Annotated in this window: 108 protein-coding genes, 3 tRNA genes and 1 pseudogene (2 of these 112 cut by a window edge); 57 read left to right on the plus strand and 55 right to left on the minus strand. The window is 68.6% G+C overall.

Annotated elements, in window-relative coordinates:
* Positions 1-229, plus strand: partial view of a phosphoribosylformylglycinamidine synthase subunit PurQ gene (purQ, locus tag AC1DNC_RS03135; RefSeq protein WP_476861104.1) — the 3' portion only. The gene continues 530 nt to the left of window position 1, outside the view; the window shows 229 of its 759 coding nt (coding positions 531-759); its start codon lies off the left edge, out of view; the stop codon is at positions 227-229.
* Entirely contained in the window at positions 226-2,559 is a 2,334-nt protein-coding gene (gene purL, locus AC1DNC_RS03140; RefSeq protein ID WP_476861105.1) for a phosphoribosylformylglycinamidine synthase subunit PurL, read from the plus strand. Before purQ ends, purL begins: the two co-directional genes overlap by 4 nt.
* 56 nt (positions 2,560-2,615) lie before the next feature.
* On the opposite strand, the gene AC1DNC_RS03145 is transcribed toward purL, so the two are convergent.
* The 7 genes from AC1DNC_RS03145 to AC1DNC_RS03175 form a co-directional block, all read right to left on the minus strand.
* Entirely contained in the window at positions 2,616-3,305 is a 690-nt protein-coding gene (locus AC1DNC_RS03145; RefSeq protein WP_476861106.1) for a hypothetical protein, read from the minus strand.
* A gap of 397 nt (positions 3,306-3,702) precedes the next feature.
* Entirely contained in the window at positions 3,703-3,996 is a 294-nt protein-coding gene (locus AC1DNC_RS03150; protein WP_476861107.1) for a DUF503 domain-containing protein, read from the minus strand.
* A 142-nt stretch (positions 3,997-4,138) separates the two neighbouring features.
* The gene (locus tag AC1DNC_RS03155) at positions 4,139-4,456 is read right to left on the minus strand and encodes a putative quinol monooxygenase (RefSeq protein WP_476861108.1); all 318 of its coding nucleotides are present in this window, start codon (positions 4,454-4,456) and stop codon (positions 4,139-4,141) included.
* Positions 4,457-4,514: 58 nt separating this feature from the next.
* Positions 4,515-5,117, minus strand: a complete 603-nt coding sequence (locus AC1DNC_RS03160; protein ID WP_476861109.1) for a hypothetical protein — start codon at positions 5,115-5,117, stop codon at positions 4,515-4,517.
* A 12-nt stretch (positions 5,118-5,129) separates the two neighbouring features.
* Positions 5,130-5,675: a DUF1990 family protein gene (locus AC1DNC_RS03165; RefSeq protein WP_476861110.1), complete on the minus strand. Its 546-nt coding sequence runs from the start codon at positions 5,673-5,675 to the stop codon at positions 5,130-5,132.
* Positions 5,672-6,085 carry an MmcQ/YjbR family DNA-binding protein gene (locus AC1DNC_RS03170; protein ID WP_476861111.1) on the minus strand — a complete coding sequence of 138 codons (414 nt, stop codon included), beginning with the start codon at positions 6,083-6,085 and terminating at the stop codon, positions 5,672-5,674. Before AC1DNC_RS03170 ends, AC1DNC_RS03165 begins: the two co-directional genes overlap by 4 nt.
* Positions 6,086-6,116: 31 nt before the next feature.
* Entirely contained in the window at positions 6,117-6,542 is a 426-nt protein-coding gene (locus AC1DNC_RS03175; RefSeq protein ID WP_476861112.1) for a CoA-binding protein, read from the minus strand.
* 339 nt (positions 6,543-6,881) lie between these two features.
* Here AC1DNC_RS03175 and AC1DNC_RS03180 point away from each other — a divergent pair, with 339 nt between their 5' ends.
* From AC1DNC_RS03180 to AC1DNC_RS03215, 8 genes are all read left to right on the plus strand, one after another.
* Complete coding sequence (locus tag AC1DNC_RS03180) at positions 6,882-7,748, plus strand: ABC transporter ATP-binding protein (RefSeq protein WP_476861113.1); 867 nt, start codon at positions 6,882-6,884, stop codon at positions 7,746-7,748.
* A 117-nt stretch (positions 7,749-7,865) separates the two neighbouring features.
* On the plus strand, positions 7,866-8,927 hold the full coding sequence (locus AC1DNC_RS03185) for an aliphatic sulfonate ABC transporter substrate-binding protein (protein WP_476861114.1): 1,062 nt from the start codon (positions 7,866-7,868) through the stop codon (positions 8,925-8,927).
* On the plus strand, positions 8,927-9,838 hold the full coding sequence (locus tag AC1DNC_RS03190) for an ABC transporter permease (protein ID WP_476861115.1): 912 nt from the start codon (positions 8,927-8,929) through the stop codon (positions 9,836-9,838). The genes AC1DNC_RS03185 and AC1DNC_RS03190 overlap by 1 nt, the downstream gene beginning before the upstream one ends.
* The gene (gene acs / locus AC1DNC_RS03195; protein ID WP_476861580.1) at positions 9,829-11,814 is read left to right on the plus strand and encodes an acetate--CoA ligase; all 1,986 of its coding nucleotides are present in this window, start codon (positions 9,829-9,831) and stop codon (positions 11,812-11,814) included. The genes AC1DNC_RS03190 and acs overlap by 10 nt, the downstream gene beginning before the upstream one ends.
* A gap of 9 nt (positions 11,815-11,823) precedes the next feature.
* Positions 11,824-13,029, plus strand: a complete 1,206-nt coding sequence (sfnG, locus tag AC1DNC_RS03200; RefSeq protein ID WP_476861116.1) for a dimethylsulfone monooxygenase SfnG — start codon at positions 11,824-11,826, stop codon at positions 13,027-13,029.
* Positions 13,029-14,369, plus strand: a complete 1,341-nt coding sequence (locus AC1DNC_RS03205) for an O-acetylhomoserine aminocarboxypropyltransferase/cysteine synthase family protein (RefSeq protein WP_476861117.1) — start codon at positions 13,029-13,031, stop codon at positions 14,367-14,369. Before sfnG ends, AC1DNC_RS03205 begins: the two co-directional genes overlap by 1 nt.
* Complete coding sequence (locus AC1DNC_RS03210) at positions 14,366-14,863, plus strand: CoA-binding protein (RefSeq protein WP_476861118.1); 498 nt, start codon at positions 14,366-14,368, stop codon at positions 14,861-14,863. The genes AC1DNC_RS03205 and AC1DNC_RS03210 overlap by 4 nt, the downstream gene beginning before the upstream one ends.
* Positions 14,864-14,978: 115 nt before the next feature.
* Positions 14,979-15,386 (plus strand): NUDIX domain-containing protein, encoded by a 408-nt coding sequence (locus AC1DNC_RS03215; RefSeq protein WP_476861119.1) that lies wholly within the window; start codon positions 14,979-14,981, stop codon positions 15,384-15,386.
* A 7-nt stretch (positions 15,387-15,393) separates the two neighbouring features.
* Here AC1DNC_RS03215 and AC1DNC_RS03220 read toward each other — a convergent pair whose 3' ends face one another.
* The 4 genes from AC1DNC_RS03220 to AC1DNC_RS03235 all read right to left on the minus strand — a co-directional run bounded on the left by AC1DNC_RS03220 (position 15,394) and on the right by AC1DNC_RS03235 (position 18,904).
* Positions 15,394-16,116, minus strand: coding sequence for a hypothetical protein (locus tag AC1DNC_RS03220; RefSeq protein WP_476861120.1), 723 nt, complete (start codon positions 16,114-16,116; stop codon positions 15,394-15,396).
* Positions 16,113-16,661, minus strand: coding sequence for an RNA polymerase sigma factor (locus AC1DNC_RS03225; protein ID WP_476861121.1), 549 nt, complete (start codon positions 16,659-16,661; stop codon positions 16,113-16,115). The genes AC1DNC_RS03220 and AC1DNC_RS03225 overlap by 4 nt, the downstream gene beginning before the upstream one ends.
* 86 nt (positions 16,662-16,747) lie before the next feature.
* Entirely contained in the window at positions 16,748-17,224 is a 477-nt protein-coding gene (locus AC1DNC_RS03230; protein WP_476861122.1) for a hypothetical protein, read from the minus strand.
* A 390-nt stretch (positions 17,225-17,614) separates the two neighbouring features.
* Positions 17,615-18,904 (minus strand): adenylosuccinate synthase, encoded by a 1,290-nt coding sequence (locus tag AC1DNC_RS03235; protein ID WP_476861123.1) that lies wholly within the window; start codon positions 18,902-18,904, stop codon positions 17,615-17,617.
* A 410-nt stretch (positions 18,905-19,314) separates the two neighbouring features.
* Here AC1DNC_RS03235 and AC1DNC_RS03240 point away from each other — a divergent pair, with 410 nt between their 5' ends.
* Both AC1DNC_RS03240 and AC1DNC_RS03245 read left to right on the plus strand, forming a co-directional pair.
* Positions 19,315-20,535: a cobalamin-independent methionine synthase II family protein gene (locus AC1DNC_RS03240; RefSeq protein WP_476861124.1), complete on the plus strand. Its 1,221-nt coding sequence runs from the start codon at positions 19,315-19,317 to the stop codon at positions 20,533-20,535.
* A 229-nt stretch (positions 20,536-20,764) separates the two neighbouring features.
* A complete protein-coding gene (locus tag AC1DNC_RS03245; protein ID WP_476861125.1) occupies positions 20,765-21,394 on the plus strand; it encodes a uracil-DNA glycosylase family protein in 630 nt (209 codons plus the stop codon).
* 3 nt (positions 21,395-21,397) lie between these two features.
* Here AC1DNC_RS03245 and AC1DNC_RS03250 read toward each other — a convergent pair.
* The 3 genes and pseudogenes from AC1DNC_RS03250 to AC1DNC_RS03260 all read right to left on the minus strand — a co-directional run.
* A pseudogene (locus AC1DNC_RS03250) lies at positions 21,398-21,667 on the minus strand (DUF3151 family protein); the annotation flags it as partial.
* 2 nt (positions 21,668-21,669) lie between these two features.
* Positions 21,670-22,689, minus strand: coding sequence for a class II fructose-bisphosphate aldolase (gene fbaA / locus AC1DNC_RS03255; protein ID WP_476861126.1), 1,020 nt, complete (start codon positions 22,687-22,689; stop codon positions 21,670-21,672).
* A gap of 212 nt (positions 22,690-22,901) precedes the next feature.
* Complete coding sequence (locus AC1DNC_RS03260) at positions 22,902-23,588, minus strand: TrmH family RNA methyltransferase (RefSeq protein ID WP_476861127.1); 687 nt, start codon at positions 23,586-23,588, stop codon at positions 22,902-22,904.
* A 52-nt stretch (positions 23,589-23,640) separates the two neighbouring features.
* Here AC1DNC_RS03260 and AC1DNC_RS03265 point away from each other — a divergent pair, with 52 nt between their 5' ends.
* Positions 23,641-24,507 carry an HAD-IIA family hydrolase gene (locus AC1DNC_RS03265; protein WP_476861128.1) on the plus strand — a complete coding sequence of 289 codons (867 nt, stop codon included), beginning with the start codon at positions 23,641-23,643 and terminating at the stop codon, positions 24,505-24,507.
* 22 nt (positions 24,508-24,529) lie between these two features.
* Here AC1DNC_RS03265 and AC1DNC_RS03270 read toward each other — a convergent pair whose 3' ends face one another.
* The 4 genes from AC1DNC_RS03270 to pyrE form a co-directional block, all read right to left on the minus strand.
* Positions 24,530-25,570 carry an alpha/beta fold hydrolase gene (locus AC1DNC_RS03270; RefSeq protein WP_476861129.1) on the minus strand — a complete coding sequence of 347 codons (1,041 nt, stop codon included), beginning with the start codon at positions 25,568-25,570 and terminating at the stop codon, positions 24,530-24,532.
* Between the two features lie 87 nt (positions 25,571-25,657).
* The gene (locus AC1DNC_RS03275) at positions 25,658-26,245 is read right to left on the minus strand and encodes a hypothetical protein (protein WP_476861130.1); all 588 of its coding nucleotides are present in this window, start codon (positions 26,243-26,245) and stop codon (positions 25,658-25,660) included.
* 96 nt (positions 26,246-26,341) lie between these two features.
* Entirely contained in the window at positions 26,342-27,109 is a 768-nt protein-coding gene (locus tag AC1DNC_RS03280; protein ID WP_476861131.1) for a GAF and ANTAR domain-containing protein, read from the minus strand.
* A gap of 106 nt (positions 27,110-27,215) precedes the next feature.
* On the minus strand, positions 27,216-27,800 hold the full coding sequence (pyrE, locus tag AC1DNC_RS03285; RefSeq protein ID WP_476861132.1) for an orotate phosphoribosyltransferase: 585 nt from the start codon (positions 27,798-27,800) through the stop codon (positions 27,216-27,218).
* A 167-nt stretch (positions 27,801-27,967) separates the two neighbouring features.
* Between pyrE and acsA the strand changes: the two genes are divergently transcribed.
* The 5 genes from acsA to AC1DNC_RS03310 are packed head-to-tail and all read left to right on the plus strand — an operon-like array spanning position 27,968 to position 33,589.
* On the plus strand, positions 27,968-29,887 hold the full coding sequence (gene acsA, locus AC1DNC_RS03290) for an acetate--CoA ligase (RefSeq protein WP_476861133.1): 1,920 nt from the start codon (positions 27,968-27,970) through the stop codon (positions 29,885-29,887).
* The gene (gene pdhA, locus AC1DNC_RS03295; protein WP_476861134.1) at positions 29,884-30,903 is read left to right on the plus strand and encodes a pyruvate dehydrogenase (acetyl-transferring) E1 component subunit alpha; all 1,020 of its coding nucleotides are present in this window, start codon (positions 29,884-29,886) and stop codon (positions 30,901-30,903) included. Before acsA ends, pdhA begins: the two co-directional genes overlap by 4 nt.
* Positions 30,900-31,880 (plus strand): alpha-ketoacid dehydrogenase subunit beta, encoded by a 981-nt coding sequence (locus AC1DNC_RS03300; protein WP_476861135.1) that lies wholly within the window; start codon positions 30,900-30,902, stop codon positions 31,878-31,880. Before pdhA ends, AC1DNC_RS03300 begins: the two co-directional genes overlap by 4 nt.
* Entirely contained in the window at positions 31,873-33,315 is a 1,443-nt protein-coding gene (locus tag AC1DNC_RS03305; RefSeq protein ID WP_476861136.1) for a dihydrolipoamide acetyltransferase family protein, read from the plus strand. The genes AC1DNC_RS03300 and AC1DNC_RS03305 overlap by 8 nt, the downstream gene beginning before the upstream one ends.
* Positions 33,316-33,346: 31 nt before the next feature.
* Positions 33,347-33,589: an acyl carrier protein gene (locus tag AC1DNC_RS03310; RefSeq protein WP_175322176.1), complete on the plus strand. Its 243-nt coding sequence runs from the start codon at positions 33,347-33,349 to the stop codon at positions 33,587-33,589.
* Between the two features lie 77 nt (positions 33,590-33,666).
* Here the strand turns inward: AC1DNC_RS03310 and AC1DNC_RS03315 are convergent, their stop codons facing one another.
* Positions 33,667-34,920, minus strand: a complete 1,254-nt coding sequence (locus AC1DNC_RS03315; protein ID WP_476861137.1) for an FAD-dependent oxidoreductase — start codon at positions 34,918-34,920, stop codon at positions 33,667-33,669.
* A gap of 127 nt (positions 34,921-35,047) precedes the next feature.
* Here AC1DNC_RS03315 and nadE point away from each other — a divergent pair, with 127 nt between their 5' ends.
* Complete coding sequence (nadE, locus tag AC1DNC_RS03320; RefSeq protein ID WP_476861138.1) at positions 35,048-35,872, plus strand: ammonia-dependent NAD(+) synthetase; 825 nt, start codon at positions 35,048-35,050, stop codon at positions 35,870-35,872.
* Between the two features lie 33 nt (positions 35,873-35,905).
* Here the strand turns inward: nadE and AC1DNC_RS03325 are convergent, their stop codons facing one another.
* Positions 35,906-36,679, minus strand: a complete 774-nt coding sequence (locus AC1DNC_RS03325) for an IclR family transcriptional regulator (RefSeq protein WP_476861139.1) — start codon at positions 36,677-36,679, stop codon at positions 35,906-35,908.
* Between the two features lie 232 nt (positions 36,680-36,911).
* On the opposite strand from AC1DNC_RS03325, the gene AC1DNC_RS03330 reads away from it, so the two are divergent.
* Genes AC1DNC_RS03330 through AC1DNC_RS03345 form a run of 4 tightly spaced genes read left to right on the plus strand, consistent with a single transcriptional unit; the run spans position 36,912 to position 39,831 of the window.
* Positions 36,912-37,655 (plus strand): CoA transferase subunit A, encoded by a 744-nt coding sequence (locus AC1DNC_RS03330; protein ID WP_476861140.1) that lies wholly within the window; start codon positions 36,912-36,914, stop codon positions 37,653-37,655.
* Between the two features lie 43 nt (positions 37,656-37,698).
* Complete coding sequence (locus AC1DNC_RS03335) at positions 37,699-38,427, plus strand: CoA transferase subunit B (protein ID WP_476861141.1); 729 nt, start codon at positions 37,699-37,701, stop codon at positions 38,425-38,427.
* Positions 38,424-39,608 carry an acetyl-CoA acetyltransferase gene (locus AC1DNC_RS03340; protein ID WP_476861142.1) on the plus strand — a complete coding sequence of 395 codons (1,185 nt, stop codon included), beginning with the start codon at positions 38,424-38,426 and terminating at the stop codon, positions 39,606-39,608. The genes AC1DNC_RS03335 and AC1DNC_RS03340 overlap by 4 nt, the downstream gene beginning before the upstream one ends.
* Positions 39,595-39,831 carry a hypothetical protein gene (locus AC1DNC_RS03345; RefSeq protein WP_476861143.1) on the plus strand — a complete coding sequence of 79 codons (237 nt, stop codon included), beginning with the start codon at positions 39,595-39,597 and terminating at the stop codon, positions 39,829-39,831. Before AC1DNC_RS03340 ends, AC1DNC_RS03345 begins: the two co-directional genes overlap by 14 nt.
* A gap of 73 nt (positions 39,832-39,904) precedes the next feature.
* Here the strand turns inward: AC1DNC_RS03345 and AC1DNC_RS03350 are convergent, their stop codons facing one another.
* Together AC1DNC_RS03350 and AC1DNC_RS03355 are read right to left on the minus strand one after the other, a co-directional pair.
* Entirely contained in the window at positions 39,905-40,765 is an 861-nt protein-coding gene (locus AC1DNC_RS03350; RefSeq protein ID WP_476861144.1) for a 3-hydroxyacyl-CoA dehydrogenase family protein, read from the minus strand.
* Between the two features lie 26 nt (positions 40,766-40,791).
* Complete coding sequence (locus tag AC1DNC_RS03355) at positions 40,792-41,988, minus strand: MFS transporter (protein WP_476861145.1); 1,197 nt, start codon at positions 41,986-41,988, stop codon at positions 40,792-40,794.
* 108 nt (positions 41,989-42,096) lie between these two features.
* Between AC1DNC_RS03355 and AC1DNC_RS03360 the strand changes: the two genes are divergently transcribed.
* From AC1DNC_RS03360 to AC1DNC_RS03385, 6 genes are all read left to right on the plus strand, one after another.
* On the plus strand, positions 42,097-42,669 hold the full coding sequence (locus AC1DNC_RS03360) for a TetR-like C-terminal domain-containing protein (protein ID WP_476861146.1): 573 nt from the start codon (positions 42,097-42,099) through the stop codon (positions 42,667-42,669).
* Positions 42,670-42,773: 104 nt separating this feature from the next.
* Complete coding sequence (locus AC1DNC_RS03365; RefSeq protein ID WP_476861147.1) at positions 42,774-43,829, plus strand: zinc-dependent alcohol dehydrogenase family protein; 1,056 nt, start codon at positions 42,774-42,776, stop codon at positions 43,827-43,829.
* A gap of 108 nt (positions 43,830-43,937) precedes the next feature.
* Positions 43,938-44,252 carry a hypothetical protein gene (locus AC1DNC_RS03370; protein ID WP_476861148.1) on the plus strand — a complete coding sequence of 105 codons (315 nt, stop codon included), beginning with the start codon at positions 43,938-43,940 and terminating at the stop codon, positions 44,250-44,252.
* Between the two features lie 11 nt (positions 44,253-44,263).
* Positions 44,264-47,047 carry a PEP/pyruvate-binding domain-containing protein gene (locus AC1DNC_RS03375; RefSeq protein ID WP_476861149.1) on the plus strand — a complete coding sequence of 928 codons (2,784 nt, stop codon included), beginning with the start codon at positions 44,264-44,266 and terminating at the stop codon, positions 47,045-47,047.
* Between the two features lie 93 nt (positions 47,048-47,140).
* On the plus strand, positions 47,141-48,196 hold the full coding sequence (locus AC1DNC_RS03380; protein ID WP_476861150.1) for an alpha/beta hydrolase: 1,056 nt from the start codon (positions 47,141-47,143) through the stop codon (positions 48,194-48,196).
* Positions 48,197-48,230: 34 nt separating this feature from the next.
* Positions 48,231-49,196, plus strand: coding sequence for an alpha/beta fold hydrolase (locus tag AC1DNC_RS03385; protein WP_476861151.1), 966 nt, complete (start codon positions 48,231-48,233; stop codon positions 49,194-49,196).
* Here AC1DNC_RS03385 and AC1DNC_RS03390 read toward each other — a convergent pair.
* Positions 49,193-49,936 carry a glycosyltransferase family 2 protein gene (locus AC1DNC_RS03390; protein ID WP_476861152.1) on the minus strand — a complete coding sequence of 248 codons (744 nt, stop codon included), beginning with the start codon at positions 49,934-49,936 and terminating at the stop codon, positions 49,193-49,195. The genes AC1DNC_RS03385 and AC1DNC_RS03390 overlap by 4 nt on opposite strands.
* A gap of 160 nt (positions 49,937-50,096) precedes the next feature.
* On the opposite strand from AC1DNC_RS03390, the gene AC1DNC_RS03395 reads away from it, so the two are divergent.
* Together AC1DNC_RS03395 and AC1DNC_RS03400 are read left to right on the plus strand one after the other, a co-directional pair.
* Positions 50,097-50,300, plus strand: coding sequence for a cold-shock protein (locus tag AC1DNC_RS03395; protein ID WP_013599688.1), 204 nt, complete (start codon positions 50,097-50,099; stop codon positions 50,298-50,300).
* A 231-nt stretch (positions 50,301-50,531) separates the two neighbouring features.
* Positions 50,532-51,167, plus strand: a complete 636-nt coding sequence (locus AC1DNC_RS03400; RefSeq protein ID WP_476861153.1) for a LysE family translocator — start codon at positions 50,532-50,534, stop codon at positions 51,165-51,167.
* Between the two features lie 27 nt (positions 51,168-51,194).
* On the opposite strand, the gene AC1DNC_RS03405 is transcribed toward AC1DNC_RS03400, so the two are convergent.
* Complete coding sequence (locus AC1DNC_RS03405) at positions 51,195-53,171, minus strand: APC family permease (RefSeq protein WP_476861154.1); 1,977 nt, start codon at positions 53,169-53,171, stop codon at positions 51,195-51,197.
* Positions 53,172-53,340: 169 nt separating this feature from the next.
* Between AC1DNC_RS03405 and AC1DNC_RS03410 the strand changes: the two genes are divergently transcribed.
* Genes AC1DNC_RS03410 through AC1DNC_RS03425 form a run of 4 tightly spaced genes read left to right on the plus strand, consistent with a single transcriptional unit; the run spans position 53,341 to position 59,140 of the window.
* Positions 53,341-56,049 (plus strand): DUF4118 domain-containing protein, encoded by a 2,709-nt coding sequence (locus AC1DNC_RS03410; protein WP_476861155.1) that lies wholly within the window; start codon positions 53,341-53,343, stop codon positions 56,047-56,049.
* Positions 56,046-56,720 carry a response regulator gene (locus AC1DNC_RS03415; RefSeq protein ID WP_476861156.1) on the plus strand — a complete coding sequence of 225 codons (675 nt, stop codon included), beginning with the start codon at positions 56,046-56,048 and terminating at the stop codon, positions 56,718-56,720. The genes AC1DNC_RS03410 and AC1DNC_RS03415 overlap by 4 nt, the downstream gene beginning before the upstream one ends.
* 30 nt (positions 56,721-56,750) lie before the next feature.
* The gene (locus AC1DNC_RS03420) at positions 56,751-57,353 is read left to right on the plus strand and encodes a DinB family protein (protein WP_476861157.1); all 603 of its coding nucleotides are present in this window, start codon (positions 56,751-56,753) and stop codon (positions 57,351-57,353) included.
* 11 nt (positions 57,354-57,364) lie between these two features.
* On the plus strand, positions 57,365-59,140 hold the full coding sequence (locus tag AC1DNC_RS03425; RefSeq protein WP_476861158.1) for a sensor domain-containing diguanylate cyclase: 1,776 nt from the start codon (positions 57,365-57,367) through the stop codon (positions 59,138-59,140).
* Positions 59,141-59,154: 14 nt separating this feature from the next.
* Here AC1DNC_RS03425 and AC1DNC_RS03430 read toward each other — a convergent pair whose 3' ends face one another.
* Positions 59,155-60,288, minus strand: a complete 1,134-nt coding sequence (locus AC1DNC_RS03430) for an acyl-CoA dehydrogenase family protein (protein WP_476861581.1) — start codon at positions 60,286-60,288, stop codon at positions 59,155-59,157.
* A 341-nt stretch (positions 60,289-60,629) separates the two neighbouring features.
* Between AC1DNC_RS03430 and AC1DNC_RS03435 the strand changes: the two genes are divergently transcribed.
* The 4 genes from AC1DNC_RS03435 (at position 60,630) to AC1DNC_RS03450 (ending at position 64,125) form a co-directional block, all read left to right on the plus strand.
* Positions 60,630-62,357, plus strand: a complete 1,728-nt coding sequence (locus AC1DNC_RS03435; protein WP_476861159.1) for an AMP-binding protein — start codon at positions 60,630-60,632, stop codon at positions 62,355-62,357.
* A gap of 2 nt (positions 62,358-62,359) precedes the next feature.
* A complete protein-coding gene (locus AC1DNC_RS03440; RefSeq protein WP_476861160.1) occupies positions 62,360-62,866 on the plus strand; it encodes a MarR family winged helix-turn-helix transcriptional regulator in 507 nt (168 codons plus the stop codon).
* Between the two features lie 59 nt (positions 62,867-62,925).
* Complete coding sequence (locus tag AC1DNC_RS03445) at positions 62,926-63,354, plus strand: DUF1761 domain-containing protein (RefSeq protein WP_476861161.1); 429 nt, start codon at positions 62,926-62,928, stop codon at positions 63,352-63,354.
* A gap of 138 nt (positions 63,355-63,492) precedes the next feature.
* Positions 63,493-64,125, plus strand: coding sequence for a class I SAM-dependent methyltransferase (locus tag AC1DNC_RS03450; protein WP_476861162.1), 633 nt, complete (start codon positions 63,493-63,495; stop codon positions 64,123-64,125).
* Positions 64,126-64,187: 62 nt separating this feature from the next.
* Here the strand turns inward: AC1DNC_RS03450 and AC1DNC_RS03455 are convergent, their stop codons facing one another.
* Genes AC1DNC_RS03455 through AC1DNC_RS03475 form a run of 5 tightly spaced genes read right to left on the minus strand, consistent with a single transcriptional unit; the run spans position 64,188 to position 69,134 of the window.
* A complete protein-coding gene (locus AC1DNC_RS03455) occupies positions 64,188-64,811 on the minus strand; it encodes a hypothetical protein (RefSeq protein WP_476861163.1) in 624 nt (207 codons plus the stop codon).
* Between the two features lie 10 nt (positions 64,812-64,821).
* Positions 64,822-65,598, minus strand: a complete 777-nt coding sequence (locus tag AC1DNC_RS03460) for an enoyl-CoA hydratase (protein WP_476861164.1) — start codon at positions 65,596-65,598, stop codon at positions 64,822-64,824.
* Positions 65,595-66,575, minus strand: a complete 981-nt coding sequence (gene mmsB / locus AC1DNC_RS03465; protein ID WP_476861165.1) for a 3-hydroxyisobutyrate dehydrogenase — start codon at positions 66,573-66,575, stop codon at positions 65,595-65,597. The genes AC1DNC_RS03460 and mmsB overlap by 4 nt, the downstream gene beginning before the upstream one ends.
* The gene (locus AC1DNC_RS03470; RefSeq protein ID WP_476861166.1) at positions 66,568-67,635 is read right to left on the minus strand and encodes an enoyl-CoA hydratase/isomerase family protein; all 1,068 of its coding nucleotides are present in this window, start codon (positions 67,633-67,635) and stop codon (positions 66,568-66,570) included. Before AC1DNC_RS03470 ends, mmsB begins: the two co-directional genes overlap by 8 nt.
* Positions 67,635-69,134 carry a CoA-acylating methylmalonate-semialdehyde dehydrogenase gene (locus AC1DNC_RS03475; protein ID WP_476861167.1) on the minus strand — a complete coding sequence of 500 codons (1,500 nt, stop codon included), beginning with the start codon at positions 69,132-69,134 and terminating at the stop codon, positions 67,635-67,637. Before AC1DNC_RS03475 ends, AC1DNC_RS03470 begins: the two co-directional genes overlap by 1 nt.
* Positions 69,135-69,302: 168 nt before the next feature.
* Between AC1DNC_RS03475 and AC1DNC_RS03480 the strand changes: the two genes are divergently transcribed.
* Positions 69,303-70,109 (plus strand): exodeoxyribonuclease III, encoded by an 807-nt coding sequence (locus tag AC1DNC_RS03480; RefSeq protein WP_476861168.1) that lies wholly within the window; start codon positions 69,303-69,305, stop codon positions 70,107-70,109.
* Between the two features lie 31 nt (positions 70,110-70,140).
* Positions 70,141-71,061, plus strand: coding sequence for a DUF8083 family protein (locus AC1DNC_RS03485; RefSeq protein ID WP_476861169.1), 921 nt, complete (start codon positions 70,141-70,143; stop codon positions 71,059-71,061).
* A gap of 75 nt (positions 71,062-71,136) precedes the next feature.
* On the opposite strand, the gene AC1DNC_RS03490 is transcribed toward AC1DNC_RS03485, so the two are convergent.
* The 11 genes from AC1DNC_RS03490 to AC1DNC_RS03540 form a co-directional block, all read right to left on the minus strand.
* Positions 71,137-72,261, minus strand: a complete 1,125-nt coding sequence (locus AC1DNC_RS03490; protein ID WP_476861170.1) for a LacI family DNA-binding transcriptional regulator — start codon at positions 72,259-72,261, stop codon at positions 71,137-71,139.
* Between the two features lie 137 nt (positions 72,262-72,398).
* Complete coding sequence (locus tag AC1DNC_RS03495) at positions 72,399-72,653, minus strand: hypothetical protein (RefSeq protein ID WP_476861171.1); 255 nt, start codon at positions 72,651-72,653, stop codon at positions 72,399-72,401.
* Between the two features lie 24 nt (positions 72,654-72,677).
* A complete protein-coding gene (locus AC1DNC_RS03500; protein WP_476861172.1) occupies positions 72,678-73,568 on the minus strand; it encodes a carbohydrate ABC transporter permease in 891 nt (296 codons plus the stop codon).
* Positions 73,565-74,602, minus strand: a complete 1,038-nt coding sequence (locus tag AC1DNC_RS03505; protein ID WP_476861173.1) for a carbohydrate ABC transporter permease — start codon at positions 74,600-74,602, stop codon at positions 73,565-73,567. Before AC1DNC_RS03505 ends, AC1DNC_RS03500 begins: the two co-directional genes overlap by 4 nt.
* A gap of 6 nt (positions 74,603-74,608) precedes the next feature.
* The gene (locus tag AC1DNC_RS03510) at positions 74,609-75,895 is read right to left on the minus strand and encodes an ABC transporter substrate-binding protein (protein ID WP_476861174.1); all 1,287 of its coding nucleotides are present in this window, start codon (positions 75,893-75,895) and stop codon (positions 74,609-74,611) included.
* Positions 75,896-76,138: 243 nt separating this feature from the next.
* Positions 76,139-76,750, minus strand: coding sequence for a hypothetical protein (locus AC1DNC_RS03515; protein ID WP_476861175.1), 612 nt, complete (start codon positions 76,748-76,750; stop codon positions 76,139-76,141).
* Positions 76,747-77,340, minus strand: a complete 594-nt coding sequence (locus AC1DNC_RS03520) for a hypothetical protein (RefSeq protein ID WP_476861582.1) — start codon at positions 77,338-77,340, stop codon at positions 76,747-76,749. Before AC1DNC_RS03520 ends, AC1DNC_RS03515 begins: the two co-directional genes overlap by 4 nt.
* A 32-nt stretch (positions 77,341-77,372) precedes the next feature.
* Positions 77,373-77,741, minus strand: a complete 369-nt coding sequence (locus AC1DNC_RS03525; protein ID WP_476861176.1) for a hypothetical protein — start codon at positions 77,739-77,741, stop codon at positions 77,373-77,375.
* The gene (locus tag AC1DNC_RS03530) at positions 77,738-77,929 is read right to left on the minus strand and encodes a hypothetical protein (RefSeq protein WP_476861177.1); all 192 of its coding nucleotides are present in this window, start codon (positions 77,927-77,929) and stop codon (positions 77,738-77,740) included. Before AC1DNC_RS03530 ends, AC1DNC_RS03525 begins: the two co-directional genes overlap by 4 nt.
* Positions 77,926-78,384: an Asp23/Gls24 family envelope stress response protein gene (locus AC1DNC_RS03535; RefSeq protein WP_476861178.1), complete on the minus strand. Its 459-nt coding sequence runs from the start codon at positions 78,382-78,384 to the stop codon at positions 77,926-77,928. Before AC1DNC_RS03535 ends, AC1DNC_RS03530 begins: the two co-directional genes overlap by 4 nt.
* A 110-nt stretch (positions 78,385-78,494) precedes the next feature.
* Positions 78,495-78,947 carry a hypothetical protein gene (locus tag AC1DNC_RS03540; protein WP_476861179.1) on the minus strand — a complete coding sequence of 151 codons (453 nt, stop codon included), beginning with the start codon at positions 78,945-78,947 and terminating at the stop codon, positions 78,495-78,497.
* A 251-nt stretch (positions 78,948-79,198) separates the two neighbouring features.
* Between AC1DNC_RS03540 and AC1DNC_RS03545 the strand changes: the two genes are divergently transcribed.
* Positions 79,199-80,236 carry an LLM class flavin-dependent oxidoreductase gene (locus AC1DNC_RS03545; protein WP_476861180.1) on the plus strand — a complete coding sequence of 346 codons (1,038 nt, stop codon included), beginning with the start codon at positions 79,199-79,201 and terminating at the stop codon, positions 80,234-80,236.
* 70 nt (positions 80,237-80,306) lie between these two features.
* Here the strand turns inward: AC1DNC_RS03545 and AC1DNC_RS03550 are convergent, their stop codons facing one another.
* Positions 80,307-81,161 (minus strand): hypothetical protein, encoded by an 855-nt coding sequence (locus AC1DNC_RS03550; RefSeq protein ID WP_476861181.1) that lies wholly within the window; start codon positions 81,159-81,161, stop codon positions 80,307-80,309.
* Between the two features lie 219 nt (positions 81,162-81,380).
* On the opposite strand from AC1DNC_RS03550, the gene AC1DNC_RS03555 reads away from it, so the two are divergent.
* The 5 genes from AC1DNC_RS03555 (at position 81,381) to AC1DNC_RS03575 (ending at position 86,791) form a co-directional block, all read left to right on the plus strand.
* Complete coding sequence (locus AC1DNC_RS03555) at positions 81,381-82,226, plus strand: IclR family transcriptional regulator (protein WP_476861182.1); 846 nt, start codon at positions 81,381-81,383, stop codon at positions 82,224-82,226.
* Positions 82,227-82,328: 102 nt separating this feature from the next.
* Positions 82,329-83,669, plus strand: a complete 1,341-nt coding sequence (locus tag AC1DNC_RS03560) for an MFS transporter (RefSeq protein ID WP_476861183.1) — start codon at positions 82,329-82,331, stop codon at positions 83,667-83,669.
* Positions 83,669-84,715, plus strand: coding sequence for a zinc-dependent alcohol dehydrogenase (locus tag AC1DNC_RS03565; protein WP_476861184.1), 1,047 nt, complete (start codon positions 83,669-83,671; stop codon positions 84,713-84,715). Before AC1DNC_RS03560 ends, AC1DNC_RS03565 begins: the two co-directional genes overlap by 1 nt.
* Complete coding sequence (rhmD, locus tag AC1DNC_RS03570; RefSeq protein WP_476861185.1) at positions 84,712-85,893, plus strand: L-rhamnonate dehydratase; 1,182 nt, start codon at positions 84,712-84,714, stop codon at positions 85,891-85,893. The genes AC1DNC_RS03565 and rhmD overlap by 4 nt, the downstream gene beginning before the upstream one ends.
* Positions 85,894-85,936: 43 nt before the next feature.
* A complete protein-coding gene (locus AC1DNC_RS03575) occupies positions 85,937-86,791 on the plus strand; it encodes a fumarylacetoacetate hydrolase family protein (protein ID WP_476861186.1) in 855 nt (284 codons plus the stop codon).
* Positions 86,792-86,903: 112 nt separating this feature from the next.
* Here AC1DNC_RS03575 and AC1DNC_RS03580 read toward each other — a convergent pair.
* The 3 genes from AC1DNC_RS03580 to AC1DNC_RS03590 all read right to left on the minus strand — a co-directional run bounded on the left by AC1DNC_RS03580 (position 86,904) and on the right by AC1DNC_RS03590 (position 87,285).
* Positions 86,904-86,979: transfer RNA gene (locus tag AC1DNC_RS03580), tRNA-Phe, on the minus strand.
* Positions 86,980-87,027: 48 nt separating this feature from the next.
* Positions 87,028-87,101, minus strand: a tRNA-Asp gene (locus AC1DNC_RS03585).
* 111 nt (positions 87,102-87,212) lie between these two features.
* A tRNA-Glu gene (locus tag AC1DNC_RS03590) sits at positions 87,213-87,285 on the minus strand.
* 196 nt (positions 87,286-87,481) lie between these two features.
* Here AC1DNC_RS03590 and AC1DNC_RS03595 point away from each other — a divergent pair.
* Positions 87,482-88,531: a PHP domain-containing protein gene (locus AC1DNC_RS03595; protein ID WP_476861187.1), complete on the plus strand. Its 1,050-nt coding sequence runs from the start codon at positions 87,482-87,484 to the stop codon at positions 88,529-88,531.
* 42 nt (positions 88,532-88,573) lie between these two features.
* Here AC1DNC_RS03595 and AC1DNC_RS03600 read toward each other — a convergent pair whose 3' ends face one another.
* Positions 88,574-89,176: a LysE/ArgO family amino acid transporter gene (locus AC1DNC_RS03600; RefSeq protein ID WP_476861188.1), complete on the minus strand. Its 603-nt coding sequence runs from the start codon at positions 89,174-89,176 to the stop codon at positions 88,574-88,576.
* 68 nt (positions 89,177-89,244) lie between these two features.
* On the opposite strand from AC1DNC_RS03600, the gene AC1DNC_RS03605 reads away from it, so the two are divergent.
* From AC1DNC_RS03605 to AC1DNC_RS03625, 5 genes are all read left to right on the plus strand, one after another.
* Positions 89,245-90,126, plus strand: coding sequence for an ArgP/LysG family DNA-binding transcriptional regulator (locus AC1DNC_RS03605; RefSeq protein ID WP_476861189.1), 882 nt, complete (start codon positions 89,245-89,247; stop codon positions 90,124-90,126).
* Positions 90,127-90,235: 109 nt separating this feature from the next.
* Complete coding sequence (locus AC1DNC_RS03610) at positions 90,236-91,270, plus strand: DMT family transporter (RefSeq protein WP_476861190.1); 1,035 nt, start codon at positions 90,236-90,238, stop codon at positions 91,268-91,270.
* Between the two features lie 10 nt (positions 91,271-91,280).
* Complete coding sequence (locus AC1DNC_RS03615) at positions 91,281-91,733, plus strand: metallopeptidase family protein (RefSeq protein WP_476861191.1); 453 nt, start codon at positions 91,281-91,283, stop codon at positions 91,731-91,733.
* 29 nt (positions 91,734-91,762) lie between these two features.
* The gene (locus AC1DNC_RS03620) at positions 91,763-92,683 is read left to right on the plus strand and encodes a cation diffusion facilitator family transporter (protein ID WP_476861192.1); all 921 of its coding nucleotides are present in this window, start codon (positions 91,763-91,765) and stop codon (positions 92,681-92,683) included.
* Positions 92,684-92,937: 254 nt separating this feature from the next.
* Positions 92,938-94,350 carry a C40 family peptidase gene (locus AC1DNC_RS03625; protein WP_476861193.1) on the plus strand — a complete coding sequence of 471 codons (1,413 nt, stop codon included), beginning with the start codon at positions 92,938-92,940 and terminating at the stop codon, positions 94,348-94,350.
* A gap of 26 nt (positions 94,351-94,376) precedes the next feature.
* Here the strand turns inward: AC1DNC_RS03625 and AC1DNC_RS03630 are convergent, their stop codons facing one another.
* From AC1DNC_RS03630 to AC1DNC_RS03650, 5 genes are read right to left on the minus strand one after another with little or no spacing between them, the layout of a single operon-like run.
* Positions 94,377-95,258 (minus strand): ABC transporter permease, encoded by an 882-nt coding sequence (locus AC1DNC_RS03630; RefSeq protein ID WP_476861194.1) that lies wholly within the window; start codon positions 95,256-95,258, stop codon positions 94,377-94,379.
* Positions 95,248-96,321 carry an ABC transporter ATP-binding protein gene (locus AC1DNC_RS03635; RefSeq protein WP_476861195.1) on the minus strand — a complete coding sequence of 358 codons (1,074 nt, stop codon included), beginning with the start codon at positions 96,319-96,321 and terminating at the stop codon, positions 95,248-95,250. The genes AC1DNC_RS03630 and AC1DNC_RS03635 overlap by 11 nt, the downstream gene beginning before the upstream one ends.
* The gene (locus AC1DNC_RS03640; protein WP_476861196.1) at positions 96,318-97,517 is read right to left on the minus strand and encodes a LolA family protein; all 1,200 of its coding nucleotides are present in this window, start codon (positions 97,515-97,517) and stop codon (positions 96,318-96,320) included. Before AC1DNC_RS03640 ends, AC1DNC_RS03635 begins: the two co-directional genes overlap by 4 nt.
* Before the next feature lie 60 nt (positions 97,518-97,577).
* Complete coding sequence (locus tag AC1DNC_RS03645) at positions 97,578-100,391, minus strand: PEP/pyruvate-binding domain-containing protein (RefSeq protein ID WP_476861197.1); 2,814 nt, start codon at positions 100,389-100,391, stop codon at positions 97,578-97,580.
* Positions 100,392-100,404: 13 nt separating this feature from the next.
* Positions 100,405-101,442 (minus strand): universal stress protein, encoded by a 1,038-nt coding sequence (locus AC1DNC_RS03650; RefSeq protein WP_476861198.1) that lies wholly within the window; start codon positions 101,440-101,442, stop codon positions 100,405-100,407.
* Positions 101,443-101,820: 378 nt separating this feature from the next.
* Here AC1DNC_RS03650 and AC1DNC_RS03655 point away from each other — a divergent pair, with 378 nt between their 5' ends.
* A complete protein-coding gene (locus AC1DNC_RS03655; protein ID WP_476861583.1) occupies positions 101,821-102,474 on the plus strand; it encodes an FAD-binding protein in 654 nt (217 codons plus the stop codon).
* Here the strand turns inward: AC1DNC_RS03655 and AC1DNC_RS03660 are convergent.
* Positions 102,471-103,106: a copper resistance CopC family protein gene (locus tag AC1DNC_RS03660; RefSeq protein WP_476861199.1), complete on the minus strand. Its 636-nt coding sequence runs from the start codon at positions 103,104-103,106 to the stop codon at positions 102,471-102,473. The two genes, AC1DNC_RS03655 and AC1DNC_RS03660, sit on opposite strands and share 4 nt — an antisense overlap.
* A 113-nt stretch (positions 103,107-103,219) precedes the next feature.
* Here AC1DNC_RS03660 and AC1DNC_RS03665 point away from each other — a divergent pair, with 113 nt between their 5' ends.
* Both AC1DNC_RS03665 and hutG read left to right on the plus strand, forming a co-directional pair.
* On the plus strand, positions 103,220-104,662 hold the full coding sequence (locus tag AC1DNC_RS03665) for an NCS2 family permease (RefSeq protein WP_476861200.1): 1,443 nt from the start codon (positions 103,220-103,222) through the stop codon (positions 104,660-104,662).
* 178 nt (positions 104,663-104,840) lie between these two features.
* Positions 104,841-105,812: a formimidoylglutamase gene (gene hutG / locus AC1DNC_RS03670; RefSeq protein ID WP_476861201.1), complete on the plus strand. Its 972-nt coding sequence runs from the start codon at positions 104,841-104,843 to the stop codon at positions 105,810-105,812.
* A 64-nt stretch (positions 105,813-105,876) separates the two neighbouring features.
* On the opposite strand, the gene AC1DNC_RS03675 is transcribed toward hutG, so the two are convergent.
* Positions 105,877-107,181 (minus strand): cation:proton antiporter domain-containing protein, encoded by a 1,305-nt coding sequence (locus AC1DNC_RS03675; RefSeq protein ID WP_476861202.1) that lies wholly within the window; start codon positions 107,179-107,181, stop codon positions 105,877-105,879.
* A gap of 188 nt (positions 107,182-107,369) precedes the next feature.
* Here AC1DNC_RS03675 and AC1DNC_RS03680 point away from each other — a divergent pair, with 188 nt between their 5' ends.
* Complete coding sequence (locus AC1DNC_RS03680; protein ID WP_476861203.1) at positions 107,370-107,606, plus strand: hypothetical protein; 237 nt, start codon at positions 107,370-107,372, stop codon at positions 107,604-107,606.
* Between the two features lie 67 nt (positions 107,607-107,673).
* On the opposite strand, the gene AC1DNC_RS03685 is transcribed toward AC1DNC_RS03680, so the two are convergent.
* Positions 107,674-107,910 (minus strand): hypothetical protein, encoded by a 237-nt coding sequence (locus tag AC1DNC_RS03685; protein WP_476861204.1) that lies wholly within the window; start codon positions 107,908-107,910, stop codon positions 107,674-107,676.
* A gap of 165 nt (positions 107,911-108,075) precedes the next feature.
* Positions 108,076-109,438 carry the 3' portion of a histidine ammonia-lyase gene (hutH, locus tag AC1DNC_RS03690; RefSeq protein WP_476861205.1) on the minus strand. It continues 230 nt past the right edge of the window, so the window shows 1,363 of its 1,593 coding nt (coding positions 231-1,593); its start codon lies beyond the right edge, outside the window; its stop codon occupies positions 108,076-108,078.

The raw sequence follows: 109,438 nt of genomic DNA on the forward strand, positions 1-109,438 counted from the left end.
CGCGCTGGAAGCCGAGGGCCGCGTGGTGTTCCGCTACGTCGGTTGGAACCCGAACGGCTCCCGCCGCGACATCGCCGGCATCTCCAACGCCGCCGGCAACGTCGTCGGCCTCATGCCGCACCCCGAGCACGCTGTCGAGCCGGGCTTCGGTCCGGAGGCCGGCTCCGGCACCGAGGGCCTCGGCTTCTTCACCTCTGTCCTGAACAAGATCGTGGGAGACAACAAATGACGGACACACCCGCAGTGGCGGCGCCCGCGGAGACCGCCAGGAAGTTCAACATCGACACCGTGGAGAACGCGGCCCGGACCCCGGACACCGAACTCCCCTGGGCCGAGCTGGGCCTGAAGCAGAACGAGTTCGACGAGGTGGTCAAGGTCCTCGGCCGGCGCCCGACCGGCGCCGAGCTCGCCATGTACTCGGTGATGTGGAGCGAGCACTGCTCCTACAAGTCCTCCAAGAACCACCTGCGCCAGTTCGGCGAAAAGGTGACCGAGGAGATGAAGAAGGACATGCTCGTCGGCATCGGCGAGAACGCCGGCGTGACCAACCTGGGCGACGGCTGGGCCGTGACGTTCAAGATCGAGTCGCACAACTCGCCGTCCTTCGTTGAGCCCTACCAGGGTGCCGCGACCGGCATCGGCGGCATTGTCCGCGACATCATCTCGATGGGCGCCCGCCCGGTGGCCGTGATGGACCCGCTGCGGTTCGGCGCGATCGACCACCCGGACACCGCCCGCGTCATGCACGGCGCGGTGGCCGGCATCGGCGGCTACGGCAACTCCCTGGGCCTGCCGAACATCGGCGGCGAAATGGTCTTCGACTCCGTCTACCAGGGCAACCCGCTGGTCAACGCCCTCGCCGTCGGCGTCATGCGGCACGAGGACATCCGCCTCGCCAACGCCTCCGGCAAGGGCAACAAGGTAGTGCTGTTCGGTGCCCGCACCGGCGGCGACGGGATCGGCGGCGCCTCGGTGCTCGCCTCCGAGTCCTTCGACGACACCAAGCCGTCCAAGCGCCCCGCTGTGCAGGTGGGCGACCCGTTCGCCGAGAAGGTCCTGATCGAATGCTGCCTCGAACTGTTCAAGGGTTCCCTGGTTGAGGGCATCCAGGACCTGGGCGCGGCCGGCATTTCCTGCGCCACGTCCGAGCTGGCCTCCAACGGCGACGGCGGCATGGAAGTGGAGCTCACCTCCGTGCTGCTGCGCGACCCCACGCTGACCCCGGGCGAGATCCTGATGTCCGAGTCGCAGGAACGCATGATGGCCGTCGTCACCCCCGAGAACATCGCCGCGTTCGAAGCGGTCATGGACAAGTGGGCCGTGGAGTACTCCTGGCTGGGCGAGGTCACCGACACCGGCCGCCTGATCATCACCTGGGACGGCGAAGTGATTGTCGACGTCGACCCGCGCACCGTGGCCCACGACGGACCGGTCTACGACCGCCCGTTCGCCCGGCCCGAGTGGCAGGACACGGTCCAGGCCGACGCCTTCATCGGCTCCGTGCAGGACAGCGGCCGCCCCGCCGCCCCCGCGGAACTGGCCGCGGCTGTCACCGAGCTCGTCGCCTCGCCGAACATGTGCTCCAAGTCCTGGATCACCGACCAGTACGACCGCTACGTCGGCGGCAACACCGCTATGGCGTTCCCGGACGACGCCGGCGTGGTTCGGGTGGACGAGGAAACCGGGCTTGGCGTGGCTCTGGCCACCGACGCCAACGGCCGCTACACCTACCTCGATCCGTACCACGGCGCGCAGCTGGCCCTGGCCGAGGCATACCGCAACGTGGCCACCGCGGGCGCCGTGCCGATGGCCGTCAGCGACTGCCTGAACTTCGGCTCCCCCGAGGATCCCGACGTCATGTGGCAGCTCGCCGAAGCGATCCGCGGCCTGTCCGACGCCTGCATGGTGCTCGGCATCCCGGTCACCGGCGGCAACGTCTCGCTCTACAACCAGACCGGAACCACGCCGATCCACCCCTCCCCCGTGGTGGCCGTGCTCGGCAAGCTGGACGACGTCGCACGCCGCACGCCCTCGGGCTGGCGCGAAGACGGCCAGGCCATCTACCTGCTGGGCACGACCGCGGCGGAACTGGACGGCTCGGAATGGTCCAAGCTGCGCGGACACCTCGGCGGCCTGCCGCCCAAGGTTGACCTCGCCGCCGAACGCGAGCTCGGCGAAATCCTGATCAACGCCTCGCGCGACGGCATGGTGGACTCCGCCCACGACCTCTCCGAAGGCGGCCTCGCGGCGGCCCTCGTGGAATCCGCGTTGCGCTTCGGCGTCGGCGCCCGCATTTCGCTGCAGGATGTCATGGACCGCGACGGTGTGGACCTATTCACCGCCCTCTTCTCCGAGTCCCAGGCCCGCGCCATCGTGGCCGTGCCCCGCTCGGAGGAAATCCGGTTCAAGGACATGTGCACCGCCCGCGGCTTCGAGCACGTCCGGATCGGCGTCGTCGATGCCGAGAGCGGCACGCTGGAAATCAACGGCGTCGACCCGCTGCGCCTGGACGCACTCCGCGAAGCCCACGAGGGGACGCTGCCGAAGTACTTCGGCTAACCCCTCCTCTCCATCGACTGCTCCGTAACTGCCCTTTTGAGCCCTCAAAACGGCGGTTACGGAGCAGTCGTTTTGGTTTTAACCCCGGGGCGCCAGCCGGCCTGAATGAGCGCGGTCCGGACCTTGGCCACCGCGGCCTTGGCGTCATCGGCCATGTGGCGCTTGGAAATCCTGACCTCCGTCCAGCCGAGCGCCGTGTAGCGCTCCGACCTGGATATGTCGCGGACAATCTGCCCCTCATCGCCGTGGTGTTCACCCTCGTACTCGACGCCGACCCGGTACTTCCGGAAAGACAGGTCGGGTTCGTGGTGGTTCATGCCGGCGTCGTCGATGATCGGCACGTTCAGCTCCGGTTCCGGCAGGCCGGCCCGGACGAGGGCAAGCCGCAGCAAGGTCTCCTGCGGCGAATCCGATCCGACGCGGATCAGCTCCAGGGCCTCCCGCGCCTTGCGGATCCCTCGTTTTCCCCGGTGCCGGTCGATCATCCGCTGCAGATCCTCGATGTTGCACAGCGGCAGGTCCCTGCCATCGAACTCACGCCGCGGCACCCGGACGCAACTGTCGCCGGCCACTACGAGTTCGTCGACGGTCAGCATTTCGGCCAGGTCCAGCCAGGTGCGCTCCGGGGTGGTGAGCGGAATTCCGTCAAGCACCGTGATCTCGTCGTCGTAGAGCTTCATCCGGTGAACGATGACGTGCGGCCGGTTGAGATGGGCCGCACCTTCGGGCCTGATCACGTGGTACATCGCGGGTCCCTCCTTTGCTCGACGCGCCGGAAGCGAACCAAGCTCCGCCGCAGTGAGGTGCGATGCGGCGCACCGCTCATTGACCTCAATGAAAGGCCGCACACAGACGCTCAGCGGAAGGCGCGGCGTCGGGTCCGCGGAACGAATGCCCCTGCCCAGCGCGGCGAGCGAGCGGTGGCGGAGCCGCTTGGGCGACACCCCCGCGTCCGAGGCCTCGGCAGTGGTGAAAGGACGGCCCCGAAACTCATCCGGCAGTGGACGCGCGGTTTTCATGGCTTCATCAGAGCAGAAACCGGCCGAGGCCGCGGAAGTTATCCACACCCCCCGATCGATTGCTCCGCAAGTGCCGTTTTGAGGCCCCAAAAGGGCACTTGTGGAGCAATCGACGGGGTGGGGGTCAGTCGTCGCTGCGGAGTTCGCGCTGCCGGGCGCTGAGCAGCTCAAGTTCCGGCCGGGCGGCCATGAAGCGTTCGACGGCGGCAAGCACCTCGATCAGATGCGCCCGGTCCGCCGCGACCAGCCCGACGCCGATCACGGTTCGCCGGTACTGGTCGTGCAGTCCGGCCTCGGTCACGGACACCTCGAAGCGTCGCTTGAGCTCGGCCAGCACCGGGCGGACCACGGAGCGCTTCTCCTTCAGGCTGTGCACGTCGCCAAGGAGGACATCGAATTCAATCCAGCCGATCCACATGCCCATATTTTCCCACCCATTGCTCCCCACCGGCTCCCTAGCCTCGCAAGCTCGGCCAGAGAACCCTGCCGGCGTGGGCCCAACGGCCCTTTTGGGGTCTCAGAAGGGCCGTTACGGAGCAATAGATTCAGGAGTTGACGGCCTAAATGGTGAGTTCGCCCATCCGATCCCAGCCTTCGCCGTCGAGCTGGCGGCTGATGATCCGGGGCGTTTCCGCCAGGGCCTGCGGCATGTCGGCCATGGCCTGCTTGAAGTGGGCGCTGTTGACGTGGTCGCCCGCGGCGTCGTCCTTGAAGGCCTCGACCAGGACGAACTCGTTGGGGTCTTCTACGCTGCGGGACCAGTCGAACCACAGGTTGCCGGGCTCCTGCCGGGTGGCCTGGGTGAAGTCCTCCACGAGGCCGAGCCAGCGCTCGGACCAGTCGGGCTTGACCTTGAATTTAACGACGATGAAGATCACGGCTGGGCCTTTCGGTGGGGGTAGATCGGTCTTCCATTCTTACAGTTCGGGGCGCCGCTCAGCAGGCGTCGATTGCCTCCCGGGCGCGTTCCTGCTGCTGTGGCGTGCCCACCCGTTCGGCCCACTGCTCGGCAAGCTGGAACTCGACCATGGCCTCGGCGCATCGCCCGGCCTCGTGCAGGGTCCAGCCGAGGTTGTTGTGCAGCGCCACCATCCAGCGCCGGGTCCGGGAGTCCTGCACCGTGGACGCGTACTCCAGGGCGCTGCGGGTCCACGTCTCGGCATGCGCGGCGTCAGCGATCGCCAGCATGTGCAGGGCGTCGACGGCCAGGAAATCTTCGCCGAGGTGGTCGGCAAGTTCGGCGGCCTGCTCGAACAGCGGAACCGCCATCTCCGCGTGGCCGCTCGAGTTCAGCACCCGGCCCCGCTCCAGCAGCACCCGGACGGCCACCGTGGGCTCGTCGCCGTCGATGCCGTCCAGCAGTTCGTCGGCTTCCTCATAACGGCCCTGCAGCCCGATGGCCCGGCCCAGCTGCGTGGCGAGCTCGGCCCGTTCGTCGTCGTCGAAGGTCGGATCCTCAAGCGCGGTACGGAAGCGGGTTTCCGAAAGCCCGGGATCGTCAAAGTTCCAGAATCGGTCAAGGGTCTGTTGATTCAGCATTCTCTGCTCCTCTCAGTTCACACCTGCGGCCAGTTCTTGCGCACTCCTAAGGTATCGGGAAGTGACCAGCCGGCGCGCCCGTGCCGTGATGGCGCCGCCGGCAGCATAGAACCAGTTGGCGGGAACACCGAAGGCGGTGATCTTGATCAGCACCAGGCCCTGTTCGTCGAGCGAAATTTCGAACGATTCCTCGCCGCGGACCGGGTGCCCGGGCAGGGTCCCGTAGCCGAAACCCGCCGATTGCGGGCCTCCGCCGGGGACGGGCCGGCGCACCCACACGACTTCACAGGGCGCGTTGATCCGGAACGGCCCGACGCCGAAGCCGCTCACCACCCGCGTCCCGGGGTACACGACGTCGGTCTCCGCACGGACGCGCAGCCCGGCCCGCTTGTGCAGCTGCCACGTCAGCAGTCCCTGCACGGCCCGGCGGTAGGCCGCCTCGCCGTCGCCCACATAGGCCTGGCTGACGAGGCATTCGATCCCGTCCGGCAGCGGACCGCCCTCGGTGGCCCCGATCCCCGGATAGTTCAGTTCGCCGGCCGCGATCCGCGCCGTCACGGCTGCGCCTCCCCGCGGGCGAGCCGGGCCCAGCCGAGCTGCTCCTGCTGGCGCCGGCTCAGGGTGGCGACCACGAGGTCGTAGGAGTCCTCCACCATGTCGCGGATCATGGAATCCGGCAACGAACCGTCCAGCCTGACTCCGTTCCAGTGCCGCTTATTCAAATGCCAGGCGCCGGTGATTTCGGGGTGAGCGGCCCGCAGTTGTTCGGCGAGCGCGGGTTCGCACTTCAGGCTCACGGCGAGCTCGGGCCCGTCCAATGCGGACAGCGCGAACATCTTGGCCTCGTGCCGGGCCCCGCCGGGGATGGCGGCGCGGACCTTGAAGACGGACATCTCGGGTCCGAAGGGATAGTCCTCGAAGGCGCCGGGAAAGGTCAGGCAAATCCCGCGGAGTGCTGCTGCGTCCATGCTCCCAGCCTAGCCGGGCCGGCGGCGGCCGTCAGAGGCCGAGGCGGGGCGCTTCCTGGGCCGGGCACGCGTTCATGACCACGTCCAGGCCGGCAGCTTTGGCACGTGCGGCGGCCGCTTCGTCGATGACGCCCAACTGCAGCCAGACAGCCTTCGCTCCGGCGGCGATCGCCTGGTCCACCACATCCCCCACCTTGTGCGAATTCACGAAGCAATCCACGACGTCGATCGGCTGCTTCGCCGCCGGAATGTCCGACAGCCTGGCGTAGCCCGTCTCGCCGTGCACCGGGTCCGCCGGGAGGTTGACCGGGATGATCTCCATGCCGAGCCGGTCGCGGATGTACAAGGAGGTGTCGTAGGCGGCGCGCCACTCGTTGGTGGTCAGGCCCACGATCGCCCACCTGCCCTTCGTGCGCAGGAGCCGTTCGATAACCGCGGGGTCGTTCACATGGGTCATCTGCCCAGCCTACGTCCCGCGAGGGGAGGGTCCGGGCGCAACGGGCCGGCCCGGGGCGGCAGTCCGAACAATCGGCGGGAACCCGGCGCAAAGCTGCGAGGTGTCCGAATATTACGCGCCTGATTTGGGGAAAATTCGCACTTCCGATTTAGTGGGTAATGACCATCCCGAGCGGCCGAGAGACCTGGATCGATGAAGCCGCAGCAACCCTGGTCGTCGGAGTTCCTCCCCGGAACCCGCCGATAGCAAGGTAGCGAGCCACGGGAACGGCCGGACTGACCACCCGGACCGGAGGCTCGTTCCGTAGGGTGCTACTGCCAGGACCGATGGAGTATCCCTATGTCTGCTGTCCTGTCCCCCTCCGCGCCGGTTGCGTCCGCGGACGCCTCCGTTCACGACGCCGAACGCTCGGCGGCCCTGCCGGTGTCTTTCCGCGCCCTGCGCCGCACCTTCGGTACCGGCAGCGAGGCGCACACCGTGCTCCGCGACGTAAATTTTGACGTCCGGGCCGGTGAAGTCCTCGCCATCCTGGGCACGTCCGGCTGCGGCAAGTCCACCCTGCTGCGCGCCGCCGCCGGCCTCGACGCCCCGAGCTCCGGCACCGTCGAAATCGACGGCGTCCCGGTCCAAGGCATGGATGCCCGCTGTGCTTTCGCCTTCCAGGAGCCGCGCCTGCTGCCATGGCACACGCTCCAGGCCAACATCGCCATCGGCTTGCCCACCGGCGTCAGCGCCAAGGACGGCAAGGCCAAGGTCGCCCGGCTCCTTGAGCTCGTGGGCCTGCGGGACTTCGCCAAACACCGGCCGCGCGAGGTCTCCGGCGGCATGGCCCAGCGCGCCTCGCTGGCCCGGGCCCTGGCACGCAACCCGGGCGTGCTGCTGCTCGACGAACCCTTTGGCGCCCTCGACGCCCTGACCCGGATCAAAATGCAGGACCTGCTGCTGGAGGTCCACCGGGCCGAGCCGACCACAGTGCTGCTGGTGACCCACGACGTCGACGAAGCCCTTCAGCTCGCCGACCGCATCATCGTCCTCGGCAAGGATCCCGTTCCGGAATCCGGCGACCCGACCGCCGCGCCGGCGCCGGGTGCGACGATCGTCCGCTCCGTCGTCGTCCCCGGCGGACGGCCCCGGGACCGGGCATCGGCGGAACTGGCCCGAATGCGGGCCTCGCTTCTGGCCAGCCTCGGCGTCGACGGCCACTAGCCCCAGCTTCTTCCGCTGCCCCAGGGCCGGACGCGCGCAGCATGAGCTGCCGCGCCCACCCGCCCAACGTTCTTCTCCTCTTCCGCACCCGCTCGCACCGTTCTCAAAGGAACCTTCATGCCCTTCCGCACAGCCGCCACCCCTAAACCCACCCGCCGTTCGCTCCTCACCGCCGCCGCCGTTTCCGCCGCCCTGACCCTCACCGGCTGCGTCGCCGGCGAAGGCTCCGGCCAGGCTGCCGCCGGCTCGGCAGGCGGCGCGGCGGCAAGCAACACGCTGAACATCGATTTCGCCACCTACAACCCGCTCAGCCTCGTGATCAAGAAGAAGGGCTGGCTGGAGTCCGCCCTCAAGGACCAGGGCGTCACCGTCAACTGGGTCCAGTCCGCCGGGTCCAACAAGGCCAACGAAGCGCTGCGCTCCGGCGCGATCGACGTCGGCTCCACCGCCGGTTCCGCCGCCCTGCTGGCACGGGCGAACGGTTCGCCGATCAAGGCCATCGACATCTTCTCCCAGCCGGAGTGGGCAGCCCTGGTGACCAAACCCGGCAGCGGGATCACCAAGGTCGCCGACCTCAAGGGCAAGTCCGTGGCCGCGACCAAGGGAACCGACCCGTACTTCTTCCTGCTGCAGTCCCTGTCCGAGGCCGGCCTGTCCGCGAAGGACGTCACGGTGCAGAACCTGCAGCATGCCGACGGCCGCACCGCGCTGGAAAACGGCTCCGTTGACGCCTGGTCGGGCCTGGACCCGATCATGGCCGGAGCGGAGCAGAAGGGCGCCAAGCTCTTCTACCGGAACCTCTCCTTCAACACCTACGGCTTCCTGAACGCCACGGAATCCTTCCTGAAGGACAAGCCGAAGCAGGCGCAGGCTGTCGTCAATGCCTATGAGAAGGCCCGCGCCTGGGCGGCCGCGAACCCGGGCGAGACCGCGCAGATCCTGGCCGACGCGGCCGGGCTGGACCTGGCCGTCGCCAAGACCGTCGTGCTGCAGCGCAGCAACCTCGACGTCGACCCGGAACCGGGTGAAGCCCAGCGCAAGGTCCTCGCGAAGATCGGCCCGAGCTTCGTGGAGACCGGGGACGTGAAGAGCCAGAAGCAGATCGACGACGCCGTCGGCTCGCTCCTCGATGACTCGCTGGTGAAGAAGGCGGATGCCTCCGCCATCAAGGATTCCTGATGACACGCCTCGGAATCCCCACCCTCACCAGCAACAATGTTGCGGACGGGCGCGCTGCAGCCGTCCCCGCAACTCCAGCAGACGCCGCCCGGCCGGACTCCCCCGAAACGGGCGCAGGCGGCTCCCCGGCGAACGGATGGTCCCCCGCCGGGATCCTGGCCAACGGCTGGGCGCGTCTGCTCCTTGGATTGATCATTCCCGTTGCCGTGCTCAGTGCCTGGCAGCTCACCACGGCCGCCGGAGTGTTCAGCGCGGTCCAGCTTCCGCCGCCAGGCATGGTCATGGAGGCCGGCCTGGACCTGCTCCAGCGCGGGCAGCTCGGCCAGCACATTGCGATCTCCACCCAGCGCGTGCTGATCGGCTTCGCGGCCGGGGCGGCACTGGGACTCGTATTCGGGTCACTGGTGGGCCTGTCCCGGTTCGCCGAGGCCCTGCTTGCGCCAACAATTGGCGCGCTCCGGGCCGTGCCGTCGCTCGCCTGGGTGCCGCTGCTGATCCTCTGGATGAAGATCGGCGAGGACTCCAAGATCACGCTGATCCTGATCGGCGCGTTCTTCCCGGTCTTCACCACGGTTTCGCTGGCCCTGCGCCACGTGGACCGGAACCTCGTTGAAGCCGCGCGGGCGTTCGGACTCAAGGGCATAAAGCTGCTGACCACGGTCCAGCTACCGGCCGTCGTGCCGGCCGTGTTCTCCGGGCTCCGGCTCGCCCTGGCCCAGGCCTGGCTGTTCCTCGTGGCGGCGGAATTGATTGCCTCCTCGATGGGCCTGGGCTTCCTGCTCACGGACTCGCAGAACAACGGCCGCACGGACCGGCTCCTGCTCGCCATCGTGCTGCTCGCCGTGATCGGCAAGATCACCGACGCCCTGCTGGGACAGGCGGAGAAGTGGGCGGTGAAACGATGGGCGTAACCCTGAACGAAACCGCAACGCCGGCCCCGCGGAGCAATGCCCCGGATACAGACGCCGAACGCATCGCATTCTGGGAAGCGGCCGCCCTGCGGCTGGACTGGGAACAGGCGCCCGGCGAATCTTCCAGCACCGAGAAGCCCTGGCACACCGCACACCGGTTCCTGCCGGCGGACCCGGAGGCCGGGACGGGACCGGAGATCAGCTGGTTCGACGGCGGGAAGCTCAACGTCGCCTACAACTGCGTCGACCGCCATGTAGCGGCGGGACGCGGGGACAAGGTGGCGCTGTACTTCGAGGGCGAACCGGGCGACCGCCGCACCATCACCTACGCGCAGCTGCAGCGCGAGGTGGCCCAGGCCGCGAACGCCCTGCTGGGCCTCGGCATCGGCAAGGGCGACCGCGTGGTCATCTACCTTCCGGTGATCCCCGAGACGGTGGTCATCACCCTGGCCGTGGCCCGGATCGGCGCCATCCACTCGCTCGTCTTCGGCGGCTTCTCCGCAGAAGCCCTGAAATTCCGGGTGGAGGACACCGGTGCCAAGCTGCTGGTCACCACCGACGGGCAGTTCCGCCGCGGCGTGGCGGTCCCGGTGAAGGGGAACGCGGACGCCGCCGTCGCCGGGGACAACGCGATCGAGCACGTGCTCGTGGTCAACCGCACCACAGCGTCCGAAGATTTGGACAGCGTCCCGATGACCGCAGGCCGCGATGTCTGGTGGCACGACGCCGTCGGGCGGGCCTCCGATGTCCACGAAGCCGAGGCGTTCGACGCCGAGACGCCGCTGTTCATCATGTACACCTCCGGGACCACCGGGAAGCCCAAGGGCCTGGTCCACACCTCCGGCGGCTACCTCACGCAGGCCTCGTGGAGCTTCGAGCACCTCTTCAGCAATCCGGATCCGTCCCTCCGCGAACAGGACGTGCACTGGTGCACGGCGGACCTCGCCTGGGTCACCGCCCACACCTACGAGCTTTACGGTCCGCTCTCCAACGGGGCCACCCAGGTGATCTTCGAGGGCACCCCCAACACCCCGCACCCGGGCCGGCACTTCGAAATCATCGAACGATACGGGGTCACGCAGTACTACACCGCACCCACCCTGGTCCGCTCGCTGATGGGCTGGTTCCCGGACGGAGTCCCCGCGAGCTACGACCTCTCCTCGATCCGTCTGCTCGGCACCGTCGGCGAAGCCGTCAACCCTGAAGCCTGGCGGTGGTTCCGGGACAACGTGGGCGCCGGCACCGCCCCGGTGGTGGACACCTGGTGGCAGTCCGAGACCGGGGCCACCATCCTCTCCCCGGCCCCGACGGACGCGGACTTCAAGCCCGGCTGCGCAGCACGGCCGCTGCCGGGCGTCGGCACCCGGGTCGTGGACGAGGCGGGCGACACCGTTCCGCCCGGAGTCCACGGTTTCATCGTGGTGGACGCCCCCGGCCCCGCCATCGCCCGGACCGTGTGGGGCAACCCGCAGCGCTACTACGACTCGTACTGGCGCCAGTACGCCGAACAGGGCTGGTTCCTCGCCGGCGACGGCGCCAAGTACGACGACGACGGCGACATTTGGATCCTCGGGCGGGTGGACGACACGCTCAACGTCTCCGGGCACCTGCTCTCCACGATCGAGATCGAATCGGCCCTCGTGTCCCACCCGGACGTGGTGGAGGCCGGGGTGTGCCCCGTCGCGGACCCGAAGACCGGCCACGCGATCGTGGCGTTCGTGGTCCTTCGGGAATCGGCGGAGGGAATCACCGCCGATTTGAAGGCTTGGGTCGGAGAAAAGATCGGGCCGATCGCGAAGCCGCGCGACGTCGTCGTCGTCCCCGATGTGCCGAAGACCCGCAGCGGGAAGATCATGCGCCGGCTGCTGACCCAGCTGTTCGAGGGAAGCCCCCTCGGCGACACAACCTCGCTGCAAAACGAACCATCCATCGCGGACATCCAGGATGTCCTACGACTCCGAAACACCCAGAAGTAAGGAACACCCATGACTGACATCAGCAACGTCGCCCGTCTTTCCGAGCCCCTCAAGTTCGCCTACTGGGTCCCCAACGTTTCCGGCGGACTGGTGGTCTCCACGATCGAACAGCGCACCGGCTGGGACTTCGAATACAACAAGAAGCTCGCCCGGATCGCCGAGAACTCCGGCTTCGAATACGCCCTGACCCAGACCCGGTACGCCGCCTCCTACGGTGCCGACAAGCAGCACGAGGCCACCTCCTTCAGCCTCGCCCTGCTGGCCGCCACCGAGCGGCTCAAGGTGATCTCGGCCGTCCACCCGGGCATGTGGCACCCCGGCGTGCTGGCGAAATACATCATCACCGCGGACCACATCTCCAACGGCCGGGCCGCCGTGAACATCGTCTCCGGCTGGCTCAAGGCCGAGTTTGAAAACTTCGGCCTCGAATGGCTCGAACACGACGAGCGCTACGTCCGCACCGAGGAGTTCATCCGGGTGCTGCGCGGGCTCTGGACCGAGCAGGAGTACAGCCAGGCCGGAAAGTACTACAACATCACCGACTTCACCCTGCAGCCGGCCCCGGTGGACGTACCGGGCCGCGCGCACCCGGAGATCTTCTTCGGCGGCAACTCCACCGCGGCGCAGGCCACCGCCGGACGCGTCGCCGACTGGTACTTCTCCAACGGCAAGGACCTGGAGGGCTTCAAGGACAACATCGCCGGCGTCGTGGCCGCGGCTGGCGACACCAAGCGCGGGACCGAAGGCGCCCTCGCTGCCCCGAGGTTCGGCCTGAACGGCTTCGTCATTGCCCGCGATTCCGAGAAGGAAGCCCGGGACACCCTGCGCGAGATCGTCGCGAAGGCACACAAGCCCGCCGTCGAAGGGTTCCGCGACGCGGTCCAGGAGGCCGGGGCGTCCACCAAGGATGGCAAGGGAATGTGGGCCGACTCGAGCTTCGAGGACCTGGTCCAGTACAACGACGGCTTCAAGACCCAGCTGATCGGCACCCCGGAGCAGATCGCCGAGCGGATCGTGGAGTACAAGAAGATCGGCGTGAACCTGTTCCTTACCGGCTACCTTCACTTCCAGGAAGAGGTCGCGGCGTTCGGTACCGAGATCCTGCCGATCGTGCGCGAACTCGAGGCGGACCTGGCCCGCAAACACGGCGTCGAACTCGACTTGTCCCTCACCCCGGCGGCCGGCGGCGCCACCAGCAAGCTGGTGAACGCGTAATGGCTGACCGCAAATTCGGTTTCCGCACCCGCTCCCTGCACGCCGGCGGCACCCCCGACGCCGAACACGGCGCCCGGGCCGTGCCGATCTACCAGACCACGTCCTTCGTGTTCAAGGACACCCAGGACGCCGCCAACCTGTTCGCCCTGCAGAAGTACGGCAACATCTACTCCCGGATCGGCAACCCCACGGTGGCCGCGTTCGAGGAGCGCATCGCCTCGCTGGAGGGCGGCATCGGCGCGGTCGCCACGTCCTCGGGCATGGCCGCGGAGTTCATCACTTTTGCCGCGCTCACCCAGGCCGGCGACCATATCGTCGCGGCTTCCCAACTTTACGGCGGCACGGTGACCCAGCTGGACGTGACCCTGCGCCGCTTCGGCGTGGAGACCACATTCGTCCCCGGCACCGACCCTGCGGACTACGCCGCCGCGGTCCGGGACAACACCAAGGCGATCTTCGTGGAGGTGGTGGCCAACCCGTCCTCGGAGGTCCAGGACCTCGAGGGGCTAGCGAAGGTGGCACACGACGCCGGCATCCCGCTCGTCGTCGACGCCACCCTGAGCACCCCGTACCTCGTGCGGCCGATCGAACACGGGGCAGACATCGTGATCCATTCCGCCACCAAGTTCCTCGGCGGCCACGGCACCACCCTCGGCGGCGTGATCGTCGAAAGCGGGCGCTTCAACTGGGGCAACGGCAAGTTCCCCACCATGACCGAACCCGTGGCCTCCTACGGAAACGTCTCCTGGTGGGGGAATTTCGGCGAATACGGCTTCCTCACCAAGCTGCGCTGCGAACAGCTGCGCGACATTGGCCCCGCGCTGTCCCCGCAGTCCGCGTTCCAGCTGCTGCAGGGCGTGGAGACGCTCCCGCAGCGGCTGGATGAACACCTGAAGAACGCCCAGGCGGTGGCCGAGTGGCTCGAAGCCGACGAGCGTGTGGCGTACGTGAACTACTCCGGCCTGCCCTCACACCCGCACTTCGACCGGGCGCGGAAGTACCTCCCGCTGGGACCGGGCTCGGTGTTCTCCTTCGGTGTGAAGGGCGGCCGGGCCGCGGGGCAAAAGTTCATCGAGTCCCTACAGCTGGCCTCGCACCTCGCCAATGTGGGCGACTCGCGGACCCTGGTGATCCACCCGGGCTCCACGACCCACCAGCAGCTCAGCCCGGCGCAGCTCGAATCCGCCGGCATTCCGGAGGATCTGGTCCGGATCTCGGTCGGCCTGGAGGACCTCGACGACATCCTCTGGGACCTCGATCAGGCCTTGGACGCGGCGACGGAAGAGCCCGCCACGGAAGCACTTTCCGCTGACGCCTGCACGATCGGAGCAAACGCATGAGCACCCAGGAAACCCGCACCTGGACCGGCCCCTCCGCGCCGGAACGCCTGAACCTGCTGCGCCAGGCCCGGTCGATCGCCATTGTCGGCGCCTCGGACAAGCCGTCCCGGGCCAGTTACTTCGTGGCGACGTACCTGCAGTCCTCCACCCGGTACAAGGTGTACTTCGTGAACCCGGTGGTGAAGGAAATCCTGGGCGAGCCGACGTACGCCTCGCTTGCCGAGCTGCCGGAGAGTCCGGACATCGTGGACGTGTTCCGCAAGCATGACGACCTGCCCGGCGTCCTCGACGAAGCCATCGCAGCCGGCGCCAAGACGCTTTGGCTGCAGCTGGGCTCGTGGCACGAGGACGTCGCGAAGGAAGCCGAGGCCGCCGGTCTCGACGTCGTGATGGACCGCTGCGTGAAAATTGAGCATGCCCGCTTCCACGGCGGGCTGCACCTGGCCGGCTTCGACACCGGCGTCATCTCCTCCAAGCGGCAGGTCCTCGCCTAGTCGGAGCCGCCCGCCAGCGACCGGCCCGCATTTGTTGCCAACAAATGCGGGCCGGTCCCGGCTTAACCGCAGAGAGCCTGAACAGCCCGCCGCCGGCTTGTGATCGAATGGGCGGATGATGCATCGCGTGGTGGTCGCTGCCCTGCTGGGCCCACAGGGAATCCTGCTGTGCCGCAGGAATTCAACCGCCAAGGCTTACCCCGGCAAGTGGGACCTGCCCGGAGGGCACATCGAGGGCGGTGAATCCGCCGTACAGGCACTGGTCCGTGAACTCCGCGAGGAGCTGGGGATCACCGTGCCGCCGCCCGGGGCGGGGCCGTCGTTCCAGCTCAGCAAGGGTGACGGCGGCTCCGGCTCGCTGCTGCTGCAGGGCTGGGCGCTCAGGGACTGGGAGGGTATTCCCTACAACCGCGCGCCCGAAGAGCACACCGAAATCGGCTGGTTCGGAATCGAGCAGGCGCTCGCCCTGGACCTGGCCCACGACGCCTATGCCGAGGCGTTTCCGAGGTGGCTTAGCGCCTAGGCCCAGGTTACGGCTTGGGGGTCGGGAAAGCCGTGGGGAGTCCGGGAAGTACGGGCGACGTCGGCACCGGGGCGGGCGCAAGCCCCCGGCCATTGCGGCCCGGGGTCCCGGGGGTCACGGGACGGTGCGACGGGGCGGGAAGCACGCCGTGGCGGCCGACGGCGGGAGGCGTGGCGACGGGGCCGGCGTGCTTCGGGACAGCCGCGGTTGCCGCGGCAGAGGGCTCTGCCGGATGCGTCGCAACGGAGGACGTGCCAGCCGGAACCGGAGCCGGGGCAGCCGGCAGATCGGACGGGGTGGGGCCGGAAGGGACCGGGGTCCGGGTGGGTGCTGCGGGCTGGAAAATGACACCCAGGGTGTGGCCCACGTTCGCGCGGAAGTCTTGGCTGGACGCTGCCACGGCGCCGGCGCCGAGGCTCATTGCACCGATCACGGCACCTCCGATGAGGGCCATCCGGCGCTTACGGCCGCCCCGACGGTCGGCCAGGCTGACCACGCCGTCGGGAAGGTCCTCCGCTGCGCCGTCCGGTACGGCGGACGTGGCAACCGGATCGGCTGAACCGGCGGTGAGCAGCGCGGCGAGGTCCGCGCGCGGGGCAGGCGCCTGCTCCGGCACCAGGGCGCGGAGCTGTTCCAGGGTGCTGCGGAGTTCGGTGGCAGCTTCAAGGCCGGAGTCACGGAGCATCGCCTGGATGCTGCCATCCTGCTGGGGTTCGCGCGTGCCGGTCATGATGCTGCGTGGTCCTTTTCGGTTACGAGTTCGCGCAGGGCACTGAGCCCGCGCCGCTGAAGCTGTTTGATGGCACCGGGGGTCTTGCCCATGATGCCGGCCACCTGATCGATGGAGAGGTCTGCGACGATCCGCAGAACCAGGACTTCCCGTTGCTCCTCGTTGAGCCGGGAGAGAGTGTGTGAAAGGCCGCCCAGCGATCCGAGCGCCTCATCCTCGGCGGAGGCGGAGTGCCTCGCGTCATTCAAGGGGTCATACTCGGCCAGCTGCGGCGTCCGTTCGGAACGACGGTAATGGTCGACGAGCCGGGCGTGGGCGACGGAGAAGATGAAAGTCCGCAAACCCGTGCGGCCGCCGGTGACGTTGGCCAGTTTCGGCAGGACGTCCACGAAGACATCCTGGGTGAGGGCCTCGGCGTCGTCGACGCCCTTGGCCCGGAAGTAGCCGAGCACCGCCGGGGACATCACGGTGTAAACGGCGCTGAATCCTGACGGGTCGCCAGCCAGAGCTGCTGACAGTTCGTCATCGCTCAGCTGGTCTGCCAAGAGGCTTTCCTTCCGTTACTGCTGGGGTGCGGCCCCCGATAGTCTAGCGGCCGCACCCCATCGCCTCCGAAGAGAAGCGTTCGTGCTTACTTGTCGAGCTTCGGCTGCTCGACCGACGGGACGGCCGGTACAGCCTTCGTTGCCGGGGTGCCCTTGGCGGCCGGGACGGCCGGGGTCGCAACGGTCACGCCGGCGTGGGCCTTGGCCTCGGCAGCGCCCTTGGCGTTGGCGGCGCCGTCGACGGCTACGCCGTCCTTGTCAGCGGAAACGGAGCCCTCGATGGAACCCTCGGTACCTTCGACATCGGCGTCGCCCTTGGCGGAGCCATCGGTGTTCGGGGTTGCCGGTGCGGCCGGAACGGCCGGGGTGGCGGGGGCGGCAGGCAGTTCCGGGGTTGCCGGAGCAGCCGGAACGGCGGGGGTGGCGGGCGTAGCGTGGTTCACTTCAGCCTGCTGCGTGCTGGACATCTGGGCCGCGTTGGCCAGGCCGATTCCGGAGAAGCCTCCCACTGCGAGAATGGCGGCGCCGACAGCGATCTTGGTGGTCTTGCTAACACTCTTCATGAAAAACGTACATCCTTTGATTGTTTGAAGGCTGGCCGGCGCCTGATGGGGGCAGGCGCCAGCCGGCACTTACGGTCGGAGTCCTGTCGGCACCTGATGGGGGCAGGTACCCGTCGGATCTCTCTCGAAGTCCCCGGCGCCTGATGGGGCAGGCACCGGTCGGATCTTTCGCGGCAAGGCCGGCCGGGCTTGATGGGGGGACCAAGGCTCCGGGCGACGCTTACAAAGGAGTAATCGCTGGGGCGCCCCGAAAGGTTACGCAGCAATCGAAAATTCTTTTCTTCTTTTGATTCCGGCTCTGCGCGGCGCCTGAACTTACGCGTTAACGACGACGGCGGCGGGCCACCCTTGAAGGTGACCCGCCGCCGTCGTGCGCCGGTTAGCGAGGCTCTAGTCGTTGATCAGGTCGTTGACCACGATGGTCTGGTCCCGGTCCGGGCCGACGCCGATCGCGGAGAAACGGGTGCCGGAGAGCTTCTCAAGGGCCAGCACGTAGTTACGGGCGTTCTCCGGCAGGTCGTCCAGGGTGCGGGCGCCGGTGATGTCCTCGGTCCAGCCTTCGAAGTATTCGAAGATCGGCTTGGCGTGGTGGAACTCGGTCTGCGTCATCGGCATTTCGTCGTGGCGCACGCCGTCGACGTCGTAGGCGACGCAGACAGGGATCTGTTCGATACCGGTGAGCACGTCCAGCTTGGTGACGAAGTAGTCGGTGAAGCCGTTCACGCGCGAGGCGTGGCGCGCCAGCACGGCGTCATACCAGCCGCAGCGGCGCGGGCGGCCGGTGTTGACGCCGAACTCGCCGCCGGTCTTCTGCAGGTACACGCCCATCTCATCGAACAGCTCCGTGGGGAACGGGCCGGCGCCGACACGGGTGGTGTAGGCCTTGATGATGCCGATGGAGCGCGAGATCCGGGTAGGGCCGATGCCCGAGCCCACGGACGCGCCGCCGGCGGTCGGGTTGGAGGAAGTCACGAACGGGTAGGTGCCGTGGTCGACGTCCAGGAACGTGGCCTGGCCGCCCTCCATGAGCACCACCTTGCCCTCGTCCAGCGCCTTGTTCAGCACGAAGGTGCTGTCAATGACCAGCGGGCGCAGGCGTTCGGCGAAGGAGAGGAAGTAGTCCACGACCTCGTCCACTTCGATGTCCCGGCGGTTGTAGACCTTGACCAGCAGCTCGTTCTTCTGCCGCAGCGAGCCTTCGACCTTCTGGCGCAGGATGGACGCGTCAAACACGTCCTGCACCCGGATGCCGAGTCGGGCCACCTTGTCCATGTAGGCCGGGCCGATGCCGCGGCCCGTGGTGCCGATCGCGCGGCTGCCGAGGAACCGTTCGGTGACCTTGTCCAGCACCTGGTGGTAGGGCGCCACGAGGTGGGCGTTCGCGGAGACGCGCAGCTTGGAGGTGTCCGCGCCGCGGGCTTCGAGGCCGTCGATCTCCTGGAACAGGGCTTCAAGGTTCACCACGCAACCGTTGCCGATCACCGGGACTGCGTTCGGGCTCAGGATGCCGGCCGGAAGGAGCTTCAGCTCATACTTCTCACCGCCTACGACGACGGTGTGCCCGGCGTTATTGCCGCCGTTGGGCTTCACGACGTAGTCGACGCGGCCGCCGAGCAGGTCGGTGGCCTTACCTTTGCCCTCGTCGCCCCATTGGGCTCCGACGATCACGATTGCTGGCATGGGATCCTCCCCCATTCGTTCGGGCCGAGCCCCGGTTGATTCGCCGGCTGATTCACCAGGTAGTCATCGCAGCTCAACGCCGTTCATGAGAATGCCCCGAATCTACCGCTGTAGCTCAGTACCACTACGATCTATGCCAGCAACGCCAGAGTCCGGGGCTCTTACCACCCAAGTTTAGCCGAAAACGGTGGACGGCACCGTTTTCGGCTCCCTGCGTGGACGCTGCGACACATAGCGGGCATGACTTGCGGTCCGGCCACGCGTGGAATTAAGTGAGAGTGACCATCCCGAGCGGCCGAGGGACCTGGACCGTTGACGCCGCAGCAACCCTGCCGTTCCGGCCCGCCCTTGGCGGACGCCGTGTGCCGGCACCGGTGCTACCGCCAGGACCGATGGAAAGGAACCCTGCCATGTCCCTGAACACGTCCCAGAACACCGACCACATCCGCGTCACCCACGCCGGCTCATTGCCCCGCACGCCGGAGCTCATCGCCGCGAACGAGGCCAAGGAAGCCGACGGCATCACCCCCGAGTTCCTGGACCTGCTGGAGACCTCCGTGGTGGACGTCGTGCAGCGCCAGAAGGACCTGGGCATCGACATCCCCAACGACGGCGAGTATGGCCACACGATGTCCAGCACCGTGGACTACGGCGCCTGGTGGAACTACTCCTTCTCGCGGCTCGGCGGCCTGGAACCGACCGACGTCGACCGCTGGGCCGACGCGCAGGTGCACCGTTCCTCTCCCGGCCACATTGTCCTGACCTCGTTCCCGGACCGCCGCGACCGGCAAAAGTTCAACGACGCCTACAACGATCCCTCCTCCGGGATCCTGGCCCACCGCAAGGCCGTCACGCAGCCCAAGATCGCGGGGCCGCTGACGTACACGGGCCAGGCGCTCGTGGCCTCGGACGTCACCAACCTCCAAAAGGGCCTGGCCGCGGCAGGCCTGAGCGAGGGGTTCGTCGCGTCCCTCTCCCCCGGCTCCTGCGCCCGGGTGGCCAACGAGTATTACAAGAGCGACGAGGAACTCCTGTACGCCTGCGCCGACGCCATGCGCGAGGAATACAAGGCCATCATCGAAGCCGGCCTGACCGTCCAGCTCGACGACCCCTCGCTGGCCGAGAGCTGGGACCAGATCAACCCCGAGCCGAGCCTCGAGGACTACCTGAAGTTCATCCAGCTCCGGGTCGAGGCCACCAACTGGGCCCTGCGCGACCTCCCGCAGGAGAAGATCCGGCTGCATGTGTGCTGGGGATCCTGGCACGGACCGCACACCACGGACATCCCGTTCGCGGACATCATCGGCTCGGTCCTGCAGATCAATGCCGGCGCCTACTCCTTCGAGGCGGCCAACGTGCGGCACGAACACGAATGGCGCGTCTGGGAGGACACCAAGCTTCCCGACGGCAAGTCGATCATCCCCGGTGTCGTCTCGCACGCCACCAACGTGGTGGAGCATCCGGACCTGGTGGCGGACCGGATCGTACGCTTCGCGGAACTGGTGGGCCGGGAAAATGTGATTGCCTCCACGGACTGCGGCCTTGGCGGCCGCGTCCACCCGCAGATCGCCTTCGCCAAGCTCGAGGCGCTCGGGGAAGGCGCACGGCGGGCCAGCAAGCGGCTCTGGTAGCCGGACCGGTCCGGCGGTTCCCGTCGGGCCGGGCGGTCCGCCGTCCGGTCCGCCGTCCGGTCCGGACGGCTCGCCGGGCATTTCGCTGGGCTTGATAGACTGGTGAAGACCGAACAGGAATCGGTCCACACCACATTTTCAAACCACACCGGCCTCAGCGTGCCCTTCCTTTGGCGTGCCCGCGGCCGGTCTGGCAGCTTTACCAATCCCGCAGGAGACCCAGCAATACATGACAGCCCTGGCCACTGAAAATTTCCGCGAACAGCTCCTGAGCCGCCGTTACGACGCTAGCGTCGCGCCGGTCAACGAACTGTGTGACGCACTGCAGACCGCCAAAGCTGGCACCACCGTCCCCTACGTGGATCCCGCACACGACATCGACGAGTGCCGCATCATCAGCCTGTACTCCAACATCGGCACCGCGGACCCGTCCGGTTTCATCACCGCCGGAGACGAGGAAGCTGCCACCCGCATGCTCGGCATCCAGTGGAAGCTCGGGCTGCGCCCCGAGTACGTCATGCCTTGGAACGTCCACCCCTGGCACGTGGACGGCGAGCCCAACGGCAAGTTCACCCCGGACCAGATCTCGGCCGGTCTCAAGCCCCTGCTGAAGTTCCTCGCCCTGGTGCCGCGCGCGTCCGTGATCGTGGCGCACGGCACCGAGGCCAACCGCCTGGCCAACCTGCTGCTCAAGACCGAGGTGCCGATGATCTGGCGCCGCGGCCTGAAGACGTACAAGGTCCGCTCCCTCAGCGGCCGCGCCTTCGCTGGCACCCCGGCCCGCCAGGAGCAGTACCTGGAGGAAATGCGCGTCGCTTACGCCGACGCCATGGCCCGCACCGGCCTGGCCAAGGCCTAGTCCCGGTAAGTTAACGACGGCGGGCCAGCCGTTGCGGCGCAGCGAGTCCAGGCCGCGGTGATAGCCGACGCGGGAGTAGGCGTAGGAGTCGATGGTCCGGCCTTCCTTCCACGCTTCCTCGGCCAGCACGGCCCAGAGCAGCGAGGACGTCGGGTGCTTTTCCACCAGGTCCAGCGCCTCGTGGCCGGCCTCCAGCCCCGCGTAGACCTCGGTCTCGGCAGGCAGCAGCGTGGGCTCCGGGCCCATCAGGTTCTTACGGAACTCGTCCGACACGGCTAGAACGTCTTGCCGGTGGAGCCGAGCTGCTGTGCAGCCTCGACGACGCGGGCGGCCAGGCCGGCCTCGGCAGACGCACCCCAGACGCGGGGGTCGTACAGCTTCTTGTTGCCGACCTCGCCGTCGACCTTCAGGACGCCGTCGTAGTTGCGGAACATGTGGTCAGCGACCGGGCGGGTGTAGGCGTACTGGGTGTCGGTGTCGATGTTCATCTTGATCACGCCGTAGGAGACCGCGTCCGCGATTTCTTTCTCGGAGGAGCCGGAGCCGCCGTGGAAGACGAGGTCAAACGGGTTGGACTTGCCGATCTTCGCGCCGACCTGCTCCTGGATGTCCTTGAGGATCTCCGGACGCAGCTTGACGCCGCCCGGCTTGTAGACGCCGTGCACGTTGCCGAAGGTCAGGGCCGTGATGTAGCGGCCGTTCTCGCCGGAGCCGAGGGCATCGATGGTCGCCAGGGCGTCCTCGACAGTGGTGTAGAGCTTGTCGTTGATGGCGTTCTCGACGCCGTCTTCCTCGCCGCCGACGGTGCCGATCTCGACCTCGAGGATCATCTTGGCGGCCGCGGTGCGCTGGAGCAGGTCACGGGCGATCCGGAGGTTCTCCTGCAGGGTCTCGGCCGAGCCGTCCCACATGTGCGAGTTGAAGAGTGGGTTGCGGCCGGCCTTGACCTCGGCCTGGGAGGCGGCGAGCAGCGGGAGGACGAAGCCGTCCAGCTTGTCCTTGGGGCAGTGGTCGGTGTGCAGGGCGATGTTGACGCCGTAGTTCTTGGCCACTTCGCGGGCGAACGCGGCGAAGCCCAGGGAGCCGGCCACCATGTCCTTGGTGGAGGCGCCGGACCAGTAGGCGGCGCCGCCGGTGGAGACCTGGACGATGCCGTCGGACTCTGCCTCGGCGAAGCCGCGCAGGGCGGCGTTCAGGGTCTGGGAGGAGGTGACGTTGACGGCGGGGAATGCGAAGCCGCCCGTCTTTGCGCGGTCGATCATCTCGGAGTAGATCTCTGGGGTTGCAATGGGCATGCTGACTCCTAAAGTGAATTTCGTCTGCGGGCTGGTTGACCCTGGAGTGGACCTCGTCGGCTACGAACCATCCTAGCCATTCCTGCACCGGGGCAGTGTCTCCGGTCACGCCGGGGTTGTAACACTCGCTTCCGCCGAGGTGACACTTAACGGCAGTGTGGTGGGCAAACACTGCCGTTAAGTGTCATCTCGCGCGCCAAAGGACGGGCAGGCTACCCGGGCAGCTGGTTGAAGACGTGCCGGCGGATCCAGGCATGCATCGCAATCGCGGCTGCGGAGGCGGCGTTGATCGAACGCGTGGACCCGAACTGCTCAATCGAGAGCGTCGCGACGGCGGCCTCGTGGACCTCCGGCGTCAGGCCGGGGCCCTCCTGGCCGAAGACCAGCACGCAGTCCCGGGGCAATTCGTAGGTTTCCAGCGGGACGGAATCGGGGAAAATGTCGATCCCGATCACGGCCAGCCCCTCCCCCTGCGCCCAGGCGACAAAATCCTCCACGGTGGCGTGGTGGCGGACGTGCTGGTAGCGGTCGGTGACCATCGCGCCGCGGCGGTTCCACCGGCGTCGTCCGATGATGTGGACTTCCTTGGCCAGGAACGCGTTGGCGGTGCGCACGACGGTGCCGATGTTCATGTCGTGCTGCCAGTTTTCGATCGCGATGTGGAAGTTGTGGCGTCGCGAGTCGAGCTCCGCGACGATCGCCTCGTGCTTCCAGTAACGGTACTTGTCCAGCACGTTGCGGCGGTCGCCGTCGGCAAGCAGATCCGGATCCCAGTGCCCGCCCTCCGGCCACGGCCCCTGCCAGGGTCCGACGCCGACCTCTGCCTTGGGCTCCGGCTCACCGTCCGGCGCGGCCTCGGTACCGGCGGGTGGTTCGCTGGGCGTCTCGGGTTCAGTCACGCCTCAACATTAGACTGGGAGCTGTTGCGGCACACTATCGGCGGAGGGCACCATGGCGGAGCAGTACGAAGACCACGGAACAGACCAGCGTTCAGACTCTGATGACGTGCGGTCCACGTCCTCGGTTTACCGCAGCGGCCAGGAGATCGAGTGCTGGCTGACGGACATGGACGGGGTGCTGGTCCACGAGAACCAGCCGATCCCCGGCGCTTCGGAACTCATCCAGCGCTGGGTGGACACGTCCAAGCGGTTCCTGGTCCTGACAAACAACTCCATCTTCACGCCCCGGGACCTCGCCGCCAGGCTGAAGAGTTCCGGCCTGGAAATCCCGGAAGAGAACATCTGGACCTCGGCACTGGCCACGGCGCAGTTCCTCAAGGACCAGGTGCGCGGCTCCGAATCGGGCAACCGTGCCTACACGATCGGCGAGGCGGGGCTGACGACGGCGCTGCACGAGGCGGGCTTCATCCTCACCGACCAGGACCCCGACTTTGTGGTGCTCGGCGAAACCCGGACCTACTCCTTTGAGGCCATCACCATGGCCATCCGCCTGATCCTGGGCGGCGCGCGTTTCATCGCGACCAACCCGGATGCGACCGGGCCCTCGAAGGACGGGCCGATGCCGGCCACCGGCGCGATCGCGGCCCTGATCACCAAGGCGACCGGCCGCGAACCGTACATTGTGGGCAAGCCCAACCCGATGATGTTCCGTTCGGCGATGAACCAGATCGACGCGCACTCCGAGACCACCGCCATGATCGGGGACCGGATGGACACGGACATCATCGCCGGCATGGAAGCGGGCCTGCACACGGTGCTGGTGCTCAGCGGCATCACGCACAAGGACGACATCGCGGCCTACCCGTTCCGGCCCAACCAGATCCTGAACTCGGTCGCGGACCTGAAGAACCAGATCTGAGCGGACGCACGGAACCGGCTGGCTAGAAGGCGGTCTTCTTGCCGCCGCCGGAGGGCAGCGGCAAGAACTCGTCCTGCAGCTCCTCGATGAGCGGCCGGTAGATGGAAGGATTCCACTGCGGACTGGCGTGGGCCGGGCGTGCCCCGTCGGTCTGCAATGTATCCGAGACCATGTTGGCTTTGAACCGCAGCATCCAGGTGTCCCGGGCCGTCTCGTAGCTGACGGTCTGGTCCCGGGGATTGCCGATGAACGCCATCTTCGCGTCGCCCAGCTTGCCGACGAAGCGGTTCAGGTCGAAGTGGTAGATGTACGCCGATTCGGTTTCGATCAACACGCTGGACGGGGCAATCGGCGAGAGCTGCTCCAGGGTCTGGTCCAGGATCTGCCCCCAGCTTCGTTCATTTTTGTTCAGCACCCGCTCACCAAGTTCATAGCCGCCGCGCAGCACGGTGGGGAAGCGGAATCCTCTCTCGTAAAGGAACACCACCCCTTCGAACCAGCTCTGGTCCAGGACGTCAGACCTGCTGGACGGGCTTGAGTCGAGCAGGATGAATGCCACCTTGACGCCATGAAGCTCCAGCAACCGGGCGGCGACCTGCACGGCGACCATGCCGCCGAAGCTATGGCCGTAGAAGTAGACGGTGTCCAGCTGGTGGGCCCGGATGTGCTCGATGACAGCGATCACGATCTTGTCGATGTCCATGCCGACATTCGAATAGCCGACGGCGGCCAGCTGGCCGCGCTTGGTCAGGGCACCGCGAAGCGAGTTCAGGATCCACTGCGCCTCTTCCCAGCTGGTTTTATACCCCGGGAAGAGGAACCAGCTGGCGTGCGGAAAATACAGTTCGGCGTCGTCGTCGGGCACCAGGAGGATCTTGTTGACCCGCCGCTCGGCCTGGACCCGTCGGGTGAAGAGCATGTCCGCGGCGAGAGCCGACGCGGCACCGGTACCTACGAGGAACTTCCGCCGCGAAAACCGTTTGAGCTCGGCGGCGTGCCGGAGTAGGCGGGCCTCGGCGCTCCGGGCTTCCTGACCGTCGTTCGGTTCCGTCTCATGCGGCACACCTCTACCGTAGCCACTGCGCCGGTGGAGCAGAAAACGCGGGACGAAACGGGGCTAAGCCGGCTCCGGCGCCGGGTAAGACGGGGGCTACGCCGGTTCCGGCGTTCGGGCCGCTTCCGGTGCGAGCGCGGGTTCCGGTGCGCGGGCTGCTTCGCGGCGTGCGAGTTCCAGGCTGATGTCCTCGTAGCGGGCCAGAAGCTCCGAGGGTCCACCGTTGCGGGGATCGTCCAGCTTGCCGAAAACACAGTCGCTGGCCGCCAGCAGTTCGTCGTCGGAATAGCGGGCCAGCGGGCGCGTCCCGTACGAGTTGATGGAGGCCACGAAGTCCCCGGAGAGGTCAATGGGCTGGAACACCCGTCCAAAGTCGTCGCCGAACATCAGCAGCTCAAGCGAAACCCCTGCGGCAACGGTCGGAGCGCCGGCCAACTCGAGCTGGCTGGATCCCCCATCTACCGAATTGAGATCGTTGCGCAGGCCGGCGAGGGCCAATGATTCCACGAATTCGGCGTGCGCGAGGTCGACTCGAATATGGGAGCTGAGCCCCCTCCGGCGGATGCGCTGGATCAGCTGCATCAGGGCGGGTCGGGAATCTTGGCTGAGGCGCCCCCGGACATCGATTCGGATGACATCTGCGGCGACATCCAGCTTCACCTGGGCGTTAAGAGATTGGTCCATAGGTACTCCAAATAAAGTGTCTATGGCCGACGGCTCAACCTCATTCAGCGTAACTGCGGGATGGGGTGGGCACAAGTCCCCAAATGATCCCGCACTTTAGCCTGTGGCTTGCCGCCCCGGCTCCTGGAAGTGCGTCCGGGTCGCCGAACCACCGACGGACTCCACCAGCGAGGTGGCAATGTCGCGCAGTTTCACGTTGCCGTGGCTCGAGGCGTCGGTGAGAATCTGGACCGCCGTCGCCTGGTTGCAGCGGTTCTGCGCCATCACAATGCCGATGGCCATGTCGATGACCGTGCGGGATTCCAGCGTGGCCCGCAGGTTCGTGGCGCTGTCCGTGTGAAGCGAAAAGCGGACAGCCATGCGCAACGCCTGGGAGATCTGCCGGGTGTAGTCGCGCGCCCGGGCCGCGACGTCGCCGTCGAACTTGTGCGGAACGTCCGAATACAGGTTCAGCGCCGCTTGGGCTTCGCCCTGCAGATGGAATGGCACGGAAAGCACCGAGCGCAGCCCGTGCGAGGCCACGGCGTTGGCATAGTCAGGGCCCCAGCGGTCTTCCTCGAAAAGGTCCGGGACGTAGACCTCGCGCTCCTCTTGCGCGGCCGTCAGGCAGGGCCCCTGGGCCAGCCGGTACTGGATCTCGTCCACTTCCCGGGCGGACTCGCTGCTCCAGCCGATGGTCGCAGCCTTCCGGTCACGCAGGAGGGTGATGCCGCACAGCGCGTCGTCGCCCTCGCCGGCCACCTGGTGCGCGGAAAAACGCGCAAGTTCGTTGAGGAACTCTTCGAAGTCGGTGCTGTCGAGGATGAGGTTCTGGACCTGGTCGACAGTACTGACTGTTGCCGGGTATTCCTGGGGCGGGAGCATAGCGCGTCTCTTCAACTACGGGTACAGAGGTACCGACGGGGGTATTTAAGAAATAGTAAGACACCCCGAAAGTACCGTCCATATATGTCCGCCGCCGGTGAAACCCCTAATTCAGGCCCAGTTCGTCCTTGCCAAAAGCGAACAGGTAGGGGACGCCCGCTTCGGCTTCGATCTTTTCCTTGGCGCCGGTGTCGCGGTCCACGATTACGGCGACGGCCACGACGTTGCCGCCGGCCTTGCGCACACCCTCGACGGCGGTCAGTGCGGAACCGCCCGTGGTGGAGGTGTCTTCGAGGACCAGGACCTTGCGGCCCTCCACCGAGGGGCCTTCGACCTGGCGGCCCATCCCGTAGGACTTCTGCGCCTTGCGGACCACGAAGGCGTCCACCGGGCGGCCGGCGTCGACGGCGGCGTGCATGACGGCGGTGCCCACCGGGTCGGCCCCCATCGTGAGTCCGCCGGCGCACTCAAAGTCGATGCCGGCGTCGTCCAGCAGCGACAGCATGACCTGGCCGACGAGCTTGGACGCCTCGTGGTGCAGGGTAATGCGGCGCAGGTCGATGTAGTAGTCGGCCTCGGCGCCGCTGGAGAGGATGACCTTGCCGCGCACCACGGCCAGCTCCTTGATCAGTTCCAGGAGGCGGGCACGGGCGGCAGCGGCGTCCGCTGCGAAGTCACTGGTGGCAGTCATGGGACCCAGTTTAGTGCCAGTCAACGGGCCGGTTCCCAGTCCGCCGGCCAGATGTCGGCGCCCGGGGCGGCCGCCGTCCTGGCCGGGACCCTTGCGCCCCGGGGCAACAGACTGCACGGGACTTACGGCACTTGGCAGCCGAGGCGGGGCGGGCGTCCGATGTAAGCATGACGGCAGGAACCGAACCTTCCACGCGCTGGCCGGCCATTCCCAAGGATCCCGACAGCTTCCGGGTCCGGCCCAATCTGATGGATTACGACGCCAGCTGCGCGGCCTTCTCCTGGGATCACGCCCGCCGGGAACTGTCCGGCCTGCCGGATGGCCGGGGCCTGAACATCGCCTTCGAGGCCGCCGACCGGCACGCGGCGGGCGGGCTCGGCGGCCGCGAGGCGCTGCGCTTCATCCGGGCCGACGGGAGCAGCCACGCGCTCAGCTACGCGGAGCTGGCGGAGCAAAGCAGCCGGTTCGCCGCGGTGCTGCGCAGCCTCGGCGTCGGGCGCGGCGAGCGCGTCTTCTCGCTCACCGGCCGCAATCCGTCCCTGTACATCGCCATGCTCGGCACCTTCAAGAACGCCAGCGTGTTCTGTCCCCTCTTCTCCGCCTTCGGCCCCGAACCGGTGCGGCAGCGGCTCCACCTGGGGTCCGGGCGCGTACTCATCACCACCCGGGCGCTCTACCGGCGAAAGGTCGCCCAGCTGCGCGACTCGCTCCCGGAGCTGCGGCATGTGCTGCTGACCGACGCCGAGGGCGCCCCTGAGCCGGGCACCCTGGACCTGGCCGGGCTGATGCAGGCGGCACCGGCCGGCGGGCAGATCGCGGCGACGCAGCCCGAGGACATGGCGCTGCTGCACTTCACTTCCGGCACCACCGGGACGCCGAAGGGCGCCATCCACGTCCACGACGCCGTCACCGCCCATCACGCGACCGGCACCTTTGCGCTGGACCTGCATCCGGAGGACATCTATTGGTGCACCGCGGACCCCGGCTGGGTCACCGGAACGTCCTACGGGGTCCTGGCTCCGCTCAGCCATGGCGTGACGAGCATCGTGGACGAGGAGGAGATGGACGCGGACCGCTGGTACCGGATCCTCGCCGAGCAGCACGTCAGCGTCTGGTACACCGCCCCCACCGCGCTGCGGATGCTGATGAAGGCAGGAGCGGACCGGGCTGCCGGGCACGACCTGTCCGCCCTGCGCTTTGTGGCCAGCGTCGGCGAACCGCTCAATCCGGAGGTGGTGGTGTGGGGCAAGGAAGCCTTCGGCCAGCCGGTGCACGACAACTGGTGGCAGACCGAAACCGGCGGGATCATGATTTCTAATTTTGCGGCGACCGAGATCCGCCCCGGCTCCATGGGCCGGCCGCTGCCCGGCATCGAGGCGGCGCTGGTGGCTCGGGATGCCCAGGACAAGCCGGTGCTCAGGGACGGTCAGGCGGTGCTGGTCACCGAGCCTGACACCATGGGCGAGCTTGCCCTGCGGCCCGGCTGGCCCTCGATGTTCCGGGGCTACCTGCACGAGGATGAGCGCTACCGGCGATGCTTCGTGGGCGGCTGGTACCTCACCGGGGACCTCGCCAAGCGCGACGCCGACGGCTACTACTGGTTCGTCGGCCGGGGCGACGACGTGATCAAGTCCTCGGGGCATCTGATCGGGCCGTTCGAGGTGGAGAGTTCGCTAATGGAGCACGAGGCGGTGGCCGAGGCCGGCGTGATCGGCGTCCCGGACCCGGTCGCGGGCGAGGTGGTCAAGGCGTTCGTGGAGCTGCGCCCCGGCTGGGAGCCATCCGAGGAGCTGCAGCTGAACATCATCGGGTTCGCGCGCAAACGGCTGGGCCCCGCGGTGGCGCCGCGGCTGCTGGACTTCACGACGGCGCTGCCGAAGACCCGCAGCGGGAAGATCCTCCGCCGTCTGCTGAAGGCCCGCGAACTCGGACTCCCGGAGGGCGACACGTCCACCATCGAGTCGCCGCCGGGCGCCCCCGCGGCGCGGGAAGCAGCACCCGACATAGCGCCTGGCCCCGGGCCCGGCACTGGACGGGGTCCTGTACCGGGGACTACTGGGCCCGCCGGGCACGAGGCACCGCAATGACCGGGCCCATGGCGGCGGCCCCCGGTCCGCTGGACCCTGCGCACGGGCAGCATCTTCTGCGGCAGATGCTGCGCGTGCGCCGGCTCGAGGAGAAGTGCGTCGAGCTGTACAGCGCCGCCAAGATCCGCGGCTTCCTGCACGTCTACACCGGTGAGGAAGCGGTGGCGGCCGGCGTGCTGGAAACCCTGTCGCCGGAGGACGCCGTCGTCGCCACCTACCGGGAGCACGGCCACGCGCTGTTGCAGGGCGTGTCGGCCGGGGCGATCCTGGCCGAGATGTACGGCTTCGTGGAGGGGTGCTGCCGCGGCCGCGGCGGCTCGATGCACTTGTTCGATGCTGCCACGCGTTTTTACGGCGGGAACGCGATCGTCGCCGGCGGCCTGCCGCTCGCCGTCGGGCTGGCCCTGGCGGACAAGATGGCCGGGCGTCCGCGCGTCACCGTGTGTTTCTTCGGCGAAGGCGCAGTGGCGGAGGGCGAGTTCCACGAAAGCCTCAACCTGGCCGCGCTCTGGCAGTTGCCGGTGCTGTTCTGCTGCGAAAACAACCTCTACGCGATGGGCACGGCGCTGGGCCGCTCCGAGTCGCAGACCGACATAGCGCTCAAGGCCGCCGGCTACGAGATCTCCGCCTGGGCCGTGGACGGGATGGACGTCCTCGCCGTCGAGGAGACCGCCCGCCGCGCCGTCGACGCCGTCCGCGCCGGCGGCGGCCCGCACTTCCTGGAACTGCGCACCTACCGCTTCCGGGCACACTCGATGTTCGACCCGGAACGGTACCGGGACAAGGCCGAGGTGGCGCGGTGGCTGGAACGGGACCCGATCGCGCTGCTGCGCTCCGCGATGGAGGCCGCCGGCCAACTCACCGAGGCGGACTGGGGGCAGTTGCAGGCCGATGCCGAGGCGGAAGTCGCGGCCGGCGTCGAGTTCGCGGACGCCGGCACACCGGAGCCGCTGGAGGACCTCACCCGCTTTGTCTACAGCGAGCCCGGCGCCCGGCAGGAAGGGGACGGGGCATGAAATCCAGCTACCGGGAAGCACTCCGGGCCGGGATCCGCGACGCGCTGCAACGTGACGAACGGGTTTTCCTGATGGGCGAGGATGTGGGCGCCTACGGCGGCTCCTTCGCCGTGAGCCTGGGCTTGCTGGAGGAATTCGGGCCGGAACGGATCCGCGACACTCCGCTGTCCGAGTCCGGCTTCGTCGGCGCCGGGATCGGCGCTGCACTCGGCGGGATGCGACCCATCGTGGAGATCATGACCGTCAACTTCAGCCTCCTCGCCCTCGACCAGCTGGTGAACAACGCCGCGTCCCTGCTGCACATGTCCGGCGGCCAGTTCCACGTGCCGCTGGTGGTCCGGATGACCACCGGGGCGGGACGCCAGCTTGGCGCCCAGCACTCGCACAGCCTCGAGGGCTGGTACGCGCACATCCCCGGGCTGCGGATCCTCACCCCCGCCACCCTCGAGGACGCCCGCGGGATGCTGTGGACCGCGCTGGAAGACCCGGACCCGGTTCTGATCTTCGAGCACGGCTCGCTCTACAACGTCCCGGGCGAGCTCGCCGAGGACGCCGGCGCGGTGGACATCACCAGCGCCGCCATCCGCAGGCCCGGCACCGACGTCACGCTGATCACCTACGGCGGGACGCTTCCCCTCACGCTTGAGGCCGCGGAACAGCTCGCCGGCGAGGGGATCGACGCCGAGGTGCTGGACCTGCGCACCCTCCGGCCGCTCGACGACGCCACCATCCTCGCCTCGGTGGCCAAAACGCACCGTGCCGTGGTGGTGGACGAAGGCTGGCGCAGCGGCAGCATCTCGGCCGAAATCAGCGCCCGGATCAGCGAACACGCGTTTTTCGAGCTCGATGCCCCCGTGGGCCGGGTCTGCAGCGCCGAGGTGCCGATCCCCTATTCCAAGCACCTGGAACTGGCCGCGCTGCCCTCCGCGGAGCGCGTGGCCGCGGCGGCGCGGGAGGCGGTCGGCGCGCGTGGGTGACTTCCTGATGCCCTCGCTCGGGGCCGACATGGAGCACGGCAAGATCGTCGAATGGCTGGTCAAGCCCGGCGACTACGTCCGGCGCGGGGACCTCGTGGCAGTGGTGGACACGGACAAGACGGTGATGGACGTCGAGTCCTTCCAGGAGGGTGTGGTCGCGGACCTCCTGGTCGAGATCGGCCAGACCGTGCCGGTGGGGACGCCGCTGGCCAGGATCACGCAGACCCCTGCCGAGGTCGGGGCACCGATGCCCGAGAAACCCCCGTCCCCGCCCGGGGCCGCGGAGCGTGCGGCTCCCCGGAAAGCGCCGCCGGTCACGCCGCCCGTACCGCGCGTGGAGGCGCCGCCGGTCACGCCGCCCATCCGGCACCTCGCGCACCGGCTGGGCGTGGACACGGGACGGATCCGCGGCACCGGCAAGTACGGAGCCGTCACCCGGGCGGATGTGGAGCACGCGGTCGCCGCCCGGCCTGCGGGTACGGGACGGGTGCGGTCCTCGCCCCGGGCCAGGCGGCTCGCCGCCGAACTCGGCGTCGAGCTGTCCACCGTTCCGGGCACCGGACCGGACGGCGCCGTGACCGTCGGCGACGTGCAGGACGCCGCCGCCCGCCGGACGGAGGCCGGGCCGCGGGAGGGGGAGGCTGCGGCCGGAGCGCCCGCCGTCGGGGCCCGGCCGGCCGAACCGTCCGTTGAAGCCGCTGCGACGCCGGTGCCAGAGGTGCGGGTTGCAGAGAAAGAGGCTGCGGAGAACCCGTCAAAGGCCCGGGAGCGGGTGGCCACGCTGCGCCGGGCCATCGGGGCACTGATGACCCGCTCCAAGCAGACCATCCCGCACTACTACCTGAGCACCACGCTGGACCTGCGCGCCGCCGTCGGCTGGATGCAGGCCGTCAACGTGCAGCGGCCGGTGGCATCCCGGCTGGTGCCCTCCGCCCTGCTGCTCAAGGCGGCGGCGCTCGCGGCCAAGGAGGTTCCGGAGGTCAACGGCTTCTATCTGGACGGCTCCTTCCGGCCGAGCGCCGCGGTCCATCTGGGCGTCGCCGTCGCCCTCCGCCAGGGCGGCCTGGTGGCACCCGCGATCCACGACGCCGACACCCTGGCGCTCGACGAACTGATGGAGCACCTGCGGGACCTGGTCGGCCGAGCGCGGGCCGGACGGCTGCAACGCGCCGAGATGGCCGACCCCACCATCACCGTGACGAACCTCGGCGATCTCGGCGTGGACAGCGTCTACGGGGTGATCTACCCGCCGCAGGTGGCCATGGTGGGCTTTGGCCGCGTGCTGGAGCAGCCCTGGGCGGAAAACGGCATGCTCGGCGTCCGGTTCGCGGCCACCGCCACCCTGTCCGCCGACCACCGGGTCAGCGACGGCCTGCGCGGCGCACGCTTCCTGGCCCGGATCGAGGAACTGCTGCAGAAACCGGACGAGCTGTGAACACCATAAGACCCGTAACGACGGAGAGACCATGAATGAACAGGATGCCCGGGCCGCGGTTCGCGCCGCGCTCGGCAAAGTCGCACCGGATGTGGAACTGGACGACGTCGGCGGCGACGCCCGGCTCCGCCAGGACCTGGAGCTGGACTCACTGGATTTCCTGCGGCTCGTCGAAACCATCGACACGGCGACCGGAGTGGACATCCCGGAGCGCGACTATCCCGCCGTCGCCACGGTCGACGGCCTGATCAGCTACCTCGCCGCGCACGGCTAAGCCCGATCCGCTGCTCCGTAACTGCCGTTATGAGGGTCCAAAAGGGCCGTTTCGGAGCAATCGACGAATTCGGAGTGCTAGGGGTGGGGCTGGGGCCGGGCTTCGGAGCGGCGCGCGAACGCGGGGGCGTGTTCGGGACGGGGTCCAAAGCCAATGAGCCTGGGAATGATTCTCCTCAGCGCCGGAACGTGACGCACCACGAAGAGCGCAACAGCCGGAACTTTGGTCCGCTTTCCGGCCATGATCGGGCCAAAGACGGCGCGGTGCATGAGCCTTTGCGCGGTTTGCACCACCACGGTGGGCGGCCGCCGTCGCCGTTCAACGCGTCCGAGGTCCGCCGTCGTGACCCGGCCCCTCAGCAGCGCCGGAGCCAGGATCTCCGCCGCCGCCACCGCGTCCTGGATGGCGAGGTTGATGCCGACGCCGCCGGCGGGCGACATCGCGTGGGCAGCGTCCCCGATGCACAACAGTCCGTTGATATGCCACGTCTGCAGCCGGTCCAGCCGGACATCGAGCCAGTGCAGATCATCGAGGGACCGGATGGCGTCAACCCGGTTGGCGAGGTCCGGGCGAAGCGCCGCGATCCGGCGTCGGAAGTTTTCCACGCCTTCCGCGCGGATCCGGATGCCGGCGCCCTTCGCGGCGAGGTAGCCCATTTGGTAGTAGTCGTTGCGGGTCAGTGCCACCAGCGCTTCCCCGGGGCCGAACGCCGGCACGAGCCCCGCCACCTCCCCGCTCTCAGCGGCGTGGCGCGGCAACCGGAACCACCACGTGTCGAACGGCACCGGAAACTCCTTTGGCGCGAGCCCGGCGGCGGCTCGCAGCACGGAGTGCCGGCCATCGGTCGCGACCACCAGGTCTGCCCGGAGTTCGTCTTGCCTGCCGTCCGGAGTGCGGAACCGGACCCCGCGGACACGGCCGCCGTCGCGGACCAGCCCGGTGGCCGTGTGGCTCATCAGCAGGGTGAATCCCGGCTCCTCGGCGGCAGCCGCGGCGAGTAAGTTCAGGAAATCCCACTGCGGCATCATCGCGATGTAGTTGTACGGCGGTTTGAGGGAATCAAAGTCCCCCATGGTCACCGACGGCCCGCCGGGGACGGGGAACACGACGCTCTTGAGGCGGCTTTGCGGCAGGCGGCGGAACTCCTGGCCGAGGCCGAGTTCGTCAATCAACCGGATGGTCGACGGGTGCACGGTGTCGCCGCGGAAGTCGCGCAAGAAGTCCGCGTGCTTTTCCAGGACCGTCACCCGCACGCCGGCCCGGGCCAGCAGCAGGCCAAGCATCATCCCGGCCGGACCTCCGCCGGCCACCACGCATCCCGTCGACTCCATGGCCATACGCTACGCCTGCCAGGGTGCCGGCGGGAGGGGTTTTGGCGGCGCTTCCGGACGCGGGCGGCGGTTCCGGACCGGCGGCAACAGTTGAGCCCGATTGACACGGCTGGCTAGGCTTTGAGGCATGCGTGAACTCCAGGCGAAGATCATCGAAGAAATGGGCGTGCAGCCCCGGATCGACCCCGCCGAGGAGGTGCGCAAGCGCGTCACGTTCCTCAAGGACTACCTCAAGGCGAGCCACACCAAGGGCTTCGTCCTGGGCATCTCCGGCGGCCTCGACTCGTCGCTCGCCGGCCGGCTGGCCCAGCTGGCGGTCGAGGAGCTCGACGCCGAGGGCGTGGAGGCGAACTTCGTCGCGGTGCGGCTCCCGTACGGTGTGCAGCACGACGAGGACGACGCCCAGGCGGCCCTCGACTTCGTGCGCGCCAAGACGGAGTGGACCTTCAACATCTCCGCCGCGGTGGACGGCTTCGAGGACGAGTTCGAGAAGACAGTCGGCAACGGGATCTCCGATTTCCACAAGGGCAACACCAAGGCCCGGACCCGCATGATCGCGCAGTATGCCCTGGCCGGGGAGCACAACTACCTGGTCATCGGCACCGACCACGGCGCGGAATCCGTGACCGGTTTCTTCACCAAGTTCGGCGACGGCGGCGCGGACATCCTGCCGCTGTTCGGCCTGAACAAGCGGCAGAACCGTGCGCTGCTGGCCGAGCTCGGCGCCCCGGCGCGCATCTGGGAGAAGGTCCCGACGGCTGACCTGCTGGATCACAAGCCAGGCCGCACGGACGAGGAAGAACTCGGCCTGAGCTACGACACCATCGATGACTACCTCGAGGGCCGGGACGTCCCCGAGGCGGCGGCCGAGCTGATCGAGCAGAAATACCTGCGGACCCGGCACAAGCGCACCGTTCCAGTCACCATTTTCGACACCTGGTGGAAGCAGTAGCGCGCCGAGGACGCAGCCGGCCGCGGTGCCGGTTCAGGGGCCCTGCAATTGCAGGGAGATCCGGTGCGCCTCGTCCATCAGCAGGCGTCCCAGCTGTTCGCGGCGGTCTTCGCGGAAACGCGGTTCAATCCCGGTCAGGGACAGGGCCCAGGCCGGGCGGCCGCGCTGGTCGAAAACGGCGGCACCCATCCCCCAGCTGCCCTCCAGCACCAGGCCGGGGTTGACCGAGTAGCCTGCCTGCCGCGTCGCTTCCAGGTTGGCGCGGACCACCTCCTCGCTGTGCGCTGCGGCAAAGCTCCCGGCGTGGGTCGTCCAGCCGGCCAGCAGCTCTTCCTGCTCGGCCGCGGGCAGGAACGCCATGATGGCAGTGCCGGCGGAAGCGACCCCCAGCGGGAACCGGACACCCTCATGCAGCACGAAGGAGCGCACCGGGAAGCTGCCCTCCTCCCGGAGCAGGCACACCGTCTCGGCACCGCGGCGGATCGAGAAGAAGGCGCTCTCGCCGGTCTCCTCGGCCAGCCGGCGCAGGCTGGGCCGGGCAATGTCTTCCAGTGGAAAGCGTGCGGACGCGACGGATCCCATCAGCAGGATTTCCGGGCCCAGCACCCAGTTGCCGGTGTGCGGATCCTGGTCCAGCAGGCCCTCGGCGGCCAGCGAGGTGAGCAGCCGGTGGGCGGTGGGGCGCGTCAGCCCGGATTCGCGGACCAGTTCCACGAGCGGTGAGCCTTCCGGCCTCCGGCCCACGATCCTCAGCAGGGCCGCGACACGGCTTACCACCTGGGCTCCCTGAACCGGGGCAGACGTCATGCGGGCTCTCCTTGCAGCTAACTTTCCTAGCGATGTATCCACATTGTGGACAAGATCAAGCCTAGCGTCCACACTCTAGAAATGCGCCAATTTTCCCTGATTTTCTGCGTTGACAGTGCTCCACGCCACACCATAGGCTCCTTCATCAGGCAGACAGTCCACAAAGTGGATGCCGGCACCGCGGCTCAGGCCATGGCAGCCGGAGACTTCACGGCTCAATGAGGAGATCCATATGTCAAAGGTGAAATCCGGCGCGGCAGCAGCGCTGCAGGACGTGTTGCGGGACGGTCTGACGCTCGCGGTAGGCGGCTTCGGCCTCAGCGGCATCCCCGCAGACCTGATCGAGGCCGTGCGGGATTCCGGCGTCAAGGACCTGACGGTGGTCTCCAACAACATGGGCGTGGACGGCAAGGGACTGGGCGTCCTCATCGAGGCGGGCCAGGTCCGCAAGGTCATCGCATCCTATGTGGGTGAAAACAAGCTTTTCGCGGAGCAGTACCTCGCCGGCAAGCTCGAGGTCGAGTTCACCCCGCAGGGCACCCTCGCCGAGCGCCTGCGCGCCGGCGGCGCCGGCATCCCGGCTTTCTACACCAAGACCGGCGTCGGCACCCTCGTCGCCGAAGGCAAGCCGCTGGCGGAGTTCGACGGCGAGACGTATGTCCAGGAGCGTGCGATCAAGGCCGACGTCGCCCTGGTCCACGCGCACACCGCCGACACGGACGGCAACCTGATCTACCGCTACACGGCGCAGAACTTCAACCCGGTGGTCGCCACGGCCGGGGCCGTCACCGTCGCCGAAGCCGAAGTGATCGTCGAACCGGGGCAACTGGACCCGAACCACATCGTCACCCCCGGCGTCTTCGTCCAGCGGCTGGTCCAGGCCAGCGACAGGGTCAAGGACATCGAACAGCGCACAGTCCGGCCCCGCGCCGAAGCGTCCGGGACGGACAACGCCGCCGTCGCCGTCGCCGTCTAACCAGGCCTGAGCGCCGCCACCCACACTTTTCAGGAGAATCATCATGGCTTGGACCCGCAATGAAATGGCCGCCATCGCGGCCGAAGAACTCAACGACGGCGATTACGTCAACCTCGGCATCGGCATCCCCACGCTCGTCGCCAACAACCTGCGTGAGGGCGTGCGCGTGGTGCTGCAGAGCGAAAACGGCCTGCTCGGCATGGGCCCCTTCCCCTACGAGGGCGAGGAGGACGCGGACCTGATCAACGCCGGCAAGCAGACCGTTACGGTCCTGCCCGGCGGCAGCATCTTCGACTCCGCCACCTCCTTCGGCATGATCCGCGGCGGCCACGTCAAGGTCGCGATCCTCGGTGCCATGCAGGTCTCCGGCGCCGGCGACCTGGCCAACTGGACCATCCCGGGCAAGATGGTCAAGGGCATGGGCGGCGCCATGGACCTCGTGGCCGGCACCCCGCGCGTGGTGGTCCTCACCGAACACAACGCCAAGGACGGCACCGCGAAGATCGTCAAGGAATGCACCCTGCCGCTGACCGGGCTGAGCTGCGTGGACCGCATCATCAGCGACCTGGCGGTGTTCGACCTGGTGAAGCCGGAAGACGGAACGGGCAGCCGACGGCTCACCCTCACCCGGCTCGCGCCCGGCGTCAGCGTGGCGGAAATCCGCGAAAAGACCGAGGCGGAGTTCGACGTCGCCCCCTCCCTCGAAGCCGCCGGCACCGCCGACGACAGCACCGCCCGTGACGCCAGCACCCTGGAAGGGGCAACGGCATGAGCCTCAAGGACCAGTTCGGCAAGGACGTCCTGCTCACCGGCTGGGGCCACAGCCGCTTCGGCAAGCTCACGGACGAGACCCTCGAGTCCTTGATCGTGCAGGTCGCCACCGAGGCGATCGGCAACGCCGGGATCGAGCCCGGCCAGATCGACGAGATCTACGTAGGCCAGTTCAACTCGGGGATGATGCCGCTGGCGTTCCCGTCCTCGCTGGCCCTGCAGGTCTCGGAGCAACTCGCCAACGTGCCCTCGACCCGGGTCGAGAATGCGTGCGCCTCCGGATCCGCCGCGTTCCAGCAGGGCACCAAGTCGCTGCTGGCGGGGACGGCCAAGACGGTGCTGGTGATCGGCGCCGAAAAGATGACCCAGGCCGGCGCCGACGTCGTGGGCGCGGCCCTGCTCGGCGCCGACTACGACATGGCCGGCAAGCCCTCCAGCACCGGCTTCACCGGGCTGTTCGCCGAGGTGGCCAAGCACTACGAGAAGCGCTACGGCGCCGTATCGGACGTGCTCGGCACGATCGCCGCGAAGAACCACCGCAATGGCGTGGACAACCCCTACGCCCAGCTGCGCAAGGATCTCGGCGAGGAGTTCTGCCAGACGGTCTCGGACAAGAACCCGATGGTCGCCGACCCGCTGCGCCGCACCGACTGCTCCCCCGTCTCCGACGGCGCCGCCGCCGTCGTGCTGAGCGTCGGCCCCACCGGCGGCGCCACCGCCCCGGTCCGGCTCGCCGGCTTCGGCCAGGCGAACGACTTCTTCCCGACCGACCGCCGCGACCCCACCGCCTTCGCCGCGACCCGCGCCTCCTGGCAGCGCGCCATGGGCATGGCCGGCGTCGACCTGGCGGATCTGGACTTCGCGGAGGTCCACGACTGCTTCACGATCGCCGAACTGCTGATGTACGAGGCCATCGGCCTGACCGAACCGGGCCAGGGCGCCCGCGCGGTCAAGGAGGGCTGGGTCTTCAAGGACGGCAAGCTGCCCATCAACGTCTCGGGCGGCCTCAAGGCCAAGGGCCACCCAGTCGGGGCCACCGGCGTCTCACAGCACGTCATCGCGGCCATGCAGCTCACCGGCACCGCCGGGGACATGCAGCTGGCCGCGCCGCGCCGGGCCGCGGTGCAGAACATGGGTGGCGTGGGCATTGCGAACTACGTCAGCGTGCTTGAAGCAGTCTGAGGCGCCGCCCGCGGAGATGGTGTGGGTCACCAACTGGCTGGGCCTGGCGGCCGGCGCCCCCGTGATGGTGTGCCGGCCCGGCCATGTTCCCGCCCCCGCAACGGTGGAACTCGCGACCCCGGACGGAAAGATCCTCTGGGTCCGGTACTGGACCTCGGCAGAGCGCGCCATGCTGCACAAGGCCGACGGGACGCAAGTGTGGTGCGAGGCAATCCTTGGCTGAGACGAGCATCGAAAACGTGGCCGATCGCGGTATTTCGCTGGGCTTCTAAGGCAGCGTGTAGGGCACCGCGGGGTCAGGAGTAGTCGTTGTAGAAGCCGCGGCCGCTCTTGACCCCCAGCCAGCCCTTTCCGATGTAGTCCTGGAGCAGCGGGGCGGACTTGTTTTCCGTCCCGGCCAGCTCGCAGTAGTGGTTTTCGATGTCGAGGACCACGTCCAGGCCCACCTCGTCCATGAAACGGAACGGGGTGGTTTCGGACTTGAAGACGTCGGCGAACAAGGCGTCCACGTCCTGCGGCTCGGCGACGCCCTCGGCCACCACCAGGAGGGACTCCCGCTTAATCGCGGCCCAAATCCGGTTGAAGATGAAGCCGGTGCTCTGCTTGCGGACCCGGTGCGGCACCAGCGCATACTTGGGCAGCTCGGCCATCAGCAGTTCGATGAGCGCAGGGTCGGTGTGCCCGCTGGACATCAGCTCCACGGACCGGACCGCCGGGGGCATGTAGAAGTGCATGTTCAGGACCCGTTCCGGGTGCGTCACGCCGCCAATGAATTCGCCGGAGGCAAAGGACGACGAGTTGCTCGCCAGCACGGCATCCGGGTCCGCCAGCTGGTCGAGATCGGCGAAGATCGCCTGCTTCAGGCCCAGTTTCTCCGGGACCGCCTCGACCACAAGCCACGAATCCCTGAGGGCTTCGGCAAGATTATCCTTCGCCGCGAGCCGGACAGCCGATGTGCCCCCGAGCTCTTCCACGGTGCGGTGGCGCTGCGTTGCGATGTATTCGACAGCTGCCCTTGCCACGGCAAGGTCTGTGTCGTAGACGCGCACCTCTGCGCCTTGGAGCGAGAGCATCAGGCCAATGCGCCTGCCCAGCGCGCCTCCTCCGATGACGGTAATGGGCCGGTCCGCGGTGTTGGCTGGGAGCGTGTACGTCATGTCAGTTCCTTTCGGGCGGCCGCCGCTTACGCAGCAGCCACATTGATGCGATTCATACGGGGGCCCCTGGCGATCAATACAAGGGCAGGGAGGGCGGCCAGCACAAGGGCTGAACCGTAAACCAGGGTGGTGTTCTTCATCCCCGCAACCGGGACCAGCAGCCCCGCGGCCACGGCGGGGATGCTGAAGCCGAGGTAGCAGATCAGGTAGATGCTGGAGAGCATCCCAATGCGCTCATGCGGCCCGCACAGCGGCAGCGTCATCCGCATCGCCCCGAAGTAGCCGCTGCCGAAGCCGACGCCCGCCACCATGGTGCCGGTGAAGTAGAGCGGTGCGGATCCCAACTGGACGGCGAGCACGGTCAGGGATATTCCGGCGATGAGGGCGAGGACGCCGGTCAGGAGGGTGTTCCGGTCGGACCAGAGACGCACGACGAGGATCGCCAAGGCACCCGGGACGAACAGCGCAAACAGCGCCAGCCCGCCCACCAGCACGGAGCTGTCCTTCGTGATCGAATGCGCAAGGCTCGGACCGAGGGAAAGGTAGAAGCCGGCGAGCGCCCAGGTGGCGGCCGCTACGGGCATGGTCGCGGCCATCGTTTTGCGCGCGGAACCGGGGACCCTCGCCTCGGGCACCAGGGAACGGAGCCAGCCGGGGGCAATGCGACCCGCGCTTGGCAGCCAGAGCAGGGCGGTTCCAAGCACCAGGAGCAGGGCCGCGAGGAAGAAGTACACGGTCTTCGTGGGTTCCGGCAGGAAGCGGACCAGGGATGCCGAGCCGAGCGCGCCGATGGAGAGCCCCACCGGCGAGGCCGCGCTGTTCACCAGGGAGCCTCGACCTCGGCGGGCGGTGCCCTCGAAGGCCAGCAGTGCCGCCCCGGCGGCGCCCATGGCCGCACCGGTAGCGACGCCCTGCAGGGCCCTCGCCGCGAGGAGCATTTCCGGACCGGGCGCGAACGCGAAGGTCATCATCGCTCCGATCTGCAGCGCCACGGCCCCGAGCAGCACGGGCCGCGTACCGAGATGGTCCGCCAGCGAGCCGACCACCAGCAGGGTCAGCAGCACGGCCACCGCGTAGACGGCAAAGATGACCGTTACGGCGGCGGAGCCGAGGCCCCATTCCCTGGCGTAGAACTCGTACAACGGCGACGGCGCCGACGAAGCCCCGATGAAGACCGTTAGGAGCGCCGCATGCAGCCAGAACGCGGTACCGGTGTTCTTCAATGCTTTCCCTGCCTACTCATGGAACGACTAAAGCACAATCTATGCATTAAGAGGTTAGCACCGGAAACAGGCGCTAAAGCAGAATTTTTGCCTTAGTATGGTGTGATGATGGCTACAGCGACTCCGCGGCCGGGCGGCCGCAGCGCACGCGTCCAGCAGGCGGTGCACCAGGCGGTCCGCACGCTACTGGAGGAGAACGACGGCGACCGTTCGGTCTTGTCGGTGCCGCAGGTGGCGGAGCGGGCGGGGGTGAATTCCTCGACCATCTACCGGCGGTGGGGTGACCTGCCGCGACTGCTCGCCGCCGTCGCGTCCAACCGGATGTTGCCCGAACAGGTGGAGGACACCGGTTCGCTCAGAGGCGATATGGAGGCGTGGTTCATCCCCTACGTTGAGGAATTCTCGTCGCCGCTGGGGCGGCAGGTACTGCGTGACATGCTGGCGGACGGCGCCGTGACGCGGGACTATTTCGCGCTCATGCAGGGCCATGTCGAGGAGATTCGGGCGCTGGCCGAAGCCCGCGGCGAGACCGCGCCGGCCGCCCGTGAAATTGTCGACACGGTGGTGGCGCCCGTCATTTACCGCATCCTGTTCAACCACGAATCCGCCCCGGAGTTGAGGGTCCAGGACCGGATCGGCCAGTTGCTCCGCCCGGGAGCGGCTTCCACCGTCCAGGACTAGACTCGTTTCCAGCCTTTATCCACTAGACCCTTTATCCAACAGACCCTTTATCCAACAGACCCTTTATCCAACAGACCCTTTATCCACCAAACCAGGAGCCCCCAATGCGCGCCACGATCATCCACGGCCCCGGCGACATCCGGGTAGAAGACCGTGAGTACCCAACCATCCAGCAGCCCACGGACGCGGTCGTCAAAGTCACCGCGTCCTGCGTCTGCGGCTCTGACCTGTGGCCCTACCGCGGCGTCCGGCCCACCAACGAGCCGCGCGCGATCGGCCACGAGTTCATCGGCCTGGTCGAAAGCATCGGCGACGCGGTGACGGAACTGGCCGTGGGGGACTTGGTGATCGCACCTTTCGTGGTTAGCTGCGGCAAGTGCCCGCAGTGCCTGAACGGGGTCACGGTCGCCTGCGACCACCTGGCCGGCTGGGGCGGCAAAGACGACGCCGGGTTCGCCATCGACGGAGGCCAGGGCCAGGCGGTCCGGGTTCCGCTCGCCGACGCCACCCTGGTCAAGGTTCCGGGCATCACCGAGCCGGACGAAGCGCTGCGCGCCAGCCTGCTAACCCTCTCGGACGTCATGGCGACCGGACACCACGCCGCCCTCGCGGCGCAGGTGGGCCCCGGCCGGACGGTCGTCGTGGTGGGCGACGGCGCCGTCGGCCTGTGCGGTGTCCTGGCCGCCAAGCGGCTCGGCGCCGAGCGGATCATCGCGATGTCCCGGCATGCAGACCGGCAGGCCATCGCCCGCGAGTTCGGCGCCACGGACATCGTGGCCGAACGCGGCGAGGACGGCGTGGCGAAGGTCCGCGAGCTGCTCGGCGGGGTGCTGGCCGATTCCGTGCTGGAATGCGTCGGCACCAAGGAATCCATGGAGCAGGCGCTGCACAGCGTCCGCCCCGGCGGCGGCCTCGGATTCGTCGGCGTGCCGACCGGCGGCGCCGAGATCCCGCTGCGCTACCTCTTCGACACCAACATCTCGATCGGCGGGGGCATGGCTCCGGCCCGGACCTACATTCCCGAGCTGCTCGCCGACGTGCTCGCCGGCACCATCAACCCCGGCCGCGTATTCGATGTCGTCATGCCGCTCGAGGAGGCTCCCGAGGCCTACCGGGCGATGGACGAACGGCGCGCCATCAAGGTCCTGCTGACTCCCTAGCCGGACCCGGCGGGTGGTGGCCAGGACTCCTTCCTTGCTGCTCTTGCACTGCCGGGACGGCAGGTCTACCGTGAGGCGCATCAGCACCCGCACCGTCAAGGAGCCGTCATGGCCAGGTTTGTGCAGATCATCGAATACCAGTCGTCCCGGATCGAGGAAATCGAAGCCTTGGGACGGCCCTCCCGAACCGAGGGGGAAACCGCCCCGACCTTCCGCCGGATCCTGAACACCGCTGACCGCGACAGGCCCGGGACGTATCTCACCATCGTCGAGTTCGATTCCTACGAGTCGGCCATGGAGAATTCCCGCCGGCCGGAGACCTCCGAGTTCGCGGCGCGGATGGCGGCCCTGTGTGACTCTCCGCCGGTGTTCCGCAACCTGGACGTCCAGTGGGAGGACACCGGCGACGCGGCTACAGACTAGGCGCGCGAGCCATGCGTTCCGAAGCTGACGTCGACGGGCCGGATGACTCGGCACCGGAGGGCCATGTGCTGGACGATGCGGTGCCGGACGGCTTTGTGCTGGATCTGGCCCGGGCCGGCACCGCTCCCCTGCGGCTCGTCGGCGGCAAGGCCCTCAACCTGGGGAAACTGACCGAGGCCGGGTTTCCGGTGCCGCGTGGCTTCTGCCTGACCACCGACGCCTACCGGCAGGCGGTGCCGTCCGCGCTTGCGGCCGTGGCCGCCCGGCTCGACGGCGTACCCGCGGGGACCGCCGACGGCGGCACCACAGGATCCGCCCTAGCGACCGGCGCGGGATCCGGCCGAATGGCCGCCCTGGAACCAGCGGACCTGGAACGCCTGGCGGCCAGCGCCCGCGAACTGATCCTTGCGGCGGCGGTCCCGGCCGGCGTCGAGGCGGCGCTGCGGACGGCCTATGCCGCCCTGGGTGCGGAGCCCGCCGTGGCGGTCCGGTCCTCGGCCACCGCAGAGGACCTGCCCTTCGCCAGCTTCGCCGGCCAGCAGGATTCGTTCACCGGCGTCACCGGCGCCGAGGCCGTCATCGATGCTGCCCGGCGCTGCTGGGCCTCGCTCTGGAGCGACCGCGCCGTAGCCTACCGCTCCGCGAACGGCATCAGCCACCGCGAGGTGGGGCTCGCCGTCGTCGTCCAGATCATGGTCGACGCCGCCACCGCCGGCGTGCTGTTCACCGCCAACCCGGTAACCGGAACCCGGACCGAGACGGTCATCAACGCCAGCGTCGGAGCCGGCCAGGCGGTGGTGTCCGGTGCGGTGAACCCGGACCAGTTCACGGTGGACACCGCGACGGCGGCCGCCCTGCGCCGCGCGCGGGGAAACGGCGATCCGGCGCTCGGGTTCAGCTTGACCGATGCGGAGCTCGGCGAACTCACCAGGCTGGGCGAGGCCGCCCAACGCCTCCTCGGCTCGCCGCAGGATGCGGAATGGGTCATCGACGCCGCGGGCAAGGCATGGCTGACGCAGTCCCGTCCCATCACCACGCTGTATCCGCTGGAGGATCCGTTCTCCGGTGACCGGACCGCCATTGCCCCGGATCCGGCCGGTGGAACGCGGGTCTACCTGTGCGGCACCCTGCTCCAGGGACTCACGCGTCCCATCACGCCAATCGGCCTCGCGGCCCTCGGCGTGATGCGGAACCGCAAAGGGCCTTGGCGCTACGTCAACCCCGGGCTGCGCATGTACGTGGATCTGACCGCAGTGGTGCAGAACAAATGGGGACGACGCTACCTGACGCGGATGCTCCCCCTGGCGGACGGCAGGTCGGCTGCGATCTTCCCCGAACTGCTGGCCGATCCGCGCTTCGCGGTCAGCGGCCGCCTGAAAATTCCGTCCAAGGCACGCTTCTCCGGAGGCGGTTCCCGGCGCCGCGTCACGGAGGCCGGAGATAGCCTCGGCCTGATCCTGGGCTTGGTCCCGGCGCTGGTCCGCGCCGCGCTTCGGCCCGCGGCGGAGCTCCGCCGCGCGGATGCTTACGGTAAACGACTCGAAGCCGAGCTGGTGCTGCCCGAACCGGCCACCGCCTTGCAGCGGCTCGACTACGCCGAACAGATCACCAACCGGACCATTGACGGCCTCATTAGCGCAACCTTGCCGGCCCCTTCCGTGGGCTACATCATGTTGGCGGTAGCCCGGCGGCTGCTGCGTGGCATCGCCCAGCCCCGCGAGCTGGAAGCGGTGCTGCGCGGGCTGCCGCACAACGTGACTACGGAGATGGACCTTGAACTCTGGCAGCTGGCGGTGCGTATCGGGGCCGACACCGCCTCGCGGGAGGCCTTCCTGGCGGACCCTCCGGACCGGTTGGCCGCGGCCTACCGCTCTGGGTCCCTTCCTGCGCCGGCGCAGGAAGGCGTTCGGAATTTCCTGGCCCGTTACGGCCACCGCGCCGTGGCGGAGATCGATCTTGGCATGCCACGCTGGTCGGAGGAGCCGGACCACATCCTGGGCATGATCTCCAACTACCTCCGGGTGGAGGACCCTGAGCAGGCACCGGACCGGCAGTTCCGCCGGGCCGCCGAGCACGCCGAGGAGAGAATCCGCAACCTGGTCGAGCGCGCGGGCGACCACGGCAAGTGGCGCGCCCGGCTGCTGGAGTTAGCCCTGCACCAGGTCCGGGAGCTGTCCGGCCTGCGGGAGCTGCCGAAATTCCACATCGTGAAGATCCTCGGCGAAATGCACCGCCAGCTGCTGCTGGTCGGAGCGGAACTGGTGCGGGCCGGCGCCCTGGCCACGGAGGACGACGTGTTTTTCCTGGATTTCGACGAACTCCATGTGGCCCTTCGGGGCGCGTCCATGCAGTCCCTTGTCGCCGAGCGCCGCCGGCTGTACGACGTCGAGCTCCGGCGCCGCCACATCCCGCGCCTGCTGCTCTCGGACGGAACGGACGTGGAGGCCGCCGTGATGGCGAAGACACCGGCAGCCGGAGCCCTGTCCGGGACCCCTGCGTCCGCAGGGACCGCCACCGGGACGGTCCGGGTCATCATGGATCCGGTGGGTGCCCGCCTTGAGCCCGGCGAAATCCTGGTGGCCCCCTCGACCGATCCCGGATGGACCCCGCTCTTCATGACGGCCGGCGCATTGGTCATGGAGATGGGCGGCGTCATCTCGCACGGCGCCGTGGTGGCCCGGGAATACGGGATTCCCGCGGTGGTGGGCGTGCCGGATGCGACCACCCGGCTGCGGACCGGCCAGCGCGTCACCGTCGACGGCGCCGCCGGCACGGTCCGCGAACTGCCGGACTGAGCGCCACCCCGGGTCCGGGGCATGGCGTCCGGGGCACTGGCCCGGCCGATGCTTCGGGCGTGATGGCACAGGCGTGCCAGTTAGAATTAAGGCATGACTCCGGCGGTCCAACCACCCCAGCAGCAGCCCGCACCGCTACCCTCGTCGGCCCCGCGGTCGCAGCCGGCCGGGGGCGCGTTCGGACTCGCCCGCCGCGCACGCAGTGTGCTGCGCCGGGTCCCGGTGTGGGCCTGGCGGGGGCTGATGCACGCGCTGGCTCCACGCGAAAACGCCCGCTTCAACGCCGACCCCGTCGCCGGCGTCGACTATTTCCACGACATCGACTTCGTGGGCGACGGCATCCAGGCGCACCGCCTTGACGTGATCAGCCCGGCCGCCGGGCGCGACGGCGGCCCTTTGCCGGTCTACGTCTACTTTCACGGCGGGGGCTGGACCTCGGGCGACAAGGCCTCGCTGACGAAGTACTGCGCAAGCCAGGCCGCGGGCGGGATGGTGGCCGTCAATGTGAACTACCGTCGGGCCCCGCGCTTCCACATGGCGCACGTCCTCCAGGACGCCAACGCGGCGCTGGCCTGGGTCCGCGGCAACATCGCAGGCTACGGCGGCGACCCCGCCAGGATTGTCCTCGGCGGCGACTCGGCCGGGGGCCAGATCGCAGCCCTCCTCACCGCGGCCAGCATCCGCCCGGAACTCGCCCGACACTACGCCCTGACGCCGGCAGCCCCCGCCGCAAGCCTCCGCGGGCTGGTCCAGCACTGCAGCGTGGTGGACTTCTCCGTGTTCTTCGAAAAGGGGTTCGTCCTCAGCCTGGACTTCGTCCGAATGCTCCTGCCCCGGTCAACACGCAGCAAGGGCCGCCGCCGGATCTCGGAGCTGCGCAGCGCGGCCGGCTTCCTGTCCCCGATCGAGTGGCTCGACGCCCGGTTCCCGCCGGTCTTCGTGACCACCTCGGAACGCGACTTCTTCTACGCCGCCAACCTGAACTTCATCCAACGCTTGCGGGAGCACGAGGTGCACGTCGACACGCAGATTTACGGTTGGGACGCCCCAAACACCGAACACACCTGGCAGCAGGACTTCCGTTACCCGGAGTCGCAGGAGGTCTACCGCCGCCTGCACGCCTTCGTGCACAAGGTGGCCGGCCGCTAAGGCCCGGGCCCGACGGCGGGGCTATGTTTAGTCCATGGCGTCAACAGACCGCAGCATTCCGGGCGCACCGGAACCGGACCCCGGAGTCTTCGGCTCGGGGCTGGTTGACGAGGCGGCCCGGCTGGACGCTGCCCTGCCCGACGTCGACTGGTTCGCCCCGCCGCCCGGCGCGGTCCGCGGCGAATTCCAGGCACCGAGCGGGGCGCTGGCGACCTTGTCCATGGGCGACCCGGCCCATCCGCGGGTCCTGCTGGTCCCGGGCGCCACCGGGTCCAAGGAAGACTTCTCGCTGATGCTGCCCCAGCTCGCGGCCGCCGGCTACTTTGTGCTTAGCTGCGACATCGCCGGCCAGTACGAGTCCGCCGACGCCGGGCCCGAGCACCTCCACCCGCCGCGGGACCACTACGACTACCAGCTCTTCACCGACGATCTCATTGCCCTGATCGAGGCCGGGGAAGGCGCCGCCCACGTCGTCGGGTACTCCTTTGCCGCGATCGTCGCGCAGCTGGCGTTCGCGCAACGGCCCGAGCTGTTCCGCAGCCTCACACTGCTCAGCTGCCCGCCCGAGCCCGGCAACAGCTTCCGCGGCGTCCAGCGGATCGGCCGGTTCAGCGGCTGGGCCAGCGCCCGGGTGGGTGCGGCGCTGATGATCTGGGGCATCCGCAGCAACGTGGTCCGGGTTGCACCCAACCGCATCCGCTTTGTGCGGTCCCGCTTCCGCCTCACCCGTCGGAAAGCCGTGCGGGACATCTTTGGGCTGATGCAGCATGCCCCGGACCTCAGGGCGGTCCTGTCCGCGGCGGAGCTGCCGAGGTTCGTCGCCGTCGGGGAACACGACCTCTGGCCGCTAGCGCTGCACCGCCGCTTCGCGCAGGCCATCGGCGCGAAGATCGCCGTCTACCGGGGCGGCCACAGCCCCAGTGAAACGTCGCCGCACCAGATGAGCCGGGACCTGGTAGCGCTCTACGCCGGCGCGGGCCGAACGCCGCCTGCCGGCTAGCGGCGGTGGGTCCGTTCCCACCGCTTACGACGGCGGCGCCGGCGCAACGGAGGCTCGCCCCTGAACTCGACGGCGAACGTCGTCCACGCCATCCGCAGCCGGCGCCCGACGGCGTGCCGGCTCTCGAACGGCCGGGCCGAGACCCCCACCCGCAGCGCAGGCTCCCAGATCACGGACACCTCCGGCGGGATCTGGTAGGAAATGTCGAGGTCGTCGTGGACCGCGGGCTGTCCACGGTGGACCGTGCCCCGGATCTTTTCCCAGACGTCGGCACGCAGCGCGAAATTGGAGCCCAACAGCGGCGGATGCCCCAGCAGGAGTCCGATCGCCCATGCATATCCGGGAATCCAGACGCGTCCGCCCAGCCAGCGGGTAAACCATGTGCCGCCGTAGAAGTTCCCTGGTCCGCTCACCGCGGAGAGCGGCCCGGCCCGGTCCAGGATGGCTTCGACGCGTTCCAGCCAGTCGACGGGCGGGACGGAATCGGTGTCCAGGCGCGCGATGATCTCCGTGTCCGCCGCATCGAACCCGCAGGCGGTGGCCGCCGCGATCCCGGGCAGCTCCACGGCAATCCGCCGCGCTCCGGCGGCCGCGCAGACCTCGGCGGTGTTGTCCGTGCTGCCGTTGTCCACCACGATCACATCGTCGGCGCGGCGGCTCTGCCGGCTGAGTGCCTCCAGGCACACGGCGAGCAGCTGCGCATCGTTCCGGGTGGGAATTACCACCGAGATTGTTGACATGGTGAGCTGACTATAGCCTCAGCCCGGGATTAACTCCCGCACTCAGACCCTTGCACCGCGGCCCCGCGCCCCGTACGTTGGGGACAGCGGACGAATGTCTCCGCAGCCGTTGGCCTTGCGTGGCCGCCGGAGATCAGCAGCGTTTCAGAAGGATAAAGGCATGGCTACAGGCACAGTTAAATGGTTCAACGCCGAAAAGGGTTTTGGCTTCATTGCCCCGGATGACGGGTCGGCCGACGTTTTCGCCCACTACTCGGCAATCGCTTCCAGCGGCTACCGCTCGCTGGACGAGAACCAGAAGGTCGAGTTCGACGTCACCCAGGGTCCGAAGGGCCCGCAGGCCGAGAACATCCGCCCGCTCTAAGCTTTCAGGAAGGCCCGGCCTGCCGGAATACTTCTCCTAGAAGACCACTCAGCCCCTCCGGCGTAACTCTCCGGAGGGGCTGCTGTGTTTCCTAGCCAGGACCGCCGCACCCCGGATCCGCCGCCGGCTTCCCAAGACCGGGGTTCCCAGGCCGGGCTCCCCGGCACTCGCGGCTACACTGTGATGGCCCCGAAAAGGGGCAGAAGATTCTTTCACCGGAAGCAGTCCTTGATGGTCGAACAGCTGATGGCCTTTGCGCTGACGTGCGTCGTTGTGGTCGTCGTCCCCGGCCCCGATTTTGCGCTCGTGCTGAAGAACGCCCACCGCGCGCCTGGCTCGGCGGCGTCAACCGCGGCCGGGATCATGGTGGGCAACACGATCCTCGCCCTCCTCGCCGTGCTGGGCGTAACGGCGCTCCTCGGGGCGTCCGAAATTCTTGGCACCGCGATCCGGGTGGCAGGGGCAGCCTATTTGCTGTTCCTGGGGGCCAGCGCCCTGCGCGAGGCGTTCGCCCGGCCGCGCAGCTGCGGCCGGGCCCCGGAGCCCAGGCTCCGGTTCCGGGGCAACTCCCCGTTCCTGCAGGGAGTGGTGAGCAATCTGCTCAACCCGAAGGTCGCCGTCTTCTACCTGTCTCTCTTCCCCCAGTTCAATCTCGGCCCGCTGCCGCTGCTGGAGCAGCACGCCTTGATGGCCTGCATCTTCCTCCTCACCGCGCTGGCCTGGTACGTGGTGCTGGTGCAGTCGCTGAAAAAGGTTTCCAGGGTGCTGGCCCGGCCCCGCGTGCACCGGATCGTCACCGGCGGCTCCGGTGCCGTCCTGGTCGGCGTCGGCGGGACCATCCTGACAAAATCCGTGGTCTCCGCGTAACGCTCCCGGCACCCGTCGGGCGGGGCCCTAGCCGACGTGGACCCAGGGGCGCCGCGTGACCTCAGGTTCGGCTTCGCGCAGCACTTCGCGGGTGACCGGCGCTATTTCGCCCTCGCCGAATGCGAGGAAGCGCAGCAGGTTGGTGAGCGGGTTTCCCTCTGTCCAGCGGAAGTAGATGTGCGGCATCAGCCCGGTCACATCCCGGATGTGCAGCAGCACCGAGGCGATCGTGTTGGGAACCACCGGCCCGTGCACCTCCAGGATCCGGTAGCCGTGCCGGGTGATGCCGCGGACCTCCAGTTCGGTTTCGAAGTCGGAGGAATCGTCGACAATGACCTCCAGGAACAGCGCCCGGTAGTCCAGCGGCAGGTGGCTGACCTCGATCGCAGACTCAAGCTTGTCCCGGTAGGCCGCCGGGCTGAGGCGCAGCGGCTCGTGCGCGACGATCCGGAGCGGCCCGTCCAGCTCGTCCGACATGAATTCCAGCGCCTGCCGGTCCAGGTGGACGTGCGTGGCGTGCAGCTCAAAGGAACGGCGGGCACGGGAGAGCAGGGAAATCACGATGATGCCGAGGATGAAGATCGAGGCGATCCGGATGCCTTCGGGGCGTTCGATGATGTTGGCAACCGTGGTGTAGATGAACACGACGGCAATGACGCCGAAGCCCACGGTGCGCTTGCGTTGCCGCTGGCGGCGGGCCGAGAGGGTCACGGCCACGGCCGCCGAGGTCATCAGCACCAGCACGCCGGTGGCGTACGCGCCGCCCTGCGCGTCGACGTCGGCGTCGAAAAGCCAGGTGATCAGGAACCCGATGAGGGTGAACACCAGGACGAGGGGTCGCACCGCCCGGGCCCAGCCGGGGGCCATGCCGTAGCGCGGCAGGTAGCGGGGCACCAGGTTGAGCAGCCCGGCCATGGCGGACGCGCCGGCGAACCAGAGGATGGCGATCGTGGAGATGTCGTAGACCGTGCCGAAGCCGACGCCGAGGTGTTCGTGGGCGAGGAAGGCCAGGGCGCGCCCGTTGGCCTGCCCGCCCGGCTGGAATTCCTGCGCCGGGATCAGCACCACGGTGGTGAAGCTGCTGACGATCAGGAAGGTGCTCATGATCAGGGCCGCGGTGGTCAGCAGCTTGCGCGCGCCCTGGATCCGGCCGGCGGGGTGCTCTTCGGTGTCGCCGGCATGGCCCTTGATCTGCGGCATGACGGCGACGCCGGTTTCGAAGCCGGAGAGGCCCAGGGCCAGCTTGGGGAAGACCAGCAGCGCGAAACCGACAGCCAGCAGCGGGTTGCCGTGCGAGGTGGAGATGGCCTGCCACCAGTTGTCGACGGCGAGCGGATGGTTCAGTACCTCCCAGAGCGACGCGGCGACGACCACGACGTTCAGCCCCAGGTAAAGGCCCACGATCACGACGGCGACGCCGATCGCTTCCTTGAAGCCGCGCAGGAACACCGCGCCGAGAAGGGCAAGCAGGATCAGCGTGACGGCCACGTTCTGCCCCTGCAGCCAGCCCGGCGCCACCGGGTTCTCGACCAGGTGAGCGGTGGCGTCCGCGGCGGACAGCGTCATGGTGATCATGAAGTCGGTGGCGGCGAAGCCGAGCAGGACCAGGACAAAGAGCTTCCCGCCCCAGCGCGGCATGAGCCGTTCCAGCATGGCGATGGACCCCTCGCCGCGGTGGCTTTCGCCGGCAACCCGGCGGTAGACCGGCAGGGCGCCGAGCAGGGTAATCGCCACCAGGACGAGCGTAGCGAGCGGGGAAATCACGCCGGCGGCGAGCGCGGCGATGGCCGGCTGGTAGCCCAGGGTGGAGAAGTAGTCGACGCCGGTCAGGCACATGACCTGCCACCAGGTGTGCTTCTTCTCGTGAGCCGTGGGCACCCCGCCCGGGCCCTGGTGCGCGCCTTTGCTGTCCTGCAGCCCCACCAGCAGCCAGTTGCGAAGTGCGGTGCTTCGGCCGGGCTTCAGTGCCGACGGGTCTGCCGGCGGCCTGCTCAGGGTGGTCATGTCGTCCTTTCCCCACGGCGCCTCTTGGACGGGCGGGCGCCGCTCTTTGCCCCTCAAATCCGAAGCTAGCAGCGGCCGGGGCGCCGGCTCCCACCCGGGAGCGGATCTTGATGAATCCTTGACGCCGCGCTCCCCCGCCGGGAGTTCGCCGGAATGGAAGAATGGCTGCATGGCACGAGGAACGCTGCGCATCTTCCTGGGTTCCGCCCCGGGCGTGGGCAAGACCTACGCCATGCTCCGCGAAGGCCACCGGCTCCGCAGCGCGGGAGAGGACGTAGTCGTCGCCATCGCCCGCGACCGGGGCCGCCGTGAGACCCGGGAGCTGCTGGCCGGCCTTGAGGTGATCGCGCCGAGGCGGATGCCCCTTGGCGGCGCCGACGCCGAGGAGCTGGACCTTGAAGCTGTCCTGCTCCGGTCGCCGGTCACCGCGATCGTCGATGAGTACGCCCACACCAATGTCCCCGGCAGCACGAATGTGCACCGCTGGCAGGACATCGACGAGCTGTTGGCGGCCGGGATCAATGTACTGTCCACCCTGGATATCCACCAGCTGGCCTCGCTGGCCGACGTCGTCAGCGCGATCACCCAGGGACGGCCCGCCGAAACCGTCCCCGATGCCGTGGTCCGGCGGGCCGACCAGCTCCAGCTCGTGGACCTCTCCCCTGACGTCCTGCGGCAACGTGTGGCGGCCGGCAAGATCGTGCCGCCGGACCGGGTGGACGCCGCACTGTCTAACTACTTCCGCCCCGGGAACCTGGCGGCACTGCGCGAACTCGCCCTGTTGTGGCTGGCCGACCGGGTGGACGAGGGCCTAGCCAGCTACCGGGAGAGGCACCGGATCAGCAACAGCTGGCCGGCCCGGGAGCGCGTCGTGATCGGCCTGGCCGGCGGTCCGGAGGGCGAGGCGCTGATCCGCCGCGGCGCCCGGCTGCTCCACCGCGTCAGTGGCATCGACCTGCTGGCCGTCCATGTCAGGGCCCCCGAGGGGATGGCGGACGAATCGCCGCAGGCCCGCGAAGCCCAACGGCAGCTGGTCCAGGACCTCGGCGGCAGCTACCACGTGGTCACCGGCGAGGATCCGGCCGAAGCGCTGCTGGAGTTTGCCCGCAGCGTCAACGCTTCCCAACTGGTCCTTGGCGTCTCCCGCCGGGAACCCGCAGCCCGCCTCCTGGCCGGCTTGCGCGGCGGCGGCACCACTGCGAGGGTGCTCCGCGGCTCCGCCAACATCGATGTCCACCTGGTGGCGCAGGAGAGAGAGCGGCCGGGCGGACGCCGAAGCCGGCAACGGGATCTGGGCCGGTTCCGGGTGGCCGTCGGCTTTGGCCTCGCCGTCGTGGTTCCAGCGCTGCTCCAGCTGTTCCTGGAGATCAACCCGGACAAGAATCTGGCCACCTCCATGCTCGTCCAGCTCACCGGCTCCGTCGCCGTGGCGCTGGTTGGAGGGCTGTGGCCGGCGGTCCTCGCCGCCCTGTGGAGCAGCCTGCTGGTGAACTACTTTTCCACTCCGCCGGTGGGCAACCTGGCCATCAGCGATGCGCAGAATGTCCTTGCCCTGCTGGTCTTTGTGGGCGTGTCCGCCGCCGTCGCCGTCGTCGTGGACCTCTCGGCCAGGCGCTCCAAGGAGGCTGCCCGGGCCCAGGCCGAAGCCGCCACCCTGGCGGAGTTGTCGCGCGGCGCAGCCGGTTCCGAGGACACCGTCACGGGCTTGCTGGAACAGGCGCTGGATGTCTTCCAGGTTCGCGGCGCGGCGTTGTTCGGCCTCGCCGGCAACGACGCCGGTACCGAGCCCGGCGCTGTGCCGGCGGGGGGAACGGCGGCGCCGGGGCCCCGGTGGCAGTTGCTGGCCGCCGCTGGGGAGGTTCCTGCCGGACCGGGCGACGACGGACCCGCAGCCGCGGCGGGCCCGCAGGGTGACAACGTGGAACCAATCAACGCGGCCACCCGGCTGGTGCTCTACGGCCGGGTGCTCCCGGCCAGCGACCGGCGCCTGCTCGGCGCCTTCGGCGTGCATCTGCTGGCCCAGCTGGAGAACCAGCAGTTGCTTGCCAGCCGAAACCAGCTCCGGCGGCTGGCCGAGAGCAACTCCGTGCGCACCTCGCTGCTCCGTGCAGTCTCGCACGACCTCCGCACCCCGCTGGCCGGCATCAAGCTCGCGGTCGGCGGGCTGCGCCAGACCGGCGTCAGCTACTCCCGGGAAGAGGAGGAGGAATTGCTGGCGACCATTGACGAGTGCTCCGACCAGCTGGACACCCTGGTGGGCAACCTCTTGGACATGTCCCGGATCACCTCCGACTCGGTAACGCCCCTGCTCCGCCCCGTGCGGTGGTACGAGGTGGTCAACGGCGGCCTGCACGGGGTCGCGGCAGACCGGGTCCGGGTGGAGCTGCCGGCGAACATGCCGGAGGTGGAGGCGGATCCCGGGATGCTCGAACGCGTCATCGCGAATATCGTCGAGAACGCGGTTAAGTACGCCCCGGACTCGGACATTGTCCTGACGGGGACGGCCGGCGGGCTCAGTCCGGCCACCGTGGGCGGCCGCCCCGCCGGGGAAATGCGGATCATCGACCACGGCAGGGGTGTCCCGGCGGACAAGGTGGTGGAGATGTTCCAACCCTTCCAGCGCCTGGACGACGCGAACCGGGCCAGCGGCGTCGGCCTCGGCTTGGCGGTGGCCAAAGGATTCACCGAGGCGATGGGCGGACGGCTGAGCGCCGAGGCGACCCCCGGGGGCGGCCTGACCATGGTGGTCAGCCTGCCGCTCTCCGAGGGGGCACCTTTGCAGGAGCGCCCCGACCAGGCCCCGCTGGAGCCGCAGTCGGCCCTGTTCAGCCGCCACCACGCACCGCCGATCCTCTCCTCCCCGACGGACGTGCCGTGACCGCGGTGCTGGTGGTGGACGACGACCCTTACCTGTTGCGGGCCCTGCGCATCACATTGCGGGCCCATGGCTACGACGTCACCGTGGCGGAGAACGGGCAGTCCGCGCTCCTGGCAGCCGCCCGGACACCCCCGGCCTTGGTCATCCTGGACCTCGGCCTCCCGGACGTGGACGGAACCTCCGTGATCCGGGAACTGCGCACCTGGAGCCAGGTTCCGGTGCTGGTACTGTCGGCCCGCCATGGCTCGGACGACAAAGTCCAGGCGCTGGACGCCGGCGCGGACGATTACATCACGAAGCCTTTCGGGCTGGACGAAATGCTGGCCCGGATGCGCGCACTGCTGCGCCGAAGCGCCGACCCGGACCACGAGCCGGTAGTCACCACCGATGCCTTCACCGTGGACCTCGGCAAGCGGCGGGTCACGCGCGATGGCGAGGACATCCGCCTGACTCCGACGGAATGGAACATCCTGGCGGTGCTGGTCCGGAACCCGGAGAAGCTCATCACCCAGCAGCAGCTGCTCTCCGAGGTGTGGGGCCCCGCCTACGCCAAGGAAACCAACTATCTCCGCGTGTACATGGCACAGCTGCGCCGCAAGCTCGAACCAGACACCGGCAATCCCCGGCACCTGCTCACGGAAGCCGGGATCGGCTACCGTTTCCTGCCCTGACTGCGCGAGCCGGCCGGTAGGATGCCGGGCATGGACCAGAAGGAAATTCTGCACCGCTACCTGCGCCAGCGCCGAGCCGAGCTGCTGGCCAAGCTGGACGGACTGGATGAATACGACGTCCGCCGGCCGATGACGCCCACCGGCACCAACCTCCTGGGCCTGGTCAAGCACGTCGCCAGCGTCGAAATCGGCTACTTCGGCGAAGTGTTCGGCCGGCCCCACGGCCAGTCACTGCCCTGGCTGGAGGAGGACGCAGAACCGGATGCCGATCTGTGGGTGGCCCCGGGCGAGACACGGGAGCAGATTGTGGAACTGCACGACGCCGCGGCTGCCCACAGCGATGCCACCATCGCGGCCCTTCCGCTGGACGCACCGGGCGAAGTTCCCTGGTGGGCCGCAGACCGCCGGCACGTCACGCTGCAGCAGATCCTGGTCCACATGTGCGTCGAAACAGCGCAGCATCTGGGCCATGCCGACATCCTCCGGGAACTCATCGACGGGGCGGCCGGAAAGGGGCCCGGGGATCCAAACCTGACGCTGCGCAATGCCGCGGATTGGGCTTCGCGCCGGGCCCGGATCGAGGCGGCCGCCCGGGCAGCCTCCCCGGTTTCTCGTGAGGCGCCGCCGCAATAGATACTGGGGCAATGAATATTCACAGCGCTCTCGCCCGGGAGAACGCACGGCAGCTCCCGCTGCCTGAGGTGCCGGCCCAGATGCGCGCGGTCCTCAACGGCATTCCGGCGATGGTGGCCTACTGGGACTCCGAGCTGCGCAACCGGCTGGCCAACGACGCCTACCGTAACTATTTCGGAGTAACCCCGGAGCAATTGCACGGAATCCACATCCGCGATTTGCTCAGCCCCACCGTCCTTGAGGACAATTCACCGTTCATTTCCAAGGTCCTGGACGGGGAGCCGCAGCTCTTTAAGCGCACGCTGACGGACGATGCCGGCGCGACGCGTTTCGCCGAGGTCTCCTACATGCCGGATGTGCGCGAGGACGGCGCCGGCGGGGACGGCGGGGTTCAGGGCTTCTTCGTGATGATCACGGACATCACCGAGCGGGTGCTCGCCGAACGCCGCCAGCAGCAGGACACGGACCGGTACCGGGCCCTGGCCCGCAGCGTCCCCGGCGTCTTTGTGCTGCTCTTTGATTCCGAGCTGCGCTACCTGATCGCCGAAGGCCAGGAGCTCGAATCCTTCGGCTACCGTTCCGCCGAGCTGGAGGGCCGGAACATCCACGAGGTGCTCGACGGCGCTCTCGCCAACGAGCTGGAGCCCCGCTACCGCGCCGCCCTGGCCGGCCAGGAGGTCTCCTGGCACCGGCGGATCGGCCCGCGGACGTACCGGCTGAAGGCCGGACCCGTCCACTCCGACGACGGCGCCAACGCCGGCATGGTGGTGGCAGTGGACATCACCCACCGGCTCCAGCAGGAGCAGACGTGGGCGGCGCTGCACGAGATCGCCACCGCCGTCGCCCGCAACGCCGCCCCCGCGGACATCTCGGAGCAGGTCGCCTTCATTGTGCGGGATCTGTTCAACGTCGATTCCGCCGCCGTCGTCCGTTTCACCGGCGCGCTGTCGGCGGAAATCGTGGCAATGGCGCCGGCGCTGCCGCCCACCCTGAGCCGCGAGCATGTTTTTTCCCCCACAGACTCCTCTGCCACCGTCCGCGTCGCGATCACCGGCAAACCGGCCCTGGTGGTTTACGGCCCGGAAGGCGGTCCCGCCGCCGAGCAGATGCAGGCCGGAGGCTTCCAGTCCGCGGCTGCCGCCCCGGTCAGGGTCCACGGCAGCCTGTGGGGCGTCGTCACCCTGACCTCGAAGACCCGCACGGGCGTCAACGAGGAAATGCTGGAACGGCTGGCTCAATTCGCCGAGCTGGTGGAGATCGCCATCGGCAACACCGAGGCCCGAGCGAGCCTGGAGCTGCAGGCCACCACCGACCAGCTCAGCGGCCTGCCCAACCGGCGGGCCCTCGAGCAGCACCTCTCGCACGAGATCGAACTGGCGGTCTCACGCGGCACGAGCTTGAGCGCCGTCGTCCTGGACATCGACCACTTCAAGAAGGTCAACGACACCTTCGGCCATCTCATGGGCGACGCGGTGCTCGCGGATGTCGCGGCACGGCTCCGCGGCGTCGCCCGCCAGGACGAGATCGTGGCCCGCTTTGGCGGGGAGGAATTCGTCTGGCTGCTGCCGGGGACCGACGGCGCGGAGGCGCTGCTCGCGGCGGAGCGGGCGCGCAAAGCCATTGAGGCGGAGCCGTTCGGCGAGGCCGGCCTCATCACGGTCTCCGCCGGCGTCTGCGAACTGCGGGACGCCGGCAGCCACAGCCTGCTGGCCTGCGCGGACCGGGCGCTGTACGCAGCCAAGCACGCCGGCCGCAACCGCAGCGAGCGCTACGGCGCGGCCGGCTGAGGGACGGCACGTCCTTAGACGAAGGCGGACTTCCCCGTCACGGCCCGGGCCACGATCAAGGAGTTAATCTCGTAGCTGCCTTCGTAGGTGTAGAGGATCTCGGCGTCGCCGAAGAGCTTGCCCATCTCGAAGTCGGTGCTGATCCCGTTGCCGCCCAGCAGCGAGCGCCCCATCGCGACGGAGGCCCGGGCCAGCCGGGTGGTGGTGGACTTCGCCATGGCTGCCTGCACCATCTCCAGCCTGCCCTCCTGCTGGATATGGGCCAGCTGCGCCATCAGCGCCAGCGAGACGCTGGCGTTGCCCAGGATCTCGGCCAGCTGCTGCTGGACGAGCTGGAAGCGGGCCAGTTCCTTGCCGAACTGCTTGCGTTCCAGCGAATACGCCCGGGCGACGTCGAAGGCGGCCAGCTGGATGCCCGCCGCCTGCCAGCCCACCCAGGCGCGCGAGTCGCGGAGCAGCTCGTTGGCCCGGGAGAAATCGGTGGCGCCGGGCAGCAGGTTGGACTCCGGGATGCGGACCTCATCCAGGACGATGTCCGCGTTCTGCATGATCCGCAGGCCGATCTTGTTCGCGATCTTCGTGGCGGTGTAGCCGGGCCGGTCGGTCTCCACGATGAAGCCCTTGATCTGCTGGTCCGCAACGTCGCGGGCCCAGACCAGGGCGAAGTCGGCGATGGTGCCGGCACCGATCCAGCGCTTAGCCCCGTTGATCACCCACTCGCCGTCCTCCAGCCGGGCCGTGGTGGACAGCCCTCCGGCAATGTCCGAGCCGTGGTCCGGCTCGGTCAGGGCGAAGGCGCCAAGCTGGGTGAAGGCGGTGAGCCCGGGCAGCCAGCGGGCCTTCTGCTCCGCCGAACCGAGCTCATCGATCATGCCGACAATCAACTCGTTGTGGATCCCCACGAGGGCCGAGAGGGACACGTCGGCGCGGGCCACCTCGACATACATCAGCCCCTTGAAGAGCTTGGAGCTGCCATCCGTCTGCAAGCCGCCCAGGCCGTGCTTGCCCAGCTCCGCCAGCAGCCCGAAGGGGAACTCCTCGCGGTTCCAGAAGTCGATCGACGCTTCGCGGATCCGGGCCTGCAGGAACTCCCGGACCTCCTGGTAGCGCGCCCGCTCATCCGCGGGCAACAGGTCCACGATGTGCATCAGGTCCGCGTCCGGAAACGGCGGCGCGGCCGACGCCGGAGCTGAGGCCCGGGTCGGGCGTTCCGCGACGCTGTCCGCAGAGCTTCCCGCGACGCCTTCCGCGGCAATGTCGGGGTTTGCCGCTGCCTGGGCGGCGGTCTGGCTGGCGGCACTTCCTTGTGACTGCACGGGCACGTATCCCTTCGTAATGTGCCGCGCATCGGCGGCAACATCGACTCTTCCAAACCCTTGGATGTCCTAGTATATTGCACAGTGATATTGATCACTAGGGATGTGGATCACTTGGCCAGTGGCGGCCGGCACCCGGCCGCCCGGCCGCGACCGGCTGCGAAAGGTGCACAATGACCGTCACTGAAGAATTCCGTGCCGCGAGGGACAGGCTGCTGGCGCTGCGCGGAGACTACGCCTCCGCCCGGCAGGAATTCGAATGGCCGCGCTTCAAGGAATTCAACTTCGCCTTGGACTGGTTCGACCAGATCGCGGCCGACCCCGCCAAAGCCGACAAGCCCGCGCTGGTGATCGTGGAGCAGGACGGCACGGCCACGCGGCGCAGCTTCGCCGACCTCTCCGCGCGCTCCGCCCAGGTGGCCAACTGGCTCCGGGCCCAGGGCGTGCGGCGCGGGGACCGGATGATCATCATGCTCGGCAACCAGGTGGAGCTGTGGGAGCTGATGCTGGCCGGCATCAAGCTGGGCATCGTGATGATCCCCACCACCACGCTGATGGGACCCGCCGACCTGCAGGACCGGGTGGAACGCGGCGGGGCCAACTGGGCCGCCGTCGGGAGCGCCAACATCGACAAGTTCAGCGGCGTTCCGGGCGACTATACCCTGATCGAAATCGGCGCGGATGCCGACGGCGGCACCTCAGCCCTGCGCTACGCCGACGCGGCCGGCGCCTCCGCGGAGTTCACCCCGGACGCACCCACCCTGGCCGATGAAACCCTGCTGCTGTACTTCACGTCCGGCACCACGTCCAAGGCCAAGCTCGTGGAGCACACCCACACCTCCTACCCCGTGGGCCATCTGTCCACCATGTACTGGATCGGGATGGAACCGGGAGACGTGCACCTGAACGTGGCCTCGCCCGGCTGGGCCAAGCACGCCTGGTCCAACGTGTTCACGCCGTGGATCGCCGAGGCCTGCGTCTTCATCTATAACTACGAGCGCTTTGACGCGAAGGCGCTGATGGAGCAGATGGACCGCGAGCGGGTCACGAGTTTCTGCGCCCCGCCGACGGTCTGGCGGATGCTGATCCAGGCCGACCTGACACTGCTGACGAACCCGCCCACCAAGGTGGTGTCCGCCGGCGAACCGCTCAACGCCGAGGTGATCGACCAGGTCAACCGTGCCTGGGGCCAGACCATCCGGGATGGCTTCGGCCAGACCGAGTCCACGGTGCAGATCGCCAACACCCCGGGCCAGCCGATCAAGATCGGCGCGATGGGCAAGCCGCTGCCCGGCTACGACGTCGTCCTCGTGGACCCGGCCACCGGCGAGGAGGGGGACGACGGCGAGCTCTGCCTGCGCCTGGACCCGCGGCCGGTCGGGCTGATGAAGGCCTACTACGGCGATCCGGACAAGACCGCCGAAGCTTTCCGCGACGGCTACTACCACACCGGCGACATGGCCAGCCGAGACGAACGCGGCATCATCACCTACGTGGGCCGGGGCGACGACGTCTTCAAGTCCTCCGACTACCGGCTCTCCCCGTTCGAGCTGGAAAGCGTGTTGATCGAGCACCCGGCGGTGGCGGAAGCCGCCGTCGTCCCCTCCCCCGACGCGCTCAAGCTGTCCGTCCCCAAGGCCTTCGTGGTCCTGGCCGCCGGCCACGAACCGGGGCCGGAGCTGGCCGAGGACATCCTGCGCTATTGCCGCGAGCACCTGGCGCCCTTCAAACGGATCCGCCGGCTGGAGTTCGCCGAGCTGCCCAAGACCATTTCCGGCAAGATCCGGCGGGTGGAACTGCGGCACAACGAAGAGCTGCGCCACGGGCCCGGCGGCGTTCCGGAGGGACTCGGCACGGAGTATTCGGAGGCGGACTTTCCCGGCCTGAAGGGGCAGGGCTAGGCATGGGCACCCCGCTGCCGCGTGATCCGATTGCCGACGCCCAGCGGAACTGGGAACGGCACGGCTGGGCCGACGTGGCCGCCCCGATGGCTGCCATCACGGCCATCATGCGGACCCAGCAGATCCTGCTGGCCCGGATCGAAACAGCGCTCAAGCCGTTCGGGCTGACGTTCGCGCGCTATGAGCTGCTGGCGTTGCTCAGCTTTGCCCGCAGCGGGGCGCTGCCGATGAACAAGGCGAGCGCACTGCTCCAAGTGCACCCGACGTCGGTGACCAACGCCGTCGACAGGCTGCAGGAGGCCGGGCTGGTGCTCCGCTCCCCGCATCCCACCGACGGGCGCACCACGCTGATCGAGCTCACCTCGGAAGGGCGGACGCTCGCCAAGCGGGCGACGGCGGTACTCAACACGGAGGTCTTCGGCCAATCCGGCTTCGAAGACCAGGAGGTGGAGCAGCTGATCCGCATCCTCGGCAACTTCCGGCGCAATGCCGGGGACTTCAGCGGCTAAGCCGTACACTTCGTTTGCGGGGCCGTCGGCCGGACGGTCCCGGAGCTGAGGAGAGTCCCATGATTCCGGAGATCAACATCTGGGCGGTACTGCTGGCCACGCTGTCCAGCATGGTGGTGGGGTCCGTCTGGTACACGCCCAGGGTGTTCGGCAACTACTGGATGCGCGTCGCCGGCGTCACCCCGAGCGGAGACGCCAAGGACGCGGTCAAGCCCATCCTGATCACCTTGTTGGTCAGCCTGGTCAGCGCCTGGGTACTGGCCGGCTCCGCCGCCATCTCGCAGCACTTCTACGGCGGGAACTTCCTCGCCAACACCCTGGTCACCGCCCTCATCCTGTGGGCCGGCTTCACTGCCTCCCGCTTCATCACGCACGACGCCTTTGAGGGCCGCCCCGCCGGCCTGACCGTGCTGAACTGCGCGCACGAACTGGTAACCCTGATGGTGATGGCCCTGATCATCGGCCTGTTCGGGATCAGCGCCGCCTAACTTCTCCCGTTCCGGGCCCCGCTCCGGCCGTGCTCCGGCCCCGGGCGCAGGGCAGAAAGGCTTGCACGTCGCCACATGCTTAAACTGGATTGGCGGCCAGGACCTCTGCCGTGACGACCCGCCCGCGAGGAGAGCCGCATGGATTTCGACGAATCGTTCTGGGACGAGCGGTACCGCCAACACGGCGAGCACGGTGCGGTGTGGAGCGGACAGCCCAACGCCCAGCTGGTCGCCGAAGCCGCCGACCTCGTGCCCGGTTCCGCGCTCGACGTCGGGGCCGGCGAAGGGGCGGACGCCGTCTGGCTCGCCCGGCACGGCTGGCGGGTAACCGCGGTGGACATCTCCTCGGTGGCGTTGGCCCGGGCAGCCGCCGCGGTCGAGGACGATCCGGCGGCCGCAGCGCGGATCACCTGGCAGCACCAGGACCTGACGGCCTCGCCGCCGCCTGCCGGAACGTTCGACTTGGTCTCCGCCCAGTACCTGCACCTGCCCGCCCCGCAGCGCGACGGCGTCTACAGCCGGCTCGCTGCATCCGTGGCGCCTGGCGGGATGCTGCTGATTGTGGGCCACCACCCCTCGGACCTGGAAACCACCGTGCGGCGGCCCTCGGCGCCGGGGCTGTTGTTCACGGCCGAACAGATCGCAGCGGAGCTGGACCCGGACGAATGGGAGATCGTCACCTGTGCCTCCAGGCCGCGGGAGACCAGTGATTCCGACGGCGCCCCGGTAACCGTCCACGATTCAGTGCTCCGCGCCCGCCGCCGGGCCTGACCGCACCCCGCGCCTGACAGGACCGCGCCGGGCCTGACCCGACGGCGGCATCACCGGCCGCCTTACCGCCGGGCTCGCAGCCGTTCGCGCAGCCCGGCGGCGAGACCGGCAATGGTCAGCAGATCGAACAGGCCCCCGCCGATCGCGACAAGCCGCCGGTGCTTTACGCCGGCGAGCCGGAGCCGCAGGTGCACCCGGGTCCCGGCCGCCGTGTCCCCGGCGTTCCCGTTCGCGCCGTTCCCGTTCGCCGGAGCCGGCCGGAGCACGATCGCCCAGCTGATGGCCAACGCGCCGCGCTGCGAGCCGTGCACGAGCGCCCGTGGCGGGTCCACCTCGACGATCTCGAACGTGGCATCACGGCCGCCCCAATCCGCAATGACGTCCCCTGCGGCAAGGCCCTGAAGCGCCGGGTCAATGTGCCGGAGGGCCCGGCGGCGGGCCGGAATGAGGGCTTCCGCCCAGCCCGGCAGGTACCAGCCGGAGCGCTCCTTGCCGAGCTGAACGATCCACGGCCAAACCTCCCCGGGCGGCGCGGGCAGCGCGAAGCCGCGGTCCATCACCACGTCCGGAGCCGGGACCAGCCCGTCGCCGGGGAGAGCGGCCCGAACCTCCTCGGAGGTTGCGCCGACGCCGAGGAAACCGGTGCGCATCGCCGCGTTCCCGCCGGAGTCGTGACGCCGCGGCACGCGGGGCCGCCTAGCGGTGGGTGAAGTCGGGCTGCCGCTTCTCGCTGAAGGCGGCCATGCCTTCCTTCTGGTCTTCGGTGGCGAAGAGCGAGTGGAAGACCCGGCGTTCGAACAGCACGCCCTGGGCCAGCCCGGTTTCAAAGGCGGCGTTGACCGCTTCCTTGGCCACCATGGCCACCGGCTTGGACTTGGAGGCGATCACCTCGGCCGCCTTGACGGCTTCCTCGACGACGTCCGCGGCGGGCACCACGCGGGACACCAGGCCGGCGCGCTCGGCTTCGGCAGCGTCCATGAAGCGGCCGGTGAGGATCATGTCCATCGCCTTTGCCTTGCCCACCGCGCGGGTAAGCCGCTGCGAGCCGCCCATGCCGGGCAGCACGCCGAGGTTGATCTCGGGCTGGCCGAACTTGGCGTTGTCCCCGGCGATGATGAAGTCGCACATCATCGCCAGTTCGCAGCCGCCGCCCAGGGCGAAGCCGGAGACTGCGGCGATGACCGGGATGCGCAGCCGGGTGAAGTCCTCCCAGCCGCGGAACCAGTCGGAGGAGTACATGTCCATGTAGCCCTTGGACTGCATTTCCTTGATGTCGGCTCCGGCGGCGAACGCCTTGGCCGAACCGGTCAGCACGACGGCGCCGACCTCCGGGTCGGTATCCATCGCGGTCACCGCGGCAACGACGTCGTCCATGGTGGCCTTGTTCAGGGCGTTCAGCGCCTCGGGCCGGTTGAGCGTCACCACGCCCACACGGCCGCGGCGCTCCACCAGAATGTTTGCGTACTCGGTCATGCCTGTCCCCTCGGCTGTTCGGATTTGTCCCGGATGTCGGTGATGATGCCGGAGAAGTCCCGGCCGGCACCGCCTTCCGCGGCAAAGGTATCGTAAATTTCGGACGCCAGCGGACCGAGCCGGGCGGCGACGCCCGTGCTCTCGAGCGCGTTCAGGGCCAGCTTTAGGTCCTTGGCCATCAGGGCGCCGGCGAATCCGGGCTGGTAGTCGCGGTTGGCCGGGCTGGTCGGAACCGGGCCGGGCACCGGGCAGTTGGTGGTCAGCGCCCAGCACTGGCCGGACGCGGCCGAGGCGACGTCGAAGAGCGCCTGGTGGGTCAGGCCGAGCTTCTCGCCGAGCACGAAGGCCTCGCTGACGGCGATCATCGAGACGCCCAGGATCATGTTGTTGCAGATCTTGGCGGCCTGGCCGGCGCCGTGGCCACCGCAGTGGACCACGCGCTTGCCCATCACTTCCAGCATTGGTTTGACGGCTTCGAAGTCCTCGTCCGTCGCGCCGACCATGAAAGTCAGTGTCCCCGCTTCGGCGCCCACCACGCCGCCGGAAACCGGTGCGTCGACTGCCCGGTGGCCGGCCGCGACGGCCAGCGCCGAGGCCTCGCGGGCCTCGTCCACGTTGATCGTCGAGCAGTCCAGGAACATGGTTCCCGGCGCCGCGACGGCGAGCAGGCCCGGCTGACCCGGTTGTCCTTGCCCCTCCGGAGTGCCGCGGTAAGCGTCCAGCAGGTGCTTGCCGCTGGGCAGCATGGTCAGCACGACGGCGGCTCCCGCGACAGCTTCTGCTGCGGTCTCCGCGGTGGCGATCCCGTGGGCTCGCGCCGCGTCCAGGGCCGCCGGGACCACGTCGAAGCCGGTCACGGTGTAGCCGGCCTTGACCAGGTTCACGGCCATCGGCCCGCCCATGTGGCCCAGCCCGAGGAAAGCGATCGGGCCAAGCTGCGTTCCGGGCTGCGCCGCTTCAGTCGATGCTTCAGACATTGTCGCGCTCCTTCGAAAGTTTCAATTCACGCTCGCCCAGCGGGGCGAAGTAGGCCTCGACATCCTCGCGGCTGACCTCCGCCAGGCTGGCCGGCTGCCAGTGCGGGGTGCGGTCCTTGTCCACCACCTGGGCGCGGATGCCCTCGCGGAAGTCCGGTCCGTCCAGGAACCGCAGGCCCACCCGGTACTCCTGTTCCAGGGCCTCCGCCAGTCCCAGCCCGTGCGCGCGGCGCAGCGAGGCGAGCGCGACCTTCACGGCGGTCGGGGACTTGGCCGCGATGGTCTCGGCGACGTCGACGGCCTCGCCGCCCACGGTCCGCAGGCGCTCCACGATCTCCTCGGCGTCATCGGACGAGTAGCAGGCGTCGATCCACTCCTGCTGCGCGGCGAGGACGGACTGCGGGGCCGGTTCGGTGAAGCGCGCGACGGCGGCGTCCACCGGCTCGGTTTCCAGCGCCTCCGCCAGTTCGGCGAGCTGCCCGGAGGGCACGAAGGTGTCCGCGAGGCCCAGGAACAGCGCGTCGGCGCCGCTCAGGTGCGCCCCGGTCAGGGCCGCGTGGGTGCCGGTCTCACCGGGCGAGCGGGAGAGCAGGAGCGTCCCGCCGACGTCGGGCACGAACCCGATGGTGGTTTCCGGCATGCCCATCCGGGTCCGTTCGGTGACGATCCGGACCGAACCGTGCGCCGAGATTCCCACGCCGCCGCCCAGCACCAGGCCGTCCATGAACGCGACGTAGGGCTTGGGGTACTCGGAGATGAGCAGGTTCAGCCGGTACTCGACCGCCCAGAAGTCCGCGGTGGCGTCGCCGCCGCCGAGCATGTCGCGGTAGATGGCCACGATGTCCCCGCCGGCGCACAGCCCGCGGTCGCCGGCGCCGCGGACCAGCACGGCGGCCACGGCGTCGTCGTCGGCCCAGAGCGTCAGCCGCTCCAGCATGGCGGCGGCCATCCCGGCGGTCAGCGCGTTGACGGCCTTGGGCCGGTTCAGCGTGACGACGCCGAGCCGGCCGCGGCGCTCAAACAGGACCTCAGCGGCTCCACCGGCCGCCTGTTCCGTCATCAGCTGCCTTCCGGCATGACGAAGCTGGCGCCCTGGCGGATGCCGGAGGGCCAGCGGGTGGTGACGGTCTTGGTCTTGGTGTAGAAGCGGAACGCGTCGGCGCCGTGCTGGTTGAGGTCGCCGAAGCCGGAGGCCTTCCAGCCGCCGAAGGTGTAGTAGGCGATCGGCACCGGGATCGGGACGTTGATGCCCACCATGCCAACCTGGACGCGGCTGGCGAAATCGCGGGCGGCGTCGCCGTCGCGGGTGAAGATGGCCACGCCGTTGCCGAACTCGTGCTCGCTGCACAGCCGGAGCGCCTCGTCGTAGTCCTCGGCGCGGAGCACGCTGAGCACCGGGCCGAAGATTTCCTCCTGATAGATCTTCATCTCCTTGGTGACGTTGTCGAAGAGCGTCGGGCCCACCCAGAAGCCGCCGTCGTAGCCCTCGACCTTGAGTCCGCGGCCGTCGGTGAGGAGGCTCGCGCCTTCCTCGACGCCGGAGGCAATGTAGCCCTCGATCCGTTCCTTGGCGGAAGCGGCCACGACCGGGCCGAAGTCCGAATCCTTGGCCAGGCTGTGGCCCACCTTGAGGTCCGCGATGCGTTCCTGAAGCTTCGCCACGAGCGCGTCCCCGGTGGCCTTGCCGACCGGGACCGCCACCGAGATGGCCATGCAGCGTTCGCCGGCGGAGCCGAACCCGGCGCCGATCAGGGCGTCCGCGGCCATGTCCAGATCCGCGTCCGGCATGATCACCATGTGGTTCTTGGCGCCGCCGAAGCACTGGGCGCGCTTGCCGTGCGCCGCGGCGGTGGCGTAGATGTACTGCGCGATCGGGGTGGAGCCGACGAAGCCGATGGCCTGGACGCGGGGGTCCTCCAGCAGCGCGTCCACGGCTTCCTTGTCCCCGTTGACCACGTTGAACACCCCGTCCGGCAGGCCAGCCTCGGTGAACAGCTCGGCCAGGCGCAGCGGCACGGAGGGGTCCCGCTCGGAGGGCTTGAGGATGAAGGAGTTGCCGGCGGCGAGGGCCGGGCCGGACTTCCAGAGCGGGATCATGGCCGGGAAGTTGAACGGGGTGATGCCGGCGACGACGCCGAGCGGCTGGCGCATCGAGTGGACGTCGACGCCGGTGCCGGCGCTGTCGGAGAACTCGCCCTTGAGCAGGTGCGGGGCGCCGGCGGCGAATTCGACCACCTCGATGCCGCGCTGGAGGTCTCCCTTGGCGTCCAGGAAGGTCTTGCCGTGCTCGGAGGAGAGCAGGGTGGCGAGCTCGTCCATGTTCTGGTTGACCAGGTCCACGAACTTCAGCAGGATCCTGCCGCGGCGCTGCGGGTTCATCGCAGCCCATTCCAGCTGCCCCTTCTCCGCATTGGCGATGACGTTGCGGACCTCCTCCGCGGTGGCCAGCGGGAGCCGGGCCTGCACCTCACCGGTGCACGGGTCGTAGACGTCGCTGAAGCGCCCCGAGGTGCCCTCCACGTGCTGTCCGCCGACGTAATGGGAAAGCTCACGAACCATGATGGAATGCTCCTTTGCATGTGACCTAGATCATCTCTGCACCCGAATATACTCGGACTTCCTACTAATTTCCAGAGAAAACGGCCGCGGCCGCGACAGGGCCGGCGGCGCAGCCCGGCGCCAGGGGGCCGCCCCGCCGCGGGGCCAAGGAACGGTAAGTTAGGAACTGTGAAGATTGCTACCTGGAATGTGAACTCGCTCCGTGCCCGTGCCGACCGCGTGGAGGCCTGGCTTCAGCGCACCGACTGTGATGTCCTGGCCATCCAGGAAACCAAATGCAAGGACGACAACTTCCCCTGGGAACTGTTCGAGCGGATGGGCTACGAGGTGGCCCACTTCGGCCTGAGCCAGTGGAACGGGGTGGCCATCGCCTCGCGGGTGGGGCTTGAGGACGTCGAGCGCACTTTCATGGACCAGCCGGTCTTCGGCAAAGGCGGCAAGGACGAGGTGCAGGAGGCCCGTGCGATCGGCGCCACCTGCGGCGGGATCCGGGTCTGGAGCCTCTATGTCCCCAACGGCCGGGCGCTCGATGATGAGCACATGCCGTACAAGCTCAGCTGGCTGGACACGCTGCGTGCCCACGCCGAGGGTTGGGTGCAGGCCGACCCGGAGGCGCAGATCGCCCTGATGGGCGACTGGAACATTGCCCCGCGGGACGAGGACGTCTGGGACATCGATTACTTCCGCGCCGAGGGCCTGACGCACGTGAGCGAACCGGAACGTGCCGCGTTCCACGCCTTCGAGGACGCCGGCTTCACCGACGTCGTCCGCCCGCACGCGCCGGGCCCGGGCGTCTACACCTATTGGGACTACACCCAGCTGCGTTTTCCGAAGAAGGAGGGCATGCGGATCGACTTCGTCCTCGCCTCCCCCGCGCTGGCCGCCCGCGTCTCGGGCGCCTCAATCGACCGCGAGGAACGCAAGGGCAAGGGCGCCTCGGACCACGCCCCGGTCATCGTGGAGCTGGCCGACTGATGGCCGGCCGCCGGGGAATCACAGGCCCGCGATGACAGGCAACCTCTACCGCGGCCAGGCCGGATTGCCGTTTTCCTCCACGCTCCGCGTCTACGAGCCGCTGGAGGCCTTCCCGGCAGAGCAACAGGAGGCCCTGCGCGCCGCAGGTGCCCGCTCGGAGTCCCGCGCCGCCGTGGAAAATGCCGAGCTGCTGGCTTCCCTGGGCCGTATCACCCGGCCCGGCGGGGATCCCTTCCCCACCGGGCAGACCGACCTGGTGCGCGTGCTGGCCGTCAGCGGTTCCGCGGGCAGCATCCCCGGCGCCCGCCCCGGCACCGATGACGGCGACGGCGACGCCGGGGCCGAATCCGTGGCGGCCACGCTGCTGTACTGCCCCAGCCAGTTGGTGCTCCGCGCCGGGCTGGCCGCCAACGCCTTGATGGAGGGGATCCACGGCCCGCTGGCCCAGCTGCTGATCCCGGAGGAACAGCGGGACCGGCACCAGGAACGCATCGATCAGGTGAAGGCGCACGGTGGGATCGGCCGGGTCCACACCCGGGCGTCGACCTGGGGCATCCCGTTCAGCTGGTTCTGCCTGTTCCAGGAATCCGATCCCACGGATGTGGTGGAATCCGGCGGCCGGATTGTCACGGTGCGCATCCGCGCGACGCTCGGCACGGCGCTGGGACGGGTCCGGCACGCTGTCGCCCACCTGGCCCTCGCGGCCCCGGACCTGGACATGCTGGAGGACCTGACCCAGCTCACCGAGTGGCTGGAACTCTTCCACCCCGAGTCGGTCGTGGAGCTTGATTACGGCGCGGTGGCGGACAAGGTCTACCCGGACGATTCCCCGCTGGACGTGCGGCTGGGGATTGAGTGCCTGGCCGAGGGTGACATGACCGGAGCGGCCGCCGCCTACCGCCGGCTTGCCTCCCGCTGGATTCCGATCCGGCAACTGGCCCGCGCTTCCTGAGCCCTCGTTTCCTGGCCCCACGTTTCCTGAGCCTCGTTTCCTGACCCCGTCCGCTGCGCCAGCCGGCCCGCGGCGTTATGCCCGCTGACGGGCGGTTCCGCTAGGCCAGCCCGGCTCCCGGCCCCCGGAGGCTGGGGCGAGCGGCGCGGCAAGCTGCGGGGCCGCCGTCGTGCCCCGCACGATCAGCCGGTGCGGGGCCACGGTGGAGCGCACCGCTCCCGCGATGCCGTCGAGTTCGTCCAGCAGCATCTTGGTGCCCAGCTCGGCCTGCTCGTCGGGGCGCTGGCCGACGGTGGTGAGGCCGACGGCGGCGGAGAATTCGTGGTCGTCAATCCCCACCACGGACAGATCCTCCGGAACCCGGACGCCCGCTCGGCGCGCTTCGAAGAGGACCCCCATCGCCATCTCGTCCGAAGCGCAGAAGATCGCGGTGGGCTTGGGCCCCGGCCTGCTCCACAGCCGCCGGAACGCGTCCTGGCCGCTGCGGACGGTAAAGTCGCCCCACTCGTCCCATTCGGGCCGGACGTCCAGCCCTGACTGGGCCATCACGTCCTGGAACGCCTTGATCCGCACCCGCGGGACGTCGAAATTCAGGTCGGTTTCGTCGTCGCCGTGCAGCAGTGCGATGTCCTGATGGCCCAGGCCAATCAGGTGGCGCACGGCGGTGGAGGCGGCTTCGTAGTCATCGATCCCGATGTAGGCGCAGCCCTCGACGTGGCCTCCGACGACGACCAACGGGATGTCGATTTTTTGCAGGTGCTCGAGCTCCTCGCGGCTCAGGGCCATGCAGAGGACCAGGAGCGCGTCGATCTGCTTGTAGACCATGGTCTTGCTGAACAGCCGCTCCCGGTGGCTGCCGTGGCCGCCCAGGTTGAAGAGGGAGAGGTTGTACTGGCGGCCGTGCAGTTCACGGTCCGCCCCTTCGATGGCCTTGGAGAAGAACCAGCGGCTGACGAAGGGGGCCAGCACCCCGATGGTGCGGGTGCGGCCGGTGGCCAGGCCCGACGCCGAGGAGGAAGCCACGTAGCCCAGCGCCTCCGCGATGACGAGGATCTTTTCCCGGGTCGCAGGCGAGACCCGCGGCAAGCCGCGGACGGCGCGGGAGACGGTGGCGGTGGAGACGCCCGCGGCGGCTGCGACGTCCTCGATGCTGACGCCGGAGTGGCCGCCGCGTTGCGCCCTGTCAGTTGTCCGTGCCACCGTTTTCCCCTTGTCGGCTATCCGCAGAAGCGCGGCTAGCATGCCGCCCCCACGGCGCCGGTCCTTCCTAGTTTCCGATCCGTTTTTCGAGCCGCGCCGCGGCGGCCTCACTCCCCCGGCTCACCCGGCGGGCGCCCTCAGCGCCGCCGGGTGGCCGTCCGGCCAGGCAAACGACGCCGGAGCCGGATCATTCCGTACAGGGCAAGCAGCGTGCCCAGCAGCCCGAGCGCCCATCCGACGGCTGGCTGGGCGGTCACCTCCATCCAGACGGTGACCACCAGCAGGACCAGCGCCCAGAAGCCCAGGAACCCGATGATGATGTCGAAGTCCTCGCCCGAGCGGACCCTGCGGTGCGTCGGGTGGATTTCGCCCTGGTTCTGTCCGCGTGCCATCAGGAAGCTGCCATCAGGAAACCGTCACTTGACGGCGCCGGCCGTTAGCCCGGCGACGATCTTGCGCTGGAAGACCAGCACGAGGATCACCAGCGGGATGGTCACGATGGTTCCAGCCGCCATGATCGCCGTGTAGGGGATCTGGTTGGGCTGGGCGCCGGCGAAGCTCGCGATCGCGACGGTGACCGGCTGGGTCGCGTCGGACGAGAGCTGGCTGGCGATCAGGAATTCATTCCAGGAGGAGATGAACGCCAGGATCGCCGTCGTGAAGATCGCCGGAGCCGCGAGCGGCATGATCACCTTGCGGAAGGCCTGGCCCTGAGTGCAACCGTCCACCCGCGCCGATTCCTCGAGCTCCCACGGCATTTCGCGGAAGAACGACGTCATCGTGTAGACGGTCAGCGGCAGCACGAACGAAATGTTCGGAATGATCAGGGCCTGGTAGGTGCCCATCCAGCCGATGTTGGTGAACAGCTGGAACAGCGGGGTGATCAGGGCGACGCCCGGGAACATCGAGGCTCCCAGGATGAAGCCCAGGACCAGGAACTTGAACCGGAAATTCAACCGGGCCAGGGCGTACGCGGCGAACACGCCGATCAGCAGCGAGACCACGGTCACGACGACGCCGATGAACACGCTGTTGAGCAGCGCCTGGCCGAAGTGGTTTCCGAACGATGTGTCGAACGCGGTCTTGAAGTTGTCCAGCGTGACGTGCGTCGGCAGGATCGAGGTGTCGTAGGTGAACCCGACGTCGCGGAAGGCGGTCACCACCATCCAGTAGGCCGGGGCGAGGCACCAGATGAGGATCACCACGGCACTGATGTAGGTCCGGCCCTGGGCCCACTTTTCCCGGTTCTGGGCGACCTTGCGCCCCCGGTCCTGCTGCGCGCGCAGCTCGGTCGCGGCGGTGGTCATTTCTTCCCCTTACTAGCGCCGGTCTGCTGCTCCACCACATTCGCGCCAAGGAAGCGCACGAAGATGAAGGCGACAAGGAAAATGATGATGAACGTGATGGTCGATAGCGCCGCCGCCACGTTGAAGCCCTGCCTGATCTGGTTGATCACCAGGATGGACAGCGTGGTGGTGTTGTTCGCACCGCCGGTCAGGATGTACGGCAGGTCGAACATGCGCAGCGCGTCGAGGGTGCGGAAGAGGATGGCCACCATAAGCGCCGGCTTCACCAGCGGCAGGGTGATCATCCGGAACCGCTGCCACGCCGTGGCGCCGTCGACCTTGGCGGCCTCGTACACCTCGGCGGGGATCATCTGCAGGCCGGCCAGGATCAGCAGCGCCATGAACGGCGTCGTTTTCCAGACGTCGGCGATGATGACCGCCCACTTGGCCGGCCATTCGCTGCCGGTCCACAGAATGGTGGTGTTGAAGAGCTTGTTGGCGATGCCCTCGAAGGCGAAGATGAACAGCCACAGCTTGGCGGTGACGGCGGTGGGGATGGCCCACGGCACCAGCACGGCGGCCCGGACCAGGCTGCGTCCCTTGAAGGTGCGCGCCATGATCATGGCCATCCAGAAGCCGAGCACGGTCTCCAGTGCCACGGTCACCACGGTGAAGAAGAAGGTGGTGGCGGTCGCGGACCAGAACTGGGAGCCCAGGGTACCCGGCGGGCAGGCCACCGTGCCGCCGTCGGGTGAGGTGCACTGCTGAGCGAGCCAGTTGACGTAGTTCGAGAAGCCGGCCGGGCCGCCCTCGGTGAAGAGGCCGGTGGCCGGGTCCAGGCCGGCGTCGGCCTGGAAGGACATCACGATGGCGCTGATAATCGGGTAAACGATCACGACAGCCAGCGCGATGATGGTGGGGGCCAGCAGCCACGAGGCCCACTTGCCCTGGCTGGCGATCACATTGTCCTCACCCACACCCTTGGGTGCGTGGTGGGGCTCGGTCCCGCCCGACGCCGGCTTCTTAACCGGCGTCGGGCCCAATTCAGTTGCCATTTGTGACTACTTTGACTGGGTTTCGATGGACTTCTGCATATCCGACAGCGCTGCGTCCACTGCCTTCTCGCCCTTGATGGCGGGGTATGCGTTGTCCTGGATGGCCTTGGTAACGGCCGGGTAGAACGGGGTCACCGGACGCGGGACGGCGTTCTCAATCGAGGTCTTCAGCACCGGCAGGTACGGCAGCTTGGCGACCAGTTCCTTGTCGTCATAGAGCTTGCCGAGCACCGGAGCAAGCGAGCCCTGGGTGGCGAAGAACTTCTGCGTTTCTTCCGTGGTGAGGAACTTCAGGAAGTCCAGCGCGGTGGCCTTGTTCTTGGAGTAGACGCTCATGCCGGCGCTGTGGCCGCCGAGGGAGGAGGCGCCGGGGCCGTCCTTGCCCGGGAGGGCGGTCATGCCGAGCACGTTCTTGACCTTGGAAGAGCCTTCCGTGGTGGCCAGGTTGTAGACGTACGGCCAGTTGCGCAGGAACAGGAGCTTGCCGTCCTGGAATGCCTGACGGGATTCCTCTTCCTTGTAGGTGATGGCTTCCTTGGGGATGTTGCCGTCAGCGTAGGCCTTGGCGAGGTTGTTCAGGCCGGTCTTGGCTTCTTCGGTGTTCAGGCTCGGCTTGCCGTCCTTGTCCAGCACGGAACCGCCGAAGGAGTTGATCGCCTCGGAGGCGTTGACCGTCAGGCCCTCGTACTTCGAGAACTGGCCGGCGTAGCAGCCGATGTTCTTGGCCTTGGCGATGGAGCACATGCCCATCATTTCGTCCCAGGTCTTGGGGGCCGTGGGGACCAGGTCCTTGCGGTAGTACAGGATGCCGCCGTCGGAAGATTCCGGAGCGGCGTACAGGGTGCCCTTGTAGGAGGCGGCTTCGACCGTCGGCTTCAGCATTCCGGTGGTGTCCAGCGCCATCTTGTCCTTGAGCGGCTGGAGCCAGCCCTTCGCCGCGAACTCGGCGGTCCAGACAACGTCAACGCTGACGACGTCGTAGTTGGCATTCTTGGCCTGGAAGTTCTGCACGAGGTCATCGTGCTGCTGGTCGGCCTGGTCCGTCTGCTCCTTGAACGTCACCTTCTCGTTCGGGTGCGCGGCGTTCCACTTTTCGATCAGCGGGCGGACCACGTTGCTGTTGTCCTTGCCCTGTACGTAGGTGATGGGACCGCGCCCGTCCAGGTTGGCTGCCGCGTCGCCGCCACCACCACCCGTGGTGCCACCGCCGCCACCTCCGCCTGCACAGGCCGACAGGGAGAGGGCCAAGACACCGGCCGCGGCTACGGGAAGTAGGTATTTACGGGTTTTCATACAGGTGCTCCTCGCTGAGTACCGGCTGGACCGGTGGTGCAGTTGGTGTGGTGACCATCACACTAGCGACACGACAGCCGAGAATGCAAGCGCTTACATCAAAGCTTTACGCAATAAAAAGGTCCGACGGCGGCATTCAATCCGGGTTAGGCCGCGCCCGTACGGGCAATGCAGCCGGGCTGGGACCTGAGTTTCGGGTGGGGCAAATGTGTCCCCGCTGCGGGACGCCGGCGCCCCGTCGGCTCAACGGACGCGCTCTGCCCGGCCAAACCTGGACCGTGCGCCGGAGCCGATGTGGACCAGCACGGGGGTGCGTTTGCCGATCACCGCGTCCAGCGCTTCCACGAGGGCAGAAACCTCGGCAGCCAGGATGTGCGGAGCCACGCCCTGGCGCGGCTGTACCCGGATCCGCAAGGCGGGCTCGCCGGCAAACTCGTAAGTGGCCACGGTGGCCCCCGCGAGGTCCGGCCGGTCGGCCAGCGCCGCCCGGAGGGCTTGTTCCGCCACGCCGCCGCCGATCCGCACGTTCCCGGCCACTTCGCCGGCGTCGTCTTCGGCAACCAGCAGGTTCGCCCGGCCCTTGCCCTGCTGCGCCAGCCACGCCACCATGACGCCGATGACGGCCAGCAGCAGGACCACGATGACAAACCAGAGCCAACTCTCCTGCCCGCCGGGGAAGCGCGTCCGGTCAAAGAGTCCGCGGGCGGCGTTCCATAGTCCCGCCGACCAGGATTGCCACCAGCGGCCGACCGACGGGACGGTGGCCAGCAGGATCAGCAGGGCCCCGATCACCAGGAGCTTCGCGCCGAGGATGCCGATCAGGATCCGGTTCAGTACCCGGGGGGTGCCGTTCACGCGCCGATCACCCCCGAGGACGCCAGGTTGACCCGGACCTCCGGCATCGGCGAGGGAGCCATGTCCCGGAGCTCTGCTTCAACGGCGGCCTGCACGTCCGCCGCGCGGAGCGGCACTCCGGAGGTGGGCCGGACGTTGACCAGCACCTGGCGCCGGGACACCACCACCATCACCTGTTCCTGCGTCACATTGGCGGCCAGCCGGGCACGCCGCGCCAGCGCCGAGGCGATCACCTCGTCATCGACCACGACGGCGGCGCGCGGGTCCGCGAGCACGTGCCGGGCGCGCCGCCCGGGCAGGACCGCGTTGAGGAAGAAGAAGAGCCCGGCCGCGAACAGCACCGCGCCAATGACGCCGAGGAGCAGCGGGGGGAATCCGGCCGGCAGTGCGATGACCCTCTCCGCGGCGGTCTGCGGATCAATCAGCCACGGCGGCTGCCCGACAGCCCGCACCGCCGTTTCCAGCAGGGCGTAGACGCACAACCCGATCACCAGGACGGCCGCGATGACGGCGGCGGTTGCCCGGGAGGAGGTGGTCTCGCGGGCAACGACCCGGTCCAGCACGGCGTCCCGTGACGCCGCCCGGGGAATGGCGTCACCCTCGTAACGTTCGGCAGCCTGGTTCACCGCACCCGCCCTCCGTCACGGACGCTCGCCCCGCTGATGCGGATGTCCACCCGGCTCAACTGCGCGCCGCTGAGCTCCGTGACGCGGCGAAGAATCTCGGCTTTTGCGGCCACTGCCCGGTCCCAGATAGGGCCGCCGAAGGAGGCCACCCGCGCAGGATCACGGAGCACGGCGGTGAGCGAGGGAATTGCGATCGGTGTCACGAGTGAGAGCGCCAGCAGGCCGTCGTCGTCGGCCCAGTCGGCCCGGACGTCCTGCGGCGGCACCCCGAGCGCTTCCGCGGCCGCAGCGCGCGCGACGCTGGTGAGGGCCTGGGTGCTGATCCGGTTGTGCCCGGCCAGCAGCCGCGCGGCGGGGGCGCTCATGAGGAAGAACGCCGGCCCGTGAGGGCGTCGACGACGCTGCGCAGGTCCAGTTTCCCTTCCGCGGCGCGGCCCAGCAGGGCTCCGACGGCCATGAAGAGCAGGGACCCGAGGAAGCCCCAGACTCCGAAGGCGAACGACATGAAGGCCAGGAAGGCGCCGGCGGCAAGGCCCACCACGGTCAGGTTCATTGCAGGGCCTCCCTCACGGGCCGCGCCTCGCCGGAGGCCGCGGGCTTGGCCGGGCCGGGGACGAAGACGTCATGGATTTCGATATTGACTTCGATGACCTGCAGGCCGACAAGTTCTTCGACCGCGGCGTAGACGGCGGCGCGGATCTGATCCGCCAGGGGATGAAGCGGGGTGCCGTAGAGGGCCACCAGATCGATGTCGACCGCCACCTGGGTCTCGCCCACCTCGGCGCGCACGCCGGCGGCGTGGTCCGAACTTCCGACCGCGTCGCGGATGGCACCCAGGGCCCGGGACGGCCCGGTGCCCAGGGAATAAACGCCGGGGACCGCCCGGGCGGCAATGCCGGCAACCTTGGCGACGGCGGCTTCAGAAATCACGGTGCGGCCGGTCGCGGCCCGGGCGGCCGCCGGCAGGCCAACCTCGGGAACCGCGGATTGAGGATTCTGGTACTCCATGTGGCACTCCCCCTTCTCTTTGACACCACCCTAGCCCTTAGGGCCGACGCTGGGGCCGCATCGCCGGATTTCCGAGGCCACGTCCGGCGTTCGGGGCAATCGCCCCGGGCCTACTGGCAGTTCGCGGCAATCCAAGCGGTCACGGGAGCCATGGCCTCCTGGAACTTGCCGCTCGAGTAGACAGTCTGGTCACTCAGGCCCGCGACGGCGACCTGGTTGAGCTTGGCGAAGGCGGCTTTGAGGCTGTCCGGGACGCGTTCGGCCGTGCGGCTGAGTTCAGCCTTGTGCTGCTCCAGTTCGGCGGTTTTGCCCTGCGCCGCCGAGAGCGGGAAGAGCGAGGACCCCGTGGCCTGCTCCGAAATCGTCTTGCAGGCCTCGGCCGCTGTCGGGAAGTCGCCATAGGGGCCGGAGGACTTGGTGGGACTGGGCGTCGCGGCAGCTGTGGCGCTGGCGGCGGGGGCCGAGGACGACGGCGGTGCCGCGGCTTCCGGTGCCGAGCAGGCGGTCAGCGCCACGGCGGCGAGGAGGGCGGTTACGGTCAGCTGGCGTGCAGTCTTCTTCAAAATCACTCTTCTGGTCGGGCTTGCGCCGCGGACCGTCCAGGGACCGTCCGCGGCAATGGCGTTCTTCCCCAGCGTGCGAGTCTAGCCCGGACCGTCGGGGTGTCCCCAAATGCGAGCGCCGCCGTCGAACACCTCATCGATTGCTCCGTAACCGCCGTTTTGACGGGGCAAAAGGGCCGTTACGGAGCAATCGATGGGTTCAGGCAGCCTTCCCGGCCGGGCCTAAGGCGGGAATAGGAGCCTCCGCGGCCATGTTGGTTCCTGGTGTGAAGAAGATCGGGTTCCTGTCCTTCGGCCATTGGACCGACCACCCTGAATCCGGCACGCGCACCGCGTCGGATGCGCTGCTGCAGGCGATCGACCTCGCCGTCGCGGCCGAGGAACTCGGGGCGGACGGCGCATACTTCCGCGTCCACCACTTCGCCCAGCAATACGCGTCCCCGTTCCCGCTGCTTGCTGCGATCGGGGCAAAAACCAGCCGCATTGAGATCGGTACCGGCGTGATCGACATGCGCTACGAGAACCCGCTCTACATGGCGGAGGATGCCGGCGCGGCAGACCTGATCTCCGGAGGCCGGCTGCAGCTGGGCATCAGCAGAGGGTCACCCGAGCAGGTCATCGAGGGCTGGCGCCACTTTGGCTTCGCTCCCGCTGCGGGCGAGTCCGACGCCGACATGGGCCGCCGGCACACCGAGCGCCTGCTCGAGGTGCTCACTGGGGAGGGATTCGCGGCCCCGAACCCGCGCCCGATGTTCCCGAACCCACCCGGCCTGCTGCGCGTGGAGCCGCACTCGGAGGGTCTGCGCGAGCGCATCTGGTGGGGTTCCGGCTCGAACGCCACTGCCGCCTGGGCCGCAAAGCTCGGCATGAACCTGCAGAGCTCCACGCTCAAAGACGACGAGAGCGGCAAGCCGTTCCACATCCAGCAGGCGGAGCAGATCGAGCTCTACCGGCAGGCCTGGAAGGAAGCCGGGCACGAGCGGAAACCCCGCGTCTCGGTCAGCCGCAGCATCTTCGCACTCACGGACGAACGCGATTGGCATTACTTTGGCCGAGACCGCCGCAGTTCGGACCAGGTGGGCAACATCGACGAGAAGACCCGTGCAATTTTTGGCCGCTCCTACGCGGGTGCACCGGACGAACTGGCGGCGAAGCTGGCCGAGGACGAGGCGATCGCAGCGGCGGACACGCTGCTGCTCACTGTCCCGAACCAGCTTGGCGTCGACTACAACGCCCACGTGATCGAATCGATCCTCAAGTACGTGGCGCCGCAGCTCGGCTGGCGCTGACCCGCTCACCCAAAGCCTGGCGAGAGTCCTGGCAGATGCAGGCAGTCGTCCTGTAGGGGATCCCTATTCTCTAGCCGGCGTTTAGGGTGTAGCGGGCCAGCCGCCGGCCACGCTGCCGGGCGCTTGCAATAACGTCCCCCACTGTCAGAATTTTCCGCGGGCTCATCCAGCCTTGGGACGGTTTGTGGAGGGCATATCCGCCCCCGATTGTTACAGCGGCGTGCTCTACTAAGCCTTCCGGGGAGCGCCAGACGAGCACCGTTCCCGGGTCGTCATCGGCCCCGCCTGGTACGGCGGATGACGACAGCCACTCCTCGAACGGCTCCCGCAGCATCCAAACCTCAGCCGCTTCGGATCGGCCCGCTGCCGCCATGACGGTCCCGAAGCAGTTGGGGCCGCTGGCATTAGGGAAGGTGCCCGCCAACGCCCTCGCCCCCGGCAGCGTCGCGTGGGCGTTCTCCCAGAGGTCTTCAGGTACCTCCAAGTGCCGGCTGGGTCGGCGTCCGAAGCGAAGATATTCGCCCAGGACCGGCTCCCGGTGTCCCTGCAGCAACGAGGGCCACCACACGAAGCGGTGCCCGTCAGCTTGGGCCGATACCTGTGCGCGCACCTCCGCCGGGGCACTTCGAACCGAGGGAATAACTTCCCGTCCGAGCTTGACCTGATTTCGCACGAGATCCGCCCGGGCCTTTCGCCCGAGGTCATTGAACTCTTCTTCGCTCACCAGCACGCAAACCAGCTCGTCAGGAACGTTGTAGATTTCGAAGGTATCTCTGAGTTCAGCGGAGAGTTCACCGCCCGGAGGTGCCATGCCGATCGAGTCCGCACTGCTCCTCGGGACAAGGAACGGCTGGTGCGTCGGTGCGAACCAAGCAGCCTGCCGGGCCAGCAGTTCGGGCCCTATCCCAATCCCTAGTGAGAACATCGCCTGTCACCTTCCCCGCCATGAGACCGGCGTGGCTTCCCCGAACCAAGCTGCCGTTCAGGACATCCTATTGCCCGCATCGCACGATGCTCCGTCCACGTGCAGCTCCCTGAACCACCGCGCCGATCAACGACGGAGCTTCTATCTGGGCCGACTGCGGCGAGAGTCCCTCACGGGGGCAACCTCTCGACCCGCTCAACACAGCTACAATTCAAGTATGTGAACAACCGCGCGACGCCTGGAGCAGCTTTGAGTGATGATCGGGGCAATATGCCCGTCAAGTCAGCCGACCGCGCCCTCGCGGTGGTGGAATTCGTCGCAGGGAGAGGTTCTGCGAGCTTCACGGAGATCCTCGAAGGGCTTCAACTTCCACGCTCGAGTGCGCACGGACTGCTGAACACACTTTCCGCTGCCGGCTGGCTGGATCACAGCTCCTCGAACAAGCAGTATTCCCTCGGCCTGAGGGCGTGGCAGGTCGGCCAGATGTACACCGGGCACCAGAATCTGGCCAACGTCGCTAAGCCAGTCATGGATCGGCTGTCCGCCACGTTGGGCGAAACCGTTCAGCTGGCCCTCCTCGACGGCGTCGAAAACGTGTACATCGCAATCAGCCAGGGCTCGGACGGGATGCGTTTGGGCTCGTCGGTCGGTATGCGCTTGCTCGCCCACGCCACCGGGATAGGCAAGGCACTGCTCAGCATGCTGGACCGGGACGAGGCGCAACGCCGACTTAACTCAGTGGCACTGCCACGCCTCACAGATAAGACGGTGACCGACGTTAACGCGCTGGCGAAGCTGGTTTCGGACGCCAAAGCCAGCGGTTTCGCCGTGGACGACGAAGAGTACCTGGACGGCTGCCGCTGCGTCGCCGTCCCACTGACCAGCGAGTCCGGCGGCGGCTTGAACTCCGCGTTGTCGGTAACGATGCCTACCGCGCGCACCGACCCCGACTGGCCCGGCAGCATCCTACGGCCCCTGGAGGCAGCAGCCCAGGAAATCCGCGCCCTGCTTGGGGTGCGGGAGCCGAATATCGTCATCCCCGCCGCCACCGCACGCACGGCGTAACCGACCCCTGACCCCTTGCCCCCTTCTGTGACCTGTGCCATACTCACATTGTTCACACTTGTGAACAATAATTCATCAACATGAACTCGATGAGGAGTTATCGTGTCAAACCAAGTGTCGGCTCCCTCCAGCGAATCGCTGGCGCCGATTGTCAGCCGCGTCACCCGACGGCTCATCCCGGTCCTTCTGCTGATGTACATCCTTGCGTTCCTCGACCGCTCCAACCTCGGGTTCGCCAAGGCTGCGTACCAGGCGGACACCGGCATCTCGGACGCGGCCTATGCGCTGGGAGCCGGCATCTTCTTCCTTGGCTACGCCGCACTCGAAGTCCCCAGCAACATCCTGATGCGCAAGTTGGGCGCCAAGATTTGGCTCGCCCGGATCATGATCAGCTGGGGCATCGTCTCGGCCCTCATGATGTTCGCGCAGACCGAGGGGGTCTTCTACATCCTCCGGGTGCTCCTAGGAATCACCGAGGCCGGTTTCTTCCCGGGCGTCATTCTGTACTTGACCTACTGGATTCCAGCCCAGTTCCGCGGAAGGGTCAACGGCTTGTTCTACTTCGGCGCTCCGCTGGCGTTCATCTTCGGCGGCCCACTCTCTGGAGTGCTCCTAGACCTGGACGGCTTGGGCGGCCTGCAGGGCTGGCAGCTCATGTTCATCGTCACCGGCGCGCTCACCGTAGGAGTCGGCATCTGGGCGTTCTCGTACCTGGATAACGGTCCCGCGGATGCCAAATGGCTGACCGAAACCGAGCGCACCACGCTTTCCGCCGCCCTCGAAGCCGAGGATCAAGTCAAAGCCGACCACTCTCCGCGAGGCGCGCTGCGGGCACTCGGCAACCCGAAGGTCCTCTACTTCTGCGTCATCTACTTCACCATCCAGATGAGCGTGTACGGCGTCACCTTCTACCTGCCAACCCAGATCGCTAAGCTGGTTGGCGCCAAGGTGGGACTCGGGGTCGGCCTCATGACTGCCGTGCCGTGGGGCATCGCCATGATCGCCACTTTCGTGCTCAGCCGGCTGGCTGACCGGACAGGTAAGCGCCGCCTTGTGGCGACCGCCTCGCTGGCCGCTGCCGCCGTCGGCATCTTCGCTTCCGCACTCACCGACAACCCGGTGATGGGTCTCGCTGCACTGTCTCTCGGCGCAGCCGGCTTCATTTCCGTCCAGCCCGTCTTCTGGACGCTGCCCACCGGCATGCTGGTGGGAGCCGCGGCGGCCGGCGGCATTGCCCTAATCAATTCCATCGGCAGCCTGGGCGGTTTTGTCGCCCCCATCGCCAAGACCTGGGCAGAAGCATCCTTCGGTCCCAACGCGGGCCTGCTCCTGCTCGCCATCACGGCCCTGCTGGGTGCCGGGATGCTGTTCTACAGCCACCGGGTCAGCAGGATTTCCGACACCGTCCCCGCCTCTGCACCCGTTACGGAAGAAGTCCACTGATGCGCGTACTTGAACTGAAAGACTTCCACGAACTGGTGGTCACCGACCGCGCCGAACCCGCAGCCGGCCCGGGCGAAGTCCTCATCGAGATCGTCGCCACCGGCATCTGCGGCTCGGACATCCACGGCTACACCGGCGAAAACGGCCGCCGGGTCCCCGGCCAAGTCATGGGTCACGAGACCGTGGGCCGCATCTCCGCCCTGGGCGCAGGAACGGAGGACAGCGGCCTCGCCGTCGGGCAACCCGTCACCTTCAACCCGCTCATCAGCTGCGATACCTGCGAGGCGTGCAGCGCGGGCCAGCAGCAGCACTGCCCCCAGCGGACGGTGATCGGGGTGAATCCGGCCATCGTCGCCGCGTTCGCAGAAAGTGTGGCCGTGCCGGCAGCCAACGTCGTCGTTCTCTCCGAGGAGACGCCAATCGTCTACGGAGCACTGATCGAGCCCCTCGCCGTCGCTTTCCACGCGGTCCGCCGCGCCCGGATCGGCGCCGGCCAAAAGGTCCTCGTGATCGGCGGCGGTCCGATCGGCCAGTCGGTCATCCTTGCCGCCCTTCAGGAGGGAGCGGCCAGCGTCCTCGTCTCCGAAATGGACCCGGCTCGCAGGGCGCTCTGCGAGCGGCTCGGCGCCAAGGCACTCGACCCCTCGGCCTCGCCGCTAGAGGACCAGGTCCGCGCCGCCTTCGGTTCCCTCGCGGACGCCACCATTGATGCGGTAGGCATCAAACCCACCATGGCCAACGCCCTCGACGCGACAAAGTACGGCGGGGTCGTCTCCTTGGTGGGGATGGGATCGCCCCAACTGGCCTTTGATGCCTACCGTGTTTCCACCGAGGAACGCGAAATTGTCGGCAGCTTTTGCTACAACAACCAGGATTTTCGCGACGCCGCCGCCTGGGTCGACCAAGGTTCCACGGTCCTGGCTGAACTCATCAGCCGGGAAGTGTCGATGGACGACGCTGACGCCGCCTTCGCCGGGCTCGCCGCTGCCGACGGTACCGCCGGCAAAGTCCTCATCCGCCTCGACTCAGCAAGGAACAGCCAGTGAGCATCGAAAACCGCATTCGCCAGGTCCGCGCCTACACTTTGCGCGGCGGGGGCGCCGACTACCACGACCAGGGCGCCGACCACTGGATCGATGACCACATCGCCACGCCGATGTCCGTCTACCCCGAGTACCGCCTGTCGCGACAGAGCTTTGGGCTCAACGTATTGGGCACTCTCGTCGTCGAAATCGAGGCCGACGACGGCACGGTCGGCTTCGCTGTCACGACTGCCGGCGACCTGGGTGCCTTCATCGTGGAGAAGCACCTGGCCCGCTTCGTCGAAGGCGCCCGCGTCACGGACATCGAGAAGATCTGGGACCAGATGTACCGCTCCACGCTCTTCTACGGACGCAAGGGCGTGGTGCTGAACGCCATCAGCGCCGTGGACCTGGCGCTGTACGACCTGCTGGGCAAGATCCGCCAGGAACCTGTCTACGCACTACTGGGCGGCCCCGTCCGCGACGAACTGACAATGTACGCCACGGGCGCACGCCCGGATATCGCCAAGAACCTGGGTTTCATTGGCGGCAAGATGCCGCTCCACCACGGCCCGGCCGAAGGCGAGGAAGGCCTGCGAAAGAACCTCGAAATGATTAGGGACATGCGCGAGAAAGTCGGCGACGACTTCTGGCTCATGCTGGATTGCTGGATGTCGCTGGACATCGACTACGCCACCCGGCTGGCACACGGAGCGGCGGAATACGACCTGAAGTGGATCGAGGAAGCCCTGCCCCCGGACGACTACTGGGGCTACGCCAAGCTGAAGAAGCAGGTTCCGCCAAAGATGCTGGTCACCACCGGCGAGCACGAGGCCACCCGTTGGGGTTTCAAGCTGCTGCTCGACATGGACTGCGCCGACATCATCCAGCCTGATGTCGGCTGGTGCGGCGGGATTACCGAGCTGAGCAAGATCTCGGCCATGGCCGATGCCAACGGGGCGCTCGTGATTCCGCACGGATCATCCGTCTACTCGTACCATTTCGTCATTACCCGGACGAACAGCCCGTTCGCCGAATTCCTGATGATGCACCCCACCGCCGAGGAAATCGTGCCCATGTTCTCACCGATGCTGCTGGGTGAACCGGTACCGGTCAACGGAAAGCTCAAGGTGCCGGAAACTCCGGGATTCGGCGTCGAACTCAACCCGGCGCTGGACAAGCAGCGCCCCTACAAACACTGACCCACCACCGGTAATCTCCGAACTTCGAGCAAGGACAACTCACATGGAACTTATGCGCCTCGGCGAGCCCGGCCGCGAAATTCCGGTGGCCAGGGAGGGCGAAAAATACTTCGACCTCCGCTCCGTCACCACCGATATCGACGGCGCCTTCCTCGCCGCCGACGGCATAGCCAAAGCCCGCGCTGCCCTGAAAATCGGGCTGCCCGAACTGGCCGACGCCGGCGCCCTGCGGGTTGGCGCCCCGGTCGCCAAACCGGGTGCCGTTCTTTGCATCGGTCACAACTACGCGGCACACGCGGCGGAGTCGGGCGACGCACCTCCGTCGGTCCCGATTCTCTTCTTCAAGCACCCCAACACGGTCGTGGGCGCCTACGATCACGTCGTAATCCCGCCGGGCGCGGAAAAAGTTGACTGGGAGGTGGAGCTCGCCGTCGTCATCGGGAAGAGGGCTTCGTACCTGTCGTCCGCGGAGGAGGCGTTGGACTACGTGGCCGGTTACGCGGTCAGCAACGACGTTTCGGAGCGCAGCTACCAGGTGGAGCATTCCGGAGGACAGTGGTCCAAGGGCAAGTGCTGCGCAACGTTCAATCCGCTGGGCCCGGCCTTGGTGCCCGCCGACGAAGTGGGCGACCCGCAGAAGCTTACGCTCCGTTCCACCGTCAACGGCGAGGTTCGGCAGAATTCCAACACCTCGGACATGATCTTCTCCGTGGCCCACATCATCTGGAACCTGTCGCAGTACCTAGTCCTTGATCCGGGCGACATTATCAACACGGGCACACCGCAGGGGGTGGCGCTGTCCGGAAAGTTTCCTTACCTCCGCGACGGCGACCGGATGGAGATCTCCATCGAAAAGCTGGGACGGCAGGAACAGAAACTGGTGGCCTTTCCAAGCTAGCCATCACGGACCCCGCCCGATCCTTATGGGCCGGGGTCCGCGACTCTCGTTCCCCGGCAACGAAAAAACCCCGCCGTTCCCGTGTAAACACTGGGAACTGCGGGGTTCTAGCTGGTGGCTCCGACCGGCGTCGATCCGGTGACCTTTCGATTTTCAGTCGAACGCTCTACCAACTGAGCTACAGAGCCTAGGTGACTTGTCACCATGACGGCCGGAATTTCTTCTGGCAATCAGAGCGACCCTGACGGGACTTGAACCCGCGACCTCCGCCGTGACAGGGCGGCGCGCTAACCAACTGCGCTACAGGGCCTTGCTTGTACTGCTTTACTGCTGTTTCTTGCTGCTTGCCGTATCGCTACCGCAATTTTTCAAGGCCTTTAGCCTACCAGACTTTTTCATCCGGCTTGACCAGTTCCTTGCGTACCCCCAACGGGATTCGAACCCGTGCCGCCGCCGTGAAAGGGCGGTGTCCTAGGCCGCTAGACGATGGGGGCCAGGACGCCATCCGGTAAAACCCACTGCACAAGGGCAAAAATTAAGGGCCGAAGCCTTCCGTTTTTGTTCCCTTCGGGTTCCTCCGAACTGGACCTATAAAACTATAGGGCCAACTTCCGGAATCTCCAAAATCCCATCCACAACCCGGGAATAAGCTCTGGACAGGGCCCGGGCGGCTGTGCGGATGATGGTCAGATGGACGCCACCGCTGCCCTCACTGAGATCGCTTTCTGGCTCGAGCGCGAACGCGCCACCACCTTCAAGGTGCAGGCGTTCCGGAAGGCAGCCGAACTCATCAGCGGCTTCTCCCCCGGGGAGCTGGCGGCGCGGCGAGCAGACGGCAGGCTGAAGCGGATGAAGGGCATCGGGGACCGCACCTTCGAGGTAATTGCGCAGGCGGTCGACGGCGGCGTCCCCGACTACCTTGCCGATCTGCGGGAGCGCGGCGCCGAGCCCCTCGCCAGCGGCGGCCACGAGCTGCTGGCGAGCCTGCGCGGCGACCTGCACACGCACAGCAACTGGTCCGATGGCGGTTCGTCGATCGAGTCCATGCTGGATGCGGCCCGGATGCTGGGCCGGGACTACCTTGCCTTGACCGACCACTCCCCCAATCTCAGGATCGCGAACGGCCTCAGCGCCGAGCGGCTCACCGAGCAGCTCGGAGTGATCGAGCGGATCAAGACCGCCGGGGCGGCAGCAGCCAAGTCCGACGGCGCGGGCCACCAGCCCCGGCTGCTCGCCGGCATCGAAGTCGACATCCTCGAGGACGGGACGTTGGACCAGGCCCCGGAACTGCTGGACAGGCTGGACGTCGTGGTGGCAAGCGTGCACTCGAAGCTCCGCTCGGACAGCCGGACCATGACCCGGCGGATGCTGGCCGGGATCGAGGATCCGCACACCAGGGTGCTGGGCCACTGCACCGGCCGGCTCTTGAACGGATCGCGGGGCACGCGGCCGCCGTCGGAGTTTGACGCGAAGCGCGTGTTCGCAGCCTGCGCAGAGCGTGGCGTCGCCGTCGAAATCAACGCCCGGCCGGAGCGGCAGGATCCCCCGGACGAGCTGATCCAGCTCGCGCTCGACGCCGGGTGCCTCTTCAGCATCGACAGCGACGCGCACGCGCCCGGGCAGCTGGACTTCCTGCAGTACGGCGCGGAGCGGGCCGCCCGGAACAACGTTCCCGCGGAGCGCATCATCACGACGTGGCCGGTGGAGCGGCTGCTGGAGTGGTCCCGCCGCGAAACCTAGCGGTGACGGAACGTAGCACCGCCGCGCGCGGCAAATAGAGACTCAGACAAGCAGCAGCACCGCCAGGGTGAACATCACGGCGGCAATCACGGCGTCGAGCACCCGCCAGGCCGCCCGGCGCTGGAACAGGGTGGTCAGGTACCGCGCCCCCGCGCCCAGGGCGGTGAACCAAACGATGCTTCCAAGCCCGGCGCCGGCGGCGAACCACCAGCGTCCGGACTCGCCGTGGGTGGCCGCAAGCGACCCGAGCAGCAGGACGGTGTCCAGGTAGACGTGAGGGTTCAGCCAGGTGAAGGCCAGGCAGGTGGCCAGCACCACTGCCCGACTGCTGGCCGGCTTGTCTCCGGGGAGGACCAGCTGTTCGCCCCGGACCGCGCGCCGGGCGGCGAGGGCACCGTAGCCGAACAGAAACGCGGCACCCGCCCACCTGATCACCACAAGCGCGGCGGGGGCCCGGTCCAACAGGACGCCGATACCCGCGACGCCCAGCACAATCAGCACAAGGTCCGAAACGGCACAGACGGTCACCACCAGGGCCACGTGGGAGCGCTGGATGCCTTGGCGAAGAACGAACGCATTCTGCGCGCCGATGGCGACGATGAGCGACAGGCCGGCGGAGAGCCCGGAAAACAGGGGAAGGATCACCCTTCGACGGTAAGGGCAACAGGAAGCTGAAACCAGCTAATCTTTCTGGGGTTACATAAGATTGGCTAATGTTGGATATCACCCCCGAACAGGCCCGGACTTTGGCGGCCATCGTCGCGCACGGCAGCTTTGACGCCGCAGCCGCCCACTTGTCCGTGACGCCGTCGGCCATCAGCCAGCGGATCCGCGCCCTTGAGGCCGCCGTCGGCCGCCCCGTACTGACGCGGGCACGGCCGGCAGGACTGACGGAATCCGGGCAGACGGTGGTGCGCTTCGCCCGCCAGCTGGACCTGCTCGCGGCCGACCTCGCCGAGGAGTTGCGCCCGGAGGAGCCGCACGGACGCACGCGCCTGACCCTGGTGATTAACAGCGACTCCCTGCATACCTGGGCGCTGGCCGGGCTGGCCGCGGTCGCGGGAAGGGTCCAGCTCGAGGTTCTCCGCGAGGACCAGGACTACTCGCTCGAACTCCTGCGCAGCGGCGCTGCGGCCGCCGCCATCACCACAACGGCCGCGGCGGCGCCCGGCTGCTCCTCCCGGAGGCTGGGCGTCATGCGCTACCTGCCGGTCTGCACCCCCGGCTTTGCCGCCCGCTGGTTCTCCGCCGGCGCCACGGCGGAATCGCTCGCCGCCGCGCCGGTCATCGTTTTCGACCGCAAGGACGACTTGCAGGACCGGTACCTTCGGTCGGTGAGCCGTACTGCCCTGCAGCCGCCCCGGCACTACATTCCAGCCGCCCACGAGTTCGGCGAGGCCATCCGCTGGGGAATGGGATGGGGGCTGCTCCCGGAAATCGAAGTCGCTGAGGAGCTGAAGCACGGCACCGCGGTGGCTCTGGACCCCGGCGCGCACGTGGATGTCCCGCTCCACTGGCAGCAGTGGCGGCACGGATCGGCCGCCCTCGACGAGGTCGCGGCGGCCATCCAGGCGGCTGCCCGGCCGCTCCGGTAAGCCGGGGCGGGCCGCCGCACCGAGGCGGGCAGTAACTTTGGCGGGAAACCGACTAGACCTGACCGATTTCCGCCAGCTGCCGGGCCGCCGCACGGGCTAGATTGGCAATATGGCAACAACGGCCCAGACAGGCTCCCCCTCCCCGGACAGCACGCATCCGGAAGAAACCCATCCGGGCAGCACCCATGAAGCGGCCTCGCATGCCGCGCCGCCGGTCGCAGCGCGGGCAACGCTTCGGCCCGGGCAGATCAGCGGGCTCGGAATTGCCGCCGTCGTGGTCACCGTGGTGCTCTGGGCGTCGGCCTTCGTGGGCATCCGCGCCGTCGGACCCAGCTTCTCCCCCGGCGCGCTGACCCTCGGACGGTTGGCTGTGGCCGCCGTCGTACTGGGCCTCGTCGTGTTGCCGAAGTTCCGCAAGGCCGCGGTGTTGCCCCGGGGCCGCGAGTGGTGGCCGATCCTGGCCTACGGCGTGATGTGGTTCGGCGGCTACAACGTTGCGCTGAACGCCGCCGAGCACATGCTCGACGCCGGCACGGCCGCCCTGCTGATCAACGTCAACCCCATCCTCGTGGCGGTGATGGCCGGGATCATCCTGAAGGAAGGCTTCCCGCGCTGGCTGATCATCGGCAGCCTGGTCGCGTTCGGCGGTGTGGCGGTGATCGCGCTCGGCTCGGGCCAGCGCTCGACGGCGGACGTCGCCGGAGTGCTGCTCTGCCTGCTGGCCGCCGCCCTGGCCGCGGTGAGCGTGATCGTGCAGAAGCCGGTGCTCCGGAAGATCCCCGCGGCCCAGGCCACCTGGTTCGGCATCATGGTGGGCGCCCTGTGCTGCCTGCCGTTCAGCGGCCAGCTGATCGCCGAGCTGCAGGCGGCACCGCTGCCCGCCACCCTGGGGCTGGTGTACCTCGGCGTCTTCCCGACGGCGATCGCGTTCACCACCTGGGCCTATGCGCTCTCGCTGATCGACGCCGGACGGCTTGCCGCCACCACCTACCTGGTGCCGGGCACCACCATCCTGATTTCCTGGCTGGTGCTGGGCGAAATCCCCACCATCTGGGGGCTGGTAGGGGGCGTCATCTGCCTCGCCGGGGTCGCGCTGACCCGCCGCCGTTCGCGCCGGCCGGCAGGCTCACCGGCCAAGGCATAGGGTTCAGGGTATGCCCGCTTCCCTTCCTCCCGGCCTGCCCATTGTGCCCGGCGGGAACGACGACGGCGGAAACGGCGATGCGGCCACGCCCGGCCCGTTCCCAATGTCCGAGGACGAGTTCGAGGCGGCCGTGGGCGACGCCCTGGACCGCATCCCGCCGGAACTGGCCAAGACCATGAACAATGTGGCTGTCTTCATCGAAGACGATTACACCCCGCAACCGGACGAGGACCCGGACACTGTGCTGCTGGGCCTCTACGAGGGCGTGCCGCTGACCGAACGGGATTCCTGGTGGGACGCCGGCTCGCTGCCGGACCGGATCACCATCTACCGCCGGCCGATCCTGGAGCTCTGCACTTCCCGCGAGGACGTCGTCGAGGAAGTGACCGTCACCGTCGTCCACGAGATCGCGCACCACTTCGGCATCAGCGACGAGCGCCTGCACGAGCTCGGCTGGGGCTAGCCGCGTCCGGTGGGACTAGCCTTGGAAGCATGGGACACGACCACAGCCACTCACATGGAATAACGGCCACCGGAAAGCACCGGAAACGCCTGATCGCCGTGCTCGGCATCACCCTTTCAGTGGTCCTGATCCAGGTGGTGGGCGCGCTGGTCTCCGGCTCACTGGCCCTGCTTGCCGACGCCGGGCACATGCTCTCCGACGCCGCCGGGGTCTTCATCGCGCTGCTGGCCGCCTGGATCGCAGCGCGGCCGGCGAGCGACGCGAGGACCTACGGCTACCAGCGGGCGGAGGTCCTCGCCGCCCTGGCCAACGCGCTGGTCTTGATCGTCATCTCCGTGGTCATCTTCACCGAGGCCATCCGGCGGCTCGGCACGGCCCCCGAGGTCCACACCGACGTCATGCTCTTTGCCGCCATCCTGGGCGCAGCTGCCAACTTAGCCTCGCTGATGATCCTCCGCGGCGCCCAGAAGGAAAGCCTCAACGTCCGCGGCGCCTACCTCGAAGTCCTGGGCGACCTGCTGGGCTCCTTCGCGGTCATTGCCGCCGCCATCGTCATCATGGCCACCGGCTACCAGGCCGCGGACACCATCGCCTCGATCCTGATCGCCCTGATGATCCTGCCGCGGGCCTGGCACCTGCTCCGGGACGTCGTCGATGTGCTCCTGGAAGCCACCCCCAAGGGCGTGGACGTGCAGATGATCCGGGAGCACATCCTGGCCGTGGACGGAGTGGTGTCAGTCCACGACATCCACATCTGGACCATCACCTCCGGGGTGCCGGTGTTTTCGGCCCATGTGGTGGTGGAGGACGCCGCGCTGGGTGCCCGCGGAGCAGACAGGGTGCTGGACAAGCTGGTCACCTGCCTCGGCTCGCACTTCGACACCGAGCACTGCACCTTCCAGCTGGAACCGGCCACCCACGCGGAGCACGAGGCCCACCAGCACGCCTGACCGTCCGAGGCGGCCGTCCGATGTGACCGTCCGCCGGGACCCGTACCGGGGCCCGTAGACTCACGCCGAGCGCGACACGCCGGTGGCAATGCCACCTAATGACATCATTGTTGTTTATGTTATTGATGTGACTCTTGTTGCCAAAGTGGTATTTGGCACGTAGCCTCGTCCCTGCTGGGTGATCCGCAGAGGGGCTCTTTCATGTGCCAATTTCCGACCTCGCTCACGCCAGCCTGATAGCAGCGAGGTTTTCCATGAGTTGGACCGCACCCGGCACGAGGGCCGCCGCCCTCGGCACCGCCGTCGTACTGCTTGGAACGCTGGCGATCCCCGCCCAGGCCTCCCCGGCCCCCGCGAACACCGTCCACGCCCAGCGGGTGCCGGCCAAGCCGGATCTTCCCACCCCCGGGGACATCGCCGCAGCGAAAGCCAGCGAAAGCGCGACGGCAGACCAGGTCAACCGGATCGACAAGATCCTGGCGGACGCGTCAGCCGCCAAGGAGGCCGGCCTGGCTGCCTCGCTCGCCGCCAACAACGCCTACGCCGATGCCCTGGTGGAACTCCAGGTCCGGCGGGATGCCGCGCAATGGGCGGAAGCCAAGGCCGCCGCCGCCGAATCGGAGCAGGAAAAAGCGCGCAAGCTGATTGGCCAACTCGCCGGCGATCTCTACCGCAACGGCGGCATGACTCCGGCCCTCGGCAACCTGATGGGCGGCGACGGCGAGGCGCTCCAGCAGGCCGCCACGCTTGAGGCCATGGCCGCCGGCCGCACGCGTGCCTACCAGACGGCGGAGACCGCTGCCGCCGCCGCCCAGTCCTCGAAGGACGCCGCCGCCGAGGCCGACCGCGCCGCCGACGATGCTGCCCGGACCGCGGAATCGCGCAAGCTCGACGCCGAACGCGCCGATGCGGACCGCCAAAAAGCGGTGTCCGACGCCGCGGCACAGCGGACGATACTCGTCGGCCAGCTCGCCACCCTGCGTGACACCACCGTGGCCCTGGAGTCAGCCCGGGTGGATGCCCTGGACCGGCAGCGCCAGCAGGCACGGCTCGCGGCATTGATGCGGGAGGCGGCGCCCACCGGCCAGCCTGCCCAGGCAGCGCAGCCGGTGCCGGCAACACCGGACCGTCCGGCCGGCACCTCGCCCAGGCCCGCCCCGGTCCCAGCCGCGCCGCGTCCGCCCCCCAGCGTTCCCGCTCCTGTCGACCCGGCCCCGGTTCCGCCGTCGCCGGTTCTTCCCCCGGCCCCCGCTCCGGCCCCGCCGCCGGCTCCGGCGCCCGCCCCAGCCCCCGGCGGTTCCAACCAGGCCGCCCTGTCCTCGGCCCTCGGCAAGGTGGGCTCGCCGTACTTCTACCAATACGGCGGAACTGGCGCCTACGGTTTTGACTGTTCCGGCCTGGTCCAGAACGCGTTCGCCGCCGCCGGCAAGCGCCTGCCGCGCACCGCCGCCGAGCAGTTCGCGCAGGCGCCGGTCCGGGTGCCCTTGGCCGCGGCACAGCCCGGAGACCTGCTGGTCTGGGGTTCGGCGCCAGGGTTCTACCACGTGGCCATCTACCTGGGTGGCGGCCGCGTCGTTCAGGCGCTAAACCAGGAGAGCGGGATTACCGTGACGGATCTCGCGTCCATGTCCGGGATGCAGCTCTACCCCTACGCCGCCCGGTACTGACGGCAGTTCCTGACGGTCCAGGAACCCTAGGAGAGCACGTCCTTCGTGGTGAACCGGGCGTAGGCGAGGGCACCGAAAACGGCCAGATAGCCGCCCTGCAGCAGGGCGTTGGCCGCGAAGGAGTCCCAGACTATGGGCTGGCGCAGCAGGTCGGCGAAGTCGAGCCAGCGGTGGCTCAAAAGCCAAGGGTGCAGCCAGTCCAGCTGCGGCAGCGCGTCGGCGACCTGGGAAACCACGGCAACCACCACCGTCGCCGCCATCGCGCCGACGGGCGCGTCCGTGAGGGTGGACATGAACAGGCCGACGGCGGACAGCCCCACGAGTGATACCGCCAGATAGGCGGCAATCAGCAGCAGCCGCCCGAAGGCCTGATCGGCGCCGATCGAGTCCCCGGACAGCAGGGTCACCGGACCGACCGGGAAGAGTGCCGCACCGATCCCCGCCCCCACCAGCGCCACCATGAACGGGGCCGCGACGGCAAACACCAAGGCGGACGCAAACTTGACCATCAGCAGCCGGGCCCGTCCGGCCGGGGCCGCCAGCAGGTAGCGCAGGGTTCCCAGCCCCGCCTCCCCGGCAACGGTGTCGCCCGCGACCACCCCGACAGTGAGCGGCAGGAATAGCGGGACGGCCACCAGCATGCCCGTCACGCCAGCGAAGAGGCCGTTTTGGCTGATCCGGTCTAGGAACGCCGGCCCGCGCCCGGGCGGTACCGCGGAGGACAGCCGCACGGCCACGGCGATCAGCACCGGGATGGCGGCCAGGGCGAGCAACATGGCCCAGGTCCGGCGGCGCCGGAACAAAACGCCCAGTTCGGAACCGAGCAGCCGCAGGCCCGGTGATCCGCGCTGCCTCCTGCGCGGATGCGGGCCGGGGCGCGGGCCGGGGGCGAGGGCCTCACTGGGCAACGTCGAACCCCTCCCCCGTCAATTCGACGAAGCGGTCCTCGAGGGTGGCCTGTTCCACGGCGAAGCCGCGCACCCGCACCTCGGCCGCCACCAGGGCCGCCACCAGTTGTTCGGGCGACGGGGCACCGGCGGCGGAGTCCGCCGGCAGCGGCGCGTACAGCAGCTCGCCCCGGCTCTCGGGGCTCCCAGTGGCGGGGGCGCCCGCGTCGGTGGAGGAGCCGGCGTCGGGCCTTCCGTTGCCGAAGCGAGCGCCGTCCACGGTCAACCCCAGGCCGGACAGAACCCGGGCCGCAGCGCCGGGGTCCGGTGTGAGGAGCCGCACCCTGGCCTGCCCGGCCTGGCGCAGCGCCGCCAGGGGGCCCTGCGCCACCAGGCGGCCGGCACTCATGATGGCGGCGTGCGTGCAGATTTGTTCCACCTCGGCGAGCAGGTGGCTGGAGACGAACACCGTGGCGCCGTCCGCGGCCAGGGACCGGACGAGGTGCCGCACCTCCCGCGTGCCCTGCGGGTCCAGGCCGTTGGTCGGCTCATCCAGCACGAGCAGCTCCCGGGGCGCCAGCAGGGCATTGGCAATCCCCAGCCGCTGTTTCATGCCCAGCGAATAGGCCCGGACCTTCTTGTCCGCGGCGTGTGCCAAGCCCACCCGTTCCAGCGCGGTATTTACCCGCTCCCGCCGCGTCCCGGCCGGCGTCTCCGGGTCCGCGGCGTCGAAGCGCAGCAGGTTCGCGGCTCCGGAGAGGAAGGGATAGAAGGCCGGCCCCTCGACCAGGGCGCCTACCCTCGGCAGCACGCTGCGCAGTTGCCGCGGCATTTCCTCGCCCAGCACGCGGACCGAGCCGCTGGATGCCGCTGCGAGGCCCAGCATGATCCTGATGGTGGTGGTTTTGCCGGAGCCGTTGGGTCCCAGGAATCCGAAGACCGAGCCCCGGGGCACGGCGAGGTCCACGCCGTCGACCGCCAATTGCCGGCCGAAACGCTTGCTCAACCCCCGTGTCTCGATGCTCAGCTCGGCGGATGGGGATTCAGCCGATGGCCGTTCTGCGGACGGGGCGGGGGCAGTCACCGGGCGGCAGCCGCGGCCTGGAGCCGATCCAGCGGGACCGACCCCGCGAAGATGCGGCCGTCGTCGAGGATCAGCACATTCAGTAGGGTGGTCGATAGGAGCCTGCCACCGGACACCGGCACCGTCGCCTGGGCCAGCAGCGAGGCAATGTCTCCGGCGCCGCCCTGCCGCTCCGGCGTACCGCTGGACGGCATTCCGCTGGACGGCATTCCGCTGGACGGTGTTCCGCTGGAAGGAGATCCCTTATCCGGCGCCGCCTTGTCCCGCGACCCAATCTTGTCCAGGGCGCCGGCCGGAAGTTCGACGACGGATTCCCAGCCGGTCCCGCTGACCTTGACCTTGTCCTTCGACGCCGAGCCGGGGGCCTTGCTGGCCGTGCCACGCTTTTCCTTTGCGGCGCCTGCCTTGCGGTCCGGGGCCGGGAGTTCCTTGACGGTGGCGCCCGGTGGCGGGCTGAACTGGAAGATCGCGGCGTCCGGGGCCGTCAGCGACAGCTTCGTGAAGGCTACGCTGAAGGCCGGATCGGACTGGCCGCGTGCCTTCACCTGCACGCCGAGCGGCATCCCGCTCTGGCCGTCCACCGAAATCGAGACCGAGGCGAGCAGGGTGACGGAGGACTTGGGTGTGAGGACCAGTTGGTAGGCGGCGCGGCCTGCGACCTGGACGTCCCTCCCGACGCTTACGTTGCTGCTCCGGTCGAGTGCGGCGAGCAGCTTCGCGGCCAGGCGGTCCGGGGTGGGCACGGATTCCCGGCCGGACGGGCGATGGCCGCCGGACGGGAGGACGGCATGCGCGGCGGTGTTGTCCTTGGAGTTGTAGAGCCAGAGCTGGTCGCCGTGCCGGATGACATCACGCTCGGCGAGCCGGTCCAGCACCTGGACGCGGGCGTTATCCGCCCCGTCCCGGTAGATCCGGGCGGTGTGGGGGCCAGTCAGCAACTCCAGCCAGGCAGTGTCGCCGGCCCCGGTCCCAGAGCCGTTTTGGGGAAGGTCCGGCAGGCCCAGGTTCGAGGTTTGTTCGAGGGTCCCGGAGAAGGACGGGCCGCGGTGCTGGGCGATCAGCGCCAGCACCTGCTCGGGTGACTTGGCCGGCAGCGGGTCTTCCGCGCTGGCCGGCAGGGATCCCGCCAGTACCCCGGCGGCGATCACGGCAGGGACGGTTGCGGCCGGCAGCCAGCGCAACCAGGTACGGGTCATTGCGACCGCGCTCCATCATGGCAGCTCATGCTTCAACATTACGCCCGGATCCGGCTTGCATCACCGTTGGCCGGCAGATTCCTCCGGAGCCCCGCCTGGTGTCGGCCCGCCGGTTTCCAGCGGCCGGTCCGGGACCACGGTGCCGGCGGCGCCGTCCACCAGGACTGCCTGCCCGGTGCGGATCAGCGAGGTGGCGTCCGGGACCCCGACCACCGCCGGAATGCCGTACTCCCGGGCGACGACGGCGCCGTGCGAGTTGGGACCGCCCATTTCCATCACCAGCCCGCCGGCCGTCAGGAACAGCGGTGTCCAGCCCGGGTCCGTGGAGGGCGCGACGAGGATCTCGCCGGGTTCAAGGTGCGCGCCAAGCGGTTCAAGGATGACGCGGGCCGTGCCGGTGACCGTGCCGGCCGAGGCCGGTGTGCCCGTCAGCACACCGGGGGCACGTCCCTCGGTCCCGGCCGCCTGCAGCGCCTCCGGTTCCGTCCCGTCGGAGAGGAGCACCCGCGGGATGTGGCGGCGGCCAAGTTCACGGACATAGGCTTCGCGGCGCTCCGCGGCAAGGTGATGCAGCGGGCTCCCGGCGAGGCCAGCACGGACCTCCACCAGGTCCAGGAAGAAGACGTCATCCGCGTCCGCAATAGTGCCCGCCGCGGCGAGCCCGGCCCCGATCACCTGCAACTGGCTCCGTACCGCGGCGAGAGCCTCGACGATGTGGTACTTCGGCAGCTCCCGGAGCCCGGCAAACATCCGGGTGCGCCGCAGTGCCGCCCGCACCAGAGCCGCCCGCAGCCTGCCCCGTTCCCCAGCGGCAGCGACAAGGCGCTCCACCTGGGTCTCGGCGTCGTGCGCCGCCCTGGCGAACTGCCGGTCGGGGGCCTGGTCCGGGTCCGCGAGCCGCAGGTAATTGGCGAGGACCCCGAGGATATGGGCCGGGTCGTCGGCCCAGCGGGGCATCCCGAGGTCTATCTCCGCCACCGCCCGGTGCCCGTAGCGGGCCAGGAAACCGGCGACCCCGGACTGCACCGCGGCGGGCAGGGTCCGGGACCGGTAGCGCTGGGCGAGATCCGGCACCGCGGCCCCAACGAAGACGGCTGCAGCGCCGGCGTCGGACCGGATGGCCGACGCGAGCCGCCAGAGTGCCAGGTCCATTTCGGTGGTGACGTTGTTGGGCAGCCCGCGCAGCACCGGCTGCAGCGCCCCGGGGCCGACGCCGGGGCCCAAGAGCCTGCCGGCCGCCGCCAGGAGGGCGAAACCCAGGGCCGGAAGCGGCAGGATGTTGGGCACCACCGGAAAGAGCTCTTGGCCGAGGATGCGCTCCACGTGGTCGAGCCGTTGCACAGCGGTGGACCCGGCGGGGACCACCAGGGCCGCGCGGAAGCGTTCACCGAAGCGCTCCGCCCGGCGCAGGGCGGCCTCAGGCCGGAACAGGGCACGGAGCAACGCCTCCGGAATCCTGGCCCGCGCGGCCACGGGACCGGCGTGCCGCAGCAGCCGCCATGGGGTCCTGCTGGTGACGGAATAGCGGGGGTCCTCGAACAGCCGGCGCATTACGGCCGCGGAGCGGGTTTCCATCACGTCGAAGACCCGCGGTACCACGGCCCGCCCGACGGCGCTGCGGAGCACCGGGGTCAGGTCGAAGAACAGCCGCTGGCCGGCCTCAACCAATGGCGCCGGCCCGTCGTGCGGCCCTGGAACGTCGAAGTGCGCCGCGCGGGCCACGGACGAGGCGATCAGCCGGAAGCCCGCCAACCCCATCGGGGTCAGCGGCCGGGTCAGGCCCTGGGCCAGGCTGAAACACAGGTAGACGCGGGAACCGTCGCGGACGGGCTCCCGTTCCGGGCCGCCCTGCCGTTCCGGGCCGCCCCGGCGTTCCGGCCGCGGGTAAAGCGTGGTGATGGGCCGCGACTGTGTCAGCCAGGCCGCGCCGCCGCCGTCGATCGCCCATTCGAGGTCCTGCGGCGCGCCGAAGTGGACCTCCGCGCGGCGGCCGAGCAGTTCCAGGTCCAGGAGTTGCGCATCGTCGAGGCACGGCTGCGGGCCGGCGCCGTGCTGGACGATCCGTTCGGTTCCGCCGCCCGGCAAAGGCCGCACGGCCACCGCCTTGCTGCCGATCCGGCGCTCCAGAATCCCTCGGGTGGCGCTGTCGACGACGAAGTGGTCCGGGTTGACGGCCCCCGAGACTACGGCCTCGCCGAGGCCGGGACTGGCGTCGATGACCGCTTCGTGCCGCCGGCCGGTGACGGGATTGGCGGTGAACAGGACGCCGGCGACGGCTGCGTCCACCATCTGCTGGACGACGACGGCCAGCGACACGGCGGTGGGACTGATCCCGTGCGTGGCGCGGTAGCTCACCGCACGGTCGGTCCAGAGCGAGGCCCAGCACTCCCGGACGGCGGCCAGGACCGCGTCGACGCCCACAACGTTCAGGAAGGTGTCCTGCTGGCCGGCGAAACTGGCGAAGGGCAGGTCCTCGGCGGTGGCGGAGGAGCGGACCGCCACCGGGGTATCCGTTCCCAGCGCCGCGTAGGCCTCCCGCACGGCCTCCGCGACGTCTGCCGCGATGTCCGCGGCCAGGATCAGGCGGCGCGCGCCGGCGGCCAGCCGCGCCAGTCCGGGGAGGTCCGCCGGGGAGGCAGCCGCCAGCTCCGCATGCACGGCATCGAGACCGGCGCTCGAGGTGGCGCGGCGGTAGGCCTGCGTGGTCAGGCAGAAGCCGGCCGGAACCGGCAGCCGTGCCCGCAGCAGCTCGCCGAGGTTGGCAGCTTTGCCGCCGACGGCGGACAGCAACTCCGCGCCGGCCGACTCCAGGCCGAGCGCCAGCGCCGGTTGTTGTCCCGGCCGCGGGACATCTGGACTGGGCGCCTGCCCCATCTGCCGGTCGGGCTTACGAGTCGCCGAGCATCGGTCCGAAGCTGGGCCGGTCGGCCAGCCTCGGGTCCTCCCGGTCGGGCACCACCATGACCGGGCCCTTCGCGTGGTGCAGGATGCCGTCCGAGGTCGATCCCAGCAGCATTCCGGCGAAGCCTCCGCGGCCGCGGGTGCCCACCACCACCAGTTCCACGTGCCGGCTCGCCTCGACCAGGATGTCGATCGGGGACCCGTCGACCAGCTGGGTTTCGACGTCGACCCGGGGGAAGTGGCTCTTGACCCAAGCCACCCCGGCGTCGAGCTGGACCCGGATATCGGCAAAGAGGGCCTCGCGGTCCATCGGGGCCGGGACCCAGGCCAGCGAACCGCTGTACTGCGGCACGGCGCAGACCAGGCGCAGCGGCGCGGAGAGGCGTTCAGCCTGGGCGGCCGCTTCGAGGACAGCCACCCGGGCCTGTTCGGAGCCGTCCACGCCCACCACCACGACGTTTTCAACCGGCTGGTGGCCGGACTTTTCCCGTTCGGCCCGGACGTGCTTGTCCTCCGTGGTCACGCCGAGCCGGTCGCCGCAGATCAGCGGCACCGTGACAGTGGGGCATTTGGCGTGGGCGGGCAGCGCGCTGCTGACCGAGCCGAGGAGTCGGCCCACGAAGCCGCCGCGGCCGCGGGTTCCGAAGACCAGCAGCTCGGCGGTTTCCGACATTTCCAGCAGGACACCGGAGGCGTCCCCGTTCTCCACCGAGGCGTCAACGTCGATGTTGTAGCCGGCCACCTTGTCCAGTGCCTGCTTCAGGATGGCCTCCGCGCCCTCGCGGATCACCGAATCGTCCACCGTGGCGTACCCGCCGTCCAGCCCGGAGGCGGCGAAAACGGGCACCGAGTAAGCGGTTACGATGTGCAGCGGACGACGCCGGCGCTCGGCTTCCCGGGCCGCCCAGACCAGGGCGCAGTGGCTGTGGTCTGAGCCGTCCACTCCCACCACGATGCCCCGGGGAGCGGAACCGCGGCCGGCGGCGTCCCCCGCCGGATCCGGATGCACTTGTTCTGCGGCCATGGGGTCCGCCTCCTCGCGTGTCGTGGCTGTGTTGCGGCTATTCTGCCAGAAGAGCGGGGCCACGGCTTCCACCCGGACGCGGGCAAGTTTTACCCAGTGTTTACACCGCCGCCGGCCGCCCCGGAAAGCCGCGGACTGCCGGTTAACGGCCGCCCCGCGGCCCGCGGAAACCAGCGCAGGTTCGTGGAAATACAAAGTCGGACCGGCCCTGTTCACAACCGGAAATCTTGGGTATCCTCTGAGTCGTTGCTGAACCGAGACTCGTCTTTCAGATCGCAGCCTCCCGTGCGGGGCGCGTCAGGACGGATCGACGGAAAAGCGTTCCGGGCACAGGCCCGGGACCCGCGTTATTCGAGGAGGGACCCCGCAGTGTCGAGCATGCCTGAGTACGGCGGAATCGAACGGACCAGCACTGTGGTGATCGGCACGGGGCTGTCCGGACTGGCGGTCGCCAGCGAACTGCAGCGCCGGGGAGTCGGCGCCATTGTGGTGGACGGCCTCGATCTGCTCGGCGCCGGAAACCCGGCCAACACCTCCTCGCTGCAGCGCTGCGACGCGGCGGACGCGGCCACCCTCCGGGAGCGCAACGAGATCCTGCGGCACCTGCGGAACTACGCCGCGAGCCATCACCTCGATGTCCGCAACAACGTCCGGGCCCTGCAGCTGGACCATCTCAACGCGGACGCGCCGGCAGACGCCAGCCTGGACTTCCACGGAACCGGGCAGCCGGCACAGCAGTGGGCCGTCAGCACCCCCAACGGGATCCTCTACGCCGACCATCTGGTCCTTACCCGCTGCGCGCACAGCCAGCTGCGCCGCATGCTGGCCGAACTGGGCGTGGCCGCGGGCCAGAATCTCATGGCGGCCATGCACGCGCTCGGCATGTACCTCGTGGGCGTCGGCGAGCTGATTACCCCAACGCCAAAGGAAGTCCTGCGCCAGGCCAAGCTGGTGGGCCAGGCGATTTCCGCCAAGGTCCACCCGGAGGGCATGCCCTCGCTGCTGTCCGCGGGGCTGGCGCTCCCGGCCTAGGAGCCGGCTTCCTCGTCGTCGCTGCCGTTGAGCCGCCGCTTCGCCATCAGGCCCAGGGCCACCAGGATGCCTACGGCCACCGCCACGAAGATGACGATGCTCCACGGAAAGGGCTGCGAGGCATCCGGCACCGGCGAGGGCGCGAACGTGGTCCCCGGTTGGGCGGTTCCCAGCGTCGGTACTGTGCCCGACGCTGGTGCGGTGCCCGACGCCGGCGCGGTGCCGGCCGTCGTCGCACCCGCACCCGTGGCGGTGAAACTGAAAGTTCCCTCGATCGGGTGGCCGTCCGAGCTGGCGACGCGCCACTGCACTGTGTAGAGCCCGGCCGGCGCGCCCGCCTTGAGCTTCTGCGAGGCGACGTTATCGACGATCTGCACGGCACCGTCGGCCCAGTCGGTGCCGGCGGCGTCGCTGACCTTGATCTGCGTGCCGAGCGTCAGCGGATGATTGCTGAGGGTAATCGAGACCGCTGCCGGGGGTTTGGGCACGGTGGCGCCGGCGGCGGGGCTGGTCGACTCCACGGCGTCGTGGGCCGACGCGGGGCCGGCGCCCAGGAGGGCTGTGCCCAGCAGGACCGCGGCCACTGCGATCAGGCCCAGCAGGGCACCCGGAAGTTCTCTGACGTAACGCATTGCTGGCCTGCTCCTAGTGTTGGCTTCCTTACAGACTAGGCGAGTTTGGCGGGTGGGCGCCGTCACGCCTAATAGGATTTAGCTAACACCCCTTTTTCCCTCCCGGAGGACCAATGCTTAAGCAGGGCTCTGCACTCGACCGGTATTTCAAGATTTCCGAGCGGGGGTCGAACTTCTCGCGCGAGATCCGTGGCGGGTTCGCCACGTTCTTCGCCATGAGCTACATCGTGGTGCTGAACCCCCTGATCCTCTCCGGCCCGGACTCGTCCGGCGGAACGCTTGGCTTCCCGGCCGTTGCCGCGGTGACCGCCTTCGTAGCCGGCATCCTGACCATCCTGATGGGCGCCTGGGCCAAGCATCCCTTCGCGCTGGCCACCGGTCTCGGCGTGAACGCCTTCGTGGCCGTCACCGTCGCCACCAACCCCGGCCTGACCTGGCCGGACATGATGGGCCTGGTGGTCCTCTCCGGCGTCACCATGCTGATCCTGGTGCTGACCGGATTCCGGACCGCCGTGTTCAAGGCCGTCCCGGAGGGCCTGAAGACCGCGATCGTCGTCGGCATCGGCCTCTTCATCGCCCTGATCGGCCTGGTCAACGCCGGCTTCGTCCGCCGCATCCCGGACGTCGCGGGAACCACCGTCCCGGTGGGCCTCGGCTTCGACGGCAAGCTCCTCGGCTGGCCCACTCTGGTGTTCGTGATCGGCCTGGTCCTGACCATCGCCCTCGTGGTGCGCAAGGTCAAGGGCGCCATCCTGATCGGCATCATCACCTCCACCATCCTGTCCGTGATCCTGGAATTCACCCTGCACATCGGGCCCAGCTTCGACGGCAAGAACTTCAACCCGCAGGGCTGGTCCCTCGTTGCGCCGAAGTTCACCGAGTGGGCCGCCCCGGACCTGTCCCTGATCGGCAAGGCCAACCCGTTCGGCGCCTTTGAGCACCTCGGCGTCGTCGCCGCGACCCTGCTGGCGTTCGTGATCCTGCTGAGCATCTTCTTCGATGCCATGGGCACCATGGTGGGCCTGGCCACCGAGGCCGGCACCATCGACAAGGACGGCAACATCCCGAACGTGGACCGCGTGCTGCAGATTGACGCCCTGGGCGCGATCGTGGGCGGCGGCGCGTCCGTCTCCTCCAACCAGATCTACGTCGAATCCGGCGCGGGCATCGGCGAAGGCGCCCGCACGGGCCTGGCCTCGATCGTCACCGGCCTGCTGTTCCTCGTCGCCATGTTCTTCACCCCGCTGATCAACCTGGTGCCGTTCGAGGCCGTGGCTCCGGCGCTCGTCGTCGTCGGCTTCATGATGGTCTCCCAGGTCGGCAAGATCGACTGGCAGGACTGGGGCATCGCGATCCCGGCGTTCCTGACCTTCACGCTGATGCCGTTCACCTACTCGATCGCCAACGGCCTCGGCGCCGGCTTCATCTCCTTCGTGCTGATCCGCCTGGTCCAGGGCCGTGCCCGCGAAGTCCACCCGCTGATGTGGGCCGTGGCCGCAGCGTTCCTGCTCTTCTTCGGGATCGGCCCGATCGAGGCCGCCCTCGGCATCCACTAGGGACTCCGCACCGTCCCCTCCGCCGAGATGACAGTTCGCGGCAGTGTTTCTCTAAAACACTGCGGTGAACTGTCATCTCGCGGTCGTTTAAGCGGGGCTTATCCGAGTTTCCGGGATTTCGGACACCCCGACGGCGGCGCTGCTGGTTTTCGGGGCCCGGCTGCGGTGAGCTTGGGGCATGCCTTCTTCCGCCCGCACCGTTGATGTCCCGCCGCAGCCCTGGACCGGCAGGTTTGACGGCGACGGCGCCGAGCACCGCCGCTGGTGGCAGGCCGTAACGCCCCACGCTGCGCACCCGGCGAAGCAGTCACAGCCAGCCGGCGCCGCCGGGGTGCGGCCCGCCGTCATCCTCGGTTTCGGCAGCGACGCCGGCGTGCGTCGCAACAAGGGCCGGGCCGGGGCAGCGGCGGCCCCGGCGGCCATCCGCGCGGCCCTCGGCCCGCTCGCCTTCCACCTGGACCGGGACGTCCACGACGCCGGCGACGTCACCGTCACCGGGGACGCGCTCGAGGCCGGGCAGGCGCGGGCCGGGCTCGCCATCACCGGACTGCTCGACGCCGGCGCCCTGCCGGTGGTCCTCGGCGGCGGCCACGAGACCGCCTTCGCCAGCTACCTGGGCGTGGCCGGGTCCGCCGCCGTCCGTGAGGGACTCCGCGTCGGCGTCTTGAACCTGGATGCCCACTTCGACCTCCGCGACGAGCCCGTGCCAAGCTCCGGCACCCCGTTCCTGCAGATGGCCCGGGCGGAGGCCGCCGCGGGACGGGAACTGGCGTACGCCGTCGTCGGAATTTCCGAGCCGAACAACACCCCGGCACTGTTCCGCACCGCGGCGGAGCTCGGCGTGGACTACCTGCTGGACGAGGACTGCTCCGCAGACGCCGCGCAGGCCTTCGTGGCGGCGTTCCTCGCGCAGGTGGACGCGGTGTACCTGACCATCGACCTGGACGTGCTGCCGGCGTCGGTGGCGCCCGGCGTGAGCGCCCCGGCCGCCTACGGCGTCCCGCTGCCGGTGATCAGCGCCGTCTGCCGGCAGGTCGCCGCGAGCGGGAAGCTGCTGCACCTGGACGTCGCGGAACTGAACCCCGAGTTCGACGTCGACGGCAGCACCGCCAGGGTCGCCGCACGGCTGATCAACACGCTGCTGCGGTAGCGGCCGCGCCGCGACCGCCCGACGCGACAGGACCGGCGGGCGCGCCGCGTCCCGGCTCCGGGCCTCAGATGGGCGTATGCGGAGCCTGGCCCTCGTCGCCGTGCCGTTCCACCGCCCGGCGCGCACGCAGCCGGTCCAGCCGGTTCATCACCGGCGCCGTCGTCGCACCGTGCACCACGATCGACATCGCCACGACCAGTCCCACGAACGCCCAAAGCTCCTGCGCCTGCGCGCCGAAGTTGCCGTGGCCGAGGGCGAAGCCGAGGTAGTAGAGCGAGCCGATGCCGCGGATGCCGAAGAAGGAGATGGCGATGCGTTCCCGCGGGCCGGTCTTGCCGCGGGCCAGCCCGAGCCAGCCGGCCAGCGGCCTGACCAGCAGCAGGAAGGCCAGCGCCACGAGCACCTCGGCCCAGCCGATTCCGGCCAGCAGGCCACGTGCGATGGCGCCGCCCAGCAGGACCAGGATCACCACGGTCAGCAGCCGCTCGAGCTGCTCCACGTAGGAGTGCATGACCCGGTGGAATCCGTGGGTGCGTTCCGCGGCCCGGATGGTGACGGCGCAAACGAACACGGCGACAAAGCCGTAACCGTCGATCATCTGCGTGACGCCGTAGGCCAGGAAGGTGGCTGCCAGCGCCACGAAGCCCTCGGAGTGGTTGGATAGCCGGACACTCTCATGCCGGGCCGTGAAGAAGAGCCGTCCCAGCAGCTTGCCCGTCCCAAGGCCCAGCAGCACGCCGATGCCGATCCGCCAGAGCACGTCCACGGCCAGCCAGTGGCCCAGCCAGCCGGACGGGGAGGCGCCGACGAAGCTGATGGCGATGGCCAGGTACACAAAGGGGAACGCCAGCCCGTCGTTCAAGCCGGCTTCGGAGGTCAGCCCGAAGCGGATCTCGTCCTCACGTTCGGTCTCCCCTTCCTCGTCCGCGGGCTCCCCCACCTGCACTTCGGAGGCCAGGACGGGGTCGGTCGGGGCCAGGGCGGCCGCGACCAGGAGTGCTGCCCCCAGGCCCAACCCCAGGAACCAGAGCCCCAGCAGGGTCAGCCCGATGATGCACAACGGCATGGCCAGGCCCAGCATCCGCCACGTCGTCGACCACCGCCGGCGCCCTATCGGCCTGTCGAGGGCCAGTCCGGCGCCCATCAGCGAGATGATGACGCAGACTTCGGTCAGGTGGGTTACGAACTCCCCGTGCTGCAGGGGATCCGGGTTCGGCAGGGCCGGCATCAGCGTGAACGCCAGGATGCCTGCGCCAAGGAACACCATCGGCATCGAGAGGGGCGCATTGCGCAGCAGCTTGGGCAGCACCGCCGCGATGAACACGGCGATTCCGGCCGCGACGAAGGCAACACTGGAAGCTTCGAACATGCGCACGCCCTCCTGCCACAGCCGGGTGCAGGCCCGGAATGGGTCGGGGCGCCGTTCCAACAGAACGGCGCCCCTCGCCTAAAAGATATACCGCCACCTGCACACTATCGGCTCCGGACCGGGACGCCACGCCGGACAGACTAGAATAGAGGGCGGCCAACCGGCCGGATTCTAGGAAAGACCGACTAATGAACACACACACCATGCGGACGCAGGCCTCTGACGCCACGTCCATCAAGCTCTCGTTTGCCAGCGCGCACGAGGTCCACCATGGCCTCGAAAACGCCGTCAACACCCTCATCGCCTCGGCCATCCAGGACCGACGCTGCGGGATCCGGGTCACCCGCCACGAGCCGGGCGCCTACACCGTGGCGCTCGATGAGACCGTGCCGTTCGGCGAGACCCACGAGGACGTCGCCGCGTAGGCGCGCGTGCCGCGAACAGGCGAAGGGCCGGTGAGGAATTCATCCTCACCGGCCCTTTTCCGTACGCCTAGCTCCGACGCACCTGCACGCCGTCGGACTTCAGGAACAGTTGCGCTTCCGACGGAGTGCCCGGCACCAGCCAGAGCACGTTCCCGCTGGACGACACTTCCTCCACCTCGCCGGCAGTCAGCAGTTGTGCATGCTTGAGGATTTCCACCCGGTCCCCCGCCTTGAGGCTGCTCCAGTCGGAGACCGTGGCTGCGAACGCCGTGCGCCTGGACATGACCGTCCCGCGTGATTTCATGAACTTCTACCCCTTTGTAGGTTCGTCTTTTTAGCTTTGCTCCACAACGTCATTGGTGTGGGCTATCTCATATTTCTACTACACTTCCGGCGCCCCCGAGGGCCGTGTTGCCGAACATTTCGGGGACGCCGGAAAATGCCCGGCCGCCGCGTATTTTCTTTGCCGTCAGGCCAGATTTCCGACGGCGGATTCGGCGGCCGCACGCACCTTGCCGGAAGCCACGAGCACGTCCGCCGCTTCCAGCTCCGGCGAGAGGAACCGGTCGGTGCCCGGCCCCTGTACGACCTCGCGCAGTGCGGCGATCACTGCCGTGCCCGCGGGCCCCGGCGTCAGTTCACCGCCGGAGAGCTGCGTGCGGATATCCAGCGCCCGGGCCGAGGTCACGAGCTCGATCGCTAGGACCCTGCGCAGGTTCTCCACCGCGCGGCGCAGCTTCCGGGCCGCGTGCCAGCCCATCGAAACGTGGTCTTCCTGCATCGCCGAGCTCGGGATCGAGTCCACCGACGCCGGGACGGCCAGCCGCTTGTTGTCCGAGACGAGCCCGGCCTGGGTGTACTGGGCGATCATGAGGCCCGAGTCGACCCCGGGGTCCGAGGCGAGGAATGCCGGCAGCCCATGCGAGCGGGCCGGGTCCAGCATCCGGTCGGTCCGGCGCTCGGCGATGGAGGCAAGGTCCGCGACCGCGATGGCCAGGAAGTCCAGCACGTAGGCCACCGGGGCGCCGTGGAAGTTGCCGTTGGAGCTGACCCGGCCGTCCGGCAGTACCACCGGATTGTCGATTGCTGCGGCGAGTTCGCGGGAAGCGACCAGCGCGGCGTGATCCACGGTGTCGCGCACAGCACCGGCCACTTGGGGCGCGCAGCGCAGCGAGTAGGCGTCCTGGACCTTGGTGTCGTTGATCCGGTGCGAGGCCACGATCGGGGAGTTGGACAGCACGCGCAGCATGTTGTCCGCGGAGGCGGCCTGGCCCGGGTGCGGCCGTAGCGCGGCGTGCAGTTCGGGCAGGAACACCTGGTCCGTGCCGAGCAGGGCCTCGACGCTGAGCGCGGCGGTGATGTCCGCCGTCGTGAGCAGCTGCCGGATGTCCGCGATGGCCATCAGCAGCATGCCCAGCATGCCTTCGGTGCCGTTGACGAGGGCCAGGCCCTCCTTCTCCGCCAGCGTGACGGGTTCAATCCCGTGCGCCGCGAGGAGTTCCGCGACCGGCCGGGTGCCCTTCGCGCCGTACAGCGTGCCGTCGGGGCCGGTGGCTTCGCCTTCGCCCATCAGCACCAGGGCCACGTGGGAGAGCGGGGCGAGATCGCCCGAGCAGCCGAGCGAACCGAACTCGCGGACCACCGGGGTGATGCCGGCGTTCAGCACGTCCACCATGGTCTGCAGCACCACGGGCCGCACGCCCGTGCGGCCGGAGGCGAGGGTCTTGGCGCGCAGGAACATGATGCCGCGGACCACTTCGCGTTCCACAGCCGGGCCCATGCCGGCGGCGTGGCTGCGGATCAGCGACTTCTGCAGCTGGGTGCGCAGTTCG

Source organism: Arthrobacter sp. 01N442 (assembly GCF_056399345.1).

What these genes read in the sequence shown, in the direction of transcription:
- purL (WP_476861105.1), top strand. Translation starts at nt 226, where the DNA reads ATGACGGACACACCCGCAGTGGCGGCGCCCGCGGAGACCGCCAGGAAG.
- AC1DNC_RS03145 (WP_476861106.1), bottom strand. Translation starts at nt 3,305, where the DNA reads ATGTACCACGTGATCAGGCCCGAAGGTGCGGCCCATCTCAACCGGCCG.
- AC1DNC_RS03150 (WP_476861107.1), bottom strand. Translation starts at nt 3,996, where the DNA reads ATGTGGATCGGCTGGATTGAATTCGATGTCCTCCTTGGCGACGTGCAC.
- AC1DNC_RS03160 (WP_476861109.1), bottom strand. Translation starts at nt 5,117, where the DNA reads ATGCTGAATCAACAGACCCTTGACCGATTCTGGAACTTTGACGATCCC.
- AC1DNC_RS03170 (WP_476861111.1), bottom strand. Translation starts at nt 6,085, where the DNA reads ATGGACGCAGCAGCACTCCGCGGGATTTGCCTGACCTTTCCCGGCGCC.
- AC1DNC_RS03175 (WP_476861112.1), bottom strand. Translation starts at nt 6,542, where the DNA reads ATGACCCATGTGAACGACCCCGCGGTTATCGAACGGCTCCTGCGCACG.
- AC1DNC_RS03180 (WP_476861113.1), top strand. Translation starts at nt 6,882, where the DNA reads ATGTCTGCTGTCCTGTCCCCCTCCGCGCCGGTTGCGTCCGCGGACGCC.
- AC1DNC_RS03185 (WP_476861114.1), top strand. Translation starts at nt 7,866, where the DNA reads ATGCCCTTCCGCACAGCCGCCACCCCTAAACCCACCCGCCGTTCGCTC.
- AC1DNC_RS03190 (WP_476861115.1), top strand. Translation starts at nt 8,927, where the DNA reads ATGACACGCCTCGGAATCCCCACCCTCACCAGCAACAATGTTGCGGAC.
- acs (WP_476861580.1), top strand. Translation starts at nt 9,829, where the DNA reads ATGGGCGTAACCCTGAACGAAACCGCAACGCCGGCCCCGCGGAGCAAT.
- sfnG (WP_476861116.1), top strand. Translation starts at nt 11,824, where the DNA reads ATGACTGACATCAGCAACGTCGCCCGTCTTTCCGAGCCCCTCAAGTTC.
- AC1DNC_RS03205 (WP_476861117.1), top strand. Translation starts at nt 13,029, where the DNA reads ATGGCTGACCGCAAATTCGGTTTCCGCACCCGCTCCCTGCACGCCGGC.
- AC1DNC_RS03210 (WP_476861118.1), top strand. Translation starts at nt 14,366, where the DNA reads ATGAGCACCCAGGAAACCCGCACCTGGACCGGCCCCTCCGCGCCGGAA.
- AC1DNC_RS03215 (WP_476861119.1), top strand. Translation starts at nt 14,979, where the DNA reads ATGATGCATCGCGTGGTGGTCGCTGCCCTGCTGGGCCCACAGGGAATC.
- AC1DNC_RS03220 (WP_476861120.1), bottom strand. Translation starts at nt 16,116, where the DNA reads ATGACCGGCACGCGCGAACCCCAGCAGGATGGCAGCATCCAGGCGATG.
- AC1DNC_RS03230 (WP_476861122.1), bottom strand. Translation starts at nt 17,224, where the DNA reads ATGAAGAGTGTTAGCAAGACCACCAAGATCGCTGTCGGCGCCGCCATT.
- AC1DNC_RS03235 (WP_476861123.1), bottom strand. Translation starts at nt 18,904, where the DNA reads ATGCCAGCAATCGTGATCGTCGGAGCCCAATGGGGCGACGAGGGCAAA.
- AC1DNC_RS03240 (WP_476861124.1), top strand. Translation starts at nt 19,315, where the DNA reads ATGTCCCTGAACACGTCCCAGAACACCGACCACATCCGCGTCACCCAC.
- AC1DNC_RS03245 (WP_476861125.1), top strand. Translation starts at nt 20,765, where the DNA reads ATGACAGCCCTGGCCACTGAAAATTTCCGCGAACAGCTCCTGAGCCGC.
- fbaA (WP_476861126.1), bottom strand. Translation starts at nt 22,689, where the DNA reads ATGCCCATTGCAACCCCAGAGATCTACTCCGAGATGATCGACCGCGCA.
- AC1DNC_RS03265 (WP_476861128.1), top strand. Translation starts at nt 23,641, where the DNA reads ATGGCGGAGCAGTACGAAGACCACGGAACAGACCAGCGTTCAGACTCT.
- AC1DNC_RS03275 (WP_476861130.1), bottom strand. Translation starts at nt 26,245, where the DNA reads ATGGACCAATCTCTTAACGCCCAGGTGAAGCTGGATGTCGCCGCAGAT.
- AC1DNC_RS03280 (WP_476861131.1), bottom strand. Translation starts at nt 27,109, where the DNA reads ATGCTCCCGCCCCAGGAATACCCGGCAACAGTCAGTACTGTCGACCAG.
- pyrE (WP_476861132.1), bottom strand. Translation starts at nt 27,800, where the DNA reads ATGACTGCCACCAGTGACTTCGCAGCGGACGCCGCTGCCGCCCGTGCC.
- acsA (WP_476861133.1), top strand. Translation starts at nt 27,968, where the DNA reads ATGACGGCAGGAACCGAACCTTCCACGCGCTGGCCGGCCATTCCCAAG.
- pdhA (WP_476861134.1), top strand. Translation starts at nt 29,884, where the DNA reads ATGACCGGGCCCATGGCGGCGGCCCCCGGTCCGCTGGACCCTGCGCAC.
- AC1DNC_RS03300 (WP_476861135.1), top strand. Translation starts at nt 30,900, where the DNA reads ATGAAATCCAGCTACCGGGAAGCACTCCGGGCCGGGATCCGCGACGCG.
- AC1DNC_RS03310 (WP_175322176.1), top strand. Translation starts at nt 33,347, where the DNA reads ATGAATGAACAGGATGCCCGGGCCGCGGTTCGCGCCGCGCTCGGCAAA.
- AC1DNC_RS03315 (WP_476861137.1), bottom strand. Translation starts at nt 34,920, where the DNA reads ATGGAGTCGACGGGATGCGTGGTGGCCGGCGGAGGTCCGGCCGGGATG.
- nadE (WP_476861138.1), top strand. Translation starts at nt 35,048, where the DNA reads ATGCGTGAACTCCAGGCGAAGATCATCGAAGAAATGGGCGTGCAGCCC.
- AC1DNC_RS03325 (WP_476861139.1), bottom strand. Translation starts at nt 36,679, where the DNA reads ATGACGTCTGCCCCGGTTCAGGGAGCCCAGGTGGTAAGCCGTGTCGCG.
- AC1DNC_RS03330 (WP_476861140.1), top strand. Translation starts at nt 36,912, where the DNA reads ATGTCAAAGGTGAAATCCGGCGCGGCAGCAGCGCTGCAGGACGTGTTG.
- AC1DNC_RS03335 (WP_476861141.1), top strand. Translation starts at nt 37,699, where the DNA reads ATGGCTTGGACCCGCAATGAAATGGCCGCCATCGCGGCCGAAGAACTC.
- AC1DNC_RS03340 (WP_476861142.1), top strand. Translation starts at nt 38,424, where the DNA reads ATGAGCCTCAAGGACCAGTTCGGCAAGGACGTCCTGCTCACCGGCTGG.
- AC1DNC_RS03350 (WP_476861144.1), bottom strand. Translation starts at nt 40,765, where the DNA reads ATGACGTACACGCTCCCAGCCAACACCGCGGACCGGCCCATTACCGTC.
- AC1DNC_RS03360 (WP_476861146.1), top strand. Translation starts at nt 42,097, where the DNA reads ATGGCTACAGCGACTCCGCGGCCGGGCGGCCGCAGCGCACGCGTCCAG.
- AC1DNC_RS03365 (WP_476861147.1), top strand. Translation starts at nt 42,774, where the DNA reads ATGCGCGCCACGATCATCCACGGCCCCGGCGACATCCGGGTAGAAGAC.
- AC1DNC_RS03370 (WP_476861148.1), top strand. Translation starts at nt 43,938, where the DNA reads ATGGCCAGGTTTGTGCAGATCATCGAATACCAGTCGTCCCGGATCGAG.
- AC1DNC_RS03375 (WP_476861149.1), top strand. Translation starts at nt 44,264, where the DNA reads ATGCGTTCCGAAGCTGACGTCGACGGGCCGGATGACTCGGCACCGGAG.
- AC1DNC_RS03380 (WP_476861150.1), top strand. Translation starts at nt 47,141, where the DNA reads ATGACTCCGGCGGTCCAACCACCCCAGCAGCAGCCCGCACCGCTACCC.
- AC1DNC_RS03385 (WP_476861151.1), top strand. Translation starts at nt 48,231, where the DNA reads ATGGCGTCAACAGACCGCAGCATTCCGGGCGCACCGGAACCGGACCCC.
- AC1DNC_RS03390 (WP_476861152.1), bottom strand. Translation starts at nt 49,936, where the DNA reads ATGTCAACAATCTCGGTGGTAATTCCCACCCGGAACGATGCGCAGCTG.
- AC1DNC_RS03395 (WP_013599688.1), top strand. Translation starts at nt 50,097, where the DNA reads ATGGCTACAGGCACAGTTAAATGGTTCAACGCCGAAAAGGGTTTTGGC.
- AC1DNC_RS03400 (WP_476861153.1), top strand. Translation starts at nt 50,532, where the DNA reads ATGGTCGAACAGCTGATGGCCTTTGCGCTGACGTGCGTCGTTGTGGTC.
- AC1DNC_RS03405 (WP_476861154.1), bottom strand. Translation starts at nt 53,171, where the DNA reads ATGACCACCCTGAGCAGGCCGCCGGCAGACCCGTCGGCACTGAAGCCC.
- AC1DNC_RS03410 (WP_476861155.1), top strand. Translation starts at nt 53,341, where the DNA reads ATGGCACGAGGAACGCTGCGCATCTTCCTGGGTTCCGCCCCGGGCGTG.
- AC1DNC_RS03420 (WP_476861157.1), top strand. Translation starts at nt 56,751, where the DNA reads ATGGACCAGAAGGAAATTCTGCACCGCTACCTGCGCCAGCGCCGAGCC.
- AC1DNC_RS03425 (WP_476861158.1), top strand. Translation starts at nt 57,365, where the DNA reads ATGAATATTCACAGCGCTCTCGCCCGGGAGAACGCACGGCAGCTCCCG.
- AC1DNC_RS03430 (WP_476861581.1), bottom strand. Translation starts at nt 60,288, where the DNA reads ATGCACATCGTGGACCTGTTGCCCGCGGATGAGCGGGCGCGCTACCAG.
- AC1DNC_RS03435 (WP_476861159.1), top strand. Translation starts at nt 60,630, where the DNA reads ATGACCGTCACTGAAGAATTCCGTGCCGCGAGGGACAGGCTGCTGGCG.
- AC1DNC_RS03440 (WP_476861160.1), top strand. Translation starts at nt 62,360, where the DNA reads ATGGGCACCCCGCTGCCGCGTGATCCGATTGCCGACGCCCAGCGGAAC.
- AC1DNC_RS03445 (WP_476861161.1), top strand. Translation starts at nt 62,926, where the DNA reads ATGATTCCGGAGATCAACATCTGGGCGGTACTGCTGGCCACGCTGTCC.
- AC1DNC_RS03450 (WP_476861162.1), top strand. Translation starts at nt 63,493, where the DNA reads ATGGATTTCGACGAATCGTTCTGGGACGAGCGGTACCGCCAACACGGC.
- AC1DNC_RS03460 (WP_476861164.1), bottom strand. Translation starts at nt 65,598, where the DNA reads ATGACCGAGTACGCAAACATTCTGGTGGAGCGCCGCGGCCGTGTGGGC.
- mmsB (WP_476861165.1), bottom strand. Translation starts at nt 66,575, where the DNA reads ATGTCTGAAGCATCGACTGAAGCGGCGCAGCCCGGAACGCAGCTTGGC.
- AC1DNC_RS03470 (WP_476861166.1), bottom strand. Translation starts at nt 67,635, where the DNA reads ATGACGGAACAGGCGGCCGGTGGAGCCGCTGAGGTCCTGTTTGAGCGC.
- AC1DNC_RS03475 (WP_476861167.1), bottom strand. Translation starts at nt 69,134, where the DNA reads ATGGTTCGTGAGCTTTCCCATTACGTCGGCGGACAGCACGTGGAGGGC.
- AC1DNC_RS03485 (WP_476861169.1), top strand. Translation starts at nt 70,141, where the DNA reads ATGACAGGCAACCTCTACCGCGGCCAGGCCGGATTGCCGTTTTCCTCC.
- AC1DNC_RS03495 (WP_476861171.1), bottom strand. Translation starts at nt 72,653, where the DNA reads ATGGCACGCGGACAGAACCAGGGCGAAATCCACCCGACGCACCGCAGG.
- AC1DNC_RS03500 (WP_476861172.1), bottom strand. Translation starts at nt 73,568, where the DNA reads ATGACCACCGCCGCGACCGAGCTGCGCGCGCAGCAGGACCGGGGGCGC.
- AC1DNC_RS03505 (WP_476861173.1), bottom strand. Translation starts at nt 74,602, where the DNA reads ATGGCAACTGAATTGGGCCCGACGCCGGTTAAGAAGCCGGCGTCGGGC.
- AC1DNC_RS03510 (WP_476861174.1), bottom strand. Translation starts at nt 75,895, where the DNA reads ATGAAAACCCGTAAATACCTACTTCCCGTAGCCGCGGCCGGTGTCTTG.
- AC1DNC_RS03525 (WP_476861176.1), bottom strand. Translation starts at nt 77,741, where the DNA reads ATGAGCGCCCCCGCCGCGCGGCTGCTGGCCGGGCACAACCGGATCAGC.
- AC1DNC_RS03530 (WP_476861177.1), bottom strand. Translation starts at nt 77,929, where the DNA reads ATGAACCTGACCGTGGTGGGCCTTGCCGCCGGCGCCTTCCTGGCCTTC.
- AC1DNC_RS03535 (WP_476861178.1), bottom strand. Translation starts at nt 78,384, where the DNA reads ATGGAGTACCAGAATCCTCAATCCGCGGTTCCCGAGGTTGGCCTGCCG.
- AC1DNC_RS03545 (WP_476861180.1), top strand. Translation starts at nt 79,199, where the DNA reads ATGTTGGTTCCTGGTGTGAAGAAGATCGGGTTCCTGTCCTTCGGCCAT.
- AC1DNC_RS03550 (WP_476861181.1), bottom strand. Translation starts at nt 81,161, where the DNA reads ATGTTCTCACTAGGGATTGGGATAGGGCCCGAACTGCTGGCCCGGCAG.
- AC1DNC_RS03565 (WP_476861184.1), top strand. Translation starts at nt 83,669, where the DNA reads ATGCGCGTACTTGAACTGAAAGACTTCCACGAACTGGTGGTCACCGAC.
- AC1DNC_RS03575 (WP_476861186.1), top strand. Translation starts at nt 85,937, where the DNA reads ATGGAACTTATGCGCCTCGGCGAGCCCGGCCGCGAAATTCCGGTGGCC.
- AC1DNC_RS03595 (WP_476861187.1), top strand. Translation starts at nt 87,482, where the DNA reads ATGGACGCCACCGCTGCCCTCACTGAGATCGCTTTCTGGCTCGAGCGC.
- AC1DNC_RS03605 (WP_476861189.1), top strand. Translation starts at nt 89,245, where the DNA reads ATGTTGGATATCACCCCCGAACAGGCCCGGACTTTGGCGGCCATCGTC.
- AC1DNC_RS03610 (WP_476861190.1), top strand. Translation starts at nt 90,236, where the DNA reads ATGGCAACAACGGCCCAGACAGGCTCCCCCTCCCCGGACAGCACGCAT.
- AC1DNC_RS03615 (WP_476861191.1), top strand. Translation starts at nt 91,281, where the DNA reads ATGCCCGCTTCCCTTCCTCCCGGCCTGCCCATTGTGCCCGGCGGGAAC.
- AC1DNC_RS03620 (WP_476861192.1), top strand. Translation starts at nt 91,763, where the DNA reads ATGGGACACGACCACAGCCACTCACATGGAATAACGGCCACCGGAAAG.
- AC1DNC_RS03625 (WP_476861193.1), top strand. Translation starts at nt 92,938, where the DNA reads ATGAGTTGGACCGCACCCGGCACGAGGGCCGCCGCCCTCGGCACCGCC.
- AC1DNC_RS03640 (WP_476861196.1), bottom strand. Translation starts at nt 97,517, where the DNA reads ATGACCCGTACCTGGTTGCGCTGGCTGCCGGCCGCAACCGTCCCTGCC.
- AC1DNC_RS03645 (WP_476861197.1), bottom strand. Translation starts at nt 100,391, where the DNA reads ATGGGGCAGGCGCCCAGTCCAGATGTCCCGCGGCCGGGACAACAACCG.
- AC1DNC_RS03650 (WP_476861198.1), bottom strand. Translation starts at nt 101,442, where the DNA reads ATGGCCGCAGAACAAGTGCATCCGGATCCGGCGGGGGACGCCGCCGGC.
- AC1DNC_RS03655 (WP_476861583.1), top strand. Translation starts at nt 101,821, where the DNA reads ATGCCTGAGTACGGCGGAATCGAACGGACCAGCACTGTGGTGATCGGC.
- AC1DNC_RS03660 (WP_476861199.1), bottom strand. Translation starts at nt 103,106, where the DNA reads ATGCGTTACGTCAGAGAACTTCCGGGTGCCCTGCTGGGCCTGATCGCA.
- AC1DNC_RS03665 (WP_476861200.1), top strand. Translation starts at nt 103,220, where the DNA reads ATGCTTAAGCAGGGCTCTGCACTCGACCGGTATTTCAAGATTTCCGAG.
- hutG (WP_476861201.1), top strand. Translation starts at nt 104,841, where the DNA reads ATGCCTTCTTCCGCCCGCACCGTTGATGTCCCGCCGCAGCCCTGGACC.
- AC1DNC_RS03675 (WP_476861202.1), bottom strand. Translation starts at nt 107,181, where the DNA reads ATGTTCGAAGCTTCCAGTGTTGCCTTCGTCGCGGCCGGAATCGCCGTG.
- AC1DNC_RS03680 (WP_476861203.1), top strand. Translation starts at nt 107,370, where the DNA reads ATGAACACACACACCATGCGGACGCAGGCCTCTGACGCCACGTCCATC.
- AC1DNC_RS03685 (WP_476861204.1), bottom strand. Translation starts at nt 107,910, where the DNA reads ATGAAATCACGCGGGACGGTCATGTCCAGGCGCACGGCGTTCGCAGCC.